The sequence below is a fragment of the Chloroflexia bacterium SDU3-3 genome, assembly GCA_009268125.1.
Classification (GTDB): domain Bacteria; phylum Chloroflexota; class Chloroflexia; order Chloroflexales; family Roseiflexaceae; genus SDU3-3.
The window spans coordinates 640,589-722,675 of the sequence record WBOU01000001.1 but is presented as its reverse complement, the minus strand read 5'-3'; the positions used below and the strand labels follow the sequence as shown (position 1 = coordinate 722,675).

The window sequence follows — 82,087 nt, the reverse complement described above, 5'->3', positions numbered from 1 at the left end:
TACCTCCAGCGGCAGCTTCGCCAGCGTTGACCCCTACGCGGGCGACCCGGCCAGCCCCGCCAGCCTCGCGCCGTACATGTACGCGTACAACCAGCCGACCGGGTTCACCGACCCGAGCGGGCGGTGTGCTGACCCCGTTTCGGCAACGCTGTGTGCTGTTGGGGTTGTTGCGGGCACAACCCTCGCATTGGGGGCTTCTGTCCTGGTGCTGGGAGGGATAACGATCTGGCAATATACGGGGGATAGCAATGCCGAAACCTATCGTGCGAACCTCGCCCGTGGAACGGCCTATGTGTTGCATGGTGGACAAGGCTATACCCTAACGGGGAACCCCTTCTCGCTTGATGGGTTGATGGGGCCAGTCCATACAGGGAATACCGATCCCGCACCCACACTTGAGCTTCCGCCCAGCGGGCCAACGCCACTCCAACCGTCAATAAAGGATATCGTCTCGGGCTTCCCGCTGCCTGGGCCATCCTGCCCGGATCAGGAGGGCTTCAGCCTCAATGGGCCATTCGATTGGTCCTCGTTCCGCACCCCGCCAATGGACCCAGGAGAGCAGGTGCATGGGCCGCAGGTGCTGGAGGCACGTGATCCGTTTCGTGTTCGCGCAATACCAGGAGGCCAGGGGACCATAGAATGTGGATATGCTGCTACAGCATACGCTATTGGTTGTAATCCACGAGAGTATGTTAGAGGAACTAGAATTATTGATAATGATTTAGATTATCTGAGGTCTATTGGAAAATCTGGTAAGATATTTAACCCAATGAGTAAATATGGTAGACATCACTTCGCTGTTAGAAATGAAGATGGGACTATTACTGATCCTGCCTTATTTCTTAACCTTGATAACGCTCGCATGAGTCAATCTGGATTGGTTAAGTTGCCAGAATGGACTGACTTATATAGGGGATTTGATACATTCACTGAAGAAGAGTATCAGAAACTCATAGACCTATGGGGTAGTTTATTATAATCAGGTGAATAATATATAGTGGGGTGATATGAAAAAAATATCATTTTATGGATCTCGTATCGAGGCAACGGCGATCAGTAAACTAGTGTCCACACTCCTAGCTTTATCAGATCACCACGATGATTTTTATGAAACCTACGACTATGGTACTATAAGGAACATAGATGTTTATTATAACGATATAAATTTCAAGATAACATTATCGTCAGGATCTATATTAGGTGATAGGTTTATTCAAAATAAAATATTGGAGAACACAGATATATTGTGTTATGTATATTCCGGGGTTTTACCGTCAGAGGAAGGCGATTTAAGGGACGATAATATCATATCTCAGGTAAATGATTTAGTGAAATGTTTTAATATAGCAAAAGGTATGTCTTTGCTTCCGGTTGATATACCATGGTTATTTTTGAATGATACAGACACACCTGGTTATCTCTGTAAATATGATCTAGTAACAGAAAATCCTATTTTATTACAAAGGAACCAGATCAGCCGCACACTTATAGATATGATAATAAAGGAGGAGATACATTACAGTGTGTATTCTCAAGAAGATATATCAAGCATATGGAATGATATCATCAGATTGATTAAACTTTGATTGCTGAGCAGAATATATAATCGTTTATTGGCTTAGACAAACAAGCATTTTTGGCAGGCAATGCATGATTTGGACGCGTGGACGGAGGCCAAAAGCCAAAGAGCATCTCCATCAAGGTAATAACCCTCAACAGTGTGATCCATCCCACCCGCCCCCAGCGCGCCGATGAGTTGGGCAGCATGCGCCTCACCACCATCACCACCGCGCTCTCCCTCCCTTAAAACTTCACATAATCCACGGCGTTGTCATCCAAATTCTGCAAATCGTGCGCATACCGCATCGTCGTGCGCGGGTCCTTGTGGCGCGCCGCCGCCTGGGCCTGGGTGACGCTGGCCCCGCCCCAGATGGCCAGCGTGACGAAGCGGTGCCGCAGCGCGTGCGGCGCGCGGTGCTGGGCCAGGGTCTTCTCTAGCCCGGCGCTGGTGAATAGCTCGGTCAGATGGGATCGCGCCTCCAGCCAGCTACCGCTACGACACCGTGGGGCGGCCCGACACGGTGCAGCGCGGCAACGGCACGCAGACCACCTACGGCTTCGACGGGGCCGACCGGCTGCGCACGCTGACGACCACGCAGACCAGCACGAACGTGACGCTGGCCAGCTTCGGCTACACGGTCAATGCCCTGGGCCAGCGCACCCAGGTGCGCGAGACCCTGCCCGACCACAGCCGCACGATTGACTACGCCTACGACGGCCTGGGGCGTCTGGAAACAGCCGACGCCAGCACCGGGACCGACTACACCTATCGCTACGACGTGGTGGGCAACCGCACCGACGGCGGCAAGACCTACAACGCGGCCAACCAAGTCGATGGCTGGACCTATGACCTGAAGGGCCGCCTGACGAGCGACGGCACCACCACCTACGGCTACGACGACCTCGACCGCGTGATCGCGCTGAACGGCGTGACACAGCGGTACAACGGCGACGGCGTGCTGATGCAGAGCGGGACGATCACGTACACGCAGGACGTGGCGCTGGCGCTGCCGCAGGTCATACAGACGTTGGGGACGGACTACGTGTATGGCGCGGACCGCTTGGCGGAGGTGAGCACGACCGCCCGCACGTGGTACGCCGCCGACGCGCTGGGCAGCGTGCGCCTGACCACGAGCGACACCGGCGCGGCCCTGAGCAGCATCGACGACGACCCGTGGGGCCAGGTGGAGCGCGGCGCGGTCGCCCGCTTCGGCTTCACGGGCGAGCTCCAGCAGGGCAGCAGCGTGCACCTGCGCGCGCGGTGGTACAATGCCGCCAGCGGCAGCTTCGCCAGCGTCGACCCCTACGCGGGCGACCCGGCCAGCCCCGCCAGCCTCGCGCCGTACATGTACGCCTACAACCAGCCGACGGGGTTCACCGACCCGAGCGGGCGGTGTATCCTTGGTATCGTTATCGATACCATTGTATGTGCCGCGATTGGCTATACCTTACTTGCTGGTGGTCTTGCGTTGGGCGTCTATGCAACGGCGAAAGCGGTTGAGTGCGCCCAACAAAGCTGCCTTGTACCACCGGTTCAAAACCTGATCAATTCGTTCCAACCGAGCGCCCCGCCTTCAACAGATACAGGCACGAAAGATGATACGACCCTTGTTCTTATGCCTGAGGGAAATAATGAAGGTCCAGGTGAGCCTCCCTCTGGGTTGGGGCGCGGTGCGAAGATTGCAGCAGGTATCACGGCTGGGCTGATTGTTGCTTCATCGATACCTATTCCGCCATGCGCAACGGACACAACATCGGATGCGCAAGATTCTCATTTTTATTTTAGAGATGTAGGTCCATATAATGCGCCAGGGAGAAACACCAACAATATCATTGCCGACTTACAAACTTATCATTATATTCAAGGTATACAAGGTCAAATAAGCCAATTAAACAATGCTCAAACACAATCCAACACAGTTCCTTGGCGAAAATATCAGTTAATGGGCCGTAAATTCGAGGCTGAAAGAACTATATATTATGCGAGGATGGGCATGCTTAGCAGAGCTAATTCTACTGCGAAATACTTTGATCTTCAGGTGAATGGTTTTGGTACTATTAACTACATAGAAGTAAAATGGTCTGTAGGTCCTATCCCTGATAAAACCATAAATAATGTTGTCCAAGAATCAAAAGCACATCTTCCTTTAACATATCTTTTAGAATCTAATAATATAGACAATCGTGCCCGCCAAAAACTTCAGCAAAAAGGTGGGATTGAAATACCATAATACAGACCTATTATACTTTCAAACAAGGAGACTTCTATGGGTGTGACTGCTATGCTTGAAACAGATCAAGGCGAATTCATTGATATCATGTTGAATGAGAATGCGTACGCTGGCAGGGCTTTGAATTCATTTATAGTACCAATTTCGGTATTTTTTAGCGGAGATAGCGATCATGATTCGGAAGATCAAATTACTCAATGGATATATTCCATGAATATAACTATGGATATTCTTAATCAATGCACTCATCGTTTATTCCACTCTTGTTACCCTTATTTGTGGGATTATGGTAAAAACGATTATTCAAGATACATTGAAGAGAACCCACATGAAAATATTAGTGAAGATGAGTTTATTCATATGATAGATATGTTAGACAGCACATGGACAGATGCGCTATTACTATATCATGATGTGGGAATGTTGATTAATTTATTCAAGGTAAAGAAGCCTGTAAACACATGGTGGTATGAAGAGGAATCAACAATCGATGAGCTTAATGCCCTTTACAATGCAATAGGATTTGCAATAAAATCACAAGTTAAAAATGTGCGCTTGGTTTTCGATTAGCTAGTACTTCAGGGCAAACGCATTATGAATCAGCCGTTTATGGTATGATCTCGTATGAACAGCAATGAATGTGCGGTACTGAAAGGAATAGGATGATGGGCCTACCAACAACGATAAGTGTGTATTTCTCTGATCTGCCAGACCCGCGCATTGATCGTTGTAAGCGCCATCTCCTGACGGACATTTTGACGATTACGCTCTGCGCCATGGTCGCCAATGCGGATACCTGGGTTGATATTGCCGATTTTGGTACCGACAAAGCGGCTTGGCTGCGCACCTTTTGAGACCTGCCCAATGGCATCCCCTCGCATGATACGTTTGCCCGGATGTTTGCCCGCCTTGATCCGGTGGCCTTCCAAACGTGTTTTCGTGCCTGGGTCCACGCGCTTGGCCAGCACCTCCCCGATGATGTGGTCGCCATTGATGGCAAGACCTTGCGCCGGACGCATGATGCGGCCATTGCCCGGTCGCCCCTCCATCTGGTCAGCGCGTGGTCCACGGTGCAGGGCCTGGTGCTTGGACAGCTCGAGATCGACGCGAAAACGGCGAATATCCTGAGCACCTTGACCCCGATAACCCAGGCTCCTGCACCAACGGATGCGACCTAGGGGGTCCGGGAGCAATGGAACGGAAAATCCGGTTAAGCGGAATCGTGTAAAGCCCCCCCACTTTCATACCTTGCTGGGTCTGCTCACGGTTTTCTATGATCCCGCTGCGGCCACCGGGTAGATGACGGGAACATATGGCGCGCCATCTGGAGATCGCGCGCGGTGCGGTGGGTGGGCCGCCCGCCCGCCTCACTGCGCGCCCGTGCGGCCTGCAATCCTGCGCTGGTCCGCTCGCGGATGACCGCCCGCTCGAACGCGGCAAGCGCACCAAACAGGTGGAAGATGGCAGCCACCGCCGGTGGCCGTGTCGATCTGCTCGGTAAGCAACGCAGTTCGACCTGTTGCGATTGCAGCGTGTCACCCGCGCGCAGATAGTCTAGAGTGGCCTTCAGTTCAGGACGATCCCGCTGGGCACCACTGGCGTGCTCAGTGAAGATGCGCTTACAGCCCCCATGCGTTCTCGTACTAGAATTTCACATAATCCACCGCGTTATCATCCAAGTTCTGCAAGTCATGCGCATACCGCATGGTCGTGCGCGGGTCCTTGTGGCGGGCCGCCGCCTGGGCCTGGGTGACGCTGGCCCCGCCCCGGATGGCCAGCGTGACGAAGCTGTGGCGCAGCGCGTGCGGCGAGCGGCCCTGTGGCACCCTCGCGCCCACGCATCGCCCGCGTCGGGGCGACCGCAGGCAGCGCGTGGGTCGGCCTCCCGCATGGCTCCGCGCCTGTTGTAGCGTCGTTTGTCCCCTTGGTGTGTTGGCATCTTGGTGGTAAACGGTTTTCGCGCCGTGGTACGCCGCCGACGCCTTCGGCAGCGTGCGCCTCTTGTTCGTTCTTTCCTCGCAGTGCGGTTGGTGCCATTCCAGCGCCTACAGCGGTTCGCCGAAGAGCGCGACTGCCGCGCCTGGCTCGGCGGCGACCTGCTCCACCTCCTGCTGCGCCACCTGCAGGCCAAGCTGTAGCGCCTGGAACGAGTCCACGCCGCAGGCCCGCAGGTCGCGGGTCACGCCCCCCTCGCTGATGCGCACAGGGCAGCGCCAGTCGTACCCGCTCACGGTGGGCACATCCTGGATGGGCTGCCCGATCTCGACCACAAGCGTGCTGGGCGTGCCCGCCCGCGCGATCTCGTAGGTGCGCGTGGCGACTGCGGCGGTGAATGCCGTGGGGATGGGCAAATCAATGCTCATGGGGTGCTCCTCGTTTCCTGGGTGTGGGTTTGTGCCTAGTAGTATCCCAGGATGGCGGGGCGGCGTCAAGCTGGCCGCTGGCCCGCAGCTGCGGCCAGCATCCTGAGAAGCGGCGCTGCGCCGCTTTTTTATTGGGCGTACCCTCCGTCGGGCTGGTAGGCGCGGAAGTAATCGATGACGAACTCTTTGGGGTAGTCTGCCGCGCGGGTCTCGGGCGATGGATCTTGGCTGGGGATCTCGTAGATGCCCAGCATGAACTGCATGGGGTACTGCGGCGACTAGCGCAGCGTGCGGATCTTCTGGTTGTCGAGGTAGAAGTCGATGTGCGTGGGCGTCCACTCCGCCGCGTAGATGTGGAACTGTGTGGCGTCGAGCGGCAGCTCATCCTCGAAGAAGGCGTCGGTGATGCTGGCGTCGCCCCAGGGGTGCAGGCCGTAGCCGAGCGGCAGGCGCTGGGGTGCGACATGCCAGCCCTTGATCTCCATGATCGCGATCTCGGCGGAGCGCTCCGGCGCGTCCTCGTAGCCGATCATCCACAGCGCCACCAGGTTGCTGGGGTGGGCCACGGCCCGCGCGCGCAGCTCGAAGTAGCCGTACTGCGGGGTGTAGGTGCGCTGGGGCGGCTGCTCTTCGCGCACCACGCAGGCGGGGTTGAAGCGGTGCTGGCCCACGGCGCTGCCGAGCGGCCCGGCGTAGACCCCGGTCTGGATCGACGAGCAGCGGTTGGGGCCGTCGAACTCGGGGCACCAGGGGGCCTGATCGTGGGCGATCTGCAGCACCAGCGCGCCGTCGCGGATCTGGTAGCGCGGCGCGGCCTGCGCGCGGCTGCTCCACTGCGGCAGGTAGCGCGGCACCCAGCGCCGCTCATCGAGCGCGGCGTCGGCGAACTCGTCGTGGAACTCCAGCCGGTAGCCCGGCTTCTCAATCGGGTTGGCGGGGAAATCGCCGGGGGTGCTTGGGGTGTGCATGCCTATCGCCTTATGCTCTTGATATTTCCAGTAGGCCCATTGTAGCGCACCGCACAAGGCTGGGAAGCATGTTTACCACCAGGACACCAAGGGAAGAAGAGGGACGAATACCATGAAGACGCGAAGACGCGAAGCACGTTTACCACCAAGACACCAAGGGAAGAGGGAGCCTTTTCTCGCTCGGCCCATGCGGCGAAGGTGCCGCTCGCGCAAACTGGCCATGTGCACGAATATCAGCCATTAGCGAGCGGTATAGGAACGCCCAAAATTGGCCTCCAGGGGCCATCCCCGCACCTGGTGTCACTTTTTGATGGGTTTCCCATCCGTGATGGCGGTGGTAGGTGGTTGGTGGTGCATGCCCTGCGCGGGCGGCGCCTAGGGGCCAGCCCCTAGGAACCCCGCGAGGGGTTACACCCCTCACATGGTGTCACTTTTTCGAGGTGTTTCCCATCAGCGATAGCGGTGGTACGTGTTCGGTGGGTGGATGCCCTGCGCGGGCGGCGCCGAGGGGCCAGCCCCTCGGAACCCCACGAGGGGGCGTCGCCCCCTTCGAACCCCCAATTTGAAGCATTCCCATGCCGAATGCTGGCAGCTGGTGTTCGTGCATATGGCCAGCAAAACACTAGCGGCACCTTCGCCGCATGGGCCAGGTGGATGAGACTCTCAATCTCACATGCGGTGCATAGCTTGGCACCCGTTCTTTCGTCATATGCCGCATCGAGAAGCCCCGCACAAAAACGTGACACCTGTTGAGGGTGTAACCCTGCGCAAGAAAGTGACAGCATGTGAGGGCGCGTAGCTCTTGGTGCCGCCCGCACAGGGTACCCGCCCTATCGGAATCACCATCATAGGTTTGCAATGATTGTTCTGCCGAGATATACGTTTTTGTGGTAAATAATGGTGATTAAGCTTCCGGCGATGGTGATTAAGCTTCCGGCGATGGTGATTAAGCTTCCGGCGATGGTGATGACGGATATTTTTATTAGATAGCTCTGTCTTTTGAGATAGCACCGCGACTCGCTCCATATCTACCCATCGGCGCAGCCCTGCTACATATCCCTACAAGAACACTCCCTCTTTATGCCATCTTTATCCTCTCATTACGCTTCTTGATCCCTTCTTCACGCGAAAACCTCTATGATACGAGCGTGACGAGACGCCGCGAGCGGGGCGGCGCTATGAAGGGAAAGGCAGGGTCGTCGTGCAGTACCTGATGCGGCATCATGGCCTGTATTTGGGCCTGTGGATGGCCTGGACGATGGCGGTCGGCGGCACGGCGTGCTACCAGTGGTTTCAGGATGCCTCGGCCCATGTGGCTTTTAACACGCTGGCCATGGTTATCCACTGCGCGGTGGTGGGCATTCTGGGGCTGGTGGTGCTGACGGATATTGAGTTCTGGCTTGACCAGGACGTGTAGCGGGAGGCGGCTGTGGATCTTGTGTATGTTGGGCTGGCGCTAGCGTTCTTCGCTCTCTCGTGGGGGCTGGTGGCGCTGTGCGCGAAGCTGTAGAGGTGATGCGATGGTGGTTCTGATCGGCGGCGTGGTGGCGCTGGTGCTGCTGGCCTATCTGTTTGTGGCGCTTCTGCGACCGGAGCTATTCTGATGACACCGTATGGATATATGCAGCTGGTGATCTTCTTGGTCATCCTGCTGGCGCTGGTGAAGCCGCTGGGCTGGTACATGGCGCGCATCTACGCTGGCGAGCCGGCCCTGCTCAACCGGCTGCTCGGCCCGTTCGAGCGGCTGCTCTACCGTATGTTCGGCAGCGGCGAGGATGAGGAGATGGACTGGAAGCAGTATGCCGTGGCCATGCTGCTGTTCAACCTGCTGGGCTTCGTGGTGGTCTATGCGCTCCAGCGCGCGCAGGCCGCGCTGCCGCTCAACCCGCAGGCGCTGGGCGCGACCACGCCCGACCTGGCCTTCAACACGGCGGCGAGCTTTATCTCGAATACCAACTGGCAGAGCTACGGCGGCGAGGTCACGCTCTCGTACCTGACGCAGATGCTGGGGCTGGGCGTGCAGAACTTCGTGTCGGCGGCCACCGGCATGGCCGTGCTGGTGGCGCTGATCCGGGGCATCTCGCGGCGCTCGGCGCAGACGCTGGGCAGCTTCTGGGTCGACATGACCCGCTCGACGATCTACATTCTGCTGCCGCTCTCGGTCGCGCTGGCGCTCATCCAGACCTCGCAGGGTGTGGTGCAGACCTTCAGCGCCTACCAGGATGTGCCGCTGCTCCAGCAGCAGCAGGCCGCCGACGGCGCGGCGGTGACGAGCCAGACTCTGCCGCTCGGCCCGGCCTCCTCGCAGGTGGCGATCAAGCAGCTGGGCACCAACGGCGGCGGCTTCTTCAACGTGAACTCGGCGCACCCGTTCGAGAACCCCACGCCGCTGTCGAACCTGGCCGAGGTGCTCTCCATCCTGCTCATCCCGGCGGCGCTGTGCTACACCTTCGGCAAGATGGTGGGCGACACGCGGCAGGGCTGGGCAGTGTTCGCGGCCATGGCCGTGGTGTTCGTGGCGCTGCTGGGCGGCGCGGCCTGGGCCGAGCAGAGCGGCAACCCGCGCATCGCGGCGCTGGGCGTGGACGCCGCCGCCAGCGAGGAGCAGGCGGGCGGCAATATGGAGGGCAAGGAGACCCGCTTCGGCATCGCCAACTCGGCGCTGTGGACGGTGGCGACATCCGCCGCCTCGAACGGCTCGGTCAACTCGATGATCGACAGCTATACGCCGCTGGGCGGCATGGTGCCGATGTTTCTCATCCAGCTGGGCGAGGTGGTGTTCGGCGGCGCTGGGTCGGGCCTGTACGGCATGCTCACCTTCGCGATCATCGCGGTGTTCATCTCGGGCCTGATGGTCGGGCGCACGCCGGAGTACCTGGGCAAGAAGATCGAGTCCTACGAGATGAAGATGGCCTCGCTGATCATTCTCATCCCGCCTGCGGTGGTGCTGATCGGCGCGGCGGTGGCGGTGGCGACGCCCTGGGGCCGGGGCGCGCTGTACGACCAGAGCGTGGGCTACACCTCGGTCTACAACCCCGGCGCGCACGGCCTGAGCGAGGTGCTGTACGCCTTCTCATCGGCGGGCAACAACAACGGCTCGGCCTTCGCCGGGCTGGGGGCCAACAACCCCTTCTACAACGTGGCGCTGGGCCTGGCCATGCTGCTCTCGCGCTACTGGCTGGCCATCCCCACGCTGGCCATCGCGGGGGCGCTGGCGCGCAAGCAGCTGGTCCCGGCGGGGCCGGGCACGCTGCCCACGCACGGCCCGCTGTTCGTGGCCCTGCTGGTGGGCGTGGTGATCCTGGTGGGGGCGCTGACGTTTATCCCGGCCCTGGCGCTCGGGCCGATTGTTGAGCATATGCTGATGGTGGTGCAGTGATGAACGACTCTTCGCAGGCGCGGCCGCTGTTCGACCCGCCGATCGTGCGGCGCGCGGCGCTCGACGCATTCAGAAAGCTTGACCCGCGCGCCCAGGTGCGCAACCCGGTGATGTTTGTGGTGCTGATCGGGGCCGCGCTGACCACGGCGCTGTGGCTGCAGGCCCTGGTCGGCCCCGGCGAGGCCGCGCCGAGCTTCATCTTCACTATCGCGATCTGGCTATGGTTCACGGTGCTGTTCGCCAACTTCGCCGAGGCCATGGCCGAGGGGCGCGGCAAGGCCCAGGCCGACACGCTGCGGGCCGCCCGCCGCGACGTGGCGGCCAAGAAGCTGGACGAGCCGCGCCACGGCGCGCGCTACGCCAGCACCAGCGCGGCCAGCCTGCGCAAGGGCGACGTGGTGCTGGTGGAGGCAGGCGACATTGTGCCGATGGACGGCGAGGCTATCGAGGGCGTGGCGTCGGTGGACGAGAGCGCGATCACGGGCGAGTCGGCCCCGGTGATCCGCGAGAGCGGCGGCGACCGCTCGGCGGTGACGGGCGGCACGCGGGTGCTGTCGGACTGGCTGGTGGTGCAGATCACCGCCAACCCCGGCGAGACCTTCCTGGATCGCATGATCAGCATGGTCGAGGGCGCGAAGCGGCAGAAGACGCCCAACGAGATCGCGCTGAACATCCTGCTGGCCGCGCTCACCATCATCTTCCTGCTGGCGGTCTGCACGCTGCTGCCCTTCTCGCTGTTCAGCGTGGCGGCCAACGGCCAGGGCCAGCCGGTGACAGTGACGGTGCTGGTCGCACTGCTGGTCTGCCTCATCCCCACCACCATCGGCGGGCTGCTCTCGGCCATCGGCATCGCGGGGATGGACCGCATGATCCAGGCCAATGTGATCGCCATGTCGGGGCGGGCCATCGAGGCGGCGGGCGATGTGGATGTGCTGATGCTGGACAAGACCGGCACGATCACGCTGGGCAACCGCCAGGCCACCGCCTTCATCCCCGCGCCGGGGGTGAGCGAGGCCAAGCTGGCCGACGCCGCCCAGCTCTCCAGCCTGGCCGACGAGACCCCCGAGGGCCGCTCGATCGTGGTGCTGGCCAAGGACCGCTACCAGATCCGCGAGCGCGACATCCACGCGCTGAAGGCCGAGTTCGTGCCCTTCACCGCGCAGACGCGCATGAGCGGCGTGAACCTGAACGGCAACCGCATCCGCAAAGGCTCGGTCGATGCGGTCGAGCGCTACGTGGCCGAGAGCGGCGGCAGCCTGCCCGGCGAGGTGCGCGCCACCGTCGAGGAGATCGCCCGCGCCGGGGGCACGCCGCTGGTGGTGGCCGACGGCCCCAGCGTGCTGGGCACCGTGCAGCTGAAGGACATCGTGAAGGGCGGCATCAAGGATCGCTTCGCCGAGCTGCGGCGCATGGGCATCAAGACGGTGATGATCACGGGAGACAACCCGCTGACCGCCGCCGCGATCGCCGCCGAGGCCGGGGTGGATGACTTTCTGGCCCAGGCCACGCCCGAGGCCAAGCTGAAGCTCATCCGCGAGTACCAGTCGGGCGGGCGGCTGGTGGCCATGACGGGCGACGGTACCAACGACGCCCCGGCGCTGGCTCAGGCCGACGTGGCGGTGGCCATGAACAGCGGCACCCAGGCGGCCAAAGAGGCCGGAAACATGGTCGACCTGGACAGCAACCCGACCAAGCTGATCGAGGTGGTGGAGATCGGCAAGCAGCTGCTGATGACGCGCGGCGCGCTGACGACCTTCTCGATCGCCAACGATATCGCCAAGTACTTCGCGATCATCCCGGCGGCCTTCGCCAGCACCTACCCGGTGCTGAATCACCTGAACGTGATGGGCCTGACCACCCCGCAGAGCGCGATCGCGTCGGCGGTGATCTTCAACGCGCTGATCATCATCTTCCTGATCCCGCTGGCGCTGCGCGGCGTTCGCTACCGCGCGATAGGCGCGGCCCAGCTGCTGCAGCGCAATCTGCTGATCTACGGTGTGGGCGGGATCGTGGTGCCCTTCATCGGCATCAAGCTGATCGATATGCTGCTGGCCGCGCTGGGCTGGGTCTGATGGGGCTTCGGTATCGGGGTGTTCCTTTTGGGGTTGTTTCTGCGTCGGGCCGACCGGGCGCGGCTCCGATGAGGATGGCTCCTCTTGTTTGGTGGGTGGATGCCCTACGCGGGCGGCGTCAGGGGCTCCGCGCCCCTGAACCCCCGCCAGGGGAGTGGCCCCTGGACGCCAATTTTGGGCGTTCCTATGCTGTTCCCTGGCGGCTGACATTCGTGCATATGGCCAGTTTGCACGAGCGGCACCTTCGCCGCATGGGCCAGGTGGGTTTGATTTCCGTGCTGCATCAGGCACAGAGGCTCGCTCGCTGCGGCGCTCTGCCTGCGGGAGCAAGGAGCACATTGTTGTTCTATCGTTTGTATTTTCACAGATGGCATAGCTTTCTCGGAGCATTTTTAATGAATCTCACACGCCATATTCGCCCGGCCATCGTCTCGCTGGCTATCCTCACGCTGATCACGGGCGTGATCTACCCGCTGCTCATTACCGGCCTGTCGCAGGTGCTGTTTCCCTACCAGGCAAATGGCAGTATCATGCGCGATGCGCAGGGCCGCGCGCTCGGCTCGGAGCTGATCGGCCAGGAGTTTAGCGCGCCGCAGTACTTCTGGGGGCGGCTCTCGGCCACCGGCCCCGCGCCCTACACCGCGTTCAACGCCGCCACCCTCACCGGCTCGTCCGGCTCGAACTACGGCCCGCTGAACCCGGCGCTGGTGCAGGCCGCCCAGGCTCGAATTGACGCGCTGCGCGCCGCCGACCCCGGCAACAGCCAGCCCGTGCCGATAGATCTGGTCACGGCCTCGGCCAGCGGCCTCGACCCGCACATCAGCCCGGCAGCCGCCGCGTACCAGGTGGCCCGCGTGGCCCGCGCGCGCGGCCTGAGCCAGGGTGATGTGGAGGCGCTGGTGGGCCGCGCTACCGAGGGTCGCCAGCTGGGCGTGCTGGGCGAGCCGCGCGTGAACGTGCTGAAGCTCAACCTGGCGCTCGATGGCAAGATCCAGCTCTAGCCTAGCCCGACCGCGCCCTGATGGCCTGCGCTGCCTTTCTCCTCCCGCTGTGCGAGGGAGGAGATCGCTTGTGTTCTGCCCCGCGTAGGGGAGGTATGGCGAGGAATGACATGACATACGCGCGCCCCGACCCCGATGCGCTGCTGGCCCGCGTGCAGGCCGACACCCAGCGCCAGTCGCAGGGCCACCTCAAGATCTTCTTTGGCTCCTCGCCGGGGGTGGGCAAGACCTACGCCATGTTGGCCGAGGCCCACGAGCGCAGGGCCGCCGGGGCCGATGTGGTGGCGGGCGTGGTGGAGACCCATGGGCGGCGCGAGACCGAGGCCATGCTGGATGGCCTGGAGGTGCTGCCCCGCCACGATCTGGCGTATCGCGGGGTGACTCTGGCCGAGCTTGATATCGACGCGGCCCTGGCCCGCCGCCCGTCGCTCATTCTGGTGGATGAGCTGGCCCACACCAACGCGCCCGGCTCGCGCCACGCCAAGCGCTGGCAGGACGTCGAGGAGCTGCTCGATGCTGGGATCGACGTGTACACCACGGTGAATGTGCAGCATGTCGAGAGCCTGAACGACGTGGTGGCCCAGATCACCGGCGTGCAGGTGCGCGAGACGGTGCCCGACGTGGTGATCGAGCGCGCCGACAGCATCGAGCTGATCGACACCCCGCCCGACGAGGTGCTGCAGCGCATGCGCGAGGGCAAGGTCTACATCCCGCAGCAGGCCGAGCGCGCCGCCCAGAGCTTCTTCCGCAAGGGCAACCTGATCGCTCTGCGCGAGCTGGCGCTGCGCCGCACCGCCGAGCGGGTGGACGCCCAGATGCAGGACTACCGCGAGGATAAGGCCATCGCCGAGCCGTGGCCCGCCCGCGAGCGCCTGCTGGTCTGCATCAGCCCCGCGCCCGAGGCCATGCGCCTGGTGCGCGCCGGGCGGCGCATGGCCAGCCGCATGCGCGCGGCCTGGCTGGTGCTCTACGTCGAGCTGCCCGCCCACGCCCGCCTGCCCCAGGCCCGCCGCGACCACGTGCTGCAGGCCATCCGCCTGGCCGAGCAGCTGGGGGCCGAGACTGCCACCCGCAGCGCGGCCCGTGCGGGCGACGAGATCGCGGCCTACGCCCGCCAGCGCAACGTCAGCCGGATCATCGTGGGCAGGCCGCGCCGCCCGCGCTGGAAGGACGCGCTGTTTGGGTCGGTGGTGGATGACCTGCTGCGCCAGGTGAGCGGGATCGACGTGCAGGTGATCACCGACGAGGCCGAGGATACCCCGCCCATCGCCGAGGTGCCGCTTCACCCCACCAGCTCGGCCAGCGCCTACGGCTGGTCGGTGCTGGTGGTGGCGGTCTGCACCGTGCTGGCCTCCTTCACCCACCCCTTCTTCGAGTCGGCCAATCTGGTGATGATCTACCTGATGGGCGTGCTGCTGGCATCCACCAAGCTCGGGCGCGGGCCGTCGGTGCTGGCCTCGCTGCTCAGCGTGGCCGCGTTCGACTTCTTCTTCGTGCGCCCGTTCTTCACCTTCGCCGTCTCGGATGTGCAGTATATCTGGACCTTCGGGGCCATGCTGGCCGTCAGCCTAGTGTTCAGCACGCTCACCGTGCAGCTGCGCCAGCGCGCCGACTCCGCCGCCGCCCGCGAGCGCCGCACCGCCGCGCTCTACGCGCTCAGCCGCGCCCTGGTCAGCCAGCGCAGCATGGAGCAGCTGCTGCGCTCCACCGTGGTGCACGTGAGCGAGACCTTCGAGTGCCAGGCCGTGCTGCTGCTGCCGGTGGGCGGTGGGCGGCTTCAGCCCTGGGGCCAGCTGAGCGGCTGGTGGGGCGAGGGCATCACCACCCGCATGATCTTTGCGCCCGACGCATCCGAGCTGGGCGTGGCCCAGTGGGCCTTCGACCACGGCGAAATGGCTGGCCACGGCACCAACACCCTGCCGCTGGCCAGCGCGCTCTATGTGCCGCTGCGGGCCTCGCGCGGGGCGGTGGGCGTGCTGGGCGTGCGCGCGGGCGACATGCGCTCGCTGCTGGTGGCCGACCAGCGCCGCCTGCTGGAGGTGTTCTCCAACCAGATCGGCCTAGCCATCGAGCGCTTCTCCTTCGCCGACGAGGCCCGCCAAGCCCAGGTGCAGGTCGAGACCGAGCGCATCCGCGCCTCGCTGCTCTCCACCGTCTCGCACGATCTGCGCACGCCGCTGGCCACGATCACCGGCGCATCCAGCAGCCTGATCGAGGGCGGCCCCGCGCTGCCCGAGGACGTGCGCGCCGACCTGGCCCAGGCCATCCTCGCCGAGTCGGCCCGGCTCAGCCGCCTGGTCAGCAACCTGCTGGACATGACCCGCATCGAGTCGCGTGCGATCACGGTGGCCAAGGAGTGGCAGCCGCTGGAGGAGGTGGTGGGCGCTGCGCTCACCCGGCTGGATGCCCAGCTCGCCGCGCGCCCGCTGGATGTGGCCATACCCGACGATACGCCGCTGGTGCCGATCGACGGCGTGCTGATCGAGCAGGTGCTGGTCAACCTGCTGGAGAACGCGCTCAAGCACACCCCCGAGGGCACGCCGATCGCGATCGGCGTGGCACCGCAGGCGGGCGCGGTGCGGGTCGCGGTGGCCGACCGCGGGCCGGGCATCCCGACCGGCGAGGAGGCCCGCGTGTTCGAGAAGTTCTACCGCGCCTCGGGCGCGAGCCTGCACGGCTCGGGGCTGGGCCTGGCCATCTGCAAGGGCATCATCGACGCCCACGGCGGCCAGATCTGGGCCGAGCAGCGCCCCGGCGGCGGCGCGGTTTTCAGCTTCACCATCCCGCTGGATGGCCAGCCGCCCGCCCTGCCCGCCGAGTGAGCTGCTGGCGCGACATACCATGAGCCGACAGGCATTTTCCATGCTGGCGCAGATGCCTAGCCCGCTGGCAGGCACAGACCACGATCTGGTACGAGAGGAGCGACCGCATGACCGAGCTAGGCAGCCAGCCGCTGGTGCTGGTGATCGAAGACGAGGCCCCCATCCGGCGCTTCCTGCGCGCCACCCTGCAGGCCCACGAGTTTCGCTACCGCGAGGCGGTGACCGGCGGCGATGGCCTGCGTGCCGCCACGCTAGAGCAGCCCGACCTGATCATCCTCGACCTCGGCCTGCCCGACATCGACGGCCTCCAGGTCATCGCCGAGCTGCGCAGCTGGGCCAGCATCCCGATCATCGTGCTCTCGGCCCGTGGGCGCGAGCAGGACAAGATCGCCGCGCTCGACGCGGGCGCGGACGACTATCTGACCAAGCCGTTTGGCACCGGCGAGCTGCTGGCCCGCATCCGCGTGTCGCTGCGCCACCACGCCCGCAGCGCCCAGCCGCTGGCCGACACCGCCTTCCGCGTCGGCGGGCTGCGCGTCGATCTGGTGCGCCGCCACGTCTGGGTCGACGACGCCGAGGTCCACCTGACGCCGATCGAGTACCGCATGCTCAGCACGCTCATCCGCCACGCGGGCCAGGTCGTCACCCACCGCCAGCTGCTCACCGAGGTCTGGGGGCCGGGCTACGGCACCGAGGCCCAGTACCTGCGCGTCTACATCGGCCAGCTGCGCCGCAAGATTGAGCGCGAGCCAGCCCGCCCCTACTACCTGATGACCGAGCTGGGCGTGGGCTACCGCCTGCGCGACGAGGAGTGACCGCGCCCGCAGGCTGCTGTTTGGGAAAAGTGAGCCAGCCTTGGCCCGCGCGGCCTCGTCGCTGCGGTGCGGATCATGGCCAGCGGCAGCCGCGCGCCCACCTCGCGTGATGGGCCAGGCCGCTGCTGTCGCTGCGCTTTTGTATTTTTGGCCGCTCATCCCCTGCGCTTAGCGCTGAATCAGTGCGCAAAGCCCCATTCTTGCCCGAAATCTCTTGGTTCAGTACGATAACCGCGCTATTCGCACAGATCCTTCGCCTGTCGTATACTACGCCTGCCAAACGAGTTTTGGCTGCGTATCATAGAGGGGTACAACGACATGCGAGCTGGACTGACCATCTCACGCTTTCTCTGGCCCGGCGGCGACGCTCAGATCGGTGCGCACCTGATCGCGATAGGCCAAGCCGCCGAAGAGGCGGGCTTCGCCAGCATCTGGGCCATGGATCATTTCTTCCAGATCGGCTATGTGGGCCAGCCTGAAGACCCCATGCTCGAAGGCTACAGCGTGCTCAATTTCCTGGCCGCCGCCACGCGGCGCGTGCGGCTGGGCACCCTCGTCACCGGCGCGGCCTACCGCCACCCCGGCGTGCTGGTGAAGACCGTGACCAGCCTGGATGTGCTCTCGGGTGGGCGGGCCTACCTGGGCATCGGCGCGGCCTGGAACGATGTCGAGGCCCGCAGCCTGGGCATCCCGTTCCCGCCGCTCAAGGAGCGCTTCGAGCGCCTGGAGGAGACCCTGCAGATCGCCCACCAGATGTGGTCGGACAACCGCACGCCCTTTCACGGCGCGCACTACACGCTCGAAGACCCACTGTGCCACCCCCAGCCGATTTCGCGGCCCCGCCCGCGCATCCTAGTGGGCGGCGGCGGCGAGCAGAAGACCCTGCGGCTGGTGGCCCGGTACGCCGATGCCTGCAACCTGTTCGCTATGCCGGGGCCGGATGTGCTGCGCCACAAGCTGGATGTGCTGCGCGGCCACTGCGAGGCCGTCGGTCGCCCTTTCGAGGAGATCGAGCTGACCGCCATGGTCAACACCTTCCCCGGCCAGTCCGCATCCGAGATCGTAGCTACATGTCGCATGCTGGCGGGGCTAGGCTTCCACCACGTGATCTTCGACATCCCCATGGCCCACGACCTGTCCACTATCGCGCAGTTTGGCCGCGAGATCCTGCCCGAGCTGGCGGCGCTTTAGCCCTTGGCGTGCGGTGCCTGGGCACTGTGTCAAGGGGCCGTCTAGCTTGACCTAGCGCCGCACGCCGGGCAGAACGCCACGCCCTGCGGCATGTCGCGCAGGCACGAGCGGCAGCGCACCGCCACCACAGCGCCCACCTCGCGCACCTCGGCGGCGATCGGCGTCAGCCAGCCGCCCGCCACAGGTGCGCCTGCTGCTGCGACGCTGGCGGCTGCCACGGGCTGTGTTCGCATGTTCAGCTTGACGCGGATGGCCTCGCGGATCTGCTGGGCGTCGTAGCTGCGCTGCCAGCGCACATGCAAAATGGGCATGCCCACCTCGCCCAGCGTGCTGTCCACAAACGCATCGCGGGCCTGGCGGTCGGGCCGGTCGTGCGAGCGGTCATCCAGCTCGATCACCAGACGCGGTGCGGTGGTGGCCGTGTCGCATAGGACAAAATCGACACACTTGGCCTGGATGCGGTAGAAATCGTACTGGTTCTGCTTGCGGTTACGCGCGGTTGGGTGCACAAGATTGGCCAGCCGCACCTGCGGGCAGATCATCATATGGTCGGGCGCGGCCTCGCGCAGCACGGCCAGGAAGGACTGCTCGGCGGGGGTGAGTAGGGTGGTGACAGCCGCGTAGGATGCGCTGCGCGGCCCTTTAGGCGGGTGGTCTGGCGGCGCGGAGAGCTGCTGGGCGAGAAACTGCTGTGGCGCAAGCTCGGCGGGTGGGCGCGCAGGTATCGCCGCCGCCTGGTGCACGGGGGCGGCAGCGGGGCGCTTGGCCTGGGTGGCTGCTGGCCGCCTGAGCTGCGGCGCTGGCTTTCTAGGCCGGGTCAGCCAGAATGCACAGAGTACGACAATGCCCAGGCTTCCGATCAGGAGCGCAACCAACAAGGTGATCTGTGAATGCATAGGTTTGTTATCTTTTTCGTATGGAACAGAGCAGATTGTACCATACCTTCTTTGGGCCGCAAACGGTAGAATTTTGCATCAGGTCACGTTTCTGCACATTTTTAATCGATAATGCGGAAACGATCTGCGGTTGCTTTGCTTCTATTTGCTCACAGAACCGCATTCATCCGTGCTTTTTTAAAGCGGGTATGCCGAGGGCCGCTTTGCTCGACCCTTGTATATACGATTGAGAAGCCGTAAAACCGTATTTACCATTATTAAATAATGTATAAATTCCCTCACAGTATTGACTATCACCATGAGCCTCCGCTATGATACACTCACGGTGTCAGGGAATCTCAAGTATTTTGCCTGACAAATATTTGTAGCCACAAAGGAAAGAGTTCATAAAGCTACCCAAATAAAGATGCGATGTCGCATGTGCTGATGGATGGCACGCTGTCGCACAGAAAGGATGCCGTAGGATGAACACCGATTGCTCAACCCCCAGCTACACACCTGCCCCAGCGTCTCTGTTCCCTATTGACGTGCCGCACTCGTGTCTTGTCGTTATTCCCACCTACAACGAGGCGCTCAATATCGAGCGATTGCTTGCCGAGGTTCTGGCCCAGGGTGCAGCCTTCGATGTGCTGGTGGTGGATGACGCCTCGCCCGATGGCACTGGCGATCTTGTGGCCGCCATGGCCGCGCAGAGCGACCGCATCCAGCTGCTGCGGCGCGCGGGTAAGCAGGGCCTTGGCACGGCCTATATCGCGGGCTTTCGCTATGGCCTTCAGCGTGGCTACCGCTTTGTGTGCGAGATGGATGCCGATTTCTCGCACCAGCCCTGCTACCTGCAGCAGATGCTGGCCCTGGCCGCCGACCGCTACGATGTGGTGCTCGGCTCGCGCAATATTCGCGGCGGCCACGCCGAAAACTGGAGCCTGATGCGCCATATCATCAGCAAGGGTGGCAGCCTCTACGCCCGGCTGGTGCTGGGCATGCCTATCCGCGACTGCACCGGCGGCTATAAGTGTTTCCGCACCGATGCCCTGCGGGCGGTGAATATCGATCGGCTTCAGTCCAGCGGCTACGCCTTCCAGGTCGAGATGAACTACCGCTGCTTCCTGGCCGGTCTGCGGATCTGCGAGATCCCGATCATCTTCCCCGACCGTGTGGCTGGCGCTTCCAAGATGTCGCGCAGCATTGTGCGCGAGGCCGCCCTGATGGTGCTTCGCCTGCGCTTCCAGTCGCTCGTTGCCCACCGCCGCAAGTCTCCGCTGCATCTTGGCACCAGCCACAAGTAGGCGCGATACAAAATTAAACGCACCTATCTCGCATACATCTACCTGATAACACGAGAAATATATGAGAAATGCACACATTTCGCGTCAGAAAAATCACTATCTTGCAAGCATCGGAATCGCCGCACTGACGATAAATACTATTGCGCTCATGCTGCTACGCGAACAAGTGCATCTTCCTATGCTTGAAGCATCGCTCATCTCCAGTGAAATCGGTCTTATCCACACCTATCTGCTGCACTGCGCCTTTATGTTTCACCACGAGGCCACCGGGGTGAAGCATCTGACGCTCTTCCACGGGATGGCATGCGCAACGATGGCGCTCACCAGCATGTTGCTGTCTGCTATCGTATCAATGCTTGGCATCGCCTACCCGGTCAGCAACCTGCTTGCGGTTGCTGTGGCGTCGGGCGTCAACTATCTGCTTTTTTCACATTGGCTCTGGCCGGGCCTGCCTGCCAGTTCCAATCAGCCAACTATGATACGAAAAAGCTTTCTTCGCAGCTGGCGAGCATGGGTGGCCTATGGTGCTGTGGGGGCTGGGATGGTGGGTGTGCTGCTGCTGATCCACTGGCTGGCCAATGGGCAGTGGCAGGCCTATGTGATCCTTGGGCTGATCTTCTTCATGCTGTTTCAGTCGCTTTCCTCGCTCTACCTGATGCTCTACACCTGGGAGAAGCCCGAGCGCCTGGCGGCGAGCGGCGGCCCCACCAGCTACGAGCCAGCTCGCACCAGCTTCGCTGTGCTGCTGCCCGCCCGCCACGAAGAGGCGGTGATCTACCAGACCATCCACAAGGTCTGGGCGGCCAGCTACCCGCACGATCTGCTTGAGGTGGTGGTGATCTGCCACAGCGATGATTTGGGCACCATCGCCGAGGCCAGGCGCGCTATCGCCGAGATCGGCTCGCCGCGCATCTGGGTCGAGGTCTTCGCCGATGGCCCGATCAACAAGCCGCACGGCCTGAACATCGGCCTGCGCCGCACGCACAATCAGGTGGTCACGATCTTCGACGCCGAGGATGATATCGACGCGCAGATCTTCAACGTGATCAACACAGTGATGCTGCGCGAGCAGGTGGGCGTGGTGCAGGCGGGCGTGCAGCTGATGAACTACACCGATCACTGGTTCAGCTGCCACAACTGCCTAGAGTACTTCTTCTGGTTCAAGAGCCGCCTGCACTTCCACGCCCACCATGGCATGGTGCCGCTGGGCGGCAACACAGTGTTCCTCCGCCGCGATCTGCTGGAGCAGGTCGGCGGCTGGGACGAGCAGTGCCTCACCGAGGATGCCGATATCGGCATCCGCCTGAGCATCCTGGGCGAGCCGATCCGCGTGGTCTATGATGCCCAGCACGTCACCCGCGAGGAGACGCCCGACACCGCCGAGCAGTTTATCAAGCAGCGCACCCGCTGGCACCAGGGCTTCCTGCAGGTGCTGGCCAAGGGCGACTGGCTGCGGCTGCCGACGCTGGCCCAGCGGCTGCTGGCGGTCTACACCCTCTCCTACCCGCTGTTCCAGGGCTTCCTGCTGCTGTTGTGGCCGGCGATGCTGCTGTCGGTGCTGTGGCTGCGGCTGCCGCTGGGCGTGACGCTGGTGTCGTTCCTGCCGCTGTACGCCTTTGTGATGCAGTTTGTGGTCTCGGTGATCGGCGCGTGGATGTTCTCGCGCGAGTTCAAGCTGCGCTTCCCGCTCTGGCTGCCCGTGCAGATGGCGCTCACCTACGTGCCCTACCAGCTGATGATGGGCCTCAGCGCGGTGCGCGCTATCTGGCGTGAGACCCGCCGCGAGACCGGCTGGGAGAAGACCCGCCACCTAGGCGCACACCGCCGCGCCTAGCCCTTTTTCCCCACGTCATAGGCTGCGATCTGGCCCATTGTCACACGCTCCCTGCTGTGGGCCGGCGCTAGCTTTGGCTTGAATAAATCGTTGGGCATAATAAATAACATCTCAAGATCATTCTAGTACAGAGGTAACGCTATGACCCCTCGCTCTCACGCAATCACTACCGTATCGGGACAGGCGGACGAAATGACCGGTGCTGCTCAGTCGGCCAGCGGCTGGCTGGCGCGCCACGCCGAGCTGCTGTGGGCGATCGCGCTGGTGCTGCTGGCGGCGCTGGCCCATGGCTACAACATGTTCCACTTCCCCTACTTTGAAAGCGATGAGGGCACCTACATGGCGCAGGCGTGGTCGCTGATCAACCACCGCCAGCTGGCCCCATACACCTACTGGTACGACCACGCGCCGGGCGGCTGGGTGCAGCTGGCGCTGTGGGTGCAGTTCACCGGCGGCATGTACAGCCTGGGTGGCCCACTGGTGACTGGCCGCCTGCTCATGTTTCTGATGCAGGTGGGCGCGGTGGCTATGGTCTATGCGATCACCCGGCGCGTCTCCGGCAGCGTGATGGCGGCCACTATCGCCACCCTGGCCTTCTCACTCTCGGGCTATGGGCTGTACTACCACCGCCGCATCCTGCTGGATAATATCGCCACGTTCTGGATGCTGGCCAGCCTGGCGCTGCTGGTCTGGCCGAAACCCTCGCTCAGCCGGATCTGGCTCAGCGCCGCGGCCCTCGGTATCTCTATTCTCTCGAAGGAGCTGACGATCTTCCTCATCCCCGCGCTGGCCTGCGTGGTGGCCTGCCAGACCAAAGGCGCGCAGCGCTGGATGGCGGTGATCGGCTGGGTGACGATCGTGTGCTGCCTGTTCTCGCTCTACCCGCTGCTGGCCTTCCTGAAGGGCGAGCTGCTGCCCAGCGGCACCACCGCTGGCGGGATCGACTCGCACGTGAGCCTGATCGGCTCGCTGGCCTACCAGTCGGCGCGCGAGCGCGATGCGGGGCTGCTCTCGCTGCACAGCGGGGTGTGGAGCGCCATCCGCACCTGGCGGCAGGAGGAGCCGCTGCTGCTGGTGGGCGGCCTGGCCGCGATGCTGGCATCGCTGGTTATGCTGCCCTGGCGGCGTACGCTGGGCATGGTGGCGCTGATGGCGCTGTCGCTGTGGCTGTTCATCGGGCGCGGCGGGGTGACGCTGCCCTTTTACCTCGTGCCGCTGCTGCCGCTGCAGGCCATCTGCCTCGGCGCGGTGCTGGGGATGGCGCTCGATGCCATGCGCCACGGCCTCGCACGCATGGGTGCCCGCGCTGCCCAGGCGGCCACGCTTGGCCGCGTGGCGGCGGTGGCCGCATGCCTGTGGTGTATCTCGCTCAGCTACCACAACCCCCACCTAGAGTTTCGCTACGACACGCTCTCGCTCTGGCGCAGCAAGCAGGCCGATGTGCACGCCGCCGCCGCCGCCTGGGTGCGCGCCAACATCCCGCACGATGCCAAGATCGTGATCGATCAGTCGATGTGGCTCGACCTGCACGCCGCGCCCGATGGTCAGGCCTTCCCCAATGCGCACTACTACTGGAAGGTGAGCGACGACCCGGCCATCCGCAACGGTGTGTTTGGCGGCGACTGGCGCTCGATCGACTATATCATCACCACCAACCAGATGCTGGGCGACGCCAGCCGCATGCACGACCCGCTGCTCGATCAGGCGCTGGCCGCCGCCATCCCGCTGAAGACCTTCGACATGGGCGCATGGCCAGTGAGCGTGTATATGATGCACAGCCCCAGTGTGCCCCAGGCCGCGAGTATCATGCGCGACTCGTGGGCGAGCTACCGCAGCGCCTTTATCGAGGGCGGGCGGGTGATCGACCGGGGCGCTGGCGGCAAGACCACATCCGAGGGCCAGTCCTACGCTATGCTGCGGGCGATATTTATCGACGACCGCGCCACCTTCGATCAGGTGTGGGGCTGGACCAAGGCCAACCTGCAGCAGCCGAATGGCCTGCTGGCCTGGCTGTGGGACAAGCTGCCCAGCGGCGAGTACGGCGTGGCCGACCGTGGCGCGGCCAGCGATGCCGATCAGGATGTCGCGCTGGCGCTGCTGTTCGCCAGCCGCCGCTGGGACGAGCCTCGCTACGCCGACGAGGCGCGGCAGATCATGCGCGGCATCTGGAGCGACCTGACGGTCGATGTGCGTGGCCAGCGCGTGCTGGCGGCTGGCGCGTGGGCCACAGCGGGTGACCCCGTGGTGAACCCCTCGTACCTCGCGCCCTACGCCTACCGCATCTTTGCGCAGGCCGACCCTGGCACGCCCTGGGATGAGCTGACTGAGAGCAGCTACCAGATCCTGGCTCAGATCCGCAGCGATGCGCGCTTTGGCAAGGGGAGCGGCACCGTGCCCAACTGGATCGCCCTAGATGCGACGACCGGCACGATCAAGCCCGCGCCACAGTTTGGCGAGTACGCCGACCAGTTCTCCTACGATGCCAGCCGCACCCCGTGGCGTGTCGCGCTCGACTGGCAGTGGTTCCACGACCCGCGCGCCGCCGAGGCCCTCGCGGGTATGGATCTGCCATCGCGGGCCTTCCAGCGCGATGGCAAGCTGGCCGCAGCCTACGATGCCGATGGCAGTGTGGCCTCGCCCTACGAGTCGATCTCGATGTACGCGGGCGCGATCGGCCAGCTGATGTTTAGCGATAGCCCCGAGCTGGCCGAGCAGGTCTACCAGCAGAAGATCGCGCGGGCCTACCATACCTCGCCCGCCGGGTCGTACTGGGGCGAGAAGGACAACTACTACGACCAGAACTGGGCCTGGTTCGCCACCGGGCTGCTGTCGCACCAGCTGGAGAACCTGTGGGCCAAGTAGCCTAGCGGCCAGCGTCGCCATGTCCAACGGCCCGGGGCGAAGGCCTCGGGCCGTTGGAGTGTAAATAGTTTCTCTTTGTTAAGAGGGTGTGATCACGCGGCGATACTATTTTCTGCTGCGCTAGGAAATAATCTGGCTGGCCTACCACCGCCTCGTATAGCCTGATACTTTTTTCACATGTCAAGAGAAAAGCGACCTATTTTGTTTACGTCGCTTTTCTGGTAGCATACGTACTAAGATGTAAGTCAGCCTTTAAGCGCCGCGTCGCCCGCCTGCTGTGAGCCATCGCAGCCCGCCGCGACCGGGCAGCGGAAGGAGTTGGTCCTATGAACGCGACCGGAAAAGTTGGTCTCGTAGGCACGGGGTTTGTCGGCGCATCCTTCGCGTACTCGCTGATGCAGCAGGGCACGGCGAACGAGCTGGTGCTGATCGATGTGGACAACGCACGCGCCGAGGGCGAGGCTATGGACCTGAACCACGGCCTGCCGTTTGTCGGCCCCATGAAGATCTACGCGGGCGACTACTCGGCGCTGGCCGGGGCCGAGGTGACGGTGATCACCGCAGGCCTGAACCAGAAGCCCGGCGAGACCCGCCTGGAGCTGCTGAGCAAGAACGCCGCGATCATGCGCTCGATCATCCCCGAGGTGGTGAAGTACAACCCCGATGGTCTGATCCTGATCGCCTCGAACCCGGTCGACATCATGACCTACATCGCCTGCGAGACGGCGGGCCTGCGCCCCGGCCAGGTGATCGGCTCGGGCACGATCTTGGACACGGCGCGCTTCCGCTACCTGCTGAGCGAGTACTACCAGGTTGACCCGCGCAGCGTGCATGCCTATATCATCGGCGAGCACGGCGACAGCGAGCTGGCGGTCTGGAGCTTGGCCAACATCGCGGGCGTGCGCCTGCGAGACTTTGTCGGCTCGAACGGGCGCGGCTACGATCAGGCCGCCATGGACGACATCCTGTTCCAGACCCGCAACGCCGCCTACGAGATCATCCGCCGCAAGAAGGCCACCTACTACGCCATCGGCCTGGGCCTGCATACGCTGGTGGAGTCCATCCTGAAGGATCGCCACAGTGTGCTCACGGTCAGCACGCCGCTACACGGCCAGTTCGGGGTCGAGGGCATGGCGATCAGCCTGCCCTCGATCGTGAGCCGCAGCGGCATGGAGGAGGTGCTGAACATCCAGCTGGCGAAGGACGAGATCGAGGCCTTCCAGCGCTCGGCGCAGACCCTGAAGGAGAACTACGCCAAGCTGTAGCGCTTGGTCTAGGCCGCCAGTGGTCGGCAGCACGCCTGCGTGGCGGGACGCACAGCAATGCCGGATGGAGTATGCTCCATCCGGCATTGCTGTGCGTCTGTCGTTGGGCTACTTGGACTTGCCCACCGGCTCCTGGCGGCGGCGCTTCTTGCCGCCGTGGCTCACGGTGGCCGCGATCAGCTCGCGGTTGAGCTTGGCGATGAAGTCGAGGCTGATCTCCTTCGGGCAGACCGCCGAGCACTCGCCGTAGTTGGTGCAGCCACCGAAGCCCTCGGCGTCCATCTGCTGCACCATGTCGAGCACGCGCTCGGCGCGCTCGGGCTGGCCCTGGGGCAGCAGCGCCAGCTGCGAGACCTTGGCCGAGGTGAACAGCATGGCCGAGGCGTTGGGGCAGGCCGCCACGCACGCGCCGCAGCCGATGCAGGCGGCGGCATCCATGGCCAGGTCGGCGTTCTCCTTGGGGATCGGGATCGCGTTGGCCTCGGGGGCGCTGCCCGTCGAGACCGAGGTGAAGCCGCCGGCCTGGATGATCCGGTCGAACGCGCTGCGGTCGACGATCAGATCCTTCAGCACCGGGAAGGAGCGCGCGCGCCACGGCTCGATGGTGAGCGTCTCGCCATCGTGGAAGCTGCGCATGTGCACCTGGCATGCCGTCACGCCCTTGCCGGGGCCGTGGGCCACGCCGTTCACCATCACACCGCACGAGCCACAGATGCCCTCGCGGCAGTCGTGGTCGAACGCGATCGGCTCCTCGCCCTTGTTGGTCAGCTCCTCGTTGACCACGTCGAGCATCTCCAAGAAGGACATCTCGGTGCTGACGTTTTTGGCCTGGTAGGTGACCATCTTCCCCGGCGAGTTGGCGTCCTTCTGTCGCCAGACGTTGAGTGTAAGATCCATGGTGTATCTCCGTGTCGGGCGGCGCGCTGGCGCGGGGCCAGCCGCGCCGCCCTGGCTCTCTACTTGTAGCTGCGCTGCGACGGGTGGACGTACTCGAACTCAAGCGGCTCCTTGTGGAGCACCGGGGTCTTGCCCACGCCGGTGAACTCCCAGGCGGCGACATACGAGAAGTTCTCGTCGTCGCGCAGCGCCTCGCCCTCGGGGGTCTGGCTCTCCTCGCGGAAGTGGCCGCCGCAGGACTCGGTGCGGTGCAGGGCGTCCACGCACATCAGCTCGGCCAGTTCCAGGAAGTCGGCCACGCGGCCCGCGCGCTCCAGCGACTGGTTGAGGTCGCTATCGCTGCCGGGCACGTTCACGTTCTCCCAGAACTCGGCGCGGATCTCGGGGATGCGCTCCAGCGCGTGCTTGAGGCTGGCGTCGGTGCGGCCCATGCCGCAGTCATCCCACATGATCTTGCCCAGCTCCTTGTGGAAGGAGTCGACAGTGCGCTTGCCCTTGATGTTGAGCAGCCGCTTCACCTGCGCGTCGGCCTCGTTCTGCACCTGGCGGACCGCCTCGTGGTTGGTGTCAACCTTCTCCTGCTTGGTCTGGGCCAGGTAGTTGCCCACGGTGTTGGGCAGCACGAAGTAGCCATCGGCCAGGCCCTGCATCAGCGCCGACGCGCCGAGGCGGTTCGCGCCGTGGTCGGAGAAGTTGGCCTCGCCCGCCACGAACAGGCCCGGGATGGTGGACATCAGCTCGTAGTCGACCCACAGGCCGCCCATGGTGTAGTGCACGGCGGGGAAGATGCGCATCGGCTGCTCGTAGGGGTTCTCGGCGGTGATGTGGTGGTACATGTCGAAGAGATTGCCGTAGCGCTCCTCGATCGTGCCCTTGCCCAGGCGGTTGATCGCCTCGGCGAAGTCCAGGTACACGCCCAGGCCGGTGGTGCCCACGCCGCGGCCCTCATCGCACACCATCTTGGCATTGCGCGAGGCCACGTCGCGCGGCACCAGGTTGCCGAACGAGGGGTAGCGGCGCTCCAGGAAGTAGTCGCGCTCGGCCTCGGGGATGTCCTGTGGGCGGCGCTTGTCGCCTGCCTGCTTGGGCACCCAGATGCGGCCGTCGTTGCGCAGCGACTCGGACATCAGGGTGAGCTTCGACTGGTAGTCGCCAGACACCGGGATGCAGGTTGGGTGGATCTGGGTGAAGCAGGGGTTGCCGAACAGCGCGCCCTTGCGGTGCGCCCGCCAGATCGCGGTGGCGTTGCAGCCCTTGGCGTTAGTCGAGAGGTAGAACACGTTGCCGTAGCCGCCGGTGCAGAGCACCACGCAGTCGCCCACGTGCGACTCGATCTTGCCGGTGACCATGTCGCGCACCACAATGCCGCGCGCCTTGCCATCCACCAGCACCAGGTCGACCATCTCGGTGCGGGGGAACATCTTCACGGTGCCCGCGCCGATCTGGCGCGAGAGCGCCTGGTACGCGCCCAGCAGCAGCTGCTGGCCGGTCTGGCCACGGGCGTAAAACGTGCGGGAGACCTGCGCGCCGCCGAACGAGCGGTTGTCGAGGGTGCCGCCGTACTCGCGGGCGAAGGGCACGCCCTGGGCCACGCACTGGTCGATGATGTTCACGCTGACCTCGGCCAGGCGGTACACGTTCGACTCGCGGGCGCGGAAGTCGCCGCCCTTGACGGTGTCGTAGAACAGGCGGTAGACGCTGTCGCCGTCGTTGCGGTAGTTCTTGGCGGCGTTGATGCCGCCCTGGGCCGCGATCGAGTGGGCGCGGCGCGGGCTATCCTGGTAGCAGAAGCACTTGACGTTGTAGCCCATCTCGCCCAGCGAGGCGGCGGCGGCGGCGCCCGCCAGGCCCGAGCCGACCACGATCACGGTGAACTTGCGGCGGTTGGCCGGGTTCACCAGCTTCATGTCGAACTTATGCTGCTCCCAGCGCTGCTCGATCGGCCCCGTGGGGATCTTCGAGTTCAGCAGCGGGTCGCGGAACTCGGTTGCTGGCCGAACATCGACCGGGTTCGTTTTCGTATCAGTAGCCATTACGTTATCTCCGTGAATTCAGGAGTATGGAGTCCGTAGGTGCGCATGCGCTGCGCGCTCGAAGCCGACGTGCTGTGCCTGAATTCTCGCTACTAGTGCACAAGGCCAAGCAGAACCGCCAGCGGCACCGAGATGAAGCCGCAGAAGCAGACGGCCGCGACCGCCACCGACAGGCCGTGCCAGAAGGTGTTGAAGCGCTTGCTGTTCAGGCCCAGGGTCTGCACCATGCTCCACACGCCGTGGTAGAGGTGCATGCCCAGCGCGCCCATGGCCAGGATGTAGAACAGGGTGGCCGGCCACGACTGGAAGGCGTTGACGACGTTCTGGTAGGTCTGGAAGCCCTCGGCGCTCTCGTGGATGAAGGGTGTGGTGGTGCTCCAGCCGACCATGCCGCCGGTGAGGTGCAGCAGGTGGTAGATCACGAAGAACAGGATGATCAGGCCGCCCCAGCGCATAGTCGAGGAGGCGAAGCTCGCCTGAAGCATCTTCTTGTTGGCGTAGTGCACGGGCCGACCCGAGAGATCGCGGCGGGTGAGCTGGTAGGCCATGGCCACGTGGACGATGATCGCGACCAGCATGACGATGCGGAAGATCCATAGCAGCAGCTCGCGCGGGAACAGCGGCTCGCCGACATCGCGCAGGAAGCCCGCGTAGGTGTTGAGCGCCTCGGGCCCAAGGAATGCCTTGAGGTTCCCGACCATGTGGGCCACCACGAAGCCCACGAGCAGGATGCCCGAGAGCGCCATGAGAACCTTTTTCCCAATCGTTGATCGATAAAATGTTGCGACAGCGGCCATATTCGATGCCTCCAAATCAAGCCAGCAACAGATTCCAAATGCCCTACCTGCTGTGGTGGGGCGGTGCTTGACACGGTATGCGGGGGCCACCTGCCCCCGCATCAGCCGATGTCGGTCCTCTCATGCGCTACGTTTGGCGCAGCGCCGACCTCCCATTGCGCAGCAGCCCAGCGGGGCCGCACGCTCTCTTGACGATAGTCTACCAGAAGAATTCGTGTTTGGAGGTAGCGAACTGTTGCCGCCCGGTCATTGGATCGCAACGACTTTGCGCGCTGGCAAGGGATGTGGCGCATCGGCATGCCATGGTAAGGCACCATGGTATGCGTCGCTCGGTCGTCGCTGATCCATATGGCGGTGATCATAGGGCGCTAGCTCCATGCGGGCGGCACGGCCACGGCGGCAGAAGGCAGGCTTGGTCGCGCCGCTTATCTCGTGACTGTTTGATCTGAGCCAGGCTCAGATCGCATGTGTGAAGCGTTTAACCTGAGGTATTATACGGCGTTGTGCCGCTCTGCGCAAGAATGGCTGGGGATGCTCTGGCGATGACTCATGGCTTCAGGATGCGGAGTTTGCCCCGCACCCTGAAGGAGGCCCCGTGCTAGCGCTCTACCACCAGCACAGCGGCGCTGCGCCCAGGGATGTGCTCGACCACGCCCTGCTGGGCGATGGCGCGCAGGCGCAGATCGACCGACCCACGCTGGATGGGGTGGGGTCGCAGCGCGCCGCGCTGCGGCGTACTGGGCGGTAGCGGTAGCGCCCCCGGCGCGGCGTTGATCGCCACGACCACCAGCGCGAACCGTGGGTCGAGCGGCGCGTCGGCGCTGTCCAAAATCGACATAACGATTAGCCCTGGCATCTCGGGGCAGGGGTGGAAGCGCACCATGCGCAGGATGTGCGCGGTGTCGGGCAGGCGCAGCAGGGGCGTGGAGGCCCGGATGCGCAGCAGCTCGCGGGCGAAGCCGACGGTGAAGGCGATGTGCTCGGGCGCGGGGCGCAGCGCAGGGTCGGCCAGCAGCCGCTGCTGCAGGATGAGGTCGCCGGGGTGCTCCACCGGCGGGATGCCGCCGCCCCAGCCGTTGGTGGTGTAGGTGAAGTCGAGCCGGTTGAACCAGTCGCCCGAGCTGTAGCTGTTGCGGTCGAGCGATTTCGAGCGCAGCATGTCCTGCCCGGCGTGCAGGAAGGGCACACCCTGGCTGAGCAGCACGATGGCGTTGGCCAGATTCTGCATCCGCACGCGCTCATCCATTGGCAGATCGCCGGGGGCCTTGTACTGAATGATGTCGAACAGCGTCTGGTTGTCGTGGGCTTCCACATAGATCACCTGCTCGTGTGGGGCCTGGGTGTAGCCAGCGGGCTGGCCGTTGTAGTCCACATCCGCGCCCAACCGCGTGCTGCCGTCGTGGGTGGCCAGCGGGTAGCGGGCCAGGTTGCCCGCCATGCCCAGGCAGATCCAGTCCTGGTAGCGCAGCAGGCGCTGGCGCTCCTCGTCGCTGCCGCTGTTGTGGCCGTTTGGCGCGGTGTAGAGGCCGGTGGCGAAGCCCTGGGCGCGGATGAGATCGACGCCGCTGTCGAAGGGCCAGCCGCCGCGTACGGCGTCGCGCAGCCGGTCGTTGAAGCTGCCGATGCCGGTGCCGCCCATGTTGTGCTGGCTGGCGTTCAGGCCCAGGCTGTTGCCCGCCACCTCGCCAAAGTCCCAGCCCTCGCCATATAGGTAGATACGCCGCCCATCCACGCCGTCGCGCTCGGGCGTGAGCGCGTCGAGCGCGGCTCGCAGCCGCACCATGTTGGCCTTCATATGGTGGCCCATCAGGTCGAAGCGGAATCCATCCACTTTATACTGCCGCGCCCAGGTCAGCACCGAGTCGATGATTAGCTTCTCCATCATCGCGTGCTCGCTGGCGGTGTTCTGGCAGCAGGTGGACCGTTCCACAAAGCCGTTTTTGTTCAGCCGGTGGTAGTATCCTGGCACGATCCGGTCGAGCACCGACTTGGGGTGCTGTCCGCTGGCATCGGTGTGGTTGTAGACCACGTCCATCACCACGCGCAGCCCGCTCTCGCTGAGCGACTGCACCATCGAGCGGAACTCGTAGATGCGGCGTGGGCCGTCGGGGTCGGTGGCGTAGCTGCCCTCGGGCGTGGTGTAGTGGTAGGGGTCGTAGCCCCAGTTGAAGCCGCTGCGCTCGCGGTGCACCACCACCAGCCGCGCCTGATCTTGGGCGTCGGGCGGCAGCGCGGCCAGGTAGGCCGGGTCTGGCTCGGCGCGCTTGCTGGCGTCTTCCTCGATCGAGGCGATGTCGAACACGGGCAGGAGGTGGATGTGGGTTAGGCCTGCTTCGGCCAGGGCGCGCAGGTGGCGCATGCCAAACGACTCGCCCTCAGTAAAGGCCATGTAGGTGCCGCGGTACTCGGGCCGCACCAGCGGGTCGCACATGCTGAAATCACGCACGTGCAGCTCGTAGATCGTGCTGTCGGTGAAGTTGGCCAGCGGCGGCTTGGCCATGCTATTCCAGCCCTGCGGCTTATGCATCGCATCGGCCAGATCGACGATCTGGCTGCGCCTGCTGTTCATCGAGAGGCTGATCGAATAGGGGTCGGTCACCAGGTTCAGCTCGACCGCGCCCGTGCCGCGCACAAACACGCTCACCTCGTAGAGGTAGTACATGCCCTTCCAGCGCGGCTCGCCTGCGATCTCCCACACGCCGCGATCGCCCCGCCGCATGGGCAGGGTGCTGGCCTCGGTCTCGGGGCGCTGGTCGGCAAACAGGTGCAGCCGCACCAGCTGCGCGGTGGGTGCCCACACCCGCAGGGTCGGCGTCTCGCCCTGCCAGTCGATGCCCAGCGGGCCGTCGTAGGCGTAGCAGTCGTCGAGCACGCCCGCGATCTGCAGCGCGGTGGCCTCGGCCAGGCTGCCGTCGGGCCGATAGGCGGCCACGCACACCTCGCCGCCGAGGATCGCATCCAGCCCCTCGGGTGCGAGGTCGATGTGCAGGGCGGGCAGTTGGGCCAGGTGCGGGAAGCGGGCCTGTGCGGCGGCGGGGGTGGGCTTGGGGGCGAGCGGGGTGGTTGCGCCGCCCACCACACCCTCGGGCGCGAGCGCCAGGCCGCCCGCGCGCGCGTGGTGCAGCACGTAGCGCCATGTCGGCTCGGCGGCGCGCCGCCACAGCAGGGTGTCGCGGGCGACCCAGTAGGCCTGGGCGAATCGCAGGTTGCTCTCAAGGTCTGTCACAGTGTGCTCTTCTTGCGGCAGCGCTGGCGCATGCCGGACATATAGCTTTCAGGAAAGCGGGAAAACGGCTCTGTCGTTATGTTTTTGAAAAGGGCTTTAGCCCGTCCTGATTGTAACTGAAAGGGTTTAGCTCGTCAACATAAAAACGTTCACCGCAGCCGCTGGCCACGGTGAACGTTTGGAAACAGCGCGCGGATACCTAGCCCTCGATCAGCAGCGACTCGGGGTCTTCGACCAGCTCCTTGACGCGCACCAGGAAGCGCACGGCCTCGGAGCCATCGACGATGCGATGGTCGTAGGAGAGCGCCAGGTACATCATGGGGCGCACGACCACCTGGCCATTCACCACCATAGCGCGCTCTTTGATCGCGTGCATGCCCAGGATGCCCACCTGCGGCGCGTTGAGGATGGGGGTCGACATCAGCGAGCCGAAGATGCCGCCGTTGGTGATGGTGAAGGTGCCGCCCTGCAGCTCAGCGATGCCTAGGGTGTTGTCGCGGGCCTTCTTGGCCAGGGCCGAGATCTCCTTCTCCAGCGCGGCGAAGCTCTTGCGGTCGGCATCGCGCACCACCGGCACCACCAGGCCCTCCTCGGCCCCCACGGCGATGCCGATATCGTAGTGCTGCTTGACGATAATGTCATCGCCCTGGATCTCGGCGTTCAGCAGCGGGATGTACTTGAGCGCGCCGACCACGGCTTTGGTGAAGAAGGACATGAAGCCCAGCTTCACGCCGTTGCGCTTCTCGAACTCGGGGTTGCGGCGCTTGCGCAGCTCCATGATCGCGGTCATGTCGGCCTCGTTGAAGGTCGTAAGCATGGCCGCGCTGCGCTGGGCCTCCACTAGGCGGCGCGCGATAGTCTGGCGGCGGCGCGACATGCGGCGGCGCTCCTCCAGCGGGGCCAGGGTGGGCGCAGGCGCGGGTGCGGCGGGCGCAGCAGGCGCGGCAGGCGCGGCGGACACAGCAGGCGCGGGTGCGGCGGGCGCAGCAGGCGCGGGCGCGGTGATCGCCGCCGCGATGTCGCTCTTCATCACCCTGCCGCTGGGGCCGCTGCCGTGCACGCTGGCCAGATCGACATTGTTGGCCTCGGCCACGCGGCGGGCCACCGGCGTGGCCACGGTGGGGCGGCCATTCTCGGCGGCGCTGGGCGTTACCACCGCCTGCTGCGGCTTGGCGATCTCGTCGGCGTCGCCGACGGAGGCGGGCTTGGGCGCGGGCACGCTCACCGTCGCGCCACCAGCGTCGATCACGCCGATCACCTGGCCCACCGCCACATCGGATCCGCTCTGTGCATCGATCCGCCCCAGCACGCCCGCCGACTCGGCGGCCACATCCACATTCACCTTGTCGGTCTCCAGCTCGACGATCGTCTCGCCTGCTGCCACCGGCTCGCCCACCTGTTTATGCCAACGCCCAACTGTCGCCTCGACAATCGACTCACCAAGAGTCGGTACCCGAATTTCAATAGCCATCTTCAGATCTCCGAATCTATGGCACCCTGTGGGTCGCTGGCGGGCCTACCTAGCCAGCGGCCCCAGGGGCCAAACTCTACGCGTGTGTTCTTGGCCGTAGCTGCGAAGGTTCTATCCATCCACCTGCTGGCTGATCGCCACCACCGCAGGCGCGGGCGACTGCTCGGCGTCGAGCGCGGCCTTGATGATCCTGGCCTGCTCGATCGTGTGCTCGGCCAGCGCGCCCTCGGCGGTGGTGGCCGACTCGGCGCGGCCAACGTAGCTGAGCGCCACGCCCTCGGGCAGCAGCTCGCGCAGCCGAGGCTCAATGTAGCGCCACGCGCCCATGTTGCGCGGCTCCTCCTGCAGCCACACGATCTCGTGCAGCGCGGGGTAGCCGCCGATCACCTCGCGCAGCTCCTCCTCGGGGAAGGAGTACAGCTCTTCGACCCTGGCGGTGGCCACGTGGCTGGCCTGCGCGTGGTCGGGCGAGCTGATCAGGTCGATGTAGACCTTGCCGGTGCAGAGCACCAGGCGGGTCACGTCGGGCGCGCGGCGCGGGCCGGTCGGGTCATCGATCACGCGCCTGAAGCCGCCGCTGGTCAGGTCGCTGAGCGACGATGCGGCCTTGGAGTGGCGCAGCAGGCTCTTGGGCGTCATGATGATCAGCGGGCGCGGGTCGCTGGTGAGCACAGCGGCCTGGCGGCGCAGCAGGTGGAAGTACTGCGCGGCGGTGGTGCAGTTGGCCACGCGGATGTTCTCGTCGGCGGCCAGCTGCAGGTAGCGCTCCAGGCGGGCCGAGGAGTGGTCGGGGCCTGCGCCCTCGTAGCCGTGCGGCAGCAGCAGCACCAGGTTTGGCATCTGGCCCCACTTCACGCGGCCACCAGCGATAAACTGATCGATGATCACCTGCGCGCCGTTGGCGAAGTCGCCGTACTGGGCCTCCCAGATCACCAGCGTGTTCGGCGCGTGCGACGAGTAGCCGTACTCGAAGCCCAGCACCGAGGTCTCGGAGAGCGGGCTGTTGAACACGCTGAACGAGGCCTTGGCCTGCGGCAGCACCTGCAGCACGTTGTACTCGTTGCCGGTGGGCGCATCGTGCAGCACCAGGTGGCGATGGCTAAACGTGCCGCGCTCGCTATCCTGCCCCGAGAGACGGATGGGCACGCCGTCGGCCAGCAGCGAGGCAAAGGCCAGCGCCTCGGCGTGCGCCCAGTCGATCGCGCCATCCTGATCCAGCGCGGTGCGGCGGCGGTCGAGGGTGCGGGCTAAGCGCGGGTTGATGCTCAGGTCGCCTGGGCGGCTGACTAGCGCGGCGTTCAGGGTGCGCAGGGTCTCCTCGGGCACGGCGGTCTGGGTGCGGCGGGTGATGCCGGGCGGCGCGGGCTTGGGCCGCCGATTCTCCCTAGGCGCAGAGTCGGCCTCTTTGCGGGCGATCTGCAGCTTCTCCATGGTCGCCTTCACGATCGCGTCGGCCTCGCCCGCGCCGATCACGCCCTCCTGCTCCAGCTTGGTGGCGTAGATCTGGCGCACCGTCGGGTGGCTATTGATCTGCTCGTAGAGGCGCGGCTGGGTGAATGCTGGCTCGTCGCCCTCGTTGTGGCCCCAGCGGCGGTAGCCCACCAGGTCGATCACAAAATCCTTGCCGAACTTCTCGCGGTAGGCGTGGGCGATGCGGGCGGCGGCGATGCAGGCCTCCACATCATCGGCGTTCACATGGGCGATCGGGATCTCGAAGCCCTTGGCTAGGTCGGATGCGAACAGCGTCGAGCGCGAGTCGCTGGGGTCGGTGGTGAAGCCGATCTGGTTGTTGGTGATGATATGGATGGTGCCGCCGGTGGTGTAGCCCGGCAGGTGCGACATGTTCAGCGTCTCGGCCACCACGCCCTGGCCGGGGAAGGCGGCGTCGCCGTGGATGAGGATGGCCAGCGATGAGCGGGCGTTCTGCTGTGGCGCGCCGGCGTGGTCGCGGCGCTCCTGGGCGGCGCGGGCACGGCCCTGCACCACGGGGTTCACGAACTCCAGGTGGCTGGGGTTCGGCACCAGGGTGATCGGCATCGAGTCGATGCCCGCATCGCGGTAGGCGCGGCGCGCGCCCAGGTGGTACTTCACATCGCCCGCCCAGCCGGTGGTGACATTGCCCGAGGTGGCGGGGGTGTCGTTGCGGCTGGCGGCGTAGAGGAACTCGGCCAGGATGGCGCTGTAGGGCTTGCCCAGCGTGTGGGCCAGCACGTTCAGGCGGCCACGGTGGGCCATGCCGATCACGATCTCCTGCACGCCACTCAGCGCCGCGTTGCGGATGATCGAGTCGAGCATCGGCACCAGCATGTCGCAGCCTTCGAGCGAGAATCGCTTCTGGCCCTGGAAGGTGGTGTGCAGGAAGCGCTCGAAGCTCTCGACCTCGGTGATCCGCTCCAGCAGCTCGCGCTTGTGGCGTGGGCTGAAGCCATACCAGAACTGGCGGCTCTCCACCGCCTCGCGGATCCAGGTGCGGTCGTCATATTTATGGATGTGGTCGGTCTCGTAGCCGATCGAGCCAGAGTAGGCCTGCAGCAGCCGCTCGACGCCATCGCGCGCGCTGTGCGAGCCTTCGACCAGCGGCCCGCGCACGATGCTGGCGGGCAGCGATTCGAGCAGGGCGTCATCCACATCGTGGGTGCTGGGGTCGAGCCCTGGGTCGCCGGGCGGCGTACTGCCCAGCGGGTCGATCTTGGCCTGCAGGTGGCCGCGCTCGCGGATGTAGCGGATGTAGCGAGCCGCGCCGATGGTGCGGGTCACGTCGGGGGTGCTGGGGGCTGGGCTGGCGGCGGGGGCCGCGCCCGCATATGCCTGGGGCGTGTTGCTGCGCGCGCCTGCGCCGATCTCAGCGAGCTCGGCTGGGGTCAGCTGGGCGAAGAAGCTGCGGGTATCGGGGTCGATCGAGTCTGGGTTCTGCTGGTAGCGCTCAAGCAGCTCAAGCACGTAGCCAGCGTTTGGCCCATAGAAAACATCTAGTTTGCTCATAGCCAGTTCCTCACTGTCTCCCTGTGTGCATCATTGCTCAGCCTTTTGGCTATGACTTGGCATACAACCGCCATTGACGTGCTCTGCTGTGTGCCTATGGTCTTGGCCAGAACGTGAGCAGATCTACGTGCATTGTATCACTAAGTTTGTAATCGTGTGACAACATTTGTTACTATATCGCTATGATTCGGGTATGGCCGCATCATAGTGGGGGGAACCCCTAACTATGGCCGAGATGCTCCAGGCTGAGCTGGAACAGCAGCGCCACATGCTCGTCGTCGAGCGCGTAGTAGACCAGCTTGCCATCGCGGCGCGAGCGCACCACCCGCAGGCTGCGCAGCAGCCGCAGCTGGTGCGAGATGGCTGGCTCCTTCATGCCCAGCGCCGCCGCGATGTCGCTCACGCACAGCTCGGCGTGGGTCAGCGCGTGGAGGATGCGCACCCGCGTCGGGTCGGCCATGGCCTTGAAGACGGCGGCCACATCGGATGTGATTGCCGGTGAGAGCTGGTGGTCGCGCACGCGCCGCACCGCCTCGGGGTCGATAAGTATCTCGGTCGCCTCTGCCAGATGTTGGGCCATACACCTTTCCTTCGCATCCGCGCGTTCGTCCGATCAGTATAGCATGTTCGTCCACGCCTACGATCCGGCGGAGGTATATTTGCCCACCCCAAAGCGCCAGAAGGCCAGCGCCGCGCCGAAGAACGCCGCCGCCACCAGCGGCGAGGCCCAGGCCAGCTGGGCCGGAAAGCCGTGCGGGTCGGTCTTGCTCAGCAGGGTCAGCGCCAACGGGTAGTTGATGAAGGCCAGCGGCACCACGAAGGTGAAGATCGCGCGGATCGGGCGGCTGTAGATGCTCAGCGGGTAGCTCAGCATAAAATCGCCGCCGAAGGTGAACACGTTGATTACCTCGGGCGTCTTGATCGTCCAGAAGCAGAAGGTCGCGCCCAGCACGATCAGGCCCATGTAGATGGTGACGCCAGCGCCCTGGCCCAGCAGCAGCAGTGCCGCGTGCCCCACATCCCAGCGGATGGGCGCGTGCAGCAGGCCGTAGGCCAGGGCCAGCCAGCCCTGCACGACGCGGCCCAGGCGGCGCAGCTGGAACTCGGCGGTGAGCACCTGGAAGAAGGTCCCCAGCGGCCTGGTGAGCACCATGTCGAATCTGCCGGTCTGCATCAGCTGCTCGAAAGGGGCATCGAAGCCGCGCCCGATCATCTCGGCGAGGCCAAACGATGAGGACGACATACCATAGAGGATGGCGACCTCGGGCAGGGTCCAGCCGTGGACGCTGTGGAACGCCTGAAACAGCAGCACCACGGCCACAAACTCCAGCCCGGTGGTGAGCGCGAATCCGATCAGCTCGGCCAGGAAGGCCACGGGGTACTGCATCTGCGCCCGCAGCCGCGAGCCGATCAGCCGAAAGTAGAGTGCCATAGTTATTTCGCTTTCATGCCTTACGATCCGGCGGAGGTGTATCTGCCCACCCCAAAGCGCCAGAAGGCCAGCGTCATGCCGAAGAACACCGCCGCCACCAGCGGCGAGGCCCAGGCCAGCTGGGCCGGGAAGCCGTGCGGGTCGGCCTTGCCCAGCAGGGTCAGCGCCAGCGGGTAGTTGATAAAGGCCAGCGGCACCACAAAGGTGAAGATCGCGCGGATCGGGCGGCTGTAGATGCTCAGCGGGTAGCTCAGCAGAACGTTGCCGCCATCGGTGAACATATGCATCACATCGGGCGTCCTGATCGTCCAGAAACAGATCGTCGCGCCGATCACGATCAGGCTCAGGTAGATGGCCACGCCCGAGATCTGGCCGATCGGCAGCAGCAGCACGCGCGCTACATCCCAGCGGATGGGCGCGTGCAGCAGGCCGTAGGCCAGGGCCAGCCAGCCCTGCACGACGCGGCCCAGGCGGCGCAGCTGGAACTCGGTGGCCAGCACCTGGAAGAAGGCCCCCAGCGGCCTGGTGAGCACCATGTCGAAGCGCCCGGTCTGCATCAGCTGCTCGAATGGAGCGTCGAAGCCGCGCCCGATCAGCTCGGCGATGCCCAGCGACGAGGACGATATGCCATAGAGGATAGCGATCTCGGGCAGCGCCCAGCCGTGGACGCTGTGGAAGCTGCGCAGCAGCAGCACTACCGCCATGAACTCTAGCGCGGTGACAGTGCCGAAGCCCACCAGCTCGGCCAGGAAGGCCACAGGGTACTGGGTCTGCGCCCGCAGCCGCGCGCCGATCAGCCGAAGGTAGAGCATCATAGGCACCGTCTCCCTTCCATCCATAGAAAGGGTGCCCTAGCCACCCTGCACCACCACCTTGCGCATCGCCACCCGCGTGAGCAGCATGGCCGCGCCCGTCATCGCCACCGCCCACAGCGCCTGCTGGCCGATCGCCCAGGCCAGTGCCGCCCCGCCGATCTTGCCCTGGAGGATCTGGGCTGGCACGCCCGCCACCGACTCGAAGGGCAGCGCGTGGGCCAGCGCCGCCAGCCAGGGCGGGAAGAAGGCGATGGGTACCAGGAAGCCCGAGAAGAACGCCTGGAGCGAGTTGGCGATCAGCTGGATGCCGGCGATCTCCAGCGTCCAGAAGGCCACAAGGTTGATCATGAAGCCGTAGGCGAAGGTGATCACCAGCGCCAGCAGCGCCGAGAGCAGGAAGGCCAGCGCATCCTGCGGCCTGGGCACCAGCGCGCCGAAGTAGAGGACGCCCAGCAGGTAGGTGATCGAGCCACGCACCAGGAAGTTGAACAGCCGCTCGCCCGCCGTGCGGCTCATCCAGTAGCCATAGAAGCTCCACGGCCTGCTCATGTCGGTCACCACGTCGCCGCTGCGGATAGTGCCGGCCATCTCGGTGGAGATCCAGCCAGCGCCGAGCGAGATCATGGCTTGGGTGGTCCAGTTGTAGGTGATCGCCTGGGCCAGCGAGAACCCGGCCACGGTGCCGCCCGCCTGGAACAGGGCGATGTACATGAGCGACTGGATGGCGGCGAAGAATGAGTTGGTTAGGATCCCTGCGATGAACGCGGTGCGGTACTGGGTGGCTCGGCGGAACGAGCGGATGGCGATCTCAACATACACACGCATGGGCACCTCCTTGGCTGGAAACAGCGGGCCGCAACGCCGAAAGGCACCTGGGCCACCCACATGGGGTGTGCCGAGGCGCGTCTGCGGGCGCTATCATAGGCGCTGGGGCACTCAGGCGCATCGGGCTGCGGATGGAGTTTTGCGCCCTGGCTGTTTTTGCGAAAGATAGGGCCGATACGCTACCGATATTGCAAATAAAGATCGACACCCTGCATGTTTGATAGAGATCAAAAGACGATGTCCGATGCGGCGGAATCGCTATGATATACTGAAACCTCGTATATCCTGACATGGAGTGGAGATAGAGCATGATCACTATCGATTCCGTACGCTTTGATCTTCGCGGTTGGGATGTCCAGCATGTCTCCGCAGCGCGCAAGATCTGGACGAACGACGATGGGGATATGATCATCCAAGATTTTATCGAGGCCCCGCCCGAATACCCCTACTCGCTGGATAATGCTATGGGCCTGCGCCGATACATGCGCGCTCTGTTCGGGCACGATCTCGATATCGTCAGATTCGATATCATCCCGCTGGAGCGCACTAGGGCCATTCGCATGCTGCTGTGTGGGCCGAATAAAGACATGCCCGGCAACTACTATGGCGGCGGCCTGTTCATGCCCTTCCGCGATTGCGAGTATGTCGTGCACGTGATCTGCCGCGAGGGGCAGCTGACTGGCCTGCGCGAGGCGGTGGCGCTCGATACGGTGCTGGCCGAGCACCAGGGTGCGCCGCTGCCCGACCTGATGGAGCAGGCCCGCCGCCTCGCCTACGATGAGCGCTACGACGAGCAGTTCCCCGACCACGCGCTCTCGCGCTGGCGGCGGCATCTGCGCGCTATCGAGCAGAGCCTGGCGCTCGACGCCGAGGCGCGGCAGCTTGCGCCCTTCACCGCCGAGCGCGAGCTGCGCAAGCGCCACGATCAGCCCTTCGAGCGGTCGCCGCTCACCCGGATCGGCTACTGGCTGATGGTGGCGGCCTCGTGCCTCTGCGTGCTGGCTTCGCTGTTCTCCTGGGCCACGCTTGGCGGGCGCACCATGGGCATCCCCGCCCTGGTGCTTCAGGGCGCGCCGATCTGGCTGCTGGCCATCCCTCTGCTCTCGGTCGCGATCTTGCTGCTGCTGGGCTTGTGCAACCGGCTGGATCGCTACTGGATTATTCTGAGCTGCTCGCTGCCCTTGATCGGCCTGAGCATCCTGGGCGCACAGGTGCTGGGCGGGAACACGCTCAGCGGCCCGGGGGTGTATGCTCTTTTTTTCTCGATTGTGATGCATGGCATCCTGGGGCTGTGCATGGCGCTGGCCGCGCCGATCCCCGTGCTGTCGTTGTTTGCGAACTTTAACGCGCTGGGCGCGGCCTCGGTCTTTCGCCAGCTGCACGTGCTTGCGCAGCGGCGGCAGTGGACATATATCGACCCTATCGCGCTGCCGCCGTGTGTGCGGGTCGATGGCGAGTGGGGCGAGCGCCCGATCAAGATAATGGCGGGCCGTGGGCTGCTGCAAGCGCCGAGCCAGCCCAATAGCATTTCTATCGAGCTGGTGTGGCGCGCGCCGCTCGCGCCACTTTTCGTTGGGAACGGCATCTCGGAGCATAAGCCGAGCCGCGCTGAGGCCGATCTGGCCCAGCGGATCGCATGCCGTGTCCGATTTGGCTTCCCCAAGCCGATCTTTGTCTGGCCGAGCGATGGCACCACGTGCTCGGATGCCGCGCTTGAGGCGCTGCGCGATGTGGTCGAGTCGCAGCGCCAGTTTTTGCGCCTGCACAGCGGGGTCATTATCCAAGGCTCGAAACTCACCTATCTGCATGAGGCAGATCTGATGCATTTTGATGCGCAGTCGGTGCAGGATGTGCTGGCCTGGCTCTGCCAGATCGCAAAGACTATGGAGCACCATGGCCTTATGGGCAGCTCAACGCGTGCGGCCTACCCTAACGAAAACATCACGCCCTCGCAGGAACCCGGATGATAGACTGGCCGCGCTTTCTCATCGCCTAGCCCGATGCGCCGCGCGAGTGTGCCGTGCTACACTAGCCGCCGTTCCATTCTGACATAATTGACAGAGGCACGCCAATGACCTACCCGATCCTTGAGTTCGACCCCTCCCGCGAGGCCTATATCGACCCCGTGCGGACGCTGCAGCGGCTGGATGTGCCCGAGCACTGTGTGATCTGCTTTTTTCGCGAGGTGCTGGATGCGATTGTGGCCACCCACCCTGTGCGGCTGCTGGCCGAGCACCCCTGGGAAGATAGCGTGCACCGCTTCTACGAGCTAGAGCACCAGGGGCGGCGGCTGGCCTTCTTCCACCCCGGCGTGGGTGCGCCCATGAGCGCGGGCCTGCTGGAGGAGGCGATCGCGCTGGGCTGCGGCAAGTTCATCGCGTGCGGCGGGGCGGGCGTGCTGAACAAGGGCATGGCCGTGGGCCACCTGGTGGTGGTCTCCGCCGCCGTGCGCGACGAGGGTCTCTCGTACCACTACCTCGCGCCCTCGCGCGAGGTGCAGGCCCAGCCCGAGGGCGTGCGCGCGCTGACCGCGACGCTGGAGGGGCGCGGCCTGCCCTATGTGGTGGGCAAGACCTGGACGACCGACGCGCCCTACCGCGAGACCTTTGGCAAGGTGGCCCGCCGTCGCGACGAGGACGGCTGCCTGACGGTGGAGATGGAGAGCGCCTCGCTGATGGCGGTGGCGCAGTTCCGGGGCGTCGCGTTCGGCCAGGTGCTCTACGGCGGCGACGACCTGAGCGGCGAGGCCTGGGACAACCGCGCGTGGCAGTCGCGCCGCGAGGTGCGCGAGCAGCTGTTCTGGCTGGCCGCCGACGCGTGCCTAGCGATGTGAGCGTGGTTTGGCCTGGGTGTAGTGTTGTTTACTGCGAGAATCAGGCTGGTGCGCTGCCGCTCAGCGGCAGCGCACGTGGGGGGAAACACAGGTTGGATCGTATTGCTATCATCTCCGACATCCACGGCAATATCACCGCGCTAGAGGCGGTGCTCAAAGACATTCGGCAGCGCAAGATCGAGCGGATTTTCTGCCTGGGCGATCTGGTCGGCAAAGGCCCGCGCTCGGATCAGGCGGTCGACATGTGCCGCGAGGTCTGCGAGGTGATCGTTCGGGGCAACTGGGATGACTTTCTCCTCGCCGAGACCGACATTCCGACCCTGAAGTGGCATCGCCAGCAGCTTGGTGCGGAGCGCCTGGCCTACCTGGCCACGCTGCCAAACACCATCGAGTTCGCAATGAGCGGGAAACTGGTGCGCCTCTTCCACGCATCCCAGGAGGGGGTCTACCACCGCGTTCATATGAATGACACCGATGAGAGACACGCAGCCATGTTCGACAGCACGACCTTCACGGGCCACGCGATGCAGCCCGATGTGGTGGGCTACGGCGATATCCATAGCGCCTATATGAAGACGTTCCAGAATCGCATCTTATTTAATGTCGGCAGCGTGGGCAACCCGCTGGATATGCTGCAGGCTTCCTATGCCATACTGGAGGGTGCCTATGCCAGCAGCGCCGCCGACACCTTTGCGATCCAGTTTATCCGCGTTCCCTACGATATCGAGGGGGAGATCGCCCAGGCTGAGGCCATGCACATGCCCGAGTGCGAGGCGTACGCCATCGAGCTGCGCACCGGGCGCTATCGCGGCGCGCCAGCGGCCACGGCCTAGGGCGGGGCGAGCGAGGCCGATAGGCCAGGCGGCTCGCATATGCTGGAGCGCCCGCTCGCAGCGGCGACCTATATTGGCCCCGGCAAGGTGCGCGAGCTGTCCGCGCTGGTGCAGGATCTTCGCGCCGACGCGGTGGTGTTTGCCAACCCGCTGCGCGGCGGGCAGCGCGCCAGGCTGGAGTCCGCGCTGGGCGTGCCGGTGGTGATCTGGTATGGGGCGGAGCTGCGCTGAGATTGGTTAGGGGCTGCGCTGATGGAGCAAGAAACTGCCAGCCGCGCCGCTGCATAGGGCGGCGCGGCCTGCGGGCAAGCTCAGCGCGTTATCAGCGGCAGGTAGCTGGTGAACGAGGGGATGCTGTCGTTATCGCCGATCTGGAGCGTGGCGCTGCCCTGAGCGCCGATCTTGGCGTTGGACAAGCTCGTCACCATCAGCTTGATGGTCTCGGCTGGCTCGATGTCATCATCGTCGATCAGGCCGATGCTCACGGTTTGGCTGCTTTCCCCGCTGCCAAAGCTGATGGTCATGGGGAAATCGGCACCGCTGTAGTCCGCGCCGCTGGTGGCCGTCCCGCCGCCGATGCTGACCCACACCTGCGAGGCGGCTGCCAGCGAGCCGCTGCGCGTGAGGGTGATCACATGGCTTGTGCCATCGCCCTCGGCTGCGCTGAACGTGGCTTGGCTGAACTGCACGGTGGGCACGGAAGGGTCGAGCGGCGCTTCGAATGCGCCAATGTCGCAGATGGCTCCCGGCGTGGTATCGCCATCGATGGGCCGCGCCACCCCGCGCTGGTCGCGGTTGGCCGCGCCTGGCTCGGCGGCGCAGTACGCGGCGTCGCCCGCGTCGATGGCGGGCGAGCCGACCAGCAGCGCGTGGGTCTTGGTTGGGCCACCGTTGTCGGCGAGCGGGCCGAGCATGGGGTCAACAGGGGTCGCGGTGCCGCAGGAGCCGTCCTGCACCAGATTCGCCTGGTTGGTGGAGATGCTGCCCGCGCCAATGTTCGCGCAGTTGCCGTTCGTCGAGCTGGCGATGATCGTATTGACCATGCTAAGCGTGCCCTGGTTGGCCAGCCCGCCGATGCCGCCGACATTTGGCGACTGGTTGCCCGCCATGGTCACGCTGCTCAGGCTCACGCTGCCCCCCGCCGCGCTCTGGATGCCCCCGCCGTACCCCGCCGCATTGCCCGAGATGGTGCTGTTGACGACGGTGGTGGTTGCGCCGGGTCGGCTCAAGATCGCCCCGCCGTAGGAGCTAACACCGGCCTGGTTGCCGGAGAGCGTGCTGCCCGATATATAAAGCGTGCGGTTATCGCGCAGATAGATGCCCCCGCCATCGCCAGCCGCGCTGTTGTCGGCGATGGTGCTGTCGGCGATGCTGGCGTTCCATGTATGCAGCCCGCCGCCGCTGCTGGCCAATGTTTGATTCCCAACGACCGCGCTGCCGCGTAGCGTGACGCTGCCGTAGATGCCGCCGCCCTGCGCGCCGGTGGCGGTGTTGCCCGAGATGCTGCTGTCGGCGATCGTCAGCTTGGGCGAGGCGTCGTTGTAGATGCCGCCGCCCGCGCCCAGCGCCATGTTATCGGCGATGGTGCTGCGGGTGATTGCGATGGTGTCTGCATTGCCAGGCCCGATCCAGATGCCGCCGCCGTCGCTAAACGCCACCGTGTTATCGGCGATCGTGCTGTCGGTGATGCTCAGCGCCCCCGCGTACGAGGCGATGCCGCCGCCCTGCTGATCGGACTGGTTGTGCGAGACGGTGCTGTTGATCAGTGTGAGCGGCCCGGTGGAGGCGATCCCGCCGCCTTTGTCGGCAGACGAGGTATTCTCCGACACGGTGCAATCTACCAGGGTCAGCGCGCCGCTGTTGGAGATGCCGCCGCCCGCCGCCGCGATATTGCCCTTGGCGATGGCCAGCCCCTTCAGCGTTACGGTGGCGCTGTCGATGACCAGCACACGGATGTCGCCGTCGCCATTGTTATCGGTGTCGCCGCTGATTGTGATCTTCGCAGCCAGCGCTGAGCCGTCGATCGTCAGGTCTTTGTTGATGGTTAGGCTGTCAGTCAGGTTTTGCAGCCGGATGGTTGCGCCTGAGAGGCTGGGGTCGAAGATAATGGTATCGCCCGCCGCCGCATCGGCGATCGCCTGGCGCAGCGAGCCAACCCCGCTGTCGTTGGTGTTGAGCACGGTCAATGTGCTAGCGGCATGTGCGGGCGTGCTGATGCAGCCCAGAGGCATTGCGATGAGCAGGAATAATGCGGCGCAGTTAAAGATAGAAGCGATGGGATGCCTCATGGGTTTCCTTTTGCTGTGAGTGGCATACATGCCAGCCTTTGCGCTTGTGGGCATACCAGCATAAACGGCAAATAGGGGGTGATTCATCGCGCCGCTGCCGGGTAGGGCTAGGGCCTATGCGTTCCGCTTGATGCCGCTTCGTAGGTTGGTAGCTTGGTCATGAATCCGTTTTCCTTCATGTTTTTGCGCCTTCATAGGAGTTGTTCTCTTTTCTTCCCAAGGCGCTTTCGAGTCTTGGTGGTAGAACGTTCTGGTGAACGCGAATGCATAGGCCCCGATCATAGCGCAGGCCTTTGCGCCTTCGCGTGTTGTTCTGTATGCTGAAATGACGCGCTATGAGAGCCTGACCACAATGCTATCTGCCATCTTAGAGTGCTATGAAACAGGTGCCTATACTATCAAAAATGGCGATGTTGTAGTGGATGAGGAAAATCTGGCTGCGATCAAGGCTAAATGGAATCCACGCCGCTTGAATGGTGACGGGACAACGTTACATGATCATCCATGATGCTTCTATCACATATAAATGAAATCCTATGGTTCCAACAAGCCCATAGCTGTTTTCAGTCTTCTATTGATGCTAACGAGGCCCTATGAAAGCTCGCGCCAAGAAACAGCTGCCGCCGCAGCCATGCATCGTGCTTCAAGTTATCCTCACACAGTGGTCGAAGGCGTCGCGCGGCGGGCAGCGCGCGGGCGTGCGCAATCAGGTGCCCGAGGCGCTGGAGCTATCTGCGCTCAAGCAGCCGCTTGCCGCCCCATCGTTGATCGTTGATGGCGCGAATTACATGATCGATTTTGTGCTGCACCCCGGCGGAGCGCCATCGGATGCGGTGCTGCCGATAGATACGCCCTTCGAATGTGACTGTGTGCGCCTGCGGTTTCAGGATGAGGTGGCTCATATTGACTTCAGATGGAACGGCAAGGGAATGCCGGAGCGCCCCGCTCGCTCGGATGCGCTCATCCTTCAGCCGGGCCAGTGGGGGCGGGTTCGCTACAATGCCCGCCGCAGCCCGCAGTTCACGCCGCACTCGTGGGACTGGCCGTGGTGGTGGTACGAGAAGTGGTGCATGAACATCGGCTACTTCGCAGATTTCTCGCCGCGCGTGTTTCTGGATACCAAGCCGCTGCTGATCTACTCGCAGATGGCCGATCTGTGGTGATCGGGCGGGTGGCCGCAGTGTGTTTGATATGGCGACATGGGCATGGCTATATGCCCTAGCGCTCAGCCCAGCAGCTGGCGGTAGAGCGCATCCCACTTGCGGTCGCTCATCGAGCGGCGCGCGCTGGCGAGCTGCTCGGCCTCGGCCCCCACCTTGTAGCGCGTCTCCGGCTGCGCCGCCGATACCGCATCGACGATCACCTGGGCCACTAGGTCGGGGGTGAGCACCTCGGCGCTATCGCCGTCGGCGTTGGCCGCCAGGAAGCGGCGGAAGGCATCCAGCTGCGCCGCGTAGGGGCTGTCCTCACTGGTGCGGATGCTGGCCTGGGCGCGCGCCCCGAATGGCGTCTGCACCACGCCCGGCTGGATGACGATCACACCCACGCCGAAGGGCTGCACCTCGAACCGCAGCGCGTCGGAGAGCGACTCGACGGCGTACTTGCTGGCGTGGTACGCCCCGCTGAACGGCGTGGTGAACTCGCCGCCCATCGAGCTGACGTTCACGATCCGCCCGCCGCCTCGGCGGCGCATGCCGGGCAGAGCCAGCTGGCACAGCCGTAGCATGCCGAAGACGTTGGTCTCGAAGAGGTGGCGCACGCGCGCTAGCTCGATCTCTTCGAGCGGCCCCATCTCGCTGGCACCGGCGTTGTTGACGAGCACATCGATCGCGCCGTGCGCGGCCTCGATGCGCTGCACGGCTGCGGCCATGCTGCGCTCGTCGGTCACATCGAGCGGCAGCGCGTGTAGCCCAGCCCGCTCAAGCGCGGCGAGCGCGTGGGGCTGCCGTGCGGTGGCGTAGGCCACATACCCCGCGCTGGCCAGCGCGAGCGCGGTGGCGCGCCCGATCCCCGATGATGCGCCGGTGATGAGGGCTACTTTTGCGATCTGCGTGGACATACCATGTCTCCTTAATGCGAGTGACTCGCGATAGATGCGCGCCACTGTAGCACACCCGATTTGATAATGCAAGCCACTTGCATTAAGATACGAATATGAGCGTGAGATGCGAGGCAACCTATGGATAAGAGACAGCCGCAGCAGCCCGCCCCGCCCAGCGCGCCAAAGCGGCGGACCGGCGGGCGCAGCGCGCGCATCCGCCAAGCGGTGATGGATGCGACGATGGATATGCTGCGCGATGAGGATATCGAGAGCTTTAACGTCGCTGAGATCGCGAGCCAGGTGGGCGTGCACGAGTCGACCATCTACCGGCGCTGGGGCAGCCGCGACGGCCTGATCATCGAGACGGTGCTGACACGCATGAACGAGACCATACCGCTGCCAGACACGGGCAACTTTCGCGGCGACATCCAGGCATTTCTTCAATCCAGCGCCAGCTTTCTCGAGTCGCCGCTGGGCAGGCTGCTCACGCGGTCGGCATTTTCGACCATGAGCCAGCAGGACTCGCAGGCCCGGCAGCTGTACTGGGCGGCGCGGTTTAGCCACACCGGCCTGCTGATCGAGCGCGCGGTCGCGCGGGGCGAGATCGCGGCGGGAGTCGTGCCGGAGGCGGTGTTCACCACGCTGATCGGGGCGCTGTATGTGCGCATGCTGTTCTTCCAGGCTCCGCTTGATGCGGCCTTCCTTGATCAGCTCGCGCAGATCGTGCTGGATGGGGTGATGCTCAGGTAGTAATGCGCTGGCGCAGCTCTGGCATATGCCAGAGCTTGGCGTGCTGACCGCCAGCGATGCCAGCCCCCGCCTATCTTGTGCTATACTCAGGGACATCGAGCGATACTGCGGAAAGGTTTTCGAGGTATGTCACTACTACCGACGGCAACGATTGCCGAGATCGCCAAGCACGAGGGCCAGGAGGTAACGCTGGCTGGGTGGGTGGCGAATAAAACAGCCAAGGGCAAGCTGATCTTCATCCGGCTGCGCGACGGCAGCGGTGTGATGCAGTGCGTGGTGTTCCGCAAGAATGTGGAGGAGGCCGTGTTCGAGGCGGCCCAGCGCCTGACGCTGGAGAGCTCGTGCCGGATCACGGGCAAGGTGCGCGCCGACGAGCGAGCGGCGGGCGGCTACGAGCTGGATGTGACCGGCGTCGAGGTGGTGCACGTGCCCGAGCAGGAGTACCCCATCCAGCCCAAGGATCACGGCGTCGAGTTCCTGATGGAGCACCGCCACCTGTGGGTGCGCTCCTCCAAGCAGAACGCCCTGCTGCGCATCCGCGCCGAGGTGATCGCCGCCGCCCAGGAGTGGCTCAACGCCCAGGGCTTCATCCGCTACGACTCGCCCATCCTCACGCCCACCGCCGCCGAGGGCACATCGAACCTGTTCGCGATCGAGTACTTCGACCTGGGCCAGGCCTACCTAGCGCAGACCGGCCAGCTCTACGTCGAGTCGGGCATGATGAGCTTCGGCAAGGTCTACTGCTTCGGCCCGACCTTCCGCGCCGAGAAGTCGAAGACCCGCCGCCACCTCACCGAGTTCTGGATGATCGAGCCGGAGGTGGCCTTCGCCACGCATGAGGACAACATGCGGCTCCAGGAGAACTTCGTGAGCGCGATCGTGCAGCGCTGCCTGGAGCGCCGCGCCGAAGATCTGAAGGTGCTGGAGCGCGACACCACCACGCTGGAGAACTGCCTCGCGCCGTTCCCGCGCATCACCTACGACGAGGCGCTCAAGCTGGTGGCGGACAACCAGGGCCTGGTCGAGGGCGCGACGCCGCTGCCCTGGGGCGAGGATCTGGGCGCGCCCCACGAGACGCTGATCGCCAGCAAGTTCGACCGCCCGGTGTTCGTGGAGAAGTACCCCACCTCGGTGAAGGCCTTCTACATGCAGCCCGACCACGACCGCCCCGAGGTGGTGCTCTGCGCCGACCTGCTGGCCCCCGAGGGCTACGGCGAGATCATCGGCGGCTCGCAGCGCATCCACGATGCGGCCCTGCTGGAGCAGCGGATCGTGGAGCAGGGCCTGAAGCTGGAGGACTACCAGTGGTACCTCGACTTGCGCCGCTACGGCAGCGTGCCGCACTCGGGCTTCGGCATGGGCATCGAGCGCTGCACGGCCTGGATCGCGGGCACCCACCACATCCGCGAGACCATCCCCTTCCCCCGTATGCTCTACCGCATGTACCCGTAGGTTTTTGAACCACGAAGACACGAAGACGCCAAGATCGTTTAACGATCTTGGCGTCTTCTGTTTGCTCGGCTCAACCAGCTTTATCACGCCCCGTCCGCCATCCCTATCGATGCCGATAGCGGGGGCTAGGCGCGCAGCATCTCGGGTTGAGCGCTTGCTTCATGGGGCTGGGCTGCCTTCGCTGCCGCGCTCCGCCCGCGCCTGGAGGGTGCGCCGCCAGCTGCCGGAGAGCTGTGGGCAGTCGGCCAGGGCCGCCGCCGCCGCCAGATCGTGCCTGCGGTGGTGCATGATCTGGTTCGCGTGCGCGATGCTCCACTCTGGGTAGGGGCGCTCGATCAGCTGCATCTGGGCATCTGGCCCCACCAGCCCCTCGTCGAGCACGCGCAGGTACCAGCCGGTCCGCCCGCTGCGCTGCACCTGCGCGGCCAGATCCCTCAGGTGCCAGCGGCGCGCTAGCTTCCAGCAGGGCTGGCGCGGCTGCGACACTTGCACGCGGGCATCCCCAAGCGTGAAGATGTCGCCGATGCACACGTCGGCCTCGGTCTGGCCGCCCACCGTGATATTCTCGCCAAAGGCCCCGAAGGGGAAATCGGGCTGGCCCAGCGCTGCGCGCCAGGATGGGTAGTGCTCGCCTGGGTACACGCATACGGCTTTCTCTGGCCCGCCGTGGTTCTCAAGATCGGCCTGCGCATCGCCCGCGAGGTTGGTGCGCCCCAGCCAGATGGGGCCGCTCACCGCAGCCTTGACGATGCCCGATGTCCACGGGCGATCCAGCGGGTCGCTGGCCCCCTCGCGGCCATACGTGTGCGGATGCCCGATAAACAGCCCAAGTACCTGCGGTATCATCCAGCATTCTCCCTCTGCGCTGCAGATCGGTAGCGACGACTCTCGATAGTTCGGGTGCTCTCGACCTCTCTATCATAGCCCCTCAGGAGAGCACTGCAACGAGTTGATCGTATCCGGCAGGGTCAGCGCTACATGGTCGTAGCCGATCTGGCGCAGGATGGCGACCAACTCAGGGTTGGTCGGCTCGGTGATGACCACCTTCTCCTTGCCCTGGCCGATCAGCAGCGTCGGCGTGCTGCGGTAGCCGCCGTTCACCACGGTGACAAAGCTGGTGGCGATCGGATCATCGTCGATCCGGATCTCCTTGAATGGGATGCCCAGCTGGATGAGCTGCTGGCGCGTTCGCTGGGTGTCATAGCAGTCGTCGGCCCCAAAGAGGGTGATCGGCTCTTCTCGCATGGACATGGATCTTCCTTATCTCAGTGTAGCTTGCCTGCTGGGCGCGCTGCTTTAGCCATTGCGAACGTCGGGGTCTACATCATCCCGCGCGAGCCGATGCGGCGTGCCAGCCTGGTCGGGCGGGGTGTGCTCTGGGCAGTCCTTTCGCGCCTCCTCCTCGGGCAGAAACTGCTGGATGAGGCGGCAGTAGTGCGGCTCTGGCTGCCCCGGCGCGGCATCTTCCGCGAAGTAGATGCAGCCTCGGCACGGCTCGGCCACGGTGAGATGTCCGCTGGTCCGCAGGCTCCAGATCACCGCCCCCAGCCCGCTCTCCAGTGCCTGCCGCTGCTCGGCGGTGAGCTGCTGGAGGGCGGCTTGCAGCTGGTGCCCCCACTGCCCCAGCCGCTTGCAGGCCTGCTGGCCCTCGGCGGTGAGGCGCAGGAGGGTGATGCGGCGGTCGTGCTCGCCCGGCTCGCGCCGGAGCAGGCCCTTGGCCACAAGGGCGTCGATCACGCCTACGGTGCTTGCGTTGGTTGCGCCGAGGGTTGCCGCCAGCTGGCGGACGGTGGTGGCGAAGCTCTTAGTGTTGCTGACGAAGAGCAGCGTCTGCGCCTGTACCGGCGTTAGCCCGACCGCGCGCGCTTCGTCAAGGGCGATGGTGCGGGTGGCCTGGCCGATCCGCAGCAATGCCTGTGTTAGGTTGTCCATACGGCTCCTGTGCCACCGCCCGCCGCGCTATCGGCTGCCTACCAGCCGCCCTCCTGAATGTAGGGGTGCGACCACAGGGTCACCTGCAGCAGCACCGATTTGAGCCACGCCTGGTGCATGGCCTCTACATCGGCTGCGTCGTGCCCGCCGCGCTCTAGGAATGGCCGGACGGTGGCGTAGATTGGGTAGATCAGGGCGTTGACATAGCGCCAGTGGATGATCGGCGGGGTGCCTGCCGCCGCCGCACCATCCGCCTCATTCTTGTGCGTGAAATGCCGCCGCCCGATCTCGTGCTGATAGGCCAGCCAGGCATCATCGTACTCGGCGCGGCAGGTGTCGTCAATCCATTGACCGAAGCGCGCCCGCACCCGCGCTAGGTACTCGGCGCTGGGGCCGTCGGGCCGCGAGAAATAGGCCAGCAGCGCAGGGGTCGATCCGACAAAGCCGTACCAGACGTCCAGAATAGCATCCATCTGCGAGATCAGAAGAGGCCGCGCCCGGCGGAGCGCGCTCACATCAGCGTCGCCGAACAGCAGCGCCGCCTTCAGGTCGGCAAATGCTTGCGCGGTGAGCGGGGATGGCGAGAGGCTCTGGTCGCCCAGGCGATATCCAGGGATCATGTTCGCAGCCATGGCTACATCTCCTTCATAAGTAGGTATCCTACGAATAATATGTAGGATACCTACTTATTAGGATTTGTCAAGATCCAATATGGCCTTGATGCTGCGCCTAGTCGATCCGCTCGTAGGCCGGGATGGTGAGGAACTCGACGAAGGATGGCGCGCTGACGAGCTGATCGAAGAGGGCGGCGGCGGTGGCGAACTGGCCTGCGGCGTAGCGCTCGGCCCCCAGCGCGGCCTCGACCTTGGCCAGCTCCTCGGCGGTGAGCTGGCGCACCAGGGCCAGCGTCACCTTGCGCCCGTCGGCCAGCGCGCCCTCGGGGTGGTTGATCCACTGCCACACCTGCGCGCGCGAGATCTCGGCGGTGGCGGCGTCCTCCATCAGATTGAAGATCGGCACCGCGCCCTGGCCGCGCAGCCACGCCTCGATGTACTGGATGCCCACGCTGATGTTGGTGCGCAGCCCCGCCTCGGTGATCGGCCCACGCGCGAAGTCGAGCAGGTCGGCGGCGCGCACCTGCACATCTTCGCGGGCGCGCGCGATCTGGTTGGGCTGGGGCATCACGCGGTTGAACACATCCAGCGCCACCGGCACGAGGCCGGGGTGGGCCACCCACGTGCCGTCGTGGCCATCGGTGGCCTCGCGCTCCTTGTCGGCGCGCACCTGGGCGAAGGCGCGCTCGTTGGCCTCGGCATCGCCGCGCACCGGGATGAAGGCCGACATGCCGCCGATGGCCGGGGCCTGGCGGCGGTGGCATGTTTTGATCGCCAGCAGCGAGTACGAGCGCATGAAGTGGCTGGTCATGGTCACCTGGGCGCGGTCGGGGAACAGGAAGTCGCGGCGGCTGCGCAGCTTCTTGATGCACGAGAAGATGTAGTCCCAGCGCCCGCAGTTCAGCCCCGCCGAGTGCTCGCGCAGCTCGTAGAGGATCTCGTCCATCTCGAACGCGGCCAGGATGGTCTCGATCAGCACGGTGGCCTTGATCGTGCCCTGGGGTAGCCCCAGCAGCTGCTGGGCCAGCACGAACACCTCGTTCCACAGCCGCGCCTCTAGGTGGCCCTCTAGCTTGGGCAGGTAGAAGTACGGCCCGCTGCCTTTGGCCAGTAGCGCGCGGGCGTTGTGGAAGAGGTAGAGGCCGAAGTCGAGCAGGCCGCCGGGGATGGGCGCGCCGTCCACCAGCACGTGCTTCTCATCCAGGTGCCAGCCGCGCGGGCGCACCAGCAGCACCGCCGTCTTCTCGGCCAGCCGGTATGCGCGCCCGTCGGGGCTGGTGAAGGCGATGTCGCCCGCCACCGCGTCGCGCATGTTGATCTGGCCCTGGATGGTGTTCTGCCAGCTGGGCGTGTTGGCATCCTCGAAGTCGGCCATGAACACATATGCGCCCGAGTTCAGCGCGTTGATCACCATCTTGCGGTCGGAGGCCGGGCCGGTGATCTCCACCCGCCGGTCGAGCAGGTCGGCGGGCATGGGCGCGATCTGCCAGTCGGCCTCGCGGATGCCCGCCGTCTCGGGCAGGAAGTCGGGCAGCGCGCCGCCGTCGATGGCCGCCTGCCGCTCGGCACGACGGGCCAGCAGCGCCTGCCGCCCTGGCCGCGCGGCCCGCACCAGTGCGGCCACAAAACCCAGCGCCTCGGGCGTGAGGATCGCGGCGAACTCCGCCGGAATGGGGGCCAGCACCTCGACACCGCTATGCTCTGTCATCGTCAGCCTCTTTCTTCTCGTGGCGCATGCGCACCCACGCGCCGCATCTCCTTCTGGGAGCGCACCCAGCGCCCCAGCTACGCCTATGATACACGAAGCGGTCGGGCGGTGGAGCGCTAGAACGGGCTGAATGCTGCCCCGCTGATGTTGGGGTAGACGATCTTCGGCTCGTGGGCATCGATCTTGATCGGGAGCTGCGCGCCGGGCTGGATGAGCGGTCTGGCGGACAGGTCGACATTCCAGCGTGTGCGGGTGGTGTACGGCGCACCCTGGGGCGGCTGGATCTGCAGCAGCAGCTCCATGGTAGCGCTGCCGTGCTCGGCGTGCTGGTGGGGGTCGGAGATAATGCTGACCACGGTTGCGCCCGCCCACACGGCGCAGGCCTCGCGCTCGCGCATGGCGGCGATGTGGCTTGTGGTTTCCAGTGCCCAACTGCGCATCGATTGGCGGATGGTGAGCACGATCACCCCGGCGATTGCCAGAATACCCAGGCTGATGATGAGTGCCTCCATGGGTTTATCTCCTGCGAAAATAGTCTATAAATGTCGTGAATCGCTATCACAAGATCTTCGTGTCTACCTATAACTGTGTAAATGAACGACATGTCACACTTTATTGTATGGCGATAGTGTGATAGATACACCTATTTTTGTGCAAGAAAGATGAAATTGAGAGCGTAGAGAAATAAAACGGGTAGGTATGATGGTTTAAAATGAGTAAAAATAGGCAGGATTGCCGTATACCTAGGCGGCGGCGTGGCGTAGACTGCGCACAATCTACGCCATCATCATGACCCGTGGCGGCGGCAATCGCGCCCCGCCAGAACAACGAAGGAGTACGGAATGCAAAGCTCTCGCAGCTTCGGCACCTGGTTCCAACGGCAAGTAAGCACGCGTGTAGCACTGGCGCTAGGCGTAACGCTTCTCTCCTCGCATATAGCAGCGTTCAGCCCCCAGACCGCCTACGCCGCCTCCACGGTGGGCGCAGGCAGCTACACCACCACCAAGCCAGCCAGCATCCAGCTGCCGTCCAACTCGGCGGGCGCGGCGGTGACGCCCAAGCGCACCGCGAATGTGACCGGCCCCATGCCCACCAGCGACTGGTGGTCGTCGCTGGGCTTTCAGCGCTACGCGGGCAACCCCTACTCGGATGCGATGTTCGCCTACCCGCTGGGCATGCAGGCGGCGGCCAACGGCCTGCAGGTGGGCTACGCTACCAGCCCCGGCGTGGGCAACGAGTTCCACTACGGCACGGGCAACGCGCTGACCATCGGCGTGGCGGGTCTCAGCTCGCCGGACGCCAAGGTCGACGCCTTCTCGGACTGGACGGTGACAGGCTACTGGTCGGGCGGCGGCAGCACGCTGCGCGCCACCTTCGGCCACGGCCTGCCCTTTGTGTACGCCACCAAGACCGGCGGCAACGCCCAGATCACCACAGTGGCCACGCCCACGGTGTTCGCGGGCGCTGGCACCAACGCCGTGGGCATCACGGTGAACGGCCAGAACTACGGCCTGTTCGCCCCCACCGGCGCGGCCTGGTCGCAGAGCGGCACCACCTTCACATCCGGCCTGAATGGCAAGGACTACTTCTCGGTGGCCGTGCTGCCCGACAGCAGCGCCGCCACGCTGGCCGCCTTTAAGACCTACGCCTACGCGTTTGTGACCAACACGCGGGTGACCTGGTCCTACGACCAGGCCAGCGCCAAGCTGAACACCACCTACACCGCCACTACCACCGCCAAGGAGGGCAGCACCACGGGCACGATCATGGCCCTGCTGCGCCACCAGTGGATCAACTCATCCAGCGTGAACACGAGCTACACCTACGGCTCGGCGCGCGGCCAGATGAAGGTGGTGACCGGCAGCAGCTTCAGTACCAGCATGGCCTTCAACGGCGTGCTGCCCTCGCTGCCCGACAAGGGCAGCTACGACCGCAACCAGCTGAACGCCTATGTGAATCAGGTGTACAACGGCGGCAGCGTGAGCGTGGGCGCTGGCCTGGACACCTACAACACCGGCAAGCAGCTCTGGCGGCTGGCCGCGCTGGTGCCGATCGCCGACCAGCTCGGCAACACGGCGGCCAAGAACGCCTTCCTCGCGGCGCTCAAGACCCGCCTGCAGGATTGGCTTCAGGGCCCCGACGGCAAGGCCAGCGACGTGTTCTACTACAACAGCACCTGGGGCACCCTGATCGGCGCGCCGGCGGGCTTTGGCTCGGACAGCGAGCTGAACGACCACCACTTCCACTACGGCTACTACATCCTGGCCGCCGCTATTGTGGCGCAGTACGATCAGTCGTGGGCCTCGGACAGCCAGTGGGGCGGCATGATCAAGCTGCTCATCCGCGACTCGAACAGCTGGGATCACAGCGACAGCATGTTCCCGTTCCTGCGCACCTTCGACCCGTATGCGGGCCACTCGTGGGCCTCGGGCCACGCCGGGTTCGGCGCGGGCAACAACCAGGAGTCCTCGTCCGAGGCGATGATGTTCAATACGGCGGTGCTGCTGTTCGGCGCGAACACCGGCAACACCACCATCCGCGATCTGGGCATCTACCTCTACACCACCGAGATGAACGCCATCGAGCAGTACTGGATGGACGTTGACAACACGGTGTTCCCCAGCGCGTTCAGCCACAACGCGGTGGGTATGGTCTGGGGCGACGGCGGCGCGCACGCCACCTGGTTCAGCGGCGAGCCGGAGATGATCCACGGCATCAACTTCCTGCCGATCACCGGCGGCTCGCTCTACCTGGGCCGCAGGCCATCCTACGTGACGGCCAACTACAACGAGATCGTCAGCGAGAACGGCGGCACCGAGAACGACTGGGTGGATGTGATGTGGTCGTACCAGGCGCTGGCCAACCCCAGCGCGGCGCTCGCGAAGTTCGGCAGCGGCGGCTACACGCCCTTCGACGGCGAGACCAAGGCTCACACCTACCACTGGCTGCACAACCTGAACGCCATGGGTCAGGTTGATACGACTGTGACGGCCAACATCCCGACCTACGCGGTGTTCAACAAGGGCGGCACGCGCACCTACGTGGCCTACAATCCCAGTGGCAGCGCTACCACCGTCACCTTCTCCAACGGCGTGACGCTGGCGGTGTCCGCCTGGGGCTACGCCACCAGCAACGGCTCGGGCGGCCCCACCGCCACGCCGGTGACGCCGACCCCGGTGACGCCCACGCCCGTGACGCCGACGGCCACCCCGGTCACGCCCACGCCGGTGACACCCACCCCGGTGACGCCGACCACCACGCCCACCACCGGCTCGAACCTGCTGTACCTGATCGATGGCGCATCGACCAGCGTGAATGGCGCACTCTCGCTCACCCCCGGCGGCGGCGCGTCGAGCGACAGCATCCCCTCGGCGGGCGGCACCAACCACGACGGCACGCCCACCAACGCGCTGACCTACGTGGCCAGCGGCCTGAGCGGCAGCTACGACAGCAGCAAGGCCACCGGCTTCGCGCTGTACCTGGATGCGGGCACGGGCGTGGGCAACGGCACGCAGGCGCGGGTGTCGTACGACTTCACGGGCGATGGCAGCTACGACCGCGTGGAGACCTACAACTACTTCGCGCTCGACCCCGTCAGCGGCGATGAGCAGTACACCCAGGGCCTCGGCCTGAAGTCGGCCAGCGGCTCGTTTGCCAACCTGAGCGGCGGCAAGGTCAAGGTCGAGATTTGGAACGCGATCGGCAGCAGCGCGGTGAACATCCGCACCAGCGCGACCTCGGCCCAGGGCTACCTGTCCAACCTGCTGCTGCCCTACGGCAGCCTCTCGACCGGCTCGACGGGCGGCACTGCCCGCAGCAACCTGGTGTATGTGATCGACGGCGCGGCCAATGGCGTGACGGGCAGCCTGTCCTTCAGCCCCGGCGGCGGTGCATCGAGCGACAGCATCCCCTCGGCGGGCGGCACCAACCACGACGGCACGCCCACCAACGCGCTGACCTATGTGGTGAGCGGTGTGACTGGCACCTACGACAGCAGCAAGGCCACGGGCTTCGCGCTGTATGTGGATGCGGGCACGGGCGTGGGCGTGGGCACGCAGGCGCGGGTCTCGTACGACTTCACCGGCGACGGCAGCTACGACCGCGTGGAGACCTACTACTATTTCGCGCTGAATGCGGCCAGCGGCGACGAGGAGTACACCCAGGGTGTCGGCCTGAAGTCGGCCACTGGCTCGTTCGCCAACCTGAGCGGCGGCAAGATCAAGCTGGAGGTCTGGAATGCGATCGGCGGCGCTGCGGCCAGCATCCGCACCAGCGCGAGCTCGGCGCAGGGCTACCTGTCCAATGTGCTGATCCCGTTCACCAGTATCTATCAGTAGTTTCTAGGGCATAGCAAAGCGGGGGCTGGCAGCAATGCCAGCCCCCGCTTTGCTATGTGAAAGATTGCCTTACGATCGCGTGAGCTGGGCCTGAATGGCGCTTGCGGTCGCGGGGAAATCGCCCAGCAGCGCCCGCGCGGCCTGCTCGCCGGGGCTGGGCGGCTCGCCCGCTGGCCCCTCGGCTACGGCGCGCCAGCCGGGGGCTAGGCCCAGCCAGGCCGCGATAGCGTCGGTGCTGGCCGGGGCTGCGGCCAGGGCGGCCCGCGCCGCCTGCTCCTGCGGGGTGCTGGCGGCCTGCGGCTGGGCGGCGGCCTGCGGCTGGGCCAGCTCCATCCACTGCGGCTGCCAGCCCGCCAGCTGCGCCAGCGCGCCGGGGAACACCGCCGCCGCCTCCTTCACCAGCGGCTGCAGCACCTGGGGGTGCTCGCGCAGCTGCATGATCAGGCTGGGCATCATGGGGATGAGGTGCGCGTCGGGCAGCGTGCCGAACACCTCGCTCAGCAGCTCGACCACGAAGCGCCCGATGCCCGGCGCGAAGCCCAGCGCCAGCATGTAGCCGCTGATGTAGCCGGGGATGGTCGGCAGCAGCAGGTCGTCGTCCATCAGGCTGTGGAAGCGCTTGCGCATGTCGGCGACGCTGCGCATGCCCAGCAGCCACTCGGCCACCGACAGCAGGCCCACCTTGTCGGGCGGAACCTCGCCGCTGGCGGCCTGCTGCACGCCCACTACCAGCTGGTTGCGCTGCGACCCCAGCGCCAGCGCGAAGCTCTCCAGCGTGAAGATGAAGCCCAGCATGCCCGCGATCTGCCTAGGCGAGCTGCCGCGGTCGGCGAAGACCTTGGGCAGCAGCGAGGCGTAGTGGGCGTAGCCTGTGGCCACGAACTGCTGGAGCCAGTGCGGCAGGCCATCCGGGCTGGCGCGGTAGAAATGGACCAGCCGCCGCGCGCGCTGGAAGATCTCGGGGGCGTCCTGCGCGCCCGCCTCGTCGGCCAGCAGCCGCGTGGCCTGCTCGCCCAGCTCGCGCACTAGGCGCGGGCTGCCCATGAAGATCTGGGCGTCCTCCGCTGTCTCCAGCGCCTTGGAAGCGCTGGCGTGCTCGCCGAAGGCGGCCAGCTTCAGGCGCTGCTCCAGCACGTGCTCAAGCGTCACGCCCTCGTAGCCCAGCTGGATGAGCGCCGCCTGATTCTTGCCGATCCGCAGCTCCCACGACTCCTGGATGGCCACCAGCCCCAGCCCGCGCTCGCCCATGATCGGGTGCACTAGGTGGTCGCCCAGCAGGTAGCGCAGCTTCCACAGCACATCCGAGCAGGGCCGCAGCTCGGGGTGCGCCTTCAGATCCATCAGGGCGCGCTGGTTGGTCTTGGCGGTGAGGTTTACCCCCAGCGGCGCGAGCCGGTCGTACACATCCTGGGCCAGCGGCGGCAGCGAGGCGTAGCCCACCGTGCCCACCTTGTCGCCGCCCAGGATGATCTGGCAGATCTGCGCGATGGTGCGCTTCTTGGGCGTTCGGTCCTTCTCCAGACATGTGACGGCGGCATCCTGGAAGTCGGACGGCGCGGGGTGCGGGCGTCCGCGCATCTGGCCCAGCATCAGCGCGGTCTGGAAGATCGCGATCGAGTCGGCGGTGCTGGCCAGGTAGCCGTTCTTGCGGGCCTCGGCCACCACCCGGGCGCTCCAGCCCAGCAGCTGGTCGGTGTCGGCCACGGCCTGGGGCGGCTGGGTGAGCAGCGCGGCCTGGGCGCGCGGGCCGCTGGGCTTGCTGGCGCGGGGCGGCTTGCCCTCGGCCTTCTTCAGGCTGAAGGGCCGCACGCCAGCGCTCTTCAGCGCCTTCTGCCAGGTCTCGTTGGCCAGCCCCACCGTGCCCACCGGGTGCGAGAACTGGTACTCGATGGCGGCGTAGCTGGATGGGATGATGCCGAACAGCCAGCGCGTGGCGCTGAGCGGCGGGATGTCCCACACGGCGTCGCTGGCCGTGCCGAACTCGGGCACGTCGCTGGCGGTGTGGGCCGCGCCGCAGATGTAGATCGCGTCCTCGGGGGCGATGCCGTGCTCGCGCATGTGCTGCTTCATGCGCGTCCACATGTAGCGCTCGCGCCGCCGATCCTCATCGAGCGCATCGTGCCGCGACCCCAGGTGGCGGATGAGGCTGCCGATCAGGAACATAGCCTCGCGGTAGCTGTCGTAGCTGGCGTGGAGGATGGGCTGATCGACATACTGATCCCACCACTCCGAGAAGTTGCGCGTGTTCGAGTTGCGCAGCAGGAAGCTCAGAAACTCCTCGAACGTCGGCTCTAGCGCGCCGATGGTGACGCCCACGGCGGAGCCGTGCATGCCAGCCTCGTCGCTGTCGGGCGGGGCGTCGTCGCCGCTGTGGGTCTTGGCGCGCCAGTTGTCATCCCACTGGAACACGAAGTCCACCGCGCGGTCGACGAACACCAGCTGGGTCTCGGGGGTGCTGAGCGCGAAGGCCATGGCCTGGTACTCCGCTGAGGCCTCGGTGAGCGGGGCCACCACGGTCACGGGCAGGGTCTCGGCGGGCAGCACGTCGCTCTCGGATGCGAAGGCCTGGAACGCGACCGGCAGCGTGCAGTCGCTCAGGTTCTCGACCAGGGGCCGCATGTCCTCGCACATTTCGATGTAGATGGCCTTGGGCGGGCGCTCGCGCAGCCGCTGGGCCATGTGCAGCGCCGAGGCGGGCGAGTGGTGGCACACCGGGAAGATCTCCAGCGGCTCGGCCATGCCGCGCCGGATGTCCTGCGCGAAGCGGCTGAGCAGGCCCGAGAAGCCCTGGGCGTCGTCCGCGAAGGTGGCGGCGGCGGCTAGCAGCTGCTCGTTCAGCGCACCGAGGTTGTTGGTGTTGCTTTCGGCCATAGCGCTACGACCGGATGGACTGCATGACGTCCTGCCCACCGGCCAGAAACTCCTTCCACTCGCCCTCGTCCTTGTGCTGCTCGCTGCGTTTGGCCACCACGCTGTTCCAGAACTTGCTCATCACCGACACATCCTCGGGCACGCGGCGCACCAGGGTGCCCACCAGCGAGCGCGCCAGGGTGCGGGCGTCCAGCCCTTTCTGGCCAAAGTAGGTCGAGTGCAGGATGGCATCCTCCAGCACGCCGATCTGCTCGGCGGTGGAGAGCGAGGACTCAAGCCGCGCGTCGTCCGACCCGGCGGCGCTGCTGCTCTCGCGCAGGTCCGAGAAGGTCTGCAGCAGCACATCCAGCAGCGCGGGCGGCACATCGCTGCTGAAGCCCTGGCGCTGGAGCAGCTCCTGGGTGCGGAACAGGATGATCTCGCGCTCCTGCTTCTTGTTGGTGACAACCGGGATGTGGATGAAGTTGAAGCGCCGCTTCAGCGCGCTGGAGAGGTCGTTCACGCCACGGTCGCGGCTGTTGGCGGTGGCGATGATGTTGAAGCCCGAGGTGGCGAACACGGTGTTGTCGCTCTTCAGCTCGGGGATGGACACGTACTTCTCGCTGAGGATGGAGATCAGGGCGTCCTGCACATCGCTGGTGCAGCGGGTCAGCTCCTCGAAGCGCCCGATCGCGCCCTGCTGCATCGCGCTCATGATCGGGGATGGGATCATCGAGTCGCGCGACTGCCCGGCGGCGATCACCAGCGCCACGTTCCACGAGTACTTGATCTGATCCTCGGTGGTGCCTGCGGTGCCCTGCACCACCAGCGTGGAGTTGCCGCAGATCGCGGCGGCCAGTAGCTCGGCCAGCCAGCTTTTGCCGGTGCCGGGGTCGCCGATCAGCAGCAGGCCGCGGTCGGAGACCAGCGTGACGATGGCGCGCTCGACGATCGACGCGTCGCCGTACCACTTCTGGTCGATGGTGCGGTCCAGCTTGTCCGAGGGCACGCTGCCCAGCACGAAGGTGCGCACCATCTGGGGCGAGAGCCGCCAGCTGGCGGGGCGCTGGCCCTTGTCGACCGATGCGAGGTAGGCGAGCTCCTCGGCGTATTTGGCTTCGGCGGGCAGGCGGAGAACGGTATCGCTCATTGGTACACCTCTATAGTACGACGACTTTTTTCAGTTCTTCGATCAGTTTCTTGGGGCTGCCGGTGAGGATGGGCATGCCGTGATCTTTCAGCCGCGTGCGGAACCACTCGCTGACGCTGAAGTAGCCCGAGCTGGTGACCGAGCCGACCGGTATGAAGTGGACGCCCGACTGCTTCAGCGACAGGATGGTGTTGAGCAGCTCTTGGTCGCTGCCGCCCTCGTAGAAGTCGCTGATCAGCACCACCGAGGTGCGGCGCGGGTCTTCGATCTTTTCGGCGGCCTGCTTGAGCGCCTTGTTGATGTGGGTGCCGCCGCCCAGGTCGGTGCGCATCAGCACCTCGAAGGGGTCGCTGACCCAGGGCGTTAGGTCGAGCACCACGGTGTCGAAGGCCAGCAGGTGCACATCCACATGCGGCAGCCCGGCGAAGATCGAGGCCAAGATGGTGCACTGCACCATCGCATCCACCATCGAGCCAGACTGGTCGACCACCACGATCATGCGGGTCGGCAGCTTCTTGCGGGCGGTCTGGCGGTAGTAGAGCCGGTCGACGTAGAGCCGCTGCTCCTGCTCGTTCCAGTTCGTCAGGTTTTTCCAGAGCGTGCGGTCGAGGTCGAGGTTGCGGAACACGCGCTTGGGCGGCACCGAGCGGTCGATCTTGGGCGAGACGGCCTTTTCGACCTGGATGCGCAGCACCTCGGCCAGCTCGTCCACATACTGCTGGATCAGGCGCTTGGCGTTCACCAGCGCGTTGCCCGAGAGGTGGGCCTTGTCGCGCAGCAGCTGCTCTAGCAGGGCCATGGAAGGCTGGAGCTGGGCGGCTAGGCGGTTGTCCTGCAGCACCTCGCGCAGGGCCATACGCTTGATCAGGTCGCCGTCCATGGCCACCAGGGTGCGCTGCAGCTCGTCGAGCGGCAGGTCGAAGCCGCCGTGGCCGCCGCCCGTGCTAGCGCCGCCGCCGCCCGCGCCCGCACCGCGCCCGCGCAGCGCACCAGGGGTGAGGCCCATGGCCCGCTCAAGGTGGCCCACGTCCTGCATCCACTGGGCGTACTGCGCCGCCGTGATCGGTGTGCCCATGGTGTTGGGGCCGAAGGCATTCAGCAGCAGCTTAGAGAGCATCAGCGCGCGGGCCAGGGTGGCCTCGGGCTGCTCGTCATCCTTGGGCTGCAGATCGATCTGCGCATCCAGCTCGGGGAAGCGCTGCAGCAGCGTGTCGATGCCCATGCGCGTGTCGAGCAGCGCCTCGGGCATGCCCAGCTCCTGGGCGATCTCGCCGGTCATGCGCTCGATGTTCTGGGCCTGCTCGTTGGGGCCGAACAGGCTGGCCAGCAGCCGCCAGTAGAGCACCTGGCGGCGCGGCAGAATGTCGTGGTTTTCCATATTATTTGCGCAGCAGGCGACTGGCCCGCTCTTCAAGGATGGCCACGGGGTTGCTCTTCGGCGGCTTCTTGTACAGCTTCACTGCGCTCTGCCCAGCGAAGGACAGCTTGCCCGCCGCCGTGGCCGCCGACAGCGGCTGGAAGGCCCAGCGCCCGGCATCCCAGCGCAGCAGCCCAAACAGCTTGGCCGCCTTGCCGATCTCCTCGGCGGGCAGCTGGGCGGTGTCCCAGCGCGGGTCGAGCGGCAGCGCCGCGCCGTCGGCTAGGGCCAGGCCCTGCTCGCCCAGCGCATGGCCCGCCAGCACCACCGGCTCGGCCAGCAGCACGGGGTGGCGCTCCAGCGCGGGCGCGGGGCGGCTGGCCACGGCCTGCGCGGCCTGCGGGGCCAGCAGCGGCTCGGCCACATCTAGCAGGCGGCACTTGCCGCCTAGGCTGGCGCGCTGCGCATCCCACAGCAGGTCGCCGTTTGGCAACTGGGGCATGTCGGCCAGCGCGAGCGACTGGCCCTGGCCCAGCGCCTCGATCAGCAGGGCCAGCTCGGGGAAGAGCAGCCAGATCATGTCGCCGCCGACCGCCATTACCTTGAAGCGCGAGCGCGTGACCCGCACCGCGCTGGTGCTGCCGCCCGCATCCAGCAGCGCGTAGAACACCACGCTGATCAGCTGGTCGTGCTCGCGCAGCTCCAGCCCCAGCGGGTAGAGCGTGCCGCTCACGGGCTGCGGCTCGGCGGGCTGGGCCGCACCGGCGGCGCGCAGCATGGCCCCAGCCCACAGATCGGCCCAGCGCTGCAGCGGCACATCCTCGGCCTTGGCCACGGGCAGCGCGCCCAGCAGCTCGCTGGTGAAGCCGGTGAGCAGGTAGGCCAGGCCAGCCAGCTCGGGCTGCTCGCGCAGCTGGGCCAGGCTGGGCAGGAAGCTGCGGATGGTGCTCGGCTCCAGCCGCGCGAAGCCGGTGATCGCCAGCTCCATCAGCCAGTGGCGCACACCCTCAAGCATGGGCGTGGGTGCGGCGGGTGCGGCGGGCGCTTCATCGGTGGCGCTGGCGCGGCCTAGCGCGGCCAGCGCCTGCTGGTGCAGCGCATCGTGCTGCGCGCCCTGCAGGGCGGCGCGGGCGGCGGCCAGCGCCACAAAGTGCCGCTCCTGCAGCTCGCCGCGCGCTAGGGCGGGCAGGCTCTCGACCAGCAGCGGCTCCAGCGGCGACCCGGCGAAGATCCGCCCGAGCGCCGCGAGCGGCCCCTGGACTGGCCCGCCCACAAATCCGCCGAGGAACATCCCGTCGATCTGCGCGATGGCGTCGCTGGTCTCAGCCAGGCCATCCGGCAGACTCTGGAGACTCTCTAGCATCATAGCTTCTCCTAAAACCAGGCTGCCGTATGCAGCGGGGCGCTATCGGCGGGCAGCTCTAGCAGGGCCAGGTCGCCCAGGAAGCGGCTGAAGATCGTGCCGCTGTCGGCCCGCGTGCTGGTGCCCAGCGCCCGCAGGATATCGTGGAGCTGCTGGTACTGGCCCAGGTCGCCGGGCATGCCCAGGAAGGCCGCCACGCGCGCGATGCCGTACTGCTCGATGGCCTCGTCCAGCAGCTCGCGCAGGTGGTTGCAGGGGTAGCTGCCGCCCAGCCCGCCGCATGGGCGGTTGTTGTTGGTGCTGCACGAGAAATCGCGCGTTCCGGCCTCGAAGAACGACACATACACGCGCTGGATGTCGGAGCCGCTGGAGACCACGCCCTGCAGGCGTCCGTCGTACAGCTCGACGAAGGGCACTTTCTTGACATCGCGCGCCCCTGGACGAGCTGCGGTAGCGCTGCGAAGTGAGGATTGTGTCATGAGGCTGCCTTCCATTTTTTGATCTCGTATTTGCAACAGTTATCACCCATCACATGATGAGTATAGACGCCGCATGTGACAGATAGTGTCACAAAAAAGCGGGGAGTGCGATCAGCTGACGGGGATTTTCTGGCTGGTGGGGAGCAGCGGCGCGCCGCTATATGGCTCGCACAGCTCAAGCGTGAAGGTGCTCCCCACGCCATAGACGCTGTCGAGCGTGATATGCCCGCCCAGCAGCTCGGCCAGCTTCTGCGAGATCCGCAGCCCCAGGCCGGTGCCCTCGCGGCTGCGCACCTCGGGCGAGTTGACCCGCCCGAACTCCTGAAACAGGCGCTGCTGGTCTTCGGGCTTGATGCCGATGCCGCTGTCGATCACGCGGATGGCCGTGCGGAGCTGGCCGTCGGCGATCTGCTGCTGCACCAGCACCTGCACGCTGCCTTGGTCGGTGAACTTGATCGCGTTGTTGACCAGGTTGATGATGATCTGCCGCAGCACGCGCTCGTCGCTGTGGATGGGGGCGATCGGCAGGCTGGGCTGGAGGAAGAGCGCGATCTGCTTTTTGCTGGCCAGCGGCAGCAGGCTGGCCAGCACATCATCGATGATCGACTGGCATGCGACCGTGGTGAGATGCAGGTCGATCCGGCCCGACTCGGCCTTGGCGAGGTCGAGGATATCGCCGATCATGGCCAGCAGGTGGTGTGCGCTGCGCTGGATGATGCCGAGCTGCTTCTCCTGATCGGCGGTCAGCGGGCCGGGCAGGCGCATCAGCAGCGTGCCGGTGAAGCCGATGATCGCGTTGAGCGGGGTGCGCAGCTCGTGGGTGATGGTGGTGAGGAAGCTGCTCTTGGCCTGGTTGGCGCGCTCGGCCTCGTCGCGGGCGCGGCGCTCGGCCTCGTGGGCGCGCTCGGCGGCCCGCCGCGCCTGGATGAGCGCCTGCTCGAACTCCTGGCGCTGGCGCATGATCACCACCACGCAGTGGCTGATCGTGTCGGCGGTGTCGCCCTGGCGCACGCCGTTGAGCAGCACGGGCACATCGCCGCCGCCGCTGTCGTGCAGGCGGATGTAGATCTCCTCGACCGCGCCGTCGAGCCGCAGGTGGGGCAGAATATAGCTCTGGAAGTAGAAGCGGCTGCCAGGTGTGAGCAGCTGCTCGATCGGCATGCCCGCCAGCGTGCCGGGGGGGTAGCGCAGCATCTGGTGGAGTGTGGCGTTGGCATACTGCACATGCCCATCGGCAGACAGCACAAAGAAGCCGCAGGGCGCGCTGTCAAGGAGCGATTCCACTGCCTACGCCTACTGCTAATGGTGAATCGAGGTATGCCTGGATGAGCTGCGCAGTCTGCTGGGGGTTGCTGAGCTGTGGGAAGTGGCCGATTGAGTGGATCTGCTGCAGGGAGCTGTGTGCGATGTGGCTGTGCATATATTCGGCCACCGACGTGGGGACGATTGGGTCGTCAAGGCATTGGAGGATGAGCGTTGGGCATGTGATCTGCCCCAGCATGGTGCGATTATCGCTCATAAACGTGACCTCGGCAAACTGCCGCGCGATAGCTGGGTCGGCGGCGTTGAAGGTCTGCTCGATCTCGTAGGCCAGATCGGGGCGCTGCGGGTCTTTGATCGCCAGCGGGGCCATGAAGTTGGCCCAGCCGCCATAGTTGCGCTCCATCAGGTCGAGCAGCTCTTCGATGGCCTGCTGCTCGAAGCCGCCGGTGTAGTTTTCTTCATTTACATAACATGGAGAGGTGCCGATCATCACCAGCCGCTGGAAGCGGCCTGGCTGCTGCAAGGACGCGCGCGCGCCGATCATCCCGCTGATCGAATGGCCGACAAAAATGCACGAGGGCAGCTCGAGCGCATCGCAGATCTCCAGCACATCGGCCGCATAGCCATCGAGCGTCGCATAGCGCCGCGCGTCATAGGCCTGGCGTTCGGATCGGCCCGCGCCGACATAGTCGAACAGGATGATCTGGTGCGCGGGCGCGAACAGCGGGGCAAGCAGCCGCCAGGTGTCCTGGTTGCAGCCAAACCCATGGGCGAAGAGAATAGGAGGTGACCCATAGCCAAGGATCTGGACATGGTTACGTGTGCAGATAGTCTGGCTCATAGTGTACCTAGTGGCATATCGGGGCCGATACGTTGTGGCCTTTCCGCCCTTAGCTATTATACTATGCTCTGGCTGGTTTGTGCACAGCGAAGATATTGAACCAGGGCCTATGCGTTTTCGGTAGAGCACCGATTCTTTACCACCAAGACTCCAAGACCCCAAGGAACATACAAGAACGAATACCACGAAGCACGCGAAGGGGAAGAATCGCGCTGTTTTATCACCAAGATCCCAAGGGGTAAACGGATCGTTTTACCGTTAAGACCTAAGGAAATCGGCTGTGGTGTGTTTTCGCAGCGGGCTTGGCTGCTAGTGCCATCCAGGGTGGCGGTACGGCGGGCTGGGAGGGTCACTCGGGGAAAAGAAGGTTGATCGAGGCCTCGCCCTCGGCCTCGCTGTGGGGGTTGGCGCGCACCTGCATCAGGATATCGCGCGCCACCTCGGCGGGGATCTGCAGGTCTTGGCGCAGCCGCTCAAGCTTGCTGGCCTCCTCGGGGGTGATGATGTGGTCGCTGAGGGCCTGCTTAATGCTGGCGCGGAAGGTCTCCTCGGCATTGGGGTGCTGGCGGAGCCTGGTGGCGTAGCCGAGCAGCTCGCTGGCGACTGGGTTCGCCCTGGCCTCCTGCCCGAGGATGTACTTGAGGATGTTCCACGACGCATCATCCATGGTGCGCACGCTGCTGTCGAGCACGGCCTTGGCCTGCGGCCCAGGGCGCAGCATCAGCTGCTGCACCGTGAGGCTGATAGTGTGGACGTTGTCGGCGAAGAGCAGCAGCTTGAAGGCGTAGTCGCTCTGCTCGGCGCGCTGGTGGAAGTGCTGGAAGAAGATCTGCCAGGTCTCCTGCTCCATACGCGGCACCTCGCGGATGAGGAACTGTACGGCGTGCTGGATGGGCTGGGCCATGATCTGGTTGATAAATGCGTCTCGCGTCTTGATAATTGCGTCGGCTACATTCCCAACGACCGAAAGCTGAGCGACTCCCCCGAGCAGGTTTGTCCAGTCATTCTCTGGTTGCATCGGCGTGTACCTTCAGTTGTGTGGCAAGCAATATGCTGGGTAGTGTAGCAGCACTTCTGGCATTTTGCGATACGGCTGTGGTACTGTATCACCCTGGGCAATGGGCGCAGCGATCTCGGGCATTGCGGGCCTGCTGGTGTCCTAGAGCCAGCTACGCAGATCGTTCGTATAGGTAGGCAGCGCTGCGCCGCCGCTGCGAGAGATGCGCTACTCTTCTTTTTATGAGGTTGGAACGATGACAAGCATTTTGCCAGGCGACCCCTACCCGCTGGGCGCCACCTGGGATGGCCAGGGCGTGAACTTTGCGCTGTTCGCCGAGCACGCCACTGGCGTGGAGCTCTGTCTGTTCGACTCGCCCGAATCGCCCACCGAGACGGTCCGTATCCCGATCGGCTCGCAGACCGATCAGGTGTGGCATGTGTATGTACCCGGCATCGGCCCAGGCCAGCTGTACGGCTACCGCGTCTCCGGCCCCTACGATCCATTTCACGGCCTGCGCTTCAACCAGCACAAGCTGCTGGTCGACCCCTACGCCAAGGCGCTCACCGGCGATATCGCCTGGCACGACGCGGTGTTCGCCTACCCCATCGGCGCGCCCGAGGGCGACATGCTGCCCGACCAGCGCGAGAGCGCGCCGCACATGCCGCGCTGCGTGGTGGTCGACCCGGCCTTCGATTGGGGCAACGATGCCGCGCCGCGCACGCCGCTGCACGAGTCGATCATCTACGAGCTGCACGTCAAGGGCTTCACCAAGCTGCACCCCGAGGTGCCCGCCAACCTGCGCGGTACCTACGCCGGGCTGGGCCACGCCGCCGCCATCGCCTACCTGAAAGAGCTGGGCGTGACCGCCGTGGAGCTGCTGCCGGTCCATCAGTTCGTCGACGACCGCAGCCTCGTGGAGCGCGGCCTGCGCAACTACTGGGGCTACAACACCCTGGCCTACCTGGCCCCCGACTTCCGCTACAGCAGCAGCGGCGTGCGCGGCGAGCAGGTGCGCGAGTTCAAGGCCATGGTCAAGGCCATGCACGCCGCAGGCATCGAGGTCATTCTGGATGTGGTCTACAACCACACCTGCGAGGGCAACCACCTCGGCCCCACGCTCTCTATGAAAGGCGTGGACAACGCGGTCTACTACCGCCTGGTGGGCGACCAGCCGCGCTACTATATGGACTACACCGGCTGCGGCAACAGCCTGAACATGCTGCACCCGCGCACGCTCCAGCTGGTGATGGACAGCCTGCGCTACTGGGTGCAGGAGATGCACGTGGATGGTTTCCGCTTCGACCTGGCCTCCACGCTGGCGCGCGGCCTCTACAACGGCGATCGGCTTTCGGCCTTCTTCGATACCATCCACCAAGATCCGGTGCTCTCGCAGGTGAAGCTGATCGCCGAGCCGTGGGACATCGGGCCGGGCGGCTACCAGGTGGGCAACTTCCCAGTGCTGTGGGCCGAGTGGAACGGCAAGTACCGCGACACCGTGCGCCGCTACTGGAAGGGCGACGAGGCCCAGGTGGCCGAGCTTGCCTATCGGCTCAGCGGGTCAAGCGACCTCTACCAGCGCAACGGGCGCAGCCCCTACGCCAGCGTGAACTTCATCACCGCGCACGACGGCTTCACGCTGCGCGACCTGGTGAGCTACAACGAGAAGCACAACGATGCCAACGGCGAGGGCAACCGCGACGGCGAGAGCCACAACAACTCGTGGAACTGCGGGGCCGAGGGCGAGACCGACGACGCGGGTATCAATGCCCTGCGCGCCCGCCAGCAGCGCAACATGCTGGCCACCCTGCTGCTCTCGCAGGGCGTGCCCATGCTGGTGGCTGGGGACGAGTTCAGCCGCAGCCAGGGCGGCAACAACAACGCCTACTGCCAGGACAACGATGTCTCGTGGGTGCACTGGGACCACGCGCCCGAGGCCGCCGACTTGCTCAGCTTTACCAAGCGGCTCATCCAGATGCGCAAGGCCCACCCGGTGCTAGCCCGCCGCAGCTTCTTCCAGGGCCGCTCCATCCGTGGCGAGAACGTGCGCGATATCGAGTGGTACAGCCTGGATGGCACGCAGATGGGCGATGGCCAGTGGGCCGAGGGCTACGTGCGCTGCCTGGGCATGCTGCTCAATGGCCAGCTGATGGATGAGCTGGATGAGCGCGGCGCGGCGATCAGCGACGACGTGCTGATCATCCTGCTCAACGCCCACTATGATCCGCTGCCCTTCACTTTGCCGGGCGCGGCCAGCGGCCCCCGCTGGGAGCTGGAGCTAGACACATCCAACCCCGCCACATCCTGCGAGCCGATAGCCCCCGGCGGCAGCTACCTGCTCCAGGGGCGCTCGCTTGCGGTGCTGTGCCAGCGCGGCCAGGAGTGGGCCGCCGTGCATGGGGCCACCCCCGTGCAGGTCGACGCGGTGGAGCCGCCTACCGAGGTGCTCCAGGCCGCCCAGGACGCGCAGCGCACCGTGGTGGGCAACCTGATGACCATCGCGGCCTTCTGGAGCCCCCAGCTCGGCAACGCCCGCGACATCCTGATCTACCTCCCGCCCAACTACGCCGACGACGACCGCCGCTACCCGGTGATCTACATGCACGACGGCCAGAACCTTTTCGACGACCGCACCAGCTACGCGGGCGAGTGGCGGGTCGACGAGACCATGCAGATCCTCAGCCAGCAGGGCGTTGAGGCGATCGTAGTGGGCATCCCCAACGTGGGCGAGCGCCGCATGGATGAGTACAGCCCCTTCGTCGATGCCCACTACGGCGGCGGCTGGGGCGAGCAGTATGTCGATTTCATCGCCGATACGCTCAAGAGCTATATCGACCAGTCGTTCCGCACCCGCCCCGACCGCGAGCATACCGGAATCATGGGCTCCTCGCTGGGCGGGCTGGCCAGCCTGTACGCCTTCTTCTACCGCCCCGAGGCCTTCGGCTTCGTGGGTGCCATGAGCCCCGAGCTGTGGTTTGCCGACCGCGCGATCTTCCCTATGGTCGAGACCGTGTCCGCCCCGCAGGGCGCGATCTACTTGGATGTGGGCACCGCCGAGGGCGAGGAGCGTGGGCAGGATGCCCGCCGCATGCGCGATCTGCTGGCCCAGAAGGGCTACACGCCCGAGCAGCTGCGCTATGTGGAGGCCGCAGGTGCCGAGCACAGCGAGGACGCTTGGTCGTCGCGCCTGCACGACGCGCTGCTGTTTCTGCTGTCTGGTCGATAGGTTCAGCCGCCGTTCAAGCGATGCACGTGCAAATCGCTTGAACGGCGGCTGTTGGTTTGAAAAGGGCCTGTCGCCCGCATTCCCACGCCTTCGTTGTGGGCAGATCATGGCCAGCGGCGGCGGGCGGCCCCTGCGCGCGGATGGGCGAGGCCGCTGGTTTTTTTGACATACTGTTGCTGTACACAACCTTTTACCACCATCAACCAAAATTTCCCCTTGGAGTCTTGGTGGTAAAGCGGTTCTTTCCTGCCTTCGCGCCTTCGCGGGAAAACCGTTGCTCGGTCGAAAGGCCGACTTGACGCCCACCGCGCCGCCGTGGTACCCTGCCCCTACCGAATCGCACCATGGAGGTACCCCAATGACACACATCTCCCACAATCTGTCGCTTCAGGCCTCGCTTCTTTGCGCTGCCTGCTTGCTTGTGGGGTGCGCCTCCTAACCAATCGAGATCCTGCACATCCTGACGAGCGGCTCGTGATCCATCGCTGATCACGGGCGGGCGCGCCTGCGCCCGCCGCATGCCTGCTCGCCTGGGTGCAGTCCATATCAGCGGCCATGGGTGTGCACCACACCTGTGGCCGCTTTTTCATACCCCCATAGTCCCTCGCCACAGGTGCTCGCCCTGGCCGCCTCGGCTCCCCCACTGAATCCACCTTTTTTACCCCTTTGCCGAGCGCGCCCGCCGCGCCGCACCACGAGGAGATCGTGCATGAGTCCGCGTGTCCGCAAGTTCTTTTCCTACTACCGCCCCCACTGGCGGCTGCTGCTGGCCGACCTAGCCTGCGCCATGGTGGTGGCGGCCATCGCCCTGGTTCTGCCGCTGTGCGCCCGCCACATCACCAGCGTGCTGCTGGCCGCGCCCACACCCGACGCGCCGCGCCAGATCGCCATGGTCGGCCTGCTGATGCTGGCGCTGATCGCGGTCTACGCGATCTGCAACATGTTTGTGGACTACCAGGGCCACATGATGGGCACCATGATGGAGCGCGATCTGCGCGCCGAGCTGTTCGCCCACTACCAGCGGCTCTCGTTCCGCTTCTACGACGAGCAGCGCACCGGGCAGCTGATGACGCGCCTCACCAGCGACACCTTCGCCATGGGCGAGCTGTACCACCACGGGCCGGAGGATGTGGTGCTGTCGCTGATCAAGTTTGTGGGCACCTTTGTCATCCTGCTCGCGATCAACGTGCCGCTGACGATCATCCTGTTCCTGTTTCTGCCGCCGATGGCCGCCTACGCCTTCTATTTCAACCGCAGGGCTGGCCGCGCGCTGCGGGCCTGCAGCGACCGCGTGGGCGACATCAACGCCCAGGCCGAGGATACGCTGTCGGGCATTCGCGTGGTGCAGTCGTTCACCAACGAGCCGCTAGAGCAGCAGAAGTTCGAGCAGCATAACCAGCGCTTTGTGGCCAGCTACCGCCTGGCTCACCGCGAGGATGGCTATCTCTACAACGGCATGGTCGCCTTCACCCAGATCCTCACCGCCGCCGTGATCGTGCTGGGCGGCGTGTGGGTGGCGAGCGGCGCGCTGGCCCTGGCCGACCTGCTGACCTACCTGCTGTATGTGGGCATCATCATCGAGCCGATCCGCACCGCGCTGAACTTCGCGCGGCTCTACCAGGAGGGCATGGCGGGCTTCCGCCGCGTGATGGAGGCGCTGGAGGTGCAGCCCGACATCCAGAGCCCGCCCGGCGCGGCGCGGCCCCACGCGGTGCGCGGCCAGATCTCGCTGCGCGATGTGAGCTTCGGCTACCGCGCGGGCGGGCTGGTGCTGTCGGGTGTCTCGCTCGATATCGGCGCGGGCGAGTACGTGGCGCTGGTCGGCCCCTCGGGCGCGGGCAAGACCACGCTCTGCTCGCTCATCCCGCGCTTCTACGACGTGACGGCGGGCGCGGTCACGCTCGACGGGCGCGACATCCGCACGCTCGACCTGCGGGCGCTGCGCGAGAGCATCGGCATCGTGGCGCAGGATGGCTACCTGTTCGCCGGGACAGTGGCCGACAACATCCGCTACGGGCGGCTCGACGCCACGCTAGATGAGGTGGTGGCGGCGGCGCGGCAGGCTGGCGCGCACGATTTTATCATGGGGCTGCCGCAGGGCTACCAGACGGATGTAGGCCAGCGCGGCGTGCGGCTCTCGGGCGGGCAGAAGCAGCGCATCAGCATCGCCCGCGTGTTCCTGAAAAACCCGCCGATCATCATCTTCGACGAGGCCACCAGCGCGCTGGACAGCGAGAGCGAGCGGGCCGTGCAGGAGTCGCTGGAGCGGCTGGCCCGCAACCGCACCACCCTGGTGATCGCCCACCGCCTCTCGACCATCCGCAACGCCCAGCGCATCGTGGTGCTGACCGAGGGCGGCATTCGCGAGCAGGGCACCCACGAGGAGCTCGTGGATGCCGACGGCCTCTACGCCAGCCTCTACCACACGCCGCTGCGGCTGTGAGGCCAGCCTCGCGCGGTAAACAAGCTCGCCTTCGGCCCCTCCGCTGCGTGGGGCCGAAGGCGAGCTGTCCTCATGCGGGCCTCGCACCGCTGCTGCGCAGGCCTCCGCATCAGTGGCCATGCCACAGCGGCAGCAGCACGCGGAAGGTGCTGCCCTGGCCCTCGCTGCTGCGCACTTCCACCGCACCGCCGTGGGCCTGCACGATCTCCTTCACCACATACAGCCCGATCCCCGCGCCGCCCACCTTGTCGCGCTCGACGTTCTCGGCGCGGTAGTAGCGCTCGAACAGGTGGGCCTGGGCCTCGGGCGGGATGCCGATGCCCTGGTCGTGCACCGCTAGGCACGCCTGCGCCCCCTCGCGCGTGACCGAGATCGCGATGGGGCTGTTGTCCGAGCTGTACTTGATGGCGTTCTGCAGCAGGTTGCGCAGCACCTGCTCCAGTCTGGCCCAGTCGCCCAGCACCACCAGCGGCGGCTCGTTGTCGGCCCGCAGCGTCGCCGCGCGCGTGCCCAGCAGGGGCTGCAGCTCCTCCAGCACGCGGGCGGCCAGCGCGGGAAGGGCCACGGGGCCGCGCTCCATCTTCACCTGGCCGCTCTCCAGCAGCGAGAGATCGAGCAGGTGTTCGATCATATGGCTGAGCCGCTGGGCCTGCTCGACCACACGTCCCAGCGTCAGCTGCTCGCGGTCGGCCAGCACGCCCTGGGCGCGGCGCTCAAGCAGCTGGGCGTAGCCGAGCAGCGCGGTGAGCGGCGTCTTTAGCTCGTGCGAGGCGATCGAGAGGAAGGCGTCGCGGGTGCGCACGGCCTCCTCGGCCTGCCGCCGCGCCTCCTGCTCGCTGGCCAGCAGCTGCTGGCGCTCCTGCTCGGCCTGCCGCCGCGCCGTGATGTCGCGGAAGTAGACCGAGATGCCCGCAGGCGATGGGTAGATCGTTACCTCGATCCAGCTATCGATGATCGGCGAGCGCGTCTCCAGCGTGATCGCGCGCTGCTCGCCCATGGCCTGGAGCTGGGCTTGGTGCGAGTCGCTGCCCACCGCATGGGGGAAGGCCTGCCAGATGTTCTGCCCCAGCAGCTCGCGGCGGTCGCGCCGCCACAGCGCCTCGGCGCGCCGGTTGATGTAGCTGAAGCGCCACTCGGTGTCGAGCGCGTAGAAGGCGTCGCTGATGCTCTCTAGGATCTCGATGGTGCGCTGGTGGGCCTGCTGCAGATCGCGCTCGGCCTGCTTGCGCGCCGTGATGTCCTCCACCACGGCGATGAAGTAGCTCGGCTGGCCATCGCTGTCGCGCACCATCGAGGCGGTGAGGTTCACCCAGATGAGCGCGCCACCCTCGCGGATGTAGCGCTTCTCCATCGTGTAGGTGCTGATCTCGCCGCGCAGCAGCAGCTGCATCTTGCTCAGATCGGCGTCGAGGTCATCGGGGTGGGTGATCTCCTGAAAGGTCTTGTGCCGCAGCTCCTCGGCGCTGGCCCCCACGATCTCGCACAGCTTCTGGTTCACCCGCACCCAACGGCCATCCAGCCCCACGTGCGCGATCCCAACGGCGGCCTGCTCGAAGGTGGCGCGGAAGCGCTCCTCGCTCTCCCACAGGGCCTCCTCCACCTGCTTGCGCGCCGTCGCGTCGTGGATGACCTTGGCGAAGCCGCGCAGCTGCCTTCGGTCATCCCATAGCGGCAGGGTGAGACCAGAGGCCCACAGGCGGCTGCCGTCCTTGCGCACCAGCCAGGTGTCGCCAGCGGCCCGCCCGCTCTCCAGCGCCTGGGCGATATGCCGCTGGGGCAGGCCGCGCGCCTGATCCTCGGGGCTGAAGAACAGCGCGATGGGCCTGCCAAGCACCTCGTCGGCGCGGTAGCCCAGCAGCTGCTGCGCGCCGGGGTTCCACCCGGCCACCGCCCCATGGGCGTCGAGCAGTATGAGCGCGAGGTCGCGCATGTTGTTCATCAGCAGGGTCGATAGGTCGTCGGGCGCGGGGAGGGGGGCGTGCCCCATATGGCTAGCTCTTTCTGTGTGTGCGATGCCGAACCCGTCGTGCCCGCTCGCGTGCGCTGGATGCTTCCTCTGGTCTGCAGGCATTATACAGGGAAAGGGGCTGCCCGCAGCGCGTAGGCAGGAGCGCGCTGGAATCAGTGACGTAGCGGCGGGTCGCGTGCCCGCCAGCGCCGCGTGGCATCGCATGCATCGCCGGTACGATGCCACGCGGATCGCATCGCCACGCATTGAGGGCATTGCGATACGAGCAATGCAAGCAATATGCGCGCTGCGCGGTGTTCTATCCCCTCGCGAGGATGAGGCTATTCCGAGCCAGCGTTATGTGCCACACCAACACTCCCGTGCGGTTTTCCTTACCCTAACTAAGAGCTGCTCTCATTCTATGACGTGTTGCGCCGCAGCTTGGCAGCGCCTGCTGCCGGGTCGCGGGTGGCTTTTGTGGGGTGAGTAGGTGCCCCTTCGAACTCCAAAGGTGCGGCAGGACCAGCGTCCGGGCGGCGCATGCCCGGGGGCGACCTGTGCGGCGGGTTACTGGTGTCTGCCCGCATCACCCTGCGAATCATGCGTGCCATCCCCCATGACGTCGGGGCGCTGGTGTCTACCCGCATCGCCCCGCGCCACCAATGCGATCCCTGCCATCCCGCCGCCGTATGGGCAGATCGCGTATCCGCCCGCATCGTGGGCATCGCGGCCATCGTGTGCCCCACCGATGCGGGCGATGCGGGCGATGAACACGATGGGTTGCAACGGGCCACTGTAGGGGCGGGCTTTATGCCCGCCCGCAACGAATACCACGTGATCATCGTAATGCACCGCATCGCCCGCGCCGTTTCAATCCCCTCGCGAGGATTAGGTTATTCCGAGTTTATGCGGAAATGGGCCGGGTGGGCATCTGCTGGATTACGGTTTCAATCCCCTCGCGAGGATTAGGTTATTCCGAGGCAGACATCGCGACGTATATTGTGTACGCCACAATCATGTTTCAATCCCCTCGCGAGGATTAGGTTATTCCGATTTATGGGAGTCGGCTTTATAGCTGCCCTGTACGGTTTTATGTTTCAATCCCCTCGCGAGGATTAGGTTATTCCGAGGCCTCTACGAGCGGCCCTATCAACACCCGCTCATGGTCACGTTTCAATCCCCTCGCGAGGATTAGGTTATTCCGAGGCCTCTACGAGCGGCCCTATCAACACCCGCTCATGGTCACGTTTCAATCCCCTCGCGAGGATTAGGTTATTCCGAGCGCCCAGCGCCTACCCACCCAGCTCCAGACCCGTATCCTGAGGTTTCAATCCCCTCGCGAGGATTAGGTTATTCCGAGGAGTATGCTGATTGGATGTTAACCCATCTTATCCAAGGTTTCAATCCCCTCACGAGGATTAGGTTATTCCAAGTCCAAGAGGATCTGCTGGGCCTACTATAACATGGCCTAGACGTTTCAATCCCCTCGCGAGGATTAGGTTATTCCGAGCCGGATGTATCGCCCTCGCCTGCCCATCCTACGCATCCGTTTCAATCCCCTCGCGAGGATTAGGTTATTCCGAGATTTGCGGTGTTCACCGGATCGCCGTCATTAACAGACTGTTTCAATCCCCTCGCGAGGATTAGGTTATTCCGAGCAGGTACAAACGCCTGAGCTTTCGAGCTTTCACCGAAACGTTTCAATCCCCTCGCGAGGATTAGGTTATTCCGAGAATTGGTCCTGGCGTCAACTACAACATCGTCAACAGCGGAGTTTCAATCCCCTCGCGAGGATTAGGTTATTCCGAGCTATGTTGTTGATGTAGGATCTACTGTTACAGTAGATTGTTTCAATCCCCTCGCGAGGATTAGGTTATTCCGAGCAAACCAGGTGATGTGGTCTTCGATATCGGTGCAAACGTTTCAATCCCCTCGCGAGGATTAGGTTATTCCGAGGCCATCGAATGCGGGGCTATCGACAAACGTTGAAAATGAGTTTCAATCCCCTCGCGAGGATTAGGTTATTCCGAGCGGCTCGGAGCGTACAGGATCTCTCTGCGAAGATGGAGCGTTTCAATCCCCTCGCGAGGATTAGGTTATTCCGAGTTGGGAGCTGGAGCTGGAGCCGATAGGCCATAAAAATCCGTTTCAATCCCCTCGCGAGGATTAGGTTATTCCGAGGATGGAGTCGCTGACGGGCTCGGTCGAGACCTTCCAGTTTCAATCCCCTCGCGAGGATTAGGTTATTCCGAGCAGGCCCGTATTGCTGTTTCAGCAACGGCCACAGGAAAGGTTTCAATCCCCTCGCGAGGATTAGGTTATTCCGAGCAAACCACGATCTTGCGCGTCCTAATCACGTATAATTTTTGTTTCAATCCCCTCGCGAGGATTAGGTTATTCCGAGCGGGGGATGCCCGCGCCCCGTGGGGCGTGGCGGGGGGGTTCAATCCCCTCGCGAGGATTAGGTTATTCCGAGGAAGGTCGGCGACAAGATCGAGGCCCCGAGCGGCGATGTGTTTCAATCCCCTCGCGAGGATTAGGTTATTCCGAGCCTGCTGGCCATCCTGCCCCTGCTGGCCGTTGCCTGGTTTCAATCCCCTCGCGAGGATTAGGTTATTCCGAGCTGACATGTATTTTACGGATAGTGCTGGTATTTACGTTTCAATCCCCTCGCGAGGATTAGGTTATTCCAAGGGCCTGAAATGCGCTCTTGCTGGCATCTGCGCTGTAGCCGTTTCAATCCCCTCGCGAGGATTAGGTTATTCCAAGCCTGAGTAGCCTCATGAAGAGCAAAGACATTCATGCACTGGGTTTCAATCCCCTCGCGAGGATTAGGTTATTCCAAGGATCGTAGCTACACCACCCGCCGCCAGTCGCGCTCTATCTGGGTTTCAATCCCCTCGCGAGGATTAGGTTATTCCAAGCGGCAACACCACGGGCAACCGCTACGCCTACTTCGACCGTTTCAATCCCCTCGCGAGGATTAGGTTATTCCAAGTGCGGGTGCGGCGGCTCAAGGGCGGCCACATGGTGCGGGTTTCAATCCCCTCGCGAGGATTAGGTTATTCCAAGCCCGAGGGTCGCACCTTCTACGTGCGCGAGGACTTCCAGGTTTCAATCCCCTCGCGAGGATTAGGTTATTCCAAGTGCGCGAGGTGCGCCGCCTGAATGAGCGAGATCGCCAGCGTTTCAATCCCCTCGCGAGGATTAGGTTATTCCAAGCCAGATCGAGCTGATCGCATCGGTCCTCGGACCAATCGGTTTCAATCCCCTCGCGAGGATTAGGTTATTCCGAGCCTTTCAGCCTCGCCAAGCACCGCCCGCTCTATCTGGGTTTCAATCCCCTCGCGAGGATTAGGTTATTCCGAGGGCCAGGGCCGCGTAGTCGGGCCGCGCGGCGAACATGTGCGTTTCAATCCCCTCGCGAGGATTAGGTTATTCCGAGCGAAAGTTTGCCGAGCATGGTTATAATATTCCCCTACGTTTCAATCCCCTCGCGAGGATTAGGTTATTCCGAGAAGATCCTGCCACTGCGTCTAAACGATCTGGGCTTATAGGTTTCAATCCCCTCGCGAGGATTAGGTTATTCCGAGTGTCGGCATCACGCCAAAGGTGATGCTTTTCATGAGCCAGTTTCAATCCCCTCGCGAGGATTAGGTTATTCCGAGCGAGGTAGATATCGTTTGCGACCTGCAGGCGGTTGCCGTTTCAATCCCCTCGCGAGGATTAGGTTATTCCGAGGAACTCTTCCCCGAGGAAGACAGCGAAGACGAAGAGTAGGTTTCAATCCCCTCGCGAGGATTAGGTTATTCCGAGGCCGCAAAGCTCGGCTTCGCACACTGTGTGTTGTTTGAGTTTCAATCCCCTCGCGAGGATTAGGTTATTCCGAGCGCGGCCAGCGGCCCACAGGCCGACGACCGCAACTTCGGTTTCAATCCCCTCGCGAGGATTAGGTTATTCCGAGAGAGAATCGCTCGGGCTATCTCTCCACCGGGCAGCGCTTGTTTCAATCCCCTCGCGAGGATTAGGTTATTCCGAGCTGCCATGCCGCTGCGCTCTGCATCTCCAGTGCGAAGTTTCAATCCCCTCGCGAGGATTAGGTTATTCCGAGGGCTCATCTGGAGGATCTGGACGAGCGCATGCTGCTGGGGTTTCAATACCCTCGCGAGGATTAGGTTATTCCGAGTCTATATCAGAAGGCTGCCGAACAGCTGGCTGTTATGAAAGTTTCAATCCCCTCGCGAGGATTAGGTTATTCCGAGTCAGCAATCATTTTGGCCAATTGCTGACCACCATAGGACTGTTTCAATCCCCTCGCGAGGATTAGGTTATTCCGAGATTAGTACTGCCTATGATTAT

60 protein-coding genes, 1 pseudogene and 1 CRISPR repeat array (1 of these 62 only partly in view) are annotated in these 82,087 nt (G+C 64.7%); of the genes and pseudogenes, 28 read left to right on the top strand and 33 right to left on the bottom strand.

Translation table 11 applies throughout. The features are described 5' to 3' along the window. Window positions 1-562 precede the first annotated feature (562 nt). Both F8S13_02990 and F8S13_02985 read left to right on the top strand, forming a co-directional pair. The gene (locus F8S13_02990; protein ID KAB8146058.1) at window positions 563-979 is read left to right on the top strand and encodes a hypothetical protein; all 417 of its coding nucleotides are present in this window, start codon (window positions 563-565) and stop codon (window positions 977-979) included. Window positions 980-1,064: 85 nt separating this feature from the next. Then, on the top strand, window positions 1,065-1,586 hold the full coding sequence (locus tag F8S13_02985; GenBank protein KAB8146057.1) for a hypothetical protein: 522 nt from the start codon (window positions 1,065-1,067) through the stop codon (window positions 1,584-1,586). A 217-nt stretch (window positions 1,587-1,803) separates the two neighbouring features. Here F8S13_02985 and F8S13_02980 read toward each other — a convergent pair whose 3' ends face one another. Continuing rightward, window positions 1,804-2,043 (bottom strand): tyrosine-type recombinase/integrase, encoded by a 240-nt coding sequence (locus tag F8S13_02980; protein KAB8146096.1) that lies wholly within the window; start codon window positions 2,041-2,043, stop codon window positions 1,804-1,806. A 38-nt stretch (window positions 2,044-2,081) separates the two neighbouring features. Here F8S13_02980 and F8S13_02975 point away from each other — a divergent pair, with 38 nt between their 5' ends. From F8S13_02975 to F8S13_02960, 4 genes are all read left to right on the top strand, one after another. After that, complete coding sequence (locus F8S13_02975) at window positions 2,082-3,791, top strand: hypothetical protein (protein KAB8146056.1); 1,710 nt, start codon at window positions 2,082-2,084, stop codon at window positions 3,789-3,791. Window positions 3,792-3,827: 36 nt separating this feature from the next. Further along, the gene (locus F8S13_02970) at window positions 3,828-4,361 is read left to right on the top strand and encodes a hypothetical protein (GenBank protein KAB8146055.1); all 534 of its coding nucleotides are present in this window, start codon (window positions 3,828-3,830) and stop codon (window positions 4,359-4,361) included. Window positions 4,362-4,429: 68 nt separating this feature from the next. Continuing rightward, a complete protein-coding gene (locus tag F8S13_02965; protein KAB8146054.1) occupies window positions 4,430-4,645 on the top strand; it encodes a transposase family protein in 216 nt (71 codons plus the stop codon). Between the two features lie 42 nt (window positions 4,646-4,687). Continuing rightward, window positions 4,688-4,969 (top strand): ISAs1 family transposase, encoded by a 282-nt coding sequence (locus F8S13_02960; protein KAB8146053.1) that lies wholly within the window; start codon window positions 4,688-4,690, stop codon window positions 4,967-4,969. An 83-nt stretch (window positions 4,970-5,052) separates the two neighbouring features. On the opposite strand, the gene F8S13_02955 is transcribed toward F8S13_02960, so the two are convergent. From F8S13_02955 to F8S13_02940, 4 genes and pseudogenes are all read right to left on the bottom strand, one after another. After that, a complete protein-coding gene (locus F8S13_02955; GenBank protein ID KAB8146095.1) occupies window positions 5,053-5,406 on the bottom strand; it encodes a hypothetical protein in 354 nt (117 codons plus the stop codon). 28 nt (window positions 5,407-5,434) lie between these two features. Further along, the gene (locus F8S13_02950; protein KAB8146052.1) at window positions 5,435-5,833 is read right to left on the bottom strand and encodes a tyrosine-type recombinase/integrase; all 399 of its coding nucleotides are present in this window, start codon (window positions 5,831-5,833) and stop codon (window positions 5,435-5,437) included. Between the two features lie 3 nt (window positions 5,834-5,836). Further along, window positions 5,837-6,154 (bottom strand): hypothetical protein, encoded by a 318-nt coding sequence (locus tag F8S13_02945; GenBank protein ID KAB8146051.1) that lies wholly within the window; start codon window positions 6,152-6,154, stop codon window positions 5,837-5,839. 128 nt (window positions 6,155-6,282) lie between these two features. Beyond that, window positions 6,283-7,122 (bottom strand): annotated as a pseudogene (locus tag F8S13_02940) (glycoside hydrolase family 16 protein). A 1,213-nt stretch (window positions 7,123-8,335) separates the two neighbouring features. Between F8S13_02940 and F8S13_02935 the strand changes: the two are divergent. From F8S13_02935 to F8S13_02900, 8 genes are all read left to right on the top strand, one after another. Then, window positions 8,336-8,539, top strand: coding sequence for a hypothetical protein (locus F8S13_02935; GenBank protein KAB8146050.1), 204 nt, complete (start codon window positions 8,336-8,338; stop codon window positions 8,537-8,539). A 103-nt stretch (window positions 8,540-8,642) separates the two neighbouring features. Next, window positions 8,643-8,726, top strand: a complete 84-nt coding sequence (kdpF, locus tag F8S13_02930; GenBank protein KAB8146094.1) for a K(+)-transporting ATPase subunit F — start codon at window positions 8,643-8,645, stop codon at window positions 8,724-8,726. After that, window positions 8,726-10,501: a potassium-transporting ATPase subunit KdpA gene (gene kdpA / locus F8S13_02925; GenBank protein ID KAB8146049.1), complete on the top strand. Its 1,776-nt coding sequence runs from the start codon at window positions 8,726-8,728 to the stop codon at window positions 10,499-10,501. The genes kdpF and kdpA overlap by 1 nt, the downstream gene beginning before the upstream one ends. Next, entirely contained in the window at window positions 10,501-12,573 is a 2,073-nt protein-coding gene (kdpB, locus tag F8S13_02920; GenBank protein ID KAB8146048.1) for a potassium-transporting ATPase subunit KdpB, read from the top strand. The genes kdpA and kdpB overlap by 1 nt, the downstream gene beginning before the upstream one ends. 395 nt (window positions 12,574-12,968) lie before the next feature. Beyond that, on the top strand, window positions 12,969-13,574 hold the full coding sequence (gene kdpC, locus F8S13_02915) for a potassium-transporting ATPase subunit KdpC (GenBank protein ID KAB8146047.1): 606 nt from the start codon (window positions 12,969-12,971) through the stop codon (window positions 13,572-13,574). 110 nt (window positions 13,575-13,684) lie between these two features. Next, entirely contained in the window at window positions 13,685-16,396 is a 2,712-nt protein-coding gene (locus F8S13_02910; protein ID KAB8146046.1) for a sensor histidine kinase KdpD, read from the top strand. A 107-nt stretch (window positions 16,397-16,503) separates the two neighbouring features. Next, a complete protein-coding gene (locus F8S13_02905) occupies window positions 16,504-17,211 on the top strand; it encodes a response regulator (GenBank protein ID KAB8146045.1) in 708 nt (235 codons plus the stop codon). A gap of 318 nt (window positions 17,212-17,529) precedes the next feature. Further along, entirely contained in the window at window positions 17,530-18,402 is an 873-nt protein-coding gene (locus tag F8S13_02900; GenBank protein ID KAB8146044.1) for an LLM class F420-dependent oxidoreductase, read from the top strand. A gap of 41 nt (window positions 18,403-18,443) precedes the next feature. Here F8S13_02900 and F8S13_02895 read toward each other — a convergent pair whose 3' ends face one another. Next, the gene (locus F8S13_02895) at window positions 18,444-19,298 is read right to left on the bottom strand and encodes a DUF2726 domain-containing protein (protein KAB8146043.1); all 855 of its coding nucleotides are present in this window, start codon (window positions 19,296-19,298) and stop codon (window positions 18,444-18,446) included. A gap of 464 nt (window positions 19,299-19,762) precedes the next feature. On the opposite strand from F8S13_02895, the gene F8S13_02890 reads away from it, so the two are divergent. The 4 genes from F8S13_02890 (at window position 19,763) to F8S13_02875 (ending at window position 26,545) form a co-directional block, all read left to right on the top strand. Then, complete coding sequence (locus F8S13_02890; GenBank protein KAB8146042.1) at window positions 19,763-20,584, top strand: polyprenol monophosphomannose synthase; 822 nt, start codon at window positions 19,763-19,765, stop codon at window positions 20,582-20,584. Window positions 20,585-20,645: 61 nt separating this feature from the next. After that, entirely contained in the window at window positions 20,646-22,418 is a 1,773-nt protein-coding gene (locus F8S13_02885) for a glycosyltransferase (protein ID KAB8146041.1), read from the top strand. Window positions 22,419-22,559: 141 nt separating this feature from the next. Further along, the gene (locus F8S13_02880) at window positions 22,560-25,280 is read left to right on the top strand and encodes a phospholipid carrier-dependent glycosyltransferase (protein KAB8146040.1); all 2,721 of its coding nucleotides are present in this window, start codon (window positions 22,560-22,562) and stop codon (window positions 25,278-25,280) included. Window positions 25,281-25,606: 326 nt separating this feature from the next. Continuing rightward, window positions 25,607-26,545: an L-lactate dehydrogenase gene (locus tag F8S13_02875; GenBank protein ID KAB8146039.1), complete on the top strand. Its 939-nt coding sequence runs from the start codon at window positions 25,607-25,609 to the stop codon at window positions 26,543-26,545. A gap of 108 nt (window positions 26,546-26,653) precedes the next feature. Here the strand turns inward: F8S13_02875 and F8S13_02870 are convergent, their stop codons facing one another. The 10 genes from F8S13_02870 to F8S13_02825 form a co-directional block, all read right to left on the bottom strand. After that, on the bottom strand, window positions 26,654-27,442 hold the full coding sequence (locus F8S13_02870; protein KAB8146038.1) for a succinate dehydrogenase/fumarate reductase iron-sulfur subunit: 789 nt from the start codon (window positions 27,440-27,442) through the stop codon (window positions 26,654-26,656). A 59-nt stretch (window positions 27,443-27,501) separates the two neighbouring features. Further along, on the bottom strand, window positions 27,502-29,475 hold the full coding sequence (locus F8S13_02865; protein ID KAB8146037.1) for a fumarate reductase/succinate dehydrogenase flavoprotein subunit: 1,974 nt from the start codon (window positions 29,473-29,475) through the stop codon (window positions 27,502-27,504). 92 nt (window positions 29,476-29,567) lie between these two features. Beyond that, window positions 29,568-30,272: a succinate dehydrogenase cytochrome b subunit gene (locus tag F8S13_02860; protein ID KAB8146036.1), complete on the bottom strand. Its 705-nt coding sequence runs from the start codon at window positions 30,270-30,272 to the stop codon at window positions 29,568-29,570. A 598-nt stretch (window positions 30,273-30,870) separates the two neighbouring features. Then, entirely contained in the window at window positions 30,871-33,519 is a 2,649-nt protein-coding gene (gene pulA, locus F8S13_02855) for a pullulanase-type alpha-1,6-glucosidase (protein ID KAB8146035.1), read from the bottom strand. Window positions 33,520-33,697: 178 nt separating this feature from the next. After that, complete coding sequence (gene odhB, locus F8S13_02850; protein KAB8146034.1) at window positions 33,698-34,969, bottom strand: 2-oxoglutarate dehydrogenase complex dihydrolipoyllysine-residue succinyltransferase; 1,272 nt, start codon at window positions 34,967-34,969, stop codon at window positions 33,698-33,700. 111 nt (window positions 34,970-35,080) lie between these two features. Then, window positions 35,081-37,951 (bottom strand): 2-oxoglutarate dehydrogenase E1 component, encoded by a 2,871-nt coding sequence (locus tag F8S13_02845; GenBank protein KAB8146033.1) that lies wholly within the window; start codon window positions 37,949-37,951, stop codon window positions 35,081-35,083. A gap of 220 nt (window positions 37,952-38,171) precedes the next feature. Next, window positions 38,172-38,531: a helix-turn-helix transcriptional regulator gene (locus F8S13_02840; protein KAB8146032.1), complete on the bottom strand. Its 360-nt coding sequence runs from the start codon at window positions 38,529-38,531 to the stop codon at window positions 38,172-38,174. A 57-nt stretch (window positions 38,532-38,588) separates the two neighbouring features. Further along, on the bottom strand, window positions 38,589-39,383 hold the full coding sequence (locus tag F8S13_02835) for an ABC transporter permease (protein ID KAB8146031.1): 795 nt from the start codon (window positions 39,381-39,383) through the stop codon (window positions 38,589-38,591). Window positions 39,384-39,403: 20 nt separating this feature from the next. Beyond that, the gene (locus tag F8S13_02830; GenBank protein KAB8146030.1) at window positions 39,404-40,222 is read right to left on the bottom strand and encodes an ABC transporter permease; all 819 of its coding nucleotides are present in this window, start codon (window positions 40,220-40,222) and stop codon (window positions 39,404-39,406) included. A 12-nt stretch (window positions 40,223-40,234) separates the two neighbouring features. Further along, window positions 40,235-41,023: an ABC transporter permease gene (locus F8S13_02825; protein KAB8146029.1), complete on the bottom strand. Its 789-nt coding sequence runs from the start codon at window positions 41,021-41,023 to the stop codon at window positions 40,235-40,237. 308 nt (window positions 41,024-41,331) lie between these two features. On the opposite strand from F8S13_02825, the gene F8S13_02820 reads away from it, so the two are divergent. The 4 genes from F8S13_02820 (at window position 41,332) to F8S13_02805 (ending at window position 44,920) form a co-directional block, all read left to right on the top strand. Further along, the gene (locus tag F8S13_02820) at window positions 41,332-42,990 is read left to right on the top strand and encodes a hypothetical protein (protein ID KAB8146028.1); all 1,659 of its coding nucleotides are present in this window, start codon (window positions 41,332-41,334) and stop codon (window positions 42,988-42,990) included. Window positions 42,991-43,094: 104 nt separating this feature from the next. Further along, window positions 43,095-43,856 carry a nucleoside phosphorylase gene (locus F8S13_02815; GenBank protein ID KAB8146027.1) on the top strand — a complete coding sequence of 254 codons (762 nt, stop codon included), beginning with the start codon at window positions 43,095-43,097 and terminating at the stop codon, window positions 43,854-43,856. A gap of 92 nt (window positions 43,857-43,948) precedes the next feature. Continuing rightward, window positions 43,949-44,689: a metallophosphoesterase family protein gene (locus F8S13_02810; GenBank protein KAB8146026.1), complete on the top strand. Its 741-nt coding sequence runs from the start codon at window positions 43,949-43,951 to the stop codon at window positions 44,687-44,689. A 39-nt stretch (window positions 44,690-44,728) separates the two neighbouring features. After that, a complete protein-coding gene (locus F8S13_02805; protein ID KAB8146025.1) occupies window positions 44,729-44,920 on the top strand; it encodes a hypothetical protein in 192 nt (63 codons plus the stop codon). Between the two features lie 80 nt (window positions 44,921-45,000). Here F8S13_02805 and F8S13_02800 read toward each other — a convergent pair whose 3' ends face one another. Continuing rightward, window positions 45,001-46,875 (bottom strand): hypothetical protein, encoded by a 1,875-nt coding sequence (locus tag F8S13_02800; protein KAB8146024.1) that lies wholly within the window; start codon window positions 46,873-46,875, stop codon window positions 45,001-45,003. A gap of 695 nt (window positions 46,876-47,570) precedes the next feature. Between F8S13_02800 and F8S13_02795 the strand changes: the two genes are divergently transcribed. Next, window positions 47,571-48,140 carry a hypothetical protein gene (locus tag F8S13_02795; GenBank protein ID KAB8146023.1) on the top strand — a complete coding sequence of 190 codons (570 nt, stop codon included), beginning with the start codon at window positions 47,571-47,573 and terminating at the stop codon, window positions 48,138-48,140. 62 nt (window positions 48,141-48,202) lie between these two features. Here the strand turns inward: F8S13_02795 and F8S13_02790 are convergent, their stop codons facing one another. Continuing rightward, window positions 48,203-49,036, bottom strand: coding sequence for an SDR family NAD(P)-dependent oxidoreductase (locus tag F8S13_02790; protein ID KAB8146022.1), 834 nt, complete (start codon window positions 49,034-49,036; stop codon window positions 48,203-48,205). A gap of 120 nt (window positions 49,037-49,156) precedes the next feature. On the opposite strand from F8S13_02790, the gene F8S13_02785 reads away from it, so the two are divergent. Then, window positions 49,157-49,768 carry a TetR/AcrR family transcriptional regulator gene (locus F8S13_02785; GenBank protein KAB8146021.1) on the top strand — a complete coding sequence of 204 codons (612 nt, stop codon included), beginning with the start codon at window positions 49,157-49,159 and terminating at the stop codon, window positions 49,766-49,768. 126 nt (window positions 49,769-49,894) lie between these two features. Beyond that, window positions 49,895-51,220, top strand: a complete 1,326-nt coding sequence (asnS, locus tag F8S13_02780; protein KAB8146020.1) for an asparagine--tRNA ligase — start codon at window positions 49,895-49,897, stop codon at window positions 51,218-51,220. A gap of 159 nt (window positions 51,221-51,379) precedes the next feature. On the opposite strand, the gene F8S13_02775 is transcribed toward asnS, so the two are convergent. The 6 genes from F8S13_02775 to F8S13_02750 all read right to left on the bottom strand — a co-directional run bounded on the left by F8S13_02775 (window position 51,380) and on the right by F8S13_02750 (window position 55,986). Next, complete coding sequence (locus tag F8S13_02775) at window positions 51,380-52,066, bottom strand: MOSC domain-containing protein (GenBank protein ID KAB8146019.1); 687 nt, start codon at window positions 52,064-52,066, stop codon at window positions 51,380-51,382. Window positions 52,067-52,138: 72 nt separating this feature from the next. Then, complete coding sequence (locus F8S13_02770; protein ID KAB8146018.1) at window positions 52,139-52,471, bottom strand: glutaredoxin family protein; 333 nt, start codon at window positions 52,469-52,471, stop codon at window positions 52,139-52,141. 45 nt (window positions 52,472-52,516) lie between these two features. Continuing rightward, complete coding sequence (locus F8S13_02765; GenBank protein ID KAB8146017.1) at window positions 52,517-53,152, bottom strand: winged helix-turn-helix transcriptional regulator; 636 nt, start codon at window positions 53,150-53,152, stop codon at window positions 52,517-52,519. Window positions 53,153-53,190: 38 nt separating this feature from the next. Continuing rightward, window positions 53,191-53,784, bottom strand: a complete 594-nt coding sequence (locus F8S13_02760) for a protogloblin ApPgb (protein KAB8146016.1) — start codon at window positions 53,782-53,784, stop codon at window positions 53,191-53,193. A 97-nt stretch (window positions 53,785-53,881) separates the two neighbouring features. After that, entirely contained in the window at window positions 53,882-55,474 is a 1,593-nt protein-coding gene (gene aceB / locus F8S13_02755; protein ID KAB8146015.1) for a malate synthase A, read from the bottom strand. Between the two features lie 116 nt (window positions 55,475-55,590). Then, window positions 55,591-55,986, bottom strand: a complete 396-nt coding sequence (locus F8S13_02750; GenBank protein KAB8146014.1) for a hypothetical protein — start codon at window positions 55,984-55,986, stop codon at window positions 55,591-55,593. 330 nt (window positions 55,987-56,316) lie between these two features. Between F8S13_02750 and F8S13_02745 the strand changes: the two genes are divergently transcribed. Then, window positions 56,317-59,811 carry a glycoside hydrolase gene (locus F8S13_02745; protein ID KAB8146013.1) on the top strand — a complete coding sequence of 1,165 codons (3,495 nt, stop codon included), beginning with the start codon at window positions 56,317-56,319 and terminating at the stop codon, window positions 59,809-59,811. A gap of 69 nt (window positions 59,812-59,880) precedes the next feature. Here the strand turns inward: F8S13_02745 and F8S13_02740 are convergent, their stop codons facing one another. From F8S13_02740 to F8S13_02705, 8 genes are all read right to left on the bottom strand, one after another. After that, window positions 59,881-62,682 (bottom strand): hypothetical protein, encoded by a 2,802-nt coding sequence (locus tag F8S13_02740; protein KAB8146012.1) that lies wholly within the window; start codon window positions 62,680-62,682, stop codon window positions 59,881-59,883. Window positions 62,683-62,686: 4 nt separating this feature from the next. After that, a complete protein-coding gene (locus tag F8S13_02735) occupies window positions 62,687-63,811 on the bottom strand; it encodes an AAA family ATPase (GenBank protein ID KAB8146011.1) in 1,125 nt (374 codons plus the stop codon). A gap of 10 nt (window positions 63,812-63,821) precedes the next feature. After that, entirely contained in the window at window positions 63,822-65,189 is a 1,368-nt protein-coding gene (locus F8S13_02730) for a VWA domain-containing protein (protein KAB8146010.1), read from the bottom strand. 1 nt (window position 65,190) lies between these two features. Further along, complete coding sequence (locus F8S13_02725) at window positions 65,191-66,534, bottom strand: hypothetical protein (protein ID KAB8146009.1); 1,344 nt, start codon at window positions 66,532-66,534, stop codon at window positions 65,191-65,193. Window positions 66,535-66,542: 8 nt separating this feature from the next. Then, a complete protein-coding gene (locus F8S13_02720; GenBank protein KAB8146008.1) occupies window positions 66,543-67,010 on the bottom strand; it encodes a hypothetical protein in 468 nt (155 codons plus the stop codon). 111 nt (window positions 67,011-67,121) lie between these two features. Further along, window positions 67,122-68,294, bottom strand: a complete 1,173-nt coding sequence (locus F8S13_02715) for a PAS domain-containing protein (protein KAB8146007.1) — start codon at window positions 68,292-68,294, stop codon at window positions 67,122-67,124. After that, on the bottom strand, window positions 68,278-69,114 hold the full coding sequence (locus F8S13_02710) for an alpha/beta hydrolase (protein KAB8146006.1): 837 nt from the start codon (window positions 69,112-69,114) through the stop codon (window positions 68,278-68,280). Before F8S13_02710 ends, F8S13_02715 begins: the two co-directional genes overlap by 17 nt. A 349-nt stretch (window positions 69,115-69,463) precedes the next feature. After that, window positions 69,464-70,132, bottom strand: coding sequence for a hypothetical protein (locus tag F8S13_02705; protein KAB8146005.1), 669 nt, complete (start codon window positions 70,130-70,132; stop codon window positions 69,464-69,466). Window positions 70,133-70,367: 235 nt separating this feature from the next. On the opposite strand from F8S13_02705, the gene glgX reads away from it, so the two are divergent. Then, window positions 70,368-73,337: a glycogen debranching protein GlgX gene (gene glgX / locus F8S13_02700; GenBank protein ID KAB8146004.1), complete on the top strand. Its 2,970-nt coding sequence runs from the start codon at window positions 70,368-70,370 to the stop codon at window positions 73,335-73,337. Between the two features lie 709 nt (window positions 73,338-74,046). Beyond that, window positions 74,047-75,780: an ABC transporter ATP-binding protein gene (locus F8S13_02695; protein KAB8146003.1), complete on the top strand. Its 1,734-nt coding sequence runs from the start codon at window positions 74,047-74,049 to the stop codon at window positions 75,778-75,780. Between the two features lie 109 nt (window positions 75,781-75,889). On the opposite strand, the gene F8S13_02690 is transcribed toward F8S13_02695, so the two are convergent. Next, window positions 75,890-78,004, bottom strand: coding sequence for a PAS domain S-box protein (locus tag F8S13_02690; protein KAB8146002.1), 2,115 nt, complete (start codon window positions 78,002-78,004; stop codon window positions 75,890-75,892). Window positions 78,005-78,595: 591 nt separating this feature from the next. Beyond that, window positions 78,596-82,087: direct repeats of the CRISPR family, unit length 36 nt; unit sequence GTTTCAATCCCCTCGCGAGGATTAGGTTATTCCGAG; it runs 1,388 nt beyond the window's last position.

Bases quoted from the DNA above. Each gene is read 5' to 3' on its own strand.
- F8S13_02970 (KAB8146055.1), top strand. From the start codon at position 3,828: ATGGGTGTGACTGCTATGCTTGAAACAGATCAAGGCGAATTCATTGAT.
- F8S13_02965 (KAB8146054.1), top strand. From the start codon at position 4,430: ATGTGCGGTACTGAAAGGAATAGGATGATGGGCCTACCAACAACGATA.
- F8S13_02960 (KAB8146053.1), top strand. From the start codon at position 4,688: ATGTTTGCCCGCCTTGATCCGGTGGCCTTCCAAACGTGTTTTCGTGCC.
- F8S13_02945 (KAB8146051.1), bottom strand. From the start codon at position 6,154: ATGAGCATTGATTTGCCCATCCCCACGGCATTCACCGCCGCAGTCGCC.
- F8S13_02935 (KAB8146050.1), top strand. From the start codon at position 8,336: ATGCGGCATCATGGCCTGTATTTGGGCCTGTGGATGGCCTGGACGATG.
- kdpF (KAB8146094.1), top strand. From the start codon at position 8,643: ATGGTGGTTCTGATCGGCGGCGTGGTGGCGCTGGTGCTGCTGGCCTAT.
- kdpA (KAB8146049.1), top strand. From the start codon at position 8,726: ATGACACCGTATGGATATATGCAGCTGGTGATCTTCTTGGTCATCCTG.
- kdpB (KAB8146048.1), top strand. From the start codon at position 10,501: ATGAACGACTCTTCGCAGGCGCGGCCGCTGTTCGACCCGCCGATCGTG.
- kdpC (KAB8146047.1), top strand. From the start codon at position 12,969: ATGAATCTCACACGCCATATTCGCCCGGCCATCGTCTCGCTGGCTATC.
- F8S13_02910 (KAB8146046.1), top strand. From the start codon at position 13,685: ATGACATACGCGCGCCCCGACCCCGATGCGCTGCTGGCCCGCGTGCAG.
- F8S13_02905 (KAB8146045.1), top strand. From the start codon at position 16,504: ATGACCGAGCTAGGCAGCCAGCCGCTGGTGCTGGTGATCGAAGACGAG.
- F8S13_02900 (KAB8146044.1), top strand. From the start codon at position 17,530: ATGCGAGCTGGACTGACCATCTCACGCTTTCTCTGGCCCGGCGGCGAC.
- F8S13_02895 (KAB8146043.1), bottom strand. From the start codon at position 19,298: ATGCATTCACAGATCACCTTGTTGGTTGCGCTCCTGATCGGAAGCCTG.
- F8S13_02890 (KAB8146042.1), top strand. From the start codon at position 19,763: ATGAACACCGATTGCTCAACCCCCAGCTACACACCTGCCCCAGCGTCT.
- F8S13_02885 (KAB8146041.1), top strand. From the start codon at position 20,646: ATGAGAAATGCACACATTTCGCGTCAGAAAAATCACTATCTTGCAAGC.
- F8S13_02880 (KAB8146040.1), top strand. From the start codon at position 22,560: ATGACCCCTCGCTCTCACGCAATCACTACCGTATCGGGACAGGCGGAC.
- F8S13_02875 (KAB8146039.1), top strand. From the start codon at position 25,607: ATGAACGCGACCGGAAAAGTTGGTCTCGTAGGCACGGGGTTTGTCGGC.
- F8S13_02870 (KAB8146038.1), bottom strand. From the start codon at position 27,442: ATGGATCTTACACTCAACGTCTGGCGACAGAAGGACGCCAACTCGCCG.
- F8S13_02865 (KAB8146037.1), bottom strand. From the start codon at position 29,475: ATGGCTACTGATACGAAAACGAACCCGGTCGATGTTCGGCCAGCAACC.
- F8S13_02860 (KAB8146036.1), bottom strand. From the start codon at position 30,272: ATGGCCGCTGTCGCAACATTTTATCGATCAACGATTGGGAAAAAGGTT.
- odhB (KAB8146034.1), bottom strand. From the start codon at position 34,969: ATGGCTATTGAAATTCGGGTACCGACTCTTGGTGAGTCGATTGTCGAG.
- F8S13_02845 (KAB8146033.1), bottom strand. From the start codon at position 37,951: ATGAGCAAACTAGATGTTTTCTATGGGCCAAACGCTGGCTACGTGCTT.
- F8S13_02840 (KAB8146032.1), bottom strand. From the start codon at position 38,531: ATGGCCCAACATCTGGCAGAGGCGACCGAGATACTTATCGACCCCGAG.
- F8S13_02835 (KAB8146031.1), bottom strand. From the start codon at position 39,383: ATGGCACTCTACTTTCGGCTGATCGGCTCGCGGCTGCGGGCGCAGATG.
- F8S13_02830 (KAB8146030.1), bottom strand. From the start codon at position 40,222: ATGGATGGAAGGGAGACGGTGCCTATGATGCTCTACCTTCGGCTGATC.
- F8S13_02825 (KAB8146029.1), bottom strand. From the start codon at position 41,023: ATGCGTGTGTATGTTGAGATCGCCATCCGCTCGTTCCGCCGAGCCACC.
- F8S13_02820 (KAB8146028.1), top strand. From the start codon at position 41,332: ATGATCACTATCGATTCCGTACGCTTTGATCTTCGCGGTTGGGATGTC.
- F8S13_02815 (KAB8146027.1), top strand. From the start codon at position 43,095: ATGACCTACCCGATCCTTGAGTTCGACCCCTCCCGCGAGGCCTATATC.
- F8S13_02805 (KAB8146025.1), top strand. From the start codon at position 44,729: ATGCTGGAGCGCCCGCTCGCAGCGGCGACCTATATTGGCCCCGGCAAG.
- F8S13_02795 (KAB8146023.1), top strand. From the start codon at position 47,571: ATGAAAGCTCGCGCCAAGAAACAGCTGCCGCCGCAGCCATGCATCGTG.
- F8S13_02790 (KAB8146022.1), bottom strand. From the start codon at position 49,036: ATGTCCACGCAGATCGCAAAAGTAGCCCTCATCACCGGCGCATCATCG.
- F8S13_02785 (KAB8146021.1), top strand. From the start codon at position 49,157: ATGGATAAGAGACAGCCGCAGCAGCCCGCCCCGCCCAGCGCGCCAAAG.
- asnS (KAB8146020.1), top strand. From the start codon at position 49,895: ATGTCACTACTACCGACGGCAACGATTGCCGAGATCGCCAAGCACGAG.
- F8S13_02775 (KAB8146019.1), bottom strand. From the start codon at position 52,066: ATGATACCGCAGGTACTTGGGCTGTTTATCGGGCATCCGCACACGTAT.
- F8S13_02770 (KAB8146018.1), bottom strand. From the start codon at position 52,471: ATGTCCATGCGAGAAGAGCCGATCACCCTCTTTGGGGCCGACGACTGC.
- F8S13_02765 (KAB8146017.1), bottom strand. From the start codon at position 53,152: ATGGACAACCTAACACAGGCATTGCTGCGGATCGGCCAGGCCACCCGC.
- F8S13_02760 (KAB8146016.1), bottom strand. From the start codon at position 53,784: ATGGCTGCGAACATGATCCCTGGATATCGCCTGGGCGACCAGAGCCTC.
- aceB (KAB8146015.1), bottom strand. From the start codon at position 55,474: ATGACAGAGCATAGCGGTGTCGAGGTGCTGGCCCCCATTCCGGCGGAG.
- F8S13_02750 (KAB8146014.1), bottom strand. From the start codon at position 55,986: ATGGAGGCACTCATCATCAGCCTGGGTATTCTGGCAATCGCCGGGGTG.
- F8S13_02745 (KAB8146013.1), top strand. From the start codon at position 56,317: ATGCAAAGCTCTCGCAGCTTCGGCACCTGGTTCCAACGGCAAGTAAGC.
- F8S13_02740 (KAB8146012.1), bottom strand. From the start codon at position 62,682: ATGGCCGAAAGCAACACCAACAACCTCGGTGCGCTGAACGAGCAGCTG.
- F8S13_02735 (KAB8146011.1), bottom strand. From the start codon at position 63,811: ATGAGCGATACCGTTCTCCGCCTGCCCGCCGAAGCCAAATACGCCGAG.
- F8S13_02730 (KAB8146010.1), bottom strand. From the start codon at position 65,189: ATGGAAAACCACGACATTCTGCCGCGCCGCCAGGTGCTCTACTGGCGG.
- F8S13_02725 (KAB8146009.1), bottom strand. From the start codon at position 66,534: ATGATGCTAGAGAGTCTCCAGAGTCTGCCGGATGGCCTGGCTGAGACC.
- F8S13_02720 (KAB8146008.1), bottom strand. From the start codon at position 67,010: ATGACACAATCCTCACTTCGCAGCGCTACCGCAGCTCGTCCAGGGGCG.
- F8S13_02710 (KAB8146006.1), bottom strand. From the start codon at position 69,114: ATGAGCCAGACTATCTGCACACGTAACCATGTCCAGATCCTTGGCTAT.
- F8S13_02705 (KAB8146005.1), bottom strand. From the start codon at position 70,132: ATGCAACCAGAGAATGACTGGACAAACCTGCTCGGGGGAGTCGCTCAG.
- glgX (KAB8146004.1), top strand. From the start codon at position 70,368: ATGACAAGCATTTTGCCAGGCGACCCCTACCCGCTGGGCGCCACCTGG.
- F8S13_02695 (KAB8146003.1), top strand. From the start codon at position 74,047: ATGAGTCCGCGTGTCCGCAAGTTCTTTTCCTACTACCGCCCCCACTGG.
- F8S13_02690 (KAB8146002.1), bottom strand. From the start codon at position 78,004: ATGCCCTCAATGCGTGGCGATGCGATCCGCGTGGCATCGTACCGGCGA.